This window comes from Amycolatopsis sp. lyj-84 (assembly GCF_046549075.1).
Lineage (GTDB): Bacteria > Actinomycetota > Actinomycetes > Mycobacteriales > Pseudonocardiaceae > Amycolatopsis.
The window spans coordinates 229,468-344,810 of record NZ_JAJPWO010000010.1 but is presented as its reverse complement, the minus strand read 5'-3'; the positions used below and the strand labels follow the sequence as shown (position 1 = coordinate 344,810).

Genomic DNA, 115,343 nt, shown 5'->3' with positions numbered 1-115,343 from the left:
CGCCGCTGGGCGTGCGGTCGGCGCGGGCCCGCCGCAGTGCCACCAGCAGGTGGTGTACGGCCGCCGAGGCGTCGACCTGGGCCAGCGGGCTGCCACCTCGCGCGCAGCGCACGATCCGGCTCACGACGTCGCGGACGACCTCGACATCGCCCAGTGGCACCACCGGCGCCTCGGGGGTGACGTAGCCGAGTTCCACGTACGCGTCCACGGCGCTGCCGTCGAAGTCGACGAAACACTCTTCCCAGCCTTGCGCGGGATCGGGCGCGTAATGGTGCCCGACCCCGGGAACGAGCCACAGCAGAGCGGGCGCGACGACCTCCTGCCGTTCGCCGCCCGCCACGGCGAACCAGCCGCGGCCCTTGGACACCACGACGGCCACGTAGTGGTCGAGCACGCGCGGTCCCACGGCGGGCAGGACGCCGTGCTGCAGTCCGACGCCGAGGCACACCAGGCCCAGCCGTCGGTGCACGGCGGACGGTGTGAAGTACCGCATCCAGGTCCGGTAACCCATCCCCGCATCTTCGCGCACCGTGCGAACGCGAACACGGTGAGGGATTGAAGTGAGAGACGGACGGCTCGGATAAGCGAAACATTTTCGAGCGCGCGGGTGATCCGAAAAAGGGGATTTCGCTCGCGGGGGCCACTGATCACGGCGAAATCCATCGCCGCGCTCCGGCGCCTGCGGGACCTCGGGAATTTCAGGTATACGTGGAAGGGACAGCGCCGCCGGGGAGGACGGCATGGCGCGTCAGGCAAGGGGGATTCATGTTCGACGCACGTATTGTCGCCGATCAAGTCAGTCCGGCGGCCAAGCCGAAGATCAGGGTTCTGTTCTACACGGATCTCATCGGTTTCAGCGGTAACGGCGGCTTCTCGCTGGGCATTCTTCGTGATCTGATCTTGGCGAACCAGCCGTTCTTCGCGCAGTTCCAGATCGATCTGATCAATCGGCACGAAGGCGGCCACGCCGCCAAAAAACTCACTTCCGCGGTACTCGGCGGATATGAGCAGGTGTGGTTCTTCGGTCTGCTGCAGAGCAATATGCCGGGAGAACCGGAGAACGAGCTCGTGGACGCGGAGGTCGCGGCGCTGCGCACCTGGATGGACGCCGGCGGTGGCGTGCTGATCACCGGTGACCACTCCAACCCGCGTCCGCCGGGAGCGGATCCGTCGCTGCCCGACTACCTGAACCTGGGGCGGGCGCTGGGGCACCGGGTCCCGCGGGCGGGTGAGCTGCGGGTGTGGAACGACCGGCCGGATTCGAGCATCGAGTTCAGCCACAACACCCACCAGCCCGACCCTTGGGGCAGTGACATCAACAACCCGATTCCGAACGACCTCGACCCGTACCCGCAGGAGCTGATCCTGCGGAAGCGGCTCGGCAGGCCGCATCCGTTGTTCCAGGGCAGGCGCGGTCCGATCACCATCTTCCCGGACCACATGCACGAGGGGCAGTTGCTCATTCCCGAGCGGTTGCCGGTGGAGGTGTGGCCGACGGGTCGCGGTGGGCAGCCGAAACCCGAGATCGTCGCGCACGGCACCGACAAGCGCAACGGCCAGGTCTACGGAGTGTCCAGTGTGTACGACGGCGCGGCGGCAGGCGTCGGGCGGATCGTCGCGGACGCCACGTGGCACCACTATTTCGACCTCAACCTGTGGGGTTTCGAAAAGGACGGTGAGGTGCTCGACAAGCTCACCGAGTTCTACGTGAACCTCACGCTGTGGCTGACGCCGAAGCCGGTCAAGCTGGAGGTGAACGCCGAGCTGCTGTACTGGCTTTCGCGGAGCTTGAGCGTTCGCGCGGTGTTGCCGGAGGGCTTCCGGGTGCCGGGGATCACCGCGGCGGGCCTGGTCCGCGAGGTCGCCGGACAGGGTGTGCTGGACGACCTCGTCTGGCCGCTGGAAGGTACGCCGTCGGTGCCGGAGGAATTGTTGCTGGGCGCCGTGGTCAAGGAGTCCGTCGCCGCATTGGGCGATGGGGACTTCGAAGCGTTCGACACCGCCGGTGTCGTCGAACGGGGTCTGCGGGCGGGGGCCGAAGAGTACGCCGCTGAGCTGCGAACAGCGCTCGGCGACGTCGAAGGCCTGAGCGAATTGATTTCGCAGGGCATTCGCTGACCTGAGTGGGGGCTCGTGAGTGGTAAGGACGGTTCTAGCCGTCCTTACCACTCACGAGACGTCGTTCACTCGATACGGTCAAAGCGGCGTCGTACCGCGGCCGGTGGGTATTCCTCTGGAAACGGAGGAGGCAACGATGCCCGACAATGAACTCCCGGGTTTCCTGATCATCGGCCTGATCTTCGTCGTCGCGGACGGCCAGATCCTTTACCGCGGGGCTCGCCGTTCTTTGAGCGGGCCGGACGGCGGCGGATCGGTGGCCTGGATGGTGGTGACCGTTTTCCACCTGGTCGCGTTCGGGATGCTGGCGCTGCTCGCGGTCGTGGCCCCGGAATGGTCCGGATCGACCTCCGCGTTCATCGGCAGGCTGGGTGTCTTTCTGTTGCTCATGGCCGTGGCCCACGTGCTCACCCTGTCGGTGCTCGCCGGCAGGCGCCGGGATCGCGCCGTCGAAACCCGCTATCGCAAGACCACCGAGCCGGTGGCGGCCGACGCCGCCGCGCAACCGACGGTCACGCCGGTGCCGGGGCAGGAGGGCCGTTCTCCGCGGGTGAGCCCGGATCTCGGGGATCGCGGTCCGTATCGAGCCTGAGCGCGAACCGGAGCTGGCGCGCCCACCAGCGCACCTGGGGGGCCGGATCGTCCGACGCGGCGCCCGCCAGCCCGGCGCTGCGCCGGAAGGCGCTCCCGTAGAGGGATTCCGTCGCCATCGCCTGGTGCAGGGCGGCGACGGCGAGCCGGGTGTCGTCCAGTGAACTGCCAGGTGGGCGAAGCCGGTGGAGCGCGTCGACGACCGGGTCGAGCATTCCGCTGCCCGGATCCCGCCATCCGGCCGTGTGCAGCGCCACCGCGAGTTCGCCGTAGCCGTGCCGGTACAGGTCATGGAGCGCCTCGACGAGGTCGAGCAGGTCGGCGTCGTGGTCCAGCCATCCTTCGAGGAGATCCTGAAGCGCGTCCCTGAGGCGCCTGCCGCCGTGCCGCAGCAGTTCGGCGAGCAGCTTCTCCCGGTTGCCGAAGTGATGGGCGACCCCGGCGTCGGTCATGCCGACCCTCGCGGCCACCGCGCGCATCTGGACGGCGGCCAACCCGGACTCGGCGAGCAAGGAAGCCGCGGCGTCGAGGATCAGCCGCCGGGCCTCCTCCGGAGTCCTTCGTGCTCGGGGTGTCGTCACGGTCGGGAGCGTACCTTGATGCACCAAGGTAAGTGCGCTACCTTGGCAGATCAAGGTAATCGGGGTGGGAGAAGGCGATGACCGAAATCAGTCTCGACCTGGGGGAAGTCACCTTGCAGGGCACGGTGACCGGCACCGGCCCGACGGTTCTGCTGCTCCACGCGGGCGGGGAGCGACGCGAGGTTTGGGAGCCGGTCGCGGCGACACTGGCCCGACGCGGACTTCGGGCGGTGGCCTTCGACCTGCGCGGTCACGGGGGAAGCTCCGGTAGGGCCACCACGCTCCGGACCCTCGCCGACGACGTGGTCGCGATGATCGGAAGCCAGCCGGGGCCGATCGTCCTCGTGGGCGCCTCGATCGGCGGGCTGGCCGCCATCGCCGCCCTCGCGGACCCCGCCGTCGCGGACCGCGCGGCCGGACTCGTGCTGGTCGACGTCGTGCCCGATGTGCCACCGGCCCGGGCGCGCTCGTGGCTCGACTTCCACGGGTTCGGCGGCCGCTACACGCGTCTCGTGGACGACGTCCTCGGGTCGGGTGCGGCCCTGTTCGCGACGGCGGGGGCCCTGGACCTGCCGATCCTCGTGGTGCACGGCGGGCAGGGGTCCCCGCTCGACGACTCCGACGTGCGGCGTCTGCGCGCCGCCAACCGCCGGGTCACCGTCGCCCGGGTTCCGGCCGCCGGTCATCTCGTGGCTCGCGACGCTCCGGACGAGCTCGCGAGCCTCGTGTCGGCCCATGTCCTCGCGTGGCGAAGTCCGGACAACCGACCGAGTGAATACGCAGAGTGAATGCGACCCAGGGGAATTCTTCGCTCCGGCAAAGCCGCTTTCCCGGGAATTGCCGAATCGCGCGTTTCGGGCATCTAACGGTGCTAAGGTCTGCTGCACTGGTCAGGCGGGGGCGGGCGGTGCTCGGGGCTGAGGTCTTGATCACTTTCCGGCCCGGATCTGTGGTACCCGTCACTGGCCGGTTTCGGTCCGGCGGCCGGGCGGGCAAGATCAGCCCTCAGGTGGCCGCGGAGCAGGTGGGGAGCGCGGACGGGCCCTTCGAGCAGGGGCTCACCACGGACGATCGACACGGCGTGCACACGGCGCTACCAAGCGGTAACATATTGTCGGCGCCTCGAAAACCCCATCTGAGTCGGCAATACCGTGCTGCCTACAATGTCCGGCATGACCTACAGCGAACCAGCGCGATCAGCTGCCCCCCGCACCGGATCGCTGGCGTCCGCGTCCTCCTCGGCCGTCTTGGCGAGGGGAATCACGATTTATGGATGTGGACAGGACGAGGCCGCTCTCTTTCGGGAGATGGCGCCTCGTTTCGGTGTAACGCCGACCATCGTCGAGGCGCCGGTATCCGAGGACAATCTCGAACTGGCGATCGGTAATCGTTGCATCAGTGTCGGTCATAAGACCCCGATCTCGAATTCCCTTCTTCTCGCGCTCGGCAATGCCGGAGTGGAGTACATTTCCACCAGGAGCATCGGTTTCAACCACATCGACGTGGAATACGCCGCGAGCATCGGGATCTCCGTCGGCAACGTCGCCTACTCGCCGGACAGTGTGGCCGACTTCACGCTGATGCTGATGCTGATGGCGGTGCGCGACGCCAAATCCATCATCCGCCGCACCGAGGTGCACGACTACCGGCTGAACGAGGTGCGCGGGAAAGAGCTGCGCGACCTGACCATCGGGGTGGTCGGGACGGGGCGCATCGGGGTCGCGGTCCTGGACAGGCTGCGCGGCTTCGGCTGCCGGGTGCTGGCCTACGACACGCTGCGCACCGCCGACGCCGATTACGTTTCTCTCGATGAATTGCTGCAGCAGAGCGACATCGTGACCCTTCATGTACCGCTCAACACGGATACGCGCCATCTGCTCGACGCCCGGAACATCGAGCAGATGAAGGACGGCGCGTACGTCATCAACACCGGACGTGGTCCGCTCATCGAAAACGAGGCCCTCATCGCGGCCCTGGAAAGCGGAAAACTGGGCGGCGCGGCACTGGACGTCGTCGAAGGGGAAGAGGGCATCTTCTACGCCGACTGCCGGAACAAGGCCATCGACGGCAAACCGCTCCTGCGGTTGCAGGAACTGCCGAACGTGCTCATCAGTCCGCATACCGCCTACTACACCGACCACGCTCTGAGTGACACCGTTGAAAATTCCATCATCAATTGCCTCAAATTCGAAAGCGGGAAGTAGCATGGATAGGTTGAAAATCGGAATTCTGTTCGGCGGGCTTTCCGAAGAACATCCTATCTCCATCAAGTCTGCGCAAGAGGTCGCGAAGAGCCTCGATCTCGAAAAGTACGAGCCGTTCTACATCGGGATCACGCTGAGTGGTTCCTGGATGCTGTGCGACGGCCCCTCGCCCGACTGGGAGCAGACCGGCAACTGCCGTCCGGCCGTCCTGTCGCCGGACCGCGGCGTGCACGGGCTGCTGGTCCTGGACGAGGGCAAGTACGACACGATCGCCCTGGACCTGGTGCTGCCCGTCCTGCACGGCAAGTTCGGTGAAGACGGCGCGATGCAGGGCCTGCTGGAGATCTCCGGCATCCCCTACATCGGCTGCGACCTCCCGAGCTCCGCCATGTGCATCGACAAGGCGCTCACCTACTCCGTCGTCCGCGGCGCGGGCATCGCGACGCCGAACTTCTGGATCGTCACGTCGGACAACGACATCGACGCCGACCAGCTGAACTACCCCGTTTTCGTGAAGCCGTCCCGCTCGGGTTCGTCCTTCGGCGTCAGCAAGGTCTCCTCGAAGGAAGAGCTGCCCGCCGCCCTGGCGGAGGCGCGTCAGTACGACGGCAAGATCCTGATCGAAGAAGCCGTCGTCGGCAGCGAGATCGGCTGCTCCGTCCTCGGCAGCGGCGAGGACCTGATCACGGGCGAAGTGGACCGGGTCGCGCTGACCCACGGGTTCTTCAAGATCCACCAGGAAGAGAGCCCCGAGACCGGTTCCGAGAACTCGAGCTTCATCGTTCCCGCGGACATCCCGGAGGCGTCGAGCACGCTCGTCAAGGAGACCGCGAAGGTCATCTACCGCGCCCTGGGCTGCAGTGGGCTCGCGCGGGTCGACCTGTTCCTCAAGGAAGACGGAAGCGTCGTCCTCAACGAGGTCAACACCCTCCCGGGCCTGACCTCGTACAGCCGGTACCCGCGGATGATGGCGGCCGCCGGCATCTCGCTCGGTGAAGTGATCGACAGGCTGGCGACGCTGACCCTGGCGGGGCGCAACGGATGAAAGACGATTTCGTCTTCGTAGACGAGGTTGTGTCCGGAGTCCGCTGGGACGCCAAGTACGCCACGTGGGACAACTTCACCGGCAAGCCGGTGGACGGGTACCTGGTGAACCGCGTCGTCGGCACGCGCGCCTTCTGCGCGGCGCTGGAGAAGGCGCGGGACAAGGCCGAGTCCCTCGGCTTCGGTCTGCTCCTTTGGGACGTATACCGCCCGCAGCGCGCCGTGGACGCCTTCATGCGCTGGGCGGAACAGCCCGAGGACGGCCGGAAGAAGCTCAGGCACTACCCGAACATCGACCGGCCCCAGATGTTCGAACAGGGCTACGTGGCCACCAAGTCGGGCCACAGCCGGGGCAGCACGGTGGACCTGACGCTGTTCCACCTGGCGACCGGCGAGCTCGCCGACATGGGTGGTGACCACGACGTGATGGACGTCGTGTCGCACCACGGCGCGGCGGGGATCGCGCCGGAGCAGGAGAAGAACCGTGAAGCCCTCCGTTCCGTCATGGAGGACAGCGGCTTCGGCTTCTACGAGTGCGAGTGGTGGCACTACAGCTTGAAGGACGAGCCGTATCCGGACACCTACTTCGATTTTCCGATCGAGTAGTCGAGCCGGCAGGCGATGAAGATGCCGCGGGTGCCCCAGGGCGCCCGCGGCATCTTCGTGTCCGGGCACGTGGGGTTGGACGGCACGGTGAGGGGTCGGCCGGGTGGGTCGTGAGTGGCGTTTCGGGTTCTAACCCGAAACGCCACTCACGACCACCTGGACCCACTCGGTACCGGCGCCCTGGTCACCTTGAAGTACGTGAAGGACCCCTTCCTTGCGCTAGACGCAGTGAAGGGGGCCTTCACGTACTTCGGGAGGGGGCCGAAGGCGTCCTTCGCTGCGTCGGACGCGGCGAAGGGCCCCATCGCCTCACCGCATACCCACGCCAAGTTGGACAGCTCGCGGAGGCGTCGGCAAAAGCCTCGTGAGTGGTAAAGGCGGTTAGAACCGTCTTTACCACTCACGAGGACCGCGACGGCGAAGGTAATGTCCTAACGTCGGATGACTGGGTCGCCAAGGCGGCGACGGCCGGGTAATTCCGTGTCGGCCATTTCCGGGAATTGTGTTCCCGTCCGGCGGGATCATCTTCCTTGTACCCGAATGGCCGTTTGACGCACTCTGGGTGGCTCTTTCAAGCACAGGTTCGGTCATCCGGTTGAACAAGCCGCTTTCATGGTGCCCTTTCCCGGCGCGACCGAGCTTGGCGGTCAGTGCGCACGGAAACCTCCTCTAGATCGGCCGGTGGGTGGCTCGCGCCCACCATGGCACCGCCCGCTTTGTTTTCGGGGCCCCGCATGTACGCCGGTGTCGCGCCCGCGCGACACGTTCGGCCCATCGCGCGGGAAAGGGTGGTCGACGGTTGACCAACTAATGAGATGTCGGCTCGGCCGTTCGTGTGAACAAGTGTCGGGGAGCGGAACAGGTCAAGAGTGCGCGGTGATCATCCGAGTAGAAGTCCGAGCCATACGAATGGTCTAACCGGGCCTGCGAACAGCCTAGCCAGGGACGCCTGGGCAAGCGTGTACTTGGGCGCTGTACTTATGTTCCGCGGGCGAGTCAATAGTGGATGCGAAGTTTCGGATATTGATCTTGAGAGCCTACTTCGCTACGAAAATCACACTGTTCGTCAATTGCCGACATGGATTGTTCATGCCATGCTGCGTTAGTGCGGACCGACTGGGGCTGACATGGTGCGCGCTCACTGGGGACTGAGGGGGGTGCGACGGTGACTCGCGACCACGAGGCATTCATGGATTTCACCCGGTGAACCCCTGATCTGTGCCGGTATGGAGAACATAGGATCGGACCTGTCCGAGACTTCGCGCTGTAGCGGGTGTCGGTCTCGTCGGGCTGACCGGGTGTCGGCTTGGCCGGACTGAAACCGATGAGCGGTTGTCTGCGGAGATCATCGTCGGGGCGATGGGAGGAAGCCCTGCAGCTTCGGTAGTTCGTCGGAAAGCGCATCACCGGTCATCTGGGAGACCGTGGAGGCGGCTCGCGCACATGCGGGTCTGCCCGGTGGTGCCCGAGGGATCCTCACCGTCGAGGACACCCCGCCCCGCGGCCGAGGCCGGCGCTGGACGGGTTCATGGTGTCCAACCACCGAAGCCGAACACTTGGACGGTGGGGTTCCGTGCCGTATCGCAAAAGTCGAGATAAACAAAAGATTCAATGGGGGCTAGGTGGATCCGACGAGAGTTGACCTATTCGCTCTCCCTGTCGTCGAAATCGAGCTGTCCCGGCTGTCTTCGGCATGTTCGCCACGAACCTCGGGCGAGGATCCGGAGCACGTCGAGACGCTGTTGTCGGCGGAGTGGGAGCTACCGCCCATTCTCGTTCACCGACCGACGATGCAGGTGGTCGATGGCCTGCACCGGTTGAAGGCGGCACGAGTCCGAGGCGACACGAAGATCATGGCGAGGTTCATCGACGGCGCCGAGTCCGACGCCTTCGTCCTTGCCGTGGAAGCGAATATCCGGCATGGCCTGCCGCTTTCCCTCGCGGATCGCAAGCGGGCGGCCGTCCAGATCATCGGGACGCATCCACAGTGGTCGGATCGGCGGGTGGCCTCGGCGACCGGGATCTCGGCCGGCACGGTCGCGGATCTGCGCAAACGTGGTGGAGAAGGCGGGAACGGGGCCAGGATCGGCCGGGACGGGCGGATCCGTCCGGTCGACAGTTCGGAGAGGCGGCGGCTCGCCGCGGACCTCATCCGCAACGATCCCGGCCTTTCGCTCCGGCAGGTCGCCAAGCAGGTCGGCATCTCCCCGGAGACGGTCCGGGACGTGCGGGGCAGGCTGGAGCGTGGCGAGAGCCCGACCCCGGACGGCACGAGGAGATTGCGGGCCAAGCCGGATCCGTTGAGCCTGACGGAATCCGACCTCGGCCACACGCTGGACCGGGAGCGTCTCACCGTGCTGGAGCGGCTCAAGGCCGATCCCGCGCTGCGGTTGAGCGAGGTCGGCCGGATCCTGCTGCGCATGCTCGCCATGCACTCCATGGACGGGCAGGAGTGGGAAAGGATCCTGCACGGTGTCCCGCCGCATCTGTACGGCGTGGTCGCCGGGTTCGCCAGGGATCACGCCCGGGTCTGGGCGGGTTTCGCGGATCATTTGGAGAGCCGGGCGACGGACCTGGCCGCACGATGATCGCGGACGACATCGTGTAGGCCTGGCAGTCGTGGCGAAGGGGGCTTTTTCCGCTGTATGCGGGGAAAGTCCCCTTCATCTCATCAGGAGGACTGTCCAAAAGCTTACTCGTCCCCGAGGGTTGGACAGTCCGTCCGGCGGCGAACCTCGCGGTGCCCAGCCCTGCGGCTCGACATCGCGAGGGGAGCCGCCTAAGAAGTAGCGGTGACCATCGAGAAGGCGCTTGTCGTCGGCACCGGACTGATCGGTACTTCAGCCGCGTTGGCCCTTCAGGAGAAGGGCGTGACGGTCCACCTCTCCGACGTCGACGCGCACGCCGTACGACTCGCGTGTGAGCTCGGCGCCGGCCGGGAATGGACCGGCGAGGAAGTGGATCTGGCGTTGATCGCCGTACCGCCGCACCTCGTGGGGGAGCGGCTGGCGGAACTGCAGAAGCAGGGGGCCGCGCGGACCTACACCGACGTGGCCAGCGTCAAGGTCGATCCGATCGCCGACGCGGAGCGGCTCGGCTGCGATCCGACCTCTTACGTACCGGGGCATCCCCTCGCCGGCCGGGAACGGTCCGGCCCGGCGGCGGCCCGCGCGGATCTGTTCCTTGGCCGACCCTGGGCACTCTGTCCCGACACCAGGACGGACGCGGCCGCCTTGCGGCTGACGCGCGAACTGGTGTCGCTGTGCGGGGCGAAGGCGGTCACCGTCGGCGCGCGCGAGCACGACGCGGCGGTGGCGCTGGTTTCGCACGCGCCGCATGTGGCGGCTTCGGCGGTGGCGGCGAGCCTGCAGAGCTGCGACGACGTCGCGCTGAGCCTCGCGGGACAAGGCCTGCGTGACGTGACCCGGATCGCGGCCGGGAACCCCTTGCTGTGGCAGAAGATCCTTTCCGGGAACGCGCTGCCGGTGGCGGACGTGCTCGACCGGATCGCGGCCGATCTCGCCTCGGCGGCCTCGGCGCTGAGGTCCGGTGACACCGATGGCGTGACAGACCTGCTGCGGCGCGGTGTGGACGGCCACGGCCGGATCCCTGGCAAAAACAGTGGTCCGGCGCCACCGGTGCCCGCGGCGCCCTAAGCTCGGCCGAAAGACTGTCGCTTGTGGACGGTGCGCGTCGTCGTGCGTTCGCGTACCGGAGATGTTCGCTTGGCACCACTCGTGGACATCGACACGATTCAGCACGATTGAGATCGCCGACTTCGTGTGTGAGAGGGATCCCCAAATGGAAGTAATGTTGCGCTTCGGGGCGTCGCCCAAGAGCGATGACGACCCCGATCCCTGGTCGAACCGGGTCCGTCCGGGGACGGTGCGCAGGGTTCTCACCTATTTCCGCCCGCACGTCGGCAAGGTGTCGATCTTCGTTCTCATCGCCGCGATGGAGGCGTTCGTCGTCATCGCGACTCCTTTGCTGATGAAGGAGCTCATCGACGGCGGCATCCTCAAGAACGACTTCGGGGTCGTCATCCTGATGGCCGTCCTGACCGCCGGGCTGGCGATCGCGGGCGCGCTGTTGTCGCTGCTGTCGGCCTACGTCTCCGCGAAGATCGGGGAAGGCGTCACCTACGACCTCCGGGTGCAGGCGCTCGATCACGTCCGGCAACTGCCGATCGCGTTCTTCACCCGCACCCAGACCGGTGTGCTGGTCGGCAGGCTGCACACCGAACTGATCATGGCGCAGCAGGCGTTCGGGCATCTGCTGATGGCGGCCACCAGTGTGGTCACGGTCGTGCTGGTGCTGGCCGAACTGTTCTACCTGTCCTGGCTCGTCGCCGTCGTCACGCTGGTGCTGGTTCCGCTGTTCGTCCTGCCCTGGATCTGGGTGGGGCGGATCATCCAGCGGCGCACCGGAACGCTGATGGAGACGAACGCAGGCCTCGGCGGACTCCTCCACGAGCGGTTCAACGTCCAGGGCGCGATGCTCTCGAAGCTCTTCGGCCGCCCGGACGAGGAGATGGCCGACTACCGCGTCCGCGCCGGGAAGATCCGCAAGATCGGCGTGAGCATTTCCATCTGGGCCCGGATGTCCTTCGCCATGATGGCGCTGATGGCCTCGGTCGCCACGGCGGTCGTCTACGGGGTCGGCGGCGGGCTCGTGATCGAAGGGGCGTTCCAGCTCGGCACGCTCATCGCCATCGCCACCCTGCTCGGGCGGCTGTTCGGGCCGATCACCCAGCTGTCCGGGCTGCAGGAGACCGCGCAGACCGTCGTGGTGAGCTTCTCCCGGATCTTCGAGCTGCTCGATCTGAAGCCGCTGATCCAGGAACGCCCCGACGCCGTCGCGCTCAAGAAGGACGAGGCGCCGGACATCGAGTTCGACGACGTCGTGTTCCGGTACCCCACCGCGGACGAGGTTTCGCTGGCCTCGCTCGAACACCTGCGGACCAAGCGGGAACAGGGCGAAGTGGCGGCGGATGTCCTGCGCGGCATCAGCTTCCACGCGCAGGCCGGAACCCTCACCGCGCTCGTCGGCCCGTCCGGCGCGGGGAAGAGCACCATCACGCACCTGGTCTCGCGGCTGTACGACCCGAATTCGGGAGCCGTCCGGCTCGACGGGAAGGACCTGCGGGACCTCGGCTTCGACTCGATCCGCGGCACGGTCGGCGTGGTCAGCCAGGACGCGTACCTCTTCCACGACACGATCCGGGAGAACCTGCTCTACGCCCGCCCGACGGCCACCGAGGAAGAGCTGATCGAGGCTTGCAAGGGCGCCCAGATCTGGGACCTGATCGAGTCCCTCCCGCGCGGGTTCGAGACCGTCACGGGTGATCGCGGCTACCGGATGTCGGGTGGCGAGAAGCAACGGCTGGCCATCGCGCGGCTGCTGCTGAAGGCGCCCACGGTCGTCGTGCTCGACGAGGCCACCGCGCATCTGGACTCCGAGTCGGAGGCCGCGGTCCAGCGGGCACTCAAGACCGCTCTGCGCAGCCGGACTTCGCTGGTGATCGCCCACCGGCTCTCCACGATCCGCGAAGCCGACCAGATCCTCGTGATCGACGGCGGAGCGGTCCGCGAACGCGGGACGCACGACGAGTTGCTGGCCGCGGGCGGTCTCTATTCGGAGCTCTATCACACGCAGTTCGCCCGGCCGGAGAACAACGCGCCCAAGCCGGAACCCGAAGAAGAAGAGTTCGAGCCCGAGCCGGTGGACACCGTGGTCTACGGAGGTTGACGATGAGTTCCGCAGCGCAGGCCAGTCCGACGGTGCTGGATCTTTTCGCCCGGCGAGCGGGCCGGACACCCGGCGCGGTGGCCGTGTCCGACGGGGAACGGGTTCTGACGTACCGGGAACTCGACGACCTCGCGGGCAGGCTGGCCGGCCGGTTGACCGGCCGGGGCGTCCGCCGTGGCGCCCGGGTCGCGGTCATGCTGGACCGGTCGGCGGACCTGCTGGTGGCGCTGCTGGCCGTCTGGAAGGCGGGAGCGGCGTACGTCCCGGTGGACGCCGCCTATCCCGCGCCGCGGGTCGCCTTCATGGTGGCGGACTCGGACGTCTCCCTGATGGTGTGTTCGGCCGCGACGCGCGATGCGGTCCCGGAAGGGATCGAGTCGATCGTCGTCGCGGACGAGGAACCGGGCGACGAGCCCCCCGCTGTCGCGGCGCGCCCGGAGGATCTGGCGTACGTGATGTACACGTCCGGCTCGACGGGTACCCCGAAGGGCGTGGCCGTCCCGCACCGGAGCGTGGCGGACCTGGTGGGGAATCCCGGCTGGGCGATGGAACCCGGCGACGCGGTCCTCATGCACGCGCCGCATTCCTTCGACGCGTCCCTGTGCGAGATCTGGGTGCCGCTGGTCTCGGGCGCCCGGGTGGTGATCGCCGAGCCCGGGCCGGTGGACGCCCGGCGCCTGCGGGAGGCTGTCGCGGCCGGGGTGACGAGGGCGCATCTGACCGCGGGCAGTTTCCGCGCGGTGGCCGAGGAATCGCCGGAATCGTTCGCGGGACTCGTCGAGATCCTGACCGGCGGTGACCTGGTGCCCGCGCACGCGGTGGAGCGGGTGCGCGACGCCGCGCCGGCAGCGCGGATCCGGCACCTCTACGGCCCGACGGAAACGACGCTGTGCGCCACGTGGCACGTGCTCGAACCGGGGGACGCGCTGGGCTCGGTGCTGCCGATCGGCCATCCTCTTCCCGGCCGGAAGGCGCACGTGCTCGACGCGTCGCTGCGCCCGGTGGAGCCGGAGATGATCGGCGATCTGTACCTCTCCGGCGACGGTCTCGCCGACGGCTACCTCGACCGGACGGGGCTGACGGCGGAGCGGTTCGTGGCGGACCCGTTCTCGCCGGGCAAGAGGATGTACCGGACCGGGGACCTCGCCCAGTGGACGACCGACGGCGAGCTGCTGTTCGCGGGCCGGGTCGACGACCAGGTGAAGATCCGCGGTTTCCGGATCGAGCCCGGTGAGATCGAGGCCGCGCTGACCGCCCAGGCGGACGTCCACGAGGCCGTGGTGGTGGCGATCGACGGGCGGCTCATCGGTTACGCGGTGTCGGACGTGGCTCCCGCTCTCCTGCGCGAGCGTCTCGAGGCCGTGCTGCCCGAGTACATGGTCCCGGCCGTGGTGATCACGCTGGACACGCTGCCGCTGACCGGCAACGGCAAGGTGGACCGGGCGGCGTTGCCCGCGCCCGATTTCACGGCGACGGCGGGCGGCCGCGAACCGGCCACCGAGACCGAACGTGTCCTTTGTGGACTGTTCGCCGAAGTGCTCGGCATGGAGCGGGCCGGTGTCGACGACGGTTTCTTCGAGCTGGGCGGGGATTCGATCCTCGCGGTGCGCGTGGCGGCCCGGGCGGCCAAGGCGGGCCTGCTGGTGACGCCGTCGGACATCTTCGGCGAGCAGACCCCCGCGCGACTGGCCGCCGTGGCGCGGGCCGTCCCGGCCGAAGAGCTCGCCGACGGCCCCCTGATCGACCTGACCGCGGAGGACGCGGCGGAACTGGCGATCGCCGTCCCGGACGCCGTGGAGGTCTGGCCGCTGGCGCCGCTCCAGGCGGGGCTGCTGTTCCAGACGACCCTCGACGACCAGGGTCCCGATATCTACCAGACACAGTGGATCGTCGAGCTGACCGGACCGCTGGACGTCGTCCGGCTGCGGGCCGTGTGGGAATCGGTTTTCGCGCGGCACGACGAACTCCGGCTGACCTTCCACCGGCTCGCGTCAGGCAAGGCGGTGCAGGCCGTCGCCGGCCACATCGTCCTGCCGTGGCGCGAAGTCGATCTCACCGACGCGACCGACATCGACGAGGCCGTCAAGGCCCTGTCCGCGGAAGAACAGCGCGAGCGGTTCGACCTCGCCAAGGCGCCGCTGTTCCGGCTGGTGCTGATCCGCGTCGCGCAGGACCGGCATCGCCTGCTGGTGGTCAATCACCACATCCTGACCGACGGCTGGTCGGTGGCGGTCATCCTCAACGAGGTCTCCGAGGCTTATACCTCGGGAGGACACTTCCCGGACCGGACGGGGGCGGCGTCCTATCGGGACTACCTGGCCTGGCTCGACCGGCAGGACAAGGAAGCGGCGCGCGCGGCCTGGCAGGCGGAACTGTCGGACATCGACGTGCCCGCGCTGGTCGCCAAGTCGGACACCGGGACGGGCTACGACTACCGCGTCACCCATCTGTCGCCGGAGCTGCACACCCGGCTGACCGGGTTCGCGCGCGATCACGGGCTGACGTTGAACACGGTGGTGCAGGGCGCGTGGGCGCTCGTGCTGGCGCGGCTCGCGCGGCGGACCGACGTGGTGTTCGGCACCACGGTCGCCTGCCGTCCCGCGGAACTCCCGGGCGTGGAGTCGATGCCGGGGCTCATGATGAACACGATCCCGGTCCGGGTGTCGCTCGACGGCGGACAGTCGGTGGTGGACCTGCTCACCGAGTTGCAGCGCCGCCAGGTGGCCTTGATGCCGCATCAGCACTTGGGGCTGACGGAGATCCAGAAGACGGCCGGACCCGGCGCGATGTTCGACACGCTGCTGGTGTTCGAGAACTACCCGCGGGACTTCGCCGACCAGTTCACGTATCTGGGCACTGTCGAGGGAACGCACTACCCGGTGACAGTCGGTGTGATCCCGGGAGAGCGGTTCAGGATCCAGCTCGCCTACTGGCGCGGGCAGATCGACGAGGCCGTCGCCGATGCGCTGCTGGACTGGTTCGTCGGTGCCCTCGGCTCGGTGGCCGACGCTCCGTCCGGGCTGGTCGGCCGGGCCGACATGGGCGAGATCCCGTTGCCTCCCTGGAAGCCCGCGCTGGTGGCGGGGGAACCGCTGCCGTCGTTGATCGGGCGGATGGCGGCGGAGCGGCCGGACGCGGTGGCGGTCGCGGACGGCGCCGGTGACCTGACGTACGCGGAATTGTGGGACCGGGCGGAGAAGTTCGGGGCCTTCCTGCGGGCTCGCGGGGTCGAGCGGGAGCGTCGCGTCGGGCTGGTGGTGGGCCGGTCCGCGTGGTGGCTGATCGGGATGCTGGGGGTCTCCCTGGCGGGCGGTGTGTTCGTCCCGGTGGATCCCGCGTATCCGGCCGAGCGCGTGAAGCTGATCTTCGGCAGCGCCGATCCGATGCTGGTGGTGTGCCAGGGAAAGACCCGCGACGCGGTGCCGGAGGAGTTCTCGGACCGGATCGTGGTGCTCGACGAACTGGATCTGGCCGGTGCCCCGGACGCGGTACTGCCGCGCGTGGGAATGCGTGACGCGGCCTACGTGATCTACACGTCGGGTTCGACGGGAACGCCGAAGGGCGTCGTCGTCACGTACTCGGGCCTGGGCAATCTGGCGCTGGCGCATATCGAACGGCTCGCCGTGAAGCCGTCGTCGCGGGTCCTGCAGTTCGCGGCGCTCGGCTTCGACACCATCGTGTCCGAGGTGATGATGGCGCTGCTTTCGGGCGCGACGCTGGTGATGCCGCCGGACGAGGACCTGCCGCCGCACGCTTCGCTGACCGACACGCTGGAACGGTGGGACATCACGCATGTGAAGGCCCCGCCGTCGGTGCTGGCCACCGTGGACGCGGTGCCGGACCGGCTGGAGACGGTGACCGCGGCGGGCGAACTCTGCCCGCCGGGACTGGTGGACCGCCTGTCGGCGGGCCGCCGGATGATCAACGCCTACGGGCCGACCGAGACCACGATCTGCGCGACGGTGAGTTTTCCGCTGGCGCCGGGCGGTGAGGTGATCCCGTTCGGGGGACCGATCGCCGGGGTCCGCGGCTATCTGCTGGACGCGTTCCTGCGGCCGTTGCCGCACGGGATCACGGGTGAGCTGTACCTGGCCGGGATCGGGGTGGCGCGCGGGTATCTCGGCCGTTCGGCGCTGACGTCGGAGCGGTTCGTCGCCGATCCCTTCGTCCCGGGCGAGCGGATGTACCGGACGGGCGATCTGGCGTACTGGACCGACGACGGCGAGCTGGTCTCCGCCGGCCGGGCCGACGACCAGGTCAAGATCCGCGGGTTCCGGGTCGAACCCCGCGAGATCGAGTTCGCCCTGTCCAGCCGTCCCGAGGTCACCCAGGCCACGGTGACCGTCCGCGAAGGCCGTTTGGTGGCCTATGTTTCGCCGGGCGACGTCGATCCGGAGGCGCTGCGGAAGGAACTCGCGGCCCGGATGCCCGCGTACATGGTGCCCGCGGCGGTGATGGCGCTGGACGTCCTGCCGCTGACGCCGCACGGGAAGATAGACCGGAAGGCGTTGCCCGAACCGGACTTCTCCTCGAAGACGGTCGGCAGGGAGCCGTCGACCGAGACCGAACAAGTCCTTTGTGGAGTGTTCGCCGAGGTGCTCGGGCTGGCGAGGGTCGGAGTCGAGGACAGCTTCTTCGAGTTGGGCGGCGACTCGATTTCGTCCATGCAGGTCGCTTCCCGCGCGCGTCGCGACGGGATCTCGCTGACCCCGCGGCAGGTGTTCGAGCACCGGACCCCCGAGCGGCTCGCGCAGCTGGTGGCGGAAACGCCTGTGCCACGAGAGGATCGTCCCGCGATCGAGGACGGCACGGGCGAGGTCGTGCTGACGCCGGTGATGCGGTTGTTCGGGGACGGGGTCGCGGGAGCGAAGTTCGCGCAGTGGGTCGTGCTGGGCGCGCCCGCGGATCTCACGGAAGAGACGCTGGCCGCGGGGCTGGCCGCGGTGCTGGACACCCACGACATGCTGCGGGCGCGGGTCGTTGACGGCCGGCGTCTGGTGGTCGGTGAGCGCGGCTCGGTGGCCGCGTCAGGGGTGGTCGCGCGGGTGGAGGCGGAGGGCGGCTCGCTGGACGAGGCCGCGGCGGACGCGGCACGCGAAGCTGTCGGCAGGCTGGATCCCGTCGCGGGGGTGATGGTCCAGGCGGTGTGGTTGGACGCCGGGCCGGAGTGCGTGGGACGGCTGGTCGTGGTGGCGCATCACCTCGTGGTCGACGGGGTCTCGTGGCGCGTTCTGGCGTCGGACCTGCGAGCGGCGTGCGAGGCCGTGGCCGCGGGGCGGGAGCCGTCGCTCGAACCGGTGGGAGTGTCGTTCCGCCGGTGGGCGGGTCTGCTGGAGGAGTGGGCCGTCTCCGCCGAGCGGGTCGCGGAACTGCCTGTGTGGCAAGCGATTCTGGGGCAAGAGCGGCAGCCGGAGCGGGCTCCGGCGGGGACGGTGCGTTCCCGGTCCTGGGTGGTTCCGTCGGACGAGGCCTCGGTTCTGGTGGGGCGGGCTCCGGTGGTGTTCCACTGCGGGGTGCACGAGGTCCTGCTGGCCGGACTGGCGGGAGCGGTGGCCCGGTGGCGTGCCGCGGACACCGTACTGGTGGACGTGGAAGGTCATGGCCGCCATCCCGTCGAGGGAATGGACCTGTCCAGGACGGTGGGCTGGTTCACCAGTTCGCATCCGGTCCGGCTGGAGGTGGCCGGGATCGACCTCGACGGGGTGCTGGCCGGCGACGCGGCGGCCGGGACGTTGCTCAAGGTGGTCAAGGAACAGTCGCGGGCGGTGCCCGGCGACGGCCTCGGCCATGGACTGTTGCGGTACCTCAACCGTGAAACGGAACCGGTGCTGGCGGCCTCGCCGTCGGCGCGGATCGGGTTCAACTACCTCGGCCGGTTCGTCGCCGGTGACGAGAGCGACGTGCGGGCGTGGCAGCAGGCGGGTGAGATCGGCGGTTCGATGGACCCGGGCACGCGGCTGCCGCACGGCCTGGACGTCAACGCGATCGTCCAGGATCTGCCGGACGGTCCGGAATTGATACTCATGCTGGAATGGTCGGACGACTCGTTCGACGAGGCCGCGATCGAACGACTGGTCCAGGAATTGCTGGCCGTGTTGTCCGGGCTGGCCTCTCAAGCGGATGATCCCGCCGCGGGCGGGCACACCGCGTCCGATTTCGGCCTGCTCGAATTGGATCAGGACGAGATCGAGGGCTTCGAAGCACTAGCAGCGGAACTCAGCGAAGGCCGGGCATCGTGAACACTTCGACCAACTCCTCTGGATCGGCACTGACGGAAGTCTGGCCGCTGTCCCCGATGCAGGCGGGAATGCTCTATCACGCCTCCTTGGACGACGAGGCGCCCGATCTCCACCTCATCCAGCAGTCGCAGATCATCGACGGCCCCTTGGACACGGAGCGGTTCCGGAAGTCCTGGGAGACCGTCCTCGACCGGCACGCGGCGCTTCGGGCGAGCTTTCACCGGAGGAAGTCCGGCGAGACGATCCAGCTGATTCCCAGGACGGTGAAACTTCCCTGGGCCGAACGCGATCTGTCCGACCTGTCCGAAGAGGACGCGCTGGCCGAGGCGACCGTGATCGCGGAGAAGGAGCGTGCCGCGAAGTTCGACCTCACGCGGCCTCCCCTGCTGCGGCTCATGCTGATCCGGCTCGGCCCGGACAAGCACTGCCTCGTGACCACCAGCCATCACCTGCTCATCGACGGATGGTCGCGGGCGGTCATGGAGGCGGACCTCCTCGAGATCTACGCGGCGGGCGGGGTGCCCGCCACCCTGCGGCCGGCGGGCTCCTACGGGAACTACCTGGCCTGGCTGGGAAAGCAGGACAAGGAAGCCGCCAAGGCCGCCTGGCGCGAAGAGTTGGACGGCGCCGACGGATCGGCGCTCGGGCTCCCGGAGACCCCGGGAAGGGCGCCGGGGCTGCCGTCCGGCGAGGTGATCCGCCATTCGCCGGAGTTCACCACCGCGCTGGCCGAGTTCGCCCGAAGGCACGGGCTGACGCTGAACACGCTGGTGCAGGGCGCGTGGTCGCTGGTGCTGGCCCGGCTGGCCCGCCGTCGTGACGTGGTGTTCGGCGCGGTGGTCTCGGGGCGTCCGGCCGAGTTGCCCGGCGCGGAGCAGACCGTGGGGCTGTTCATCAACACCGTGCCGGTGCGAGTGCGGTTGGACGGCGAGCAGACCGTTCTCGAGCTGCTGACGGAACTTCAGGGGCGGCAGTCCTCGATGATGGCTCATCACCATCTCGGGCTGCCGGAGATCCAGAAGCTGGGGGAGGCGAGTTTCGACACGATCGTCGTGTTCGAGAACTACGCCGACCCGGCGGCGAAGTCGGCCTCCCCGTCCGGTCTCAGCCTGACCCTGAGGGACTTCAACCAGGCGACGCCGTACGCGATCACGCTGGGCGTCATGCCGGGCGAGAGCCTCGAAATCGAACTGCAGTACCACGCGGACGTCGTGGGCGACTCCGTCGCCAGGGCGGCGCTCGACGGGCTCACCCTGGTGCTGGAGCGCGTGATCACGGCCCCGAGGACGGCTGTCGGCCGCCTCGACGTGCTGGGTGACGCCGGGCGTGAGCTGGTGGTCGAACGGTGGAACCGGACGGACGACACGGTGGACGCGGCGTCGGCGGTGGAGCTGTTCCGCCGTCAGGTGGAGAAGGCCCCGCACGCGACGGCGGTGCAGGCCGGAGACCGGACCTGGTCGTTCGAGGAGCTCGACGAGTGGTCCGGCAGGCTCGCGACGGTCCTGATCGACCGGGGTGTGCGCCGGGGCGACCGGGTCGCGGTGGTGTTGGAGCGGTCGGTGGAGCTGCTGGCCGCCTGGCTCGCGGTCTGGAAGGCGGGAGCGGCGTTCGTCCCGGTCGACCCGGACTATCCGGCGGACCGGGTGGCGTTCATGCTGGCCGACTCCGCGGTCACGGCGGTGGTCTGCCGGGCCGAGACCGCGAGTGCGATGCCGGCCGGGTACGCGCAACTCGTCGTGGACGAACCCGTCGAGGGTGAGGTTTCCCTGGTCCCGGTCGGCAAGGACGATCTGGCGTACGTGATGTACACGTCCGGCTCGACCGGGACGCCGAAGGGTGTCGCCGTCTCGCACGGCGGCGTGGCGGCGCTGGTGGGCTACGCGGTGTGGGACCTGCACCCCGGCGACGCGGTGCTGATGCACGCGCCGCACACGTTCGACCCGGCGCTGTACGAGGTGTGGGTGCCGCTCGTGGCGGGTGCGCGGGTGATCCTCGCCGACCCGGGCGTGATCGACGCGCAGCGGCTCGCCGCCCACGTGGCGGACGGTCTCACCTCGGTGAACTTCACCGCCGGGCAATTCCGCGCGCTGGTCCAGGAAGCGCCGGAGTCCTTCGCGGGGCTGCGCTACTTCCAGACGGGCGGGGACGTGGTGCCGCTCGGCGCCGTGGAGCGGGTGCGGCAGGCGTGCCCCGAATTGCGGGTCCTGCACACGTACGGCCCGACGGAGACCACGTTCTGCGCGTCGTGGAAGGTGATCCGGCCCGGTGACGAGCTGGGGTCGACGCTGCCGATCGGCAAACCGCATCCGGGACGGCGCCTGTACGTGCTGGACGTCTTCCTGCGCCCGCTGCCGCCCGGCGTCGCGGGTGATCTGTACATCGCGGGCGCCGGGGTGTCGCACGGCTATCTCGGCCGGACCGCGCTGACGGCGGAACGGTTCGTCGCGGATCCCTTCATGCCCGGAGAGCGGATGTACCGGACCGGGGACCTGGCGTACTGGAACGACGAGGGTGAGCTGGTCTTCGCCGGCCGGGCCGACACCCAGGTCAAGATCCGCGGTTTCCGCGTGGAGCCGGGTGAGATCGAGGCGGTGCTGGCGGACCAGCCGGGCGTCGACCAGGCGGTGGTGGCGGTCCGCGACGGACGTCTGATCGGCTACGTCGTCTCCGGTTCCGGGGCCGATCCGGTGCGGCTGCGCGAGCGGCTCGCCGGACTGCTGCCGGAGTACATGGTGCCCGCGGTGGTGATGGCGGTGGCCGCGCTGCCGGTGAACGGGAACGGGAAGGTCGACCGGAAGGCGTTGCCGGAGCCCGATTTCAGCGGGCGGGCCGCCGGACGGGATCCCGTCACGGAGATCGAGCGGCTGTTGTGCGAGCTGTTCGCCGAGTTGCTCGGTCTGGACCGGGTCGGCGCGGACGACAGTTTCTTCGAGCTGGGCGGGGATTCGATCATTTCGATGCAGTTGGCGGCGCGGGCACGCCGGGACGGGATGACCTTCGGCGCGCGGGAAGTGTTCGAGTACCGCACACCGGCGGGACTCGCGTCGTTCGTCGAACTGGGAGAGGAACCGGCCGATTCCCCCGACGAGGGGAAGCCCGCCGCCGATTTCGAACTCGTGGACATGGACAAGGGCGAGATCGACGAATTCGAGGCGGAGTTCGACGCCGTATAGCGGTCGAATCCTTTCAGCGTAAGGGTCCGTGAAGGCCTCCTTGCCTACCTTGAGGGTAGGGAAGGAGGCCTTCACGGACTTTCGCTTTTCACTACTCACGATTTCTTCTCCCTGGCCCGTTGGACATGTTGTCCGGGTCGTCCCTTCGGGCGACGATTCTGTGGGGGGACATGCCGCATTCGACGTCGGCTCCTCGACTTGGACCGGGACGGGATCGAGGAATTCGAGGCTTGGTTCGACGACGAACTTCAAGCCCCTTCGCTGATCGAGGGAGAAATTGATGGCTCAGTCGCGGATCGAGGACATCTGGCCGCTGTCGCCGTTGCAGGCAGGGCTGGTCTTCCACGCGGTCTACGACGGTGAAGGGCTCGACGTCTACATTGGACATTGGATCCTGGAGCTGGACGGACCGGTGGACGCGGCCAGGCTGCGCGCGGCCTGGGAGGCGTTGCTCGCGAGGCACGCCTCGCTCCGGGCTTGTTTCCGGCAGCGAAAATCGGGCGAGACGGTGCAGATCATCGCCAGGCAGGCGGAACTGCCGTGGCGCGAGGTCGATCTCTCGCACCTCGACGACCCGGATGCCTCCGGCGAGGCTGTGCGGGAACTGGCCGAAGAGGACCGGACGAAGCGCTTCGATCTCGCGACGGCGCCGTTGCTGCGTCTCACCTTGATCCGTCTCGGCGACGACAGCCACCGCCTGGTGGTGACCTGCCATCACGCGATCATGGACGCCTGGTCGCTCCCCATCGTGTTCGACGAACTGGCGGCGCTGTACGCGGCCGACGGCGGTCCGCTGGAACTGCCGGAAGTGACGTCGTACCGGGAATACCTCGCTTGGCTCGGCCGTCAGGACAAGGCCAGGGCGCTTTCGGCCTGGGCGGCGGAACTGGGCGACGTCGAGGAGCAGACGCTGGTGGCGCCCGCGGATCCGGGACGAGCGCCCGGCATCCCCGAGAGCGTCACGGTCGAGCTGCCGGAAGGCCTCACCCGCTCGCTGGAGGAGCTGGCCCGCGGGAACGGGCTGACGCTGAACACGGTGGTGCAGGGCGCGTGGGCGCTGGTGCTGGCGCAGCTGGCAGGCCGGACGGACGTCGTGTTCGGCGCGGTCGTCTCGGCCCGCCCGCCGGATCTCCCTGGTGTGGAAGGAATGGTGGGGCTGTTCCTCAACACCGTTCCGGTGCGGGTGCGGCTGCGCGGTTCGGCGCCGGTCGTCGAACTGCTGGCCCAGCTGCAGCGACGGCAGTCCGCGCTGATCCCCGACCAGTTCGTGGGGCTGGCGGACATCCAGCAGGCGGCCGGGCCCGGCGCGGTCTTCGACACCATGATCGTCTTCGAGAACTTCCCGCGCGAGCTCGGTGTCTCGGATTCCCCCGAAGCCTTCGCCATCCGCGTGAACCAGGGCCAGGAAGCCGCGCACTATCCGCTGACGCTGGTCGCCGTCCCCGGCGAGTCGATGCTCGTCAAACTCGACTACCTGACGGATCTCTTCGATCAGGACACCGCGCTCGCCATCGTCGAGAGGTTCACGGGGGTGCTGCGTCAGCTGACGCGGGCAGGCGACCTCACGGTGGCCGACGTCGAGGTGACGAACCCGGCCGAACGCGAGGTGGTCGGCAGCTGGGGAGAAGCGCCTGGCGCGAAGCCGGACCGGCTGGCCCTGGAACTCTTCGGCACCCAGGTCGAGCGCCGTCCCGAAGAGACGGCCGTCGTCGAGGGTGATCGGACGCTGTCGTACGGGGAACTGGCGGAGCGCGCGGAGCGGCTCGCCGGGTACCTGAGCGGCAAGGGAGTCCGGCGCGGGGACCGGGTCGCCGTGGTGATGGACCGGTCGCCCGAGCTGATCGCGACCCTGCTCGCGGTGTGGAAGGCGGGGGCGGCCTACATCCCGGTCGATCCGGCCTATCCGGCGGAACGCGTGAAGTTCATGCTGGCGGACGCGGAGCCGTCGGCGGTGGTGTGCACGGAGGCGCACCGGGACTCGGTGCTGGACGGCGGGCTCGAGCCGATCGTCGTCGACGAGCCGGAAACCCGGCGGGCCGTGGCGGAATACGCCCGCCTGTCGACCGGTGCGACCGCCGATGACGTCGCCTACGTGATGTACACGTCGGGCTCGACGGGGATGCCGAAGGGCGTCGCGGTGTCGCACGGCAACGTCGCGGCACTGGTCGGTGAGCCGGGCTGGGGCGTGGGTCCCGGCGACGCGGTGCTGATGCACGCCTCGCACGCGTTCGACATCTCCCTGTTCGAACTGTGGGTGCCGTTGCTTTCGGGCGCCCGGGTGGTGCTCGCCGGATCGGGCGCTGTCGACGGCGAAGCGCTGGCCGGTTACGTGGCGGCCGGGGTCACGGCCGCGCACCTGACCGCCGGCAGTTTCCGGGTGCTGGCCGAGGAGTCGCCGGAATCGGTCGCCGGTCTGCGCGAGGTGCTGACCGGTGGTGACGCGGTGCCGCTCGCGGCGGTGGAGCGCGTGCGGCGGACCTGCCCGGACGTCCGGGTGCGGCATCTCTACGGCCCGACCGAGGCCACGCTGTGCGCGACGTGGTGGCTGCTCGAACCCGGCGACGAGACGGGATCGGTACTGCCGATCGGCCGTCCGCTCGCGGGGCGGCGCGTCCACGTCCTCGACGCGTTCCTTCGACCGGTGCCGCCGGGGCTGCCCGGTGAGCTGTACGTCGCCGGAGCCGGTGTGGCGCAAGGCTATCTGGGGCGTTCGGCGTTGACGGCCGAGCGGTTCGTCGCGGACCCGCATCTGCCCGGCGAGCGGATGTACCGGACCGGGGACCTGGCGTACTGGACGGAACAGGGCACGCTGGCGTTCGCCGGCCGGGCCGACGACCAGGTGAAGATCCGCGGGTACCGGGTGGAACCCGGCGAGATCGAGGTGGCCCTCGCCCGGTTGCCCGGGGTCGGTCAGGCCGTCGTGATCGCCCGTGACGAGCAGCTGATCGGCTACGCGGTCGCCGAAGCGGGACAGGCCCTCGACCCGGCGGTGCTGCGCGGACAGCTCGCCGAAACGCTGCCCGAGTTCATGATCCCGGCCGCGATGCTGGTGCTGGACGAGTTGCCGCTGACGGTCAACGGGAAGGTGGACCGCCAAGCGCTGCCCGAACCGGACTTCTCGTCGAAGTCGGTGGGACGGGAACCGGAGACCGAGGACGAGCGAGTCCTTTGTGGAGTGTTCGCCGAGGTGCTCGGACTGGACCGGGTCGGGGTCGAGGACAGCTTCTTCGAGCTGGGCGGAGACTCGATCTCGTCGATGCAGGTGGCCGCCCGTGCGCGTCGCGAGGGAATCTCCCTGACGCCGCGGCTGGTGTTCGAGCACCGGACCCCCGGCAGGCTGGCGGCGCTGGCCGCGGAAGTACAGCCCGCCCAAGCATCCACAGTGGACAGTGGCGTTGGCGAGATCCCGATGACGCCGGTGATGCTGGCCCTCGGTGAGAACGCGGTGCGCCCCGGTTTCGCGCAGGCGCGGGTGGTCGTCACCCCGGCGGGCTTCGACCAGGACACGCTGGTCACGGCCCTGCGAGCGGTGCTGGACGCGCACGACGTCCTGCGGGCACGGGTGGAGTCCGGCGGACGGCTGCTGGTGCCCGAGCGGGGTGCGGTGGACGCGGCCGGCCTGGTGACGCGGGTCGAGGCCGGGTCGGGGAACCTCGACGAGATCGCCGAACGCGAGGTCAGGACGGCGACGGGCACGCTGGACCCGGCGGCGGGGATCATGGTGCGGGCCGTCTGGGTCGACGCGGGGAACGCCGAGCCGGGCCGGTTGGCGCTGGTGGCGCATCACCTGGCGGTCGACGCGGTCTCGTGGGGAATTCTGCTGCCGGATCTGCGCACGGCCTACGACGAAGCGAGCTCGGGCGGGACTCCCGTCCTCGACGCCGCGACGACGTCGTACCGGCAGTGGGCGCGGCGGCTGGCGGAGCAGGCGCTCAGCGAGCGCACCGTGGCCGAAACCGATCGGTGGGCCGCCCTCCTGGACGGCGCGGACACGGGATTCGAGCAGGGCACCGGGAAGTCGCACTCGTGGTCTTCGACGGTGTCCGGCACCGCGGCGAGCGGGTTGCTGGCCCGGCTGCCGGGTGCCTTCCACTGCGGGATCCAAGACGTCCTGCTGGCGGGGCTCGCGGGTGCGGTGGCGCGGGTGCGGGGTACTGACACTGGGCTGCTCGTGGACGTCGAAGGTCACGGGCGCGAAGCCGCCGACGGCGAAGACCTGTTGCGCACCGTGGGCTGGTTCACCAGCGTTCACCCGGTCCGCTTCGACCTCGCCGACGTCGATCTCGACGCCGTGGCGGCGGGTGACGCGGCGGCCGGGCGATTGCTGAAGGCCGCGAAGGAACAGATCCGCGCCGTCCCCGGGGACGGACTCGGCTACGGGCTGCTGCGCTACCTCAACCCCGACACCGGGGCGAGGCTGGCCGAGCTCCCGTCCGCGCCGATCGGCTTCAACTATCTCGGCCGGACAGGCCTTTCCGTCAAGGACAGGGCGTGGCAGCAGGCGGGCGAAGGGCCGCTCGGTGGCGGCCCGGACATGATCCTCGCCCACCCCGTCGAGGTCGGCGCGGAAGTCCAGGACACGCCGGAAGGCCCCCGGCTCGCGCTCGCCATCGACGGACAGGACCTCGACCCCGCGACGGTCGAGCGCCTCGGTGAGGCCTGGCTGGAGATGCTGACCGGTCTCGCGGCCCTCGCCGAGGATCCTCGTGCGGGCGGGCACACCCCGTCCGACTTCGGCCTCGTCGCACTCGCGCAGCGGGACGTGGCGGAGCTGGAAGCCGCGACGCCGGGGCTGACGGACATCTGGCCGCTTTCGCCGCTCCAGGAAGGAATGCTCTTCGAACGGGCGGTCGCCGAGGACGACGTCGACGTCTACCAGAGCCAGCGGATCCTCGACCTCGACGGACCGCTCGACGCGGAGCGGCTGCGCACCGCGTGGAACCAGGTGGTCGCGCGGCACGACTCGCTGCGGACGAGCTTCCACCAGCTGGGCTCCGGCGAAACGGTGCAGGTCGTTGCGGCCGAGGCCGAAATCCCTTGGCGCGTGGCGGATCTGTCGCTCCTCGATGAGGCCGCGGCGGCCGAGGAGATCGAACGACTGCTCGCGGAGGACCAGGCGAAGCGGTTCGACGTGACCGAGGCGCCGCTGCTCCGGCTGCTGCTGATCCGGCTCGGCGCGAACACGCACCGGCTCGTCCTGACGTCGCACCACGTCCTCCTGGACGGCTGGTCGACACCGCTCGTCCTTGGCGAGGTCTCCATCGCCTATGCCGGTGGACAGGGCCCGTCGAGATCACCGTCCTATCGGGACTACCTGGCGTGGTTGAGCCGCCAGGACGAGCAGGCGACGCGGGAAGCGTGGCGAGCCGAACTCGCCGGGTCGGACGAACCGACCGTCGTCGACGCCGATGCCGACAAGGCGATGGTGGTACCGGGTGAGCACGCCGAATGGCTGCCCGAGGAGGCGACGCGGAACCTCACCGGTTTCGCCCGCGGTCACGGCCTGACGCTGAGCACGATCGTGCAGGGCGCCTGGGCGCTGGTGCTGGCGCGGCTGGCTGGCCGGACGGACGTGGTGTTCGGGACGGTGACGTCGGGGCGGCCCGCCGAGGTGCCGGACGTCGAGCAGATGGTGGGGATGTTCATCAACACCATCCCGGTCCGGGTCCGCCTCGACGGCGGCCAGCCGGTGCTGGACCTGCTCCAAGACCTTCAGGCACGCCAGTCCGCGTTGACGGAACACCAGTACTTGGGGCTTTCGCAGGTCCAGAAGGCGGCAGGCGCGGGCGCGGTCTTCGACACCATCGTGATGATCGAGAACTACCCGCACGACGCCGCCGGTCTCGGCGACGACGGCGGTGTCGCGATCAGCTCGGTCCGCACCCGGACCGGCACCAGCTATCCGCTGGCCATGAGTGTTTCGCCGGGGAAGACCCTGCAGATCCGCGTGGCCTACCGGCCCGACCGGATCGGCGGGGAAACGGCGGCCGAGATCGCCAGGCAGGTCGTGCGTGTCCTGGAACTGGTGGCGTCGGAGGCTTCGCGGCCCGTCGGCACGCTGGCCGTCACGAGCGAACCGGCGCGTGCGTCGGTGGTGGAGCTCTGGAACTCGACCGGTGAAGCGGTGCGCGGGACGACCGTGCCGGAGCTGTTCCGGAGTCAGGCGCGGAAGTCGCCGGACGCGGTCGCGGTCGTCGACGGGGAACGCACGCTGTCCTACGCCGGACTCGACCGGGAATCCGACCGGCTGGCCGGGTATCTCGCCGGGATCGGCGTACGGCGCGGTGACCGGGTCGGCGTGGTGATGGAACGCGGCGCGGACCTGCTGGTGGCGCTTCTCGCGGTCTGGAAGGCGGGAGCCGCGCAGGTCCCGGTGAACGTGGACTACCCCGCGGAACGGATCGAACGGATGCTGGCCGATTCCGGTGCGGCGGTGGCGCTCTGCGTGGGAGCGAGCCGCGGCGCGGTTCCGGACGGCGTCGAGCCGGTGGTCGTGGACGCGCCGGAGATCGCGGGAACCTCTTACGAGGCACCGGTTTTCACCGCCGGAGCACACGACGTGGCCTACGTGATGTACACGTCGGGATCGACCGGTGTGCCCAAGGGGGTCGCGGTGCCGCACGGCAGCGTGGCGGCCCTGGCGGGCGACCCCGGCTGGTCGCAGGGCCCCGGCGATTGCGTGCTGCTGCACGCTTCGCACGCGTTCGACGCGTCACTGGTCGAGATCTGGGTGCCGCTGGTGAGCGGGGCCCGCGTGCTGGTCGCGGAACCGGGCGCGGTCGACGCGCAGCGGGTGCGGGAAGCGATCGAACGCGGCGTGACCACCATCCACCTGACGGCCGGGACTTTCCGCGTGGTGGCCGAGGAAGCACCGGAGTCCTTCACCGGCTTGCGGGAGATCCTGACCGGCGGGGACGCGGTGCCGCTCGCCTCCGTCGCCCGGATGCGGCGTGCCTGCCCGGACGTCCGGTTCCGGCAGCTCTACGGCCCCACCGAGATCACCTTGTGCGCCACCTGGCTCGTCCTCGAACCCGGGGCCGAGACGGGGAGCACCCTGCCGATCGGCGGACCGCTGGCGGGCAGGCAGGCGTACGTGCTCGACGCGTTCCTTCAGCCGGTCGCCCCGAACGTGACCGGTGAGCTGTACCTCGCCGGAGCCGGTCTGGCGCACGGTTATCTGGGCGCCGCCGGAGCGACGGCGCAGCGATTCCTCGCCAACCCGTTCGCGGCAGGCGAGAGGATGTACCGCACCGGCGACCTGGGCCGCTGGACCGAGCAGGGCGAGCTGGTGTTCGCCGGACGGGCCGACTCCCAGGTGAAGATCCGCGGTTACCGCGTCGAGCCGGGCGAGATCGAGGCCGTGCTGACCGAGGTGCCCGACGTCGCGCAGGCTGTCGTGGTCGCACGGGAAGAGCGTCCCGGTGAGAAGCGGCTGATCGCCTACGTGACCGCAGAATCGGGACAGGCGCTGGAATCCGGCGAGGTCCGCGCGTCGCTCGCGGAGCGGCTGCCGGAGTTCATGGTGCCCGCGGTGGTGCTGGTGCTGGACACGTTCCCGTTGACCCTCAACGGGAAGATCGACCGCGCGGCCCTGCCCGCTCCCGAATTCACCGGGAAGTCCACCGGTCGCGAGCCTCGGACCGAGGCCGAGCGGGTGCTGAGCGACCTGTTCGCCGAGATCCTCGGGCTGGACCACGTCGGCGCCGACGACAGTTTCTTCGAGCTCGGTGGCGACTCGATCCTTTCGATGCGGTTGGCCGCCCGCGCCCGGCGCGAGGACTTCGTTTTCGGCGCGAAGCAGGTCTTCGAGCAGAAGACGCCCGCGGGCATCGCGGCGGTCGCGGAGCGCGGCGGTGAGATCGACGCCGTCCTCGACGACGGTGTCGGCGAAGTCCCGTGGACGCCGGTGGTGCGTGCTCTGCTCGAACGCGATCCCGGCGCGCTGACCCGGGGCGCCTTGGCGCAGTGGGTGACCGCGGGAGCGCCCGGTGACCTGTCGCTGGAGGCGTTGACGGCCGGTTTGGGCGCGCTGATCGATGCCCACGACCTGCTGCGGAGCCGGGTCGTCGAGACCGGGGGAGAGCCTCGGCTGGTCGTGGCCGAGCGGGGAACGGTCGACGCGGCGACGCTGGTCGAGCGGGTCGAAGCCGGTGCCGATGACCTGGACGAGGTCGCGGACCGCTGCGCCCACGAAGCGGCCGGACGGCTGGACCCCGCCGCGGGCGTGATGCTCCGGGCGGTGTGGGTGGACGCGGGACCCGGCCGCGTGGGACGGCTCGTGGTGGCCGCGCATCACCTCGCCGTCGACGTCGTGTCGTGGCGTGTCCTGCTGCCCGATCTGCAACTGGCCTGTGAAGCCGCGGCCGCGGGCCGGGAACCCGTGCTCGACCCGCCGCCCGTTTCGTTCCGGCGCTGGGCGCGGACGCTGGCCGATCAGGCGGCGATCCGGACCGGAGAGCTGGAGACCTGGACCGGGATCCTCGACGGCGCGCAGGCGCGGGTGGGGGAGCTCGATCCCCGGCTCGACACCATCGCGACCTCGGGACGCCGGTCGTGGACCCTGCCGCGGGACCGCGCGAGCGTGCTCGCGGAGAAGGCCACTTCGGCCTTCCACTGCGGCGTGCACGAGGTCCTGCTGACCACCCTGGCCGGCGCGGTGGTCCAGTGGCGTGGCGGAACCTCCGTCGTGGTGGACGTCGAAGGCCACGGCCGTCAGCCCCTCGACGAGATGGACCTTTCGCGGACGCTCGGCTGGTTCACCGATGTCCATCCGGTCCGGTTGGACACCACCGGGGCCGACCCGGCCGAAGCGATCGCGGGCGGCACTGCGGCCGGTCGCCTGCTGAAGCAGGTCAAGGAGAACGTGCGGGCGGTGCCCGACGGCGGGCTCGGCTACGGGATGCTGCGGTATCTCGACGCCGGGACCGGGAAGGCGCTGGCGGCGCTGCCGACGGCGGAGATCGGGTTCAACTACCTCGGCCGCTTCTCACCGCGGCCCGACGGTGACGCGGAGCCTTGGCAGCTGGCGGGAACCATCGGCGGGGTGGCGGAAGAAGATCTGCCGCTGCGGCACGTCGTCGAGATCGACGCGGTCGTGCTGGACACCCAGGACGGCCCCGAGTTCACCCTGACCGTGACCTGGGCCGGACGGCTGCTCGGCGAGGCCGAGGCGGAATCGCTCGGGAAGGCCTGGCTCGACCAGCTGACCGGCCTTGCCACCCACGTCGCCGCCGACGACAGCGCCGGGGGACACACGCCCTCCGACTTCCCGCTCACCACGCTGACCCAGCGAGAGGTGGCGGAGGTCGAGGCCGTCGTCCCGGGCCTGCACGACATCTGGCCGCTTTCCCCACTTCAGGAAGGCCTGCTGTTCCACGCCGTCGACGAGCGCGGCCCGGACGTTTACGCCGGTATCCGCGACATCCTCCTCGACGGCCCGATGGACGCCGCCCGGTTCCGGGCGTCCTGGCAGACCCTTCTCGACCGGCACCCGGCCCTGCGGGCGAGTTTTCACCAGCTCGGGTCCGGCGTGGCCGTCCAGGCGGTCGCCCGCGACGTGACGCTGCCCTGGGTGGAGACCGACCTGTCCCACCTGCCCGAGGACGAGGCGCTGGCGGAATTCGCCCGCCTCGCGGAGGAGTCGCACGCGGAGCGGTTCGACCTGACGAAGGCGCCGCTGCTGCACCTGCACCTCGTGCGCTTCGGGGACCGCGAGCACCGGATGATCCTCAGGTCGCATCACATCTCGGCCGACGGCTGGTCCCTTCCGGTCTTCCTCGTCGAGGTGATGACGGCGTACGAAACCGGTGGCGACGGCAGGACCCTGCCGGTCCCGACGTCCTATCGGGACTACCTCGCCTGGCTCGCCCGCCAGGACAAGGAAGCCGCCAGGGAGGCGTGGCGGACCGAGCTCGCGGGGCTGGACGAGGCGACCCACGTCGTGTCCCCGGACGCGATCGCCGTGCCCATCGAGCCCGACCGCGTGCGCTTCGAACTCGACGACGCGCTGAGCCATCGCTTGGCGGAGTTCACCCGCGGGCACGGCGTGACGACGAATACGCTTTTCCAGGGGGTCTGGGCGCTGTTGCTGGCGCGGTTGACGGGACGCGACGACGTCGTCTTCGGCACCACGGTGGCCGGGCGCCCGATCGACATCCCCGGCGTCGAGTCCGCGGTCGGCCTGTTCATGAACATGCTGCCGGTCCGCGCTCGCCTCACTGGCGACCGGCCGTTCCTCGACATGCTGACGGATCTGCAGGAACGCCAGGTCGCGTTGATGCCGCACCAGCACGTGGGGCTGACCGAGATCAACCAGCTCGCCGGTTCCGGCGCGGCCTTCGACACGATCGTGGTGTTCGAGAACTACCCGCCCCCGCCGCTCCCGTCCGACGACCCCGAAGTCCTCGCCCTGCGTCCCGCCGGGATCCCGGACGACACCGGGCACTATCCGCTGTCGCTCCGCGCGTCCGAAGGCGGCGGCGTCCACGGCGAGGTCATCTACCGGCCGGACGTGTTCGACCGGACCCGGATCGACGGGTTCGTCGCGTCGATCGTCCGGGCACTGGAGCAGGTCGTGGCCGAACCGCGGATCCCGGTGGGCCGGGTCGCGCTGATCGGCCCGGAGCAGCGCCGTCTGGTGGTGGACGACTGGAACCGGACCGAGGAGCCGTTCGAAGCCGAGGCCCTGCCGGTGCTGTTCCGCAGGCAGGCCGAGCGGTCGCCGGACGCGCCGGCGGCGGAGGACGCCGCCCGGCGCCTGTCGTTCGGTGAACTGCTCGGCGAGGTGGAATCGCTGGCGCGACTGCTCGTGGGGCTGGGTATCCGGCGCGAGACCCGGGTGGGTGTCGTCGTCGGCCGCTCGGCCGAACTGGCGGTGACGCTGATGGCGGTGTCCTTCGCGGGCGGGGCGTTCGTCCCGGTCGACCCGGACTATCCGCGTGAGCGGATCGAGCTGATGCTGGAGAGTTCGGCGCCCGAGGTGCTGGTGTGCACCAAGGCGACCCGCGCGGTCGTACCGGAGAAGTTCGCGGGCACGGTGCTGGAGCTGGAAGACCTGCCCGCCGCCGATCCGGGCGTGGCGTTGCCGCACGTGGCCGCGAGCGACGCGGCGTACGTGATCTACACGTCGGGTTCGACCGGGGTGCCCAAGGGCGTCATGGTCACCCATTCCGGGCTCGGCAACCTGGCGACCGCGCATATCGAGCGGATGGGCGTGACGTCTTCGTCGCGGGTACTCCAGTTGTCCGCCATCGGTTTCGACGCCATCGTCTCCGAGTTGTTCATGGCCCTGCTGGCGGGCGGGACGCTGGTGCTGCCCGACGCGGAGAGCATGCCGCCCCGGGTGACGCTGGGCGACGCGCTGCGCCGGTGGGGGATCACGCATCTGACCGTTTCGCCGAGTGTGCTGGCTGTCGAGGACGACCTGCCGGACACCCTGCGGACCGTGCTCACGGGCGGCGAGGTGCTGCCACCCGCGTTGGTGGACCGCTGGTCGCCGGGCCGCCGGATGATCAACGCCTACGGTCCGACCGAGACGACGATCTGTTCGACGATGAGCGCCCCGCTCTCGCCGGGACACGACGTGGTCCCGCTCGGCGGCCCGATCCGGAACGTGCGGCACTACGTGCTCGACGCGTTCCTGCAGCCGGTGCCGCCCGGCGTGGCCGGCGAGCTCTACATCGCGGGAGTCGGACTCGCCCGCGGCTACCTCGGGCGTCCGGGCCTGACGTCGGAACGGTTCGTCGCCGACCCGTTCTCGCCGGGCGAGCGCATGTACCGGTCCGGCGACCGGTTCCGCTGGGCCACCGACGGCCAGCTGATCTTCGTCGGCCGGGCGGACGCGCAGGTCAAGGTGCGCGGCTACCGGGTCGAGCCCGCCGAGATCGAGGCCGTGCTGGCGGAGCATCCGGGGGTCGCCCAGGTGGTGGTCGCCGTGCACCGGGACGGACCGGGTGACAAACAGCTGGTGGCGTACGTCGTGCCGTCGGCCGAGGCTCCCGCGGAGCTGACGTCCGTGCTGCGCGAGCTGGCCGCGGAAAGCCTGCCGGAGTACATGATGCCCGCGGCTTTCGTCGCGCTGGACCGGATGCCGCTCACCCCGAACGGCAAGCTCGACCACCGGGCACTCCTCGCCCCCGATTTCTCCGGGATGACTTCCGGGCGGAATCCGCGCACGGCGATGGAGTCGAAGCTGTGCGGGCTGTTCGCGGAAGTGCTCGGCCTCGACCGGGTGGGTGCCGACGACAGCTTCTTCGAACTCGGCGGCGACTCGATCATCTCGATGCAGCTGTCGGCGCGGGCACGCCGGGAGGGGCTGGAACTGAGCCCGTGGCAGGTGTTCGAAGAGAAGACACCGGAACGGCTGGCGACGCTCGTCAAGGAGATCCCCGCCGAAGACGAGACCACTCCGGAGCCGGAACCCGCCGGGGGCGCGCTCGTCGCTCTTTCCCTTGACCAGTTGGAACAACTCGAGGCCGGGTTGGCCGGCGAATGACCCCGCTTTCTTCTAAGGAGCAGATCGTGACCGTTGACGACACCCGCGCGAAGCCGCGTTCCAGCGTGGAGGACGTCTGGCCTCTTTCCCCGCTGCAGGAGGGAATGCTCTATCACACCGCCCTCGACGACGACGGTCCTGACACCTACACCGTGCAGACCGTCTACGGCATCGACGGCCCGCTGGACGCCGCGCTGCTGAGGGCGACGTGGCAGGCTCTCGTGAACCGGCACGCCGCGCTGCGGGCCTGTTTCCGTTACGTCAGCGGCGCGCAGATGGTGCAGGTCATCACGCGGGACGCCGAAATCCCTTGGCGGGAAACGGATCTCTCCGGGCTGCCGGACGAAATCCTCGAAAGCGAGGTGGACCGGCTCGCCGCGGACGAGTTGGCCGAGCGCCTCCGCATCGAGGTGGCACCGCTGATGAAGCTGCACCTGATCCGGCTCGGCCCGGACCGCCACCGGCTCGTGCACACGCTCCACCACGTGCTGACCGACGGCTGGTCGATGCCGATCATCCACCGCGAGCTCGCCGCGATCTACGCGGCGGGCGGAGACGCCTCCGGGCTGCCGCCCACAGTGTCCTATCGGGACTATCTCGCCTGGCTCGGCAAGCAGGACAAGGAAGTGGCCAGGGCCGCCTGGCGGGAAGAGTTCACCGGGCTGGACACGCCGACCGCGGTGGCCCCGGCCGATCCGTCCCGGGTGCCCGACATCGACACGGCGGTGGTCGAGCTGTCCACCGAGGTGACGGACGGGCTGGCCAAACTGGCGCGCGGCCACGACCTCACCCTCAACACCGTCGTGCAGGGCGCGTGGGCCGTCGTGCTGTCGCAGCTCGCCGGCCGGACCGAGGTCGTCTTCGGTGCGACCGCCTCGGGGCGTCCCGCCGAGCTGGCGGGCGTGGAGTCGATGGTCGGCCAGCTGCTCAACACGCTGCCGGTGCGGGTCCGGCTCGACGGCGCGCGGCGGGCCGTCGACCTGTTCGCCGAGTTGCAGCGCGACCAGTCGGCCCTGATGGCCCACCAGCATCTCGGCCTGCAGGACGTGCAGGCCGTCGTCGGACCCGGAGCGGTCTTCGACACGCTCGTCATCTACGAGAACTTCCCCCGCAAGGGCCTCGGCCAGGAGCACGGCGGCCTGACCCTGCGCCCGGTCAAACGCGGCCGCAACTCCTCGCACTACCCGTTCACCCTGGTCACCGGCCCGGGTGAGCAGATGCCGCTCATCCTCGACTACGACCGGGGTCTCTTCGACCGGACAATGGGCGAGTCGGTCGTGGGCGCGCTGGCCCGCGTCCTGGAGCGCCTGGTCGCCGAACCCGAGGTCCTCGTCGGCCGCCTGACGCTGCTGAGCGAGGGCGAGCGCGCCCTGGTGGTGGACGACTTCAACGCGACCGCGGGCCCGGTGCCGGGTGATTCCGTGGTCGAGCTGTTCGCCCGGCGGGTGGCCGAGGCACCCGACGCGGTGGCGATCACCGACGCGGCCGGGTCGAACCTCACCTACGCCGAGGTCGACCAGGCGTCGAACCGGCTGGCCGGCCATCTCGCCGGACGCGGCGTCACCCGCGGCGACCGCGTCGGGGTGGCCATGGAGCGGTCCCCGGACCTGCTGATCGCGTTCCTGGCGATCTGGAAGGCGGGCGCCGCGTACGTCCCGGTCGACGTCGAATACCCGGCCGAGCGGATCGCGTTCCTCCTCGGCGATTCCGAGGTCTCGGTCGTCCTGTGCACCGAGGCCACCAGCGGAGTCGTGCCCGAGGGCGCGATCGTCCTCGACGCTCCGGAGACGCGCGCCGCCGTCGCCGCCACCGCCGCGACGGCGCCGTCGGAGCGGCCGTCCGCCGACGACCTGGCGTACGTCATGTACACCTCGGGATCCACTGGACTTCCTAAGGGCGTGGGGATCCCGCACGGTGCGGTGGCGGGCCTCGCGGGCGACTCGGGCTGGCAGATCGGCCCTGGCGACGGCGTGCTGATGCACGCGACGCACGTCTTCGACCCTTCGCTCTACGCGATGTGGGTGCCGCTCGCCACGGGCGCGCGGGTCCTGCTCACCGAGCCGGGCGTGCTGGACGCGGCCGGGGTGCGGCAGGCCGTCGCCCGGGGCGCGAACTTCGTCCACCTCACCGCCGGAACCTTCCGCGCCCTGGCGGAAACGTCCCCGGAGTGCTTCGAGGGCCTGGTCGAGATCGGCACCGGCGGGGACGTGGTTCCCGCGCAGTCCGTGGAAAACCTGCGGCGGGCCCAGCCCGGCCTGCGGGTGCGGAACACCTACGGACCGACCGAGACCACCCTGTGCGCGACGTGGCTCCCGATCGAGCCCGGCGACGTGGTCGATCGCGAACTGCCGATCGGTCACCCGATGACGAACCGCAGGATCTACCTCCTCGACGCCTTCCTGCGCCCGGTGGCGCCGGGAGTGGCGGGCGAGCTGTACATCGCGGGCACGGGGCTGGCCCGCGGATATCTCGGCAGCCCGGACCTGACGGCCGGGCGGTTCGTGGCCTGCCCGTTCCTGCCGGGCGAACGCATGTACCGCACCGGCGACCTGGCCCGCTGGACCCGTGACGGCGAGGTCGTGTTCCTCGAACGCGCCGACGACCAGGTGAAGATCCGCGGTTACCGGGTCGAGCTCGGCGAGGTGGAGTCCGTGCTGGCCGTCCAGCCGGGAGTGGTCGAAGCGGTCGTCATGGCGCGCGAAGACCAGCCGGGCGAGAAGCGCCTGGTGGGGTACTTCGTCTCCGACGGCAGTGACGCGGGACCCGAGGAGATCCGGCGTCAGCTGGGTCTGGTCCTGCCCGCGTACATGGTCCCCATGGCGGTCGTCGCCCTGCCCGGGCTGCCCGTCACGCCCAACGGCAAGGTGGACCGCCGGGCACTGCCCGCCCCGGATCTCGCGGGACGCGCGTCGGAGAAGGCGCCCGAAAGCGAGTCCGAGAAGGTCCTCTGCGAGCTGTTCTCCGAGATCCTCGGCGTCGACCACGTGGGTGTCGACGACGCCTTCCACGACCTCGGCGGCAGTTCCGCGCTGGCCATGCGGCTCATCGCGCGGATCCGCGAGGTGATCGGCGTGGACCTGCCCATCCGGCAGCTGTTCTCCTCGCCGACGCCCGCCGGTGTCGCCAGGGCGCTCGCGGCGAAGTCGCGTCCCGCGCTGGAGGCCGTCGAACGGCCGGACCGGGTGCCGCTCACGGCCCGGCAGCTCCGTGCCTGGCTGCTGGCCAGTCCCGGGGAGGAGACCGCCGGTCTGCAGGTCGCGGTGGCGCTGCGGCTGCGCGGCAGGCTCGACGTGCCCGCGCTGGCGGCCGCGCTCGGCGACGTCGCTGCCCGGCACGAAGTCCTCCGCACGACCTTCCCCGGTGACGCGCAGAGCGTTCACCAGCAGGTCCACGAGGCTTCCGCGATCGAGCTGACCCCGGTCCCGGTCACCGAGGACGAGCTTCCCGCGCTCCTCGCCGAGCGTCGTGAGTCGGGCTTCGACCTCACCCGTGAGGTGCCGTGGCGGTGCGACCTTTTCGCGCTCTCGGAAAAGGAACACGTCCTGCAACTGCGGGTGCACCGGATCCTCACCGACGACGACTCGCTGGACGTGTTCTTCCGTGACCTGGCGGCCGCGTACGGCGCCCGGCGCTCGGGCCGCGTCCCGGAGCGTGCGCCGCTGGCCCTGCAGTTCGCCGACTACGCGCTCTGGGAGCAGCGGCTTCTCGACGACGGCCGGGAGCAGGGCAGCCTGATCGACGAGCAGGTCGTCTTCTGGCGGGACACCCTGACCGGCATCGACGGCGAGACGGTGCTCCCGTTGGACCGGCCGCGGCCCGCCGTCCCGTCGCGCAAGGCCGGCACGGTCGCGCTGCGGCTGGACGCCGGTCCGTACAACCGGTTGACCGAAGCGGTGGAACGGCTCGGCGCGGAGACGATCCAGGTCGTGCACGCCGCGCTCGCCGTGCTGCTGGCCAAGTTCGGGGCGGGCGAGGATCTCGTGATCGGCACGACGCTGCCGCGGGACGAGGACCTCATCGACCTCGAGCCGATGATCGGCCCGTTCGCGCGGCCGTTCGCCCTGCGGACGGATCTCTCGGGCGACCCGACCTTCCTGGAGGTCGTCACCCGGGTGCAGGAGGCGGTCCGCGGTGCGCGTCCGCATCTGGACCTTCCCTTCGAGCGGATCGTCGAGCTGCTCGACCTGCCCGCCTCGCTCTCGCGTCACCCCGTGTTCCAGGTGGGACTCGAGGTGAACGAGGAGGACATCGGCGCGTGGGACGCGGCGGAACTGCCCGCTCTGCGCACCAGCGCCGAGCCGGGCGGGGTCGAGGCCATCGAGCTCGATCTCGCGTTCACGCTCACCGAGCGCCTCGACGAGGACGACAACGAGGACGGCCTCGCAGGCACCCTTCGTTACGCCGCGGACCTGTTCGACGAAGCCACGGCGGAATCGGTGGCACGACGGCTGATCCGGGTCCTGGAACAGGTGGCCGAGGATCCCCAGCGGCGGATCGGCGACCTGGACCTCTTCCTGGACGACACCGAACGCGGCCGTCCGGCCATCGCGCCCGCGCGCTGGTCCGGCGACGTGCCTTCGGTGGTCGCCGCGCTGGCCGAGGACGGTCCGCTGGGCGCGCTCGTGCTCGACGACGCGCGGCGTCCCGTCGCTCCGGGAGCGGTCGGCGATCTCTACGTCACCGGCCCGGCTGTCGACGCGGGCAAGTCAGGACGGCCGAGCGAACCTTGCCCGTTCGGGGACGCGGGGCACCGGATGCTGAACACGGGCCTGCTCGCCCGCAAGACCGCGGCCAAGACCCTGATCGTGGTGGGCGAGCGGCGGCGATCGAGCACCGCGGTGAAGACGGGCGACTACGAGATCCTGCTGCCGCTGCAAGCCGGTGGCGACCGCCCGCCGCTGTTCTGCGTCCACGCGAGTGGTGGCCTGAGCTGGAACTACGGGCCGCTGCTGCGGCACCTTCCCGCGAACCAGCCGGTCTACGGGGTGCAGGCGCGTGGCCTGGCCCGGACCGAACGGCTTCCCGAGAGCGTCGAGGAGATGGCGGCCGACTACCTCGCGCACATCCGCGCCGTGCAGCCGACCGGGCCGTACCACCTGCTCGGCTGGTCACTCGGCGGACGGATCGCGCAGGCGATGGCCGCGTTGCTCGAAGCGGACGGGGAAGAGGTCGGCCTGCTGGCCCTGCTCGACGCCTACCCCGTCTACATGGGACGGAACGCGACCGGCACGGTGACCGAAGAAGCCTCGCGCGACGAAGACGGCCTGCAGAAACGGAAGCAGCAGGATCTGGAACTCGCGGGCGGAATGGTCCAGGGACCCGGTGCCAAGGAACGGCTGGAAGCCGTGATGCGGAACCTCTGGAAGGTCGGGCCGCAGCACACCGCCACGCCGTTCAAGGGCGACATCCTGCTGTTCGTCGCCTCCGAGGACCGGCCGGCCCATCTGCCCGTTTCCGAGGCGATCGCCGGCTGGAAGGACTTCACCAGCGGGGCCATCGAACCCCACGAGATCCCGACCAACCATTACGACATGGTGCAACCCGCGGCGCTGGTCCAGATTGGGTCCATCGTCGCCGAGAAGCTCCGGCCCCGGCCGGGTGCGTGAAAGGACACAAACCATGACCAACCCCTTCGACAACGAAGACGGTTCCTTCTTGGTGCTCGTCAACGACGAAGGCCAGCACTCCCTCTGGCCGACCTTCGCCGAGGTGCCCGCCGGCTGGACCCGCGTGCACGGCGAGGCCTCGCGCCAGGAATGCCTGGCCTACGTGGAGGAGAACTGGACCGACCTCCGGCCGAAGAGCCTGATCGCGGAAGTCAACGGCTGAGCTGAGCTGTCCAGCCGCTCAATGCGGACGGTTGGACGAGCCCGGCGGCCGCTTGCCCCGATGACGCGAAAGCCACTTTCGCAACCTTCACCGTTGTGAAAGTGGCTTTCGCAACGCGCCACCGGCGCGGCACCGGCGCGACGCGCCCCGAGAACAGAAGCGCCCACCCTTGCCCGCCGGTCGGTTGGACGAGCTCGACGCTCGTCCGGCCGACCGGGAACATCCACTCCGCATGCCCCGGCTGGTCGAGGCGAAAGGATCTGCCGTGTTCGAAGAGCTCAACGTCGTCCGGGGCTTGGAAATCCACCGGAGGGACCGATTCGATCCGGGTGCGGAACTTCTCGCCCTGATGGACCAGGGCCCCATTTCCGCTTTGGGCACCGAGGATTCCGGGGAACGCCGGACCGCGTGGCTCGCCACCGGGTACGACGAGGTCCGGCAGGTCCTCAGCTCGGACAAGTTCAGCGCACGGCTGATCTACGGCGGGACCGCGGCCGGGATCGCCTGGCCCGGTTTCCTCACCCACTACGACCCGCCGGACCACACCCGGCTGCGACGGCTGGTGACGCCTCCGTTCGCCATCCGGCGGATGCAGGGGTTCCGGCCGGAGGTCGAACAGATCGTCGAAGACGTCCTCGACACCATCGAGGACATGGGCGGCCCCGCGGACTTCGTCCCGCAGTTCGGGTGGGCCGTCGCCACGACGGCGACCTGCGACTTCCTGGGCATCCCGCGTGACGACCAGGCGGATCTGGCGCGCACCTTGCACGCCAGCCGGACCGAGCGGACGGACAAACGGCGCAACGCGGCGGGCAACAAGTACATGACGTACATGAACAAGGCCGTGGCCCGCGTCCGCACCAACCCCGGTGACGACCTGTTCGGTGTCGTGGTGCGCGAGCACGGCGACGAGATCACCGACGCGGAGCTGGCGGGGGTGGCCGCGTTCATCATGGGCGCGGGCGGCGACCAGGTGGCCCGGTTCCTCGCGGCGGGCGCGTTGCTGATGGCCGATTTCCCGGAGCAGTTCGACCTGCTCCGCGAAAAGCCGGACACCGTCCCGGATTGGCTCGAAGAGCTGACCCGGTACCTCACCACCGACGAAAAGCTCCACCCGCGCATCGCGAAGGAGGACGTGCTGATCGGTGACCGCCTGGTCAAGGCGGGCGACACCGTCACGTGTTCTTTGCTGGGCGCGAATCGCGGGAAGTTCCCGGCCCCGGAGGACGAGTTCGACATCACCCGGGAGAAGGCCCCGCACGTCGCGTTCGGGCACGGTATCCACCACTGCCTCGGCAGGCCGCTGGCGGAGATGGTGTTCCGGGTCGCGATTCCGGCGCTGGCCCTGCGTTTTCCGAAGCTGAGGCTCGCCGAGCCCGACCGCAAGCTCAAATTCGGGCCGCCACCGTTCGACGTGGAAGCCCTGCTGCTCGACTGGTAACGCCAGAAGCCTGAGGAGAATCATGGTAGTTCCCTTGCCGCATCAGCGGATCCGGCTCGATCCGGCGCCGGAGCTCTGCGCGTTGCAGAAGGAGGGGCCGCTCCACGAGTACGACACGGAGACGGGGCTGAACGGCCGCAAGCAATGGTTGGTCACCGGCTACGACGAGGTGCGGGAGATCCTCGCCGACGCCACCCGCTTCAGTTCGATGCGCCCGGTCGACGACGAGGCGGACCGGGCCCATCTGCCGGGGATCCTGCAGGCCTACGACCCGCCCGATCACACCCGCCTGCGCGGGACCGTGGCGGGGGCGTTCAGCGTCCGGCGGATCGAGCGGCTGCGGCCCCGCGTCGAAGAGATCCTCGAAGAGGGCTTGGACGATCTCGAGAGCATGGGCTCGCCGATCGACTTCGTCCGGTACGCGGGCTGGCCCATCCCGGCACTCATCGCCTGCGAGTTCCTCGGCGTCCCGCGCGACGACCAGGCCGACCTGTCGCGGATGATCCGTGACAGCCGGGAAAGCCGGATTCCCAAGCAGCGGGCCCAATCGAGCCTCGGCGTCGTCCACTACTGCGAAAAGCTCGCGGCCCGCGAACGCCGCGATCCCGGCGACGAACTGATCGGTTTCATCGTGCGCGAGCACGGGGACAAGGTCAGCGACGAAGAGCTTTCGGGGCTCGCCGAGGCGATCCTGATCGTGGCGGTCGAGCAGATGGCCGCCCAGCTGGCGATGGCGGTGCTCCTGTTCGCGACCAACCCCGCCCAGCTGGCGCTGCTCCAGGAGCGCCCGGAGCTGGTGAACAGCGCGACCGAGGAAGTCCTTCGCTACCCGACGATCGTCGAGGCTCCTTCTCCCCGGACAGCGCTCGTCGACCTGAACATCGCCGGATACGACATCCGCGCCGGTGACGTGCTGACCTGTTCGATGCTGGCGGTCAACCGCACGCTCGGGGACAAGTTCGACATCACCCGGGAGAACTCGCCGGGGCACCTGGCCTTCGGGCACGGCATCCACCACTGTGTCGGCGCTCCGCTGGCCAGGCTCGAACTGCGGGTGGCGCTGCCGGTGCTGGCCCGCCGGTTCCCGTCACTGCGGCTGGCGGTCCCGGAAGAGGAACTGCGGTTCGTGGCGGGCAAACCGGCCCCGTTCAACATCGAGGAGCTCCCCATTGAGTGGTGAGGACACGCGCCCGCTCCACATCCGCAGGCAGGACCTCGATCCGGCGGACGAACTGCGCGCCGCCGGACCACTGTCGAGGGTCACCGTCGGATCCGGAGCGGACGCCGAAACCATTTGGATGGCCGCGGGACATTCCGTCGTGCGGCAGGTCCTCGGCGATCACAAGCGGTTCAGCACGCGGCGCCGTTGGCACGAGCAGGACGAGATCGGCGGGGAAGGCATCTTCCGGCCGAACGAGCTGGTCGGCAACCTGATGGACTACGACCCGCCCGAGCACACGCGGATGCGGCAGAAGCTGACTCCCGGGTTCACGCTGCGCAAGATGCGGCGGATGGAGCCGTACATCGAGCAGATCGTCACCGAACGGCTCGACGCCATGGAGGACGCGGGATCTCCCGCCGACGTGATCGAGCTCGTCGCCGACGAGGTGCCGGGGGCCGTGCTGTGCGAGCTGATCGGGGTTCCCCGGGACGACCGCGCCATGTTTTTGAAGCTGTGTCACGGACATCTCGACGCTTCGCTGAGCCAGCGGAGACGGGCGGCCGCCGGCGAGGCGTTCTCCCGCTATCTGCTGGCCATGATCGCCAGGAACCGGAAGGACCCCGGCGAAGGGCTGATCGGGGCGGTCGTCGCCGCACACGGCGACGAGGCCACCGACGAGGAGCTGAGGGGCTTCTGCGTTCAGGTGATGCTGGCCGGTGACGACAACATCTCCGGCATGATCGGGCTCGGCGTGCTGGCGCTGCTGCGGCATCCCGAGCAGCTCGAAGCGCTGCGGGGCGAAGGCCAGGCGGCGGACCGCGCGGTCGACGAGCTGATCCGGTACCTGACGGTGCCGTACGCCCCGACACCCCGGACGGCCATGGAGGACGTCACCATCGGGGAGGAGGTCATCAAGGAGGGGGAAACCGTCCTCTGCTCGCTCCCGATGGCCAACCGTGATTCCGCGCTGCTGCCGGAACCGGACCGCCTCGACCTCGCGCGCGAGCCCGTCCCGCATGTGGCGTTCGGGCACGGCATCCACCATTGCCTCGGCGCTTCCTTGGCCCGTCTCGAACTGCGGACCGTGTTCACCCTTCTGTGGCAACGTTTCCCCGAGCTGAGGCTCGCGGATCCCGCGAAGGACACCATGTTCCGCCTGACCACCCCGGCCTACGGCCTCACCAGCCTGATGGTCGCTTGGTGAGGCGCCGGTCCAGTGGGTCGTGAGTGGCGTTTCGGGCTATTGAGGGGAAAGGCAAACGTGCCTTGGTCGTGGACGCGTTGCGAAAGTCGCTTTCGCAACGGTCAAGGTTGCGAAAGTGGCTTTCGCGACACCCGGACCACCACGCAGCCAAGCGATCACCCGCGAAACGTTTTGCCATACCTCTCAAAATAAGTCCGTACGTGGGCGAGCGCGAGGTGTCGCCGAGGGTGAGGGGTGTGTGGAAATAGGGACGTTCAACGTCCCTATTTCCACACACCCCTGGGGTCGGCTGGGTCACCGGGCTGTCGTGACCGGACGGGTCACGGCAGACTTTGTGGATTTCTGGTCATCCAACGCAACCCGAATCGCCACTCACGACCACGTCCATGGCGGCGCGCTGGACCTCCCGCCCGATCGCGGATGAAGATGGCGATGCGGCGCGCAGCCGGACCGCAATTCCTGGTCTATGAAGGAGCTTCCACTCGGTATGGAGCACGCAATCGACGAGGTCGCGCCGGCCGTGGAGCCGACGGCGAACTACATGATGAGAACGCACTGCGATCCGCATGCGGACATGTTCGCCCTCCGCGAGAAGGGCCCGCTGGTCCGGATTCTCGGGGACGCGTCCACGCAGCTCGGCACGGGCTACGTCTGGCAGGCCCTCGGCTACGACGTCGTGCGCAAGATCCTCGGTGATCACGAGAACTTCACGACGCGGCCCCGGCTGACCGAGGCGGAAGCGGCGAGGACGACCAACGGCGAAGACGTGCCCATGGCGCCGCAGTTCGTCGGGCAGATCTCGACCTACGACCCGCCGGAACACACCCGGCTGCGGAAGATGCTGACCCCGGAGTTCACCGTCCGGCGGATCCGGCGGCTGGAACCCGCGATCCAGGAACTCATCGACGATCGTCTCGACGAGCTGGAGGCGGAGGGACCGGGCGCGGACGTCCAGGGACTGTTCGCCGATCCCGTCGGCGGCGGGGTTCTCTGCGAACTGCTCGGCATTCCGCGGGACGACCGCAACGAGTTCATCCGCCGGATCAGGCGGAACGTCGACCTCAGCCGCGGCTTCAAGGCGAGGGCGGCCGACAGCGCGGCGTTCAACCGGTATCTGCTCAGCCTCATCACCCGGCAGCGCCAGGATCCCGACGAAGGGTTCCTCGGCATGCTCGTGCGCGAGCACGGGGACAACGTCACGGACGAGGAGCTGAAGGGTCTCTGCACGGCGCTGCTCCTCGGCGGTGTCGAGACCGTCGCGGGGATGCTCGGGTTCGGGGTCCTCGCGCTGCTGGATCACCCCGAGCAGAAACAAATGCTCTTCGAAGGCCGCGAGGAAGCCGATCGCGTGGTCAACGAACTGCTGCGGTATCTCTCGCCCGTGCAGCAGCCGAATCCGCGGATGGCGCTGAGGGACGTCGTCGTCGGCGGACAGCTGATCAAGGCGGGGGACTACGTCCTGTGCTCGATCCTGATGGCCAACCGGGACGAGGCGCTGACCCCGAACCCCAATGTCCTCGACGCGAGGCGCCCTTCGGTTTCGGACGTCGGATTCGGGCACGGAATCCATTACTGCATCGGCGCGGCGGTGGCGAGGACGGTGCTGCGGATGGCTTATCAGGCGCTGTGGCGACGATTCCCCGACATGAGCCTGGCGGTCTCCGCCGATGAAGTGAAACTCCGGAACGCCTTCATCGACTGCCCGGATCAGTTGCCGGTCACCTGGTAATGCAGAGGGGAAGCGAAATGCGCGTGTTGTTGTGGGCGTGTGGATCACGCGGGGACGTCGAGCCGCTGGTGGCGCTGGCGGCGCGGCTGCGGGAATCCGGCGCCGAGGTGCGGATGTGCGCGCCGCCGGACAGCGCGGAGCGGCTGGCCGAGATCGGGGTTCCGCTGGTGCCGGTCGCGCGCCCGGACCGGGGGATGAACGACGGCGAGGGACGTGACCCCGCCCTCGCGGCGGCCGGGATCGCCGAGCAGTTCGACCAGATGCCGTCGGTCGCCGAAGGCTGCGACGTCGTGGTGGCGACCGGTCTGCTGTCCGGTGCGGTCGCCGTGCGCTCGGTCGCCGAGAAGCTCGGGATTCCTTACCACTACGTCGCTTTGTGCCCGATCCACCTGCCGAGCCACCTCGAAGCGGCGCAGCGGGTGATGTACAACCAGGGTGCCGACGGGCTGTTCGGTGACGCGCTCAATGCCAAGCGGGCCGAGATCGGCCTGCCGCCGGCGAAGAACCTCTTCGACTACTGCTCCACCGACAAGCCTTTGCTGGCCGCGGATCCCATCCTCGCCCCGCTCGAACCGCGGCACGAGGCCGTGCAGACCGGCGCGTGGATCCTGCCCGACGAACGCCCGCTTTCCGGTGAGCTGGAGGCGTTCCTCGCCGCCGGGCCGCCGCCGGTGTACGTCGGTTTCGGCAGCTCGTCCGGGACCGCCGACGCGGCGAAGGTCGCCATCGAGGCGAGCCGTGCCCAGGGGCATCGGGTGATCCTTTCGCGCGGCTGGGCCGATCTCGACCTGCCCGACGCGGGCGCCGACTGTTTCGCCGTCGACGAGGTGAACCTCCAGGAGTTGTTCCGCCGGGTCGCCCTCACCATCCACCACGACGGCACGGGGACGACGCACGTGGCCACCCGCGGGGGCGCTCCCCAGATCGTGGTGCGCTCGATCGTCGGCCAGCAGTACTACTCGGACCGGATCGCCGAACTGGGGATCGGTGTCGCCCTCGAGGGTCCGGCCCCGTCCTTCGAGGCCATGTCCGCCGCGCTCACCACGGCCCTGTCGCCGGAATCCCGGGAGCGGGCGATCGCCGTCGCCGACACGATCCGCGAGGACGGGACGACGGCCGCCGTCGAACTGCTGCGTGAAGCGGTCAGCCGGGAAAAGCCGTCTGTTCCGGCCTGAACCATCACAGAACCTAACGAACGGGGAATCACGGAATGCGCGTGTTGCTGGCGACGTCCGGAAGCCGTGGGGATGTCGAACCGCTGGTGGCCTTGGCGGTGCGGCTGCGGGACTCCGGCGCCGAGGTGCGGATGTGCGCGCCGCCGGATTCCTCGGAACGGCTGGCCGAGGTCGGCGTGCCGCTGGTGCCGGTCGGCAAGTCGACCCGGACCGCGATCAAGGGGGCGAAGCCGCCGTCGCCCGAGGACGGGCCGCGGCTTTCCGCCGAGGCGATCGCCGTCCAGTTCGAGCAGGTCCCGGCGGCCGCCGAGGGCTGCGACGTGGTGCTGGCGACCGGGATGCTGGCCACCGCGGTCGCCGTGCGGTCGGTCGCCGAGAAGCTCGGCATCCCCTATTTCTACGGCTTTTACTGCCCGCGCTTCATTCCCTCGCCGCATTACGCGCCGCCGCCGCCGCTCGGCGAGCCGCCCGCGCCCGAGGGGACCGACAACCGGGTGCTGTGGAACAAGAACAGCCAGAGCGCTCTCAGGCGATTCGGTGAGCCGCTCAACGCCCAGCGGGCCTCGATCGGCTTGCCGCCGGTCGAGGACATCTTCCGGTACGGCTTCACCGATCACCCGGTGCTGGCGGCCGATCCGGCGCTGGCCCCGTTGCAGCCGACGGATCTCGACGCCGTCCAGACCGGTGCGTGGACCCTGCCCGACGAACGCCCCCTCGCGGCCGACCTGGAGGCGTTCCTCGCCGCTGGGCCGCCGCCGGTGTACGTCGGTTTCGGCAGCATGCGCGCGCCCGAGGAGGCCGCCAAGATCGCCATCGAAGCGGTCCGCGCCCAGGGCCGCCGCGTGATTCTTTCCCGCGGTTGGGCCGATCTGGCCCTGGTCGACGACCGGGGCGACTGTTTCGCCGCGAGCGAGGGCAACCACCAGCTGCTGTTCGGCCGCGTGGCCGCCGCCGTCCACCACGGTGGCGCGGGGACGACGACCACGGCCACCCGTGCGGGCGTTCCCCAGGTCGTGGTCCCGCAGATCGCCGACCAGCCGTACTTCGCGGGCCGGGTGGCCGAACTGGGCATCGGGGCGGCGCACGACGGCCCGACCCCGACCTTCGATTCCTTGTCCGCCGCGCTCGCCACGGCGCTCGCCCCGGAAACCCGGGAGCGGGCGGCGGCCGTGGCGGGCACGGTTCGCACCGACGGGGCCGCCGTGGCCGCGAAACTCCTGATCGACGCGGTCAACCGGGAGAAGCCGTCCGTTTCCGTGTGACCACACAGTCGTGTGACCACAGTCGTGTGACCACACGGTCCGAAAACAGGGGATGCGAAATGCGTGTGTTGTTGTCGACGACCGGACTCCGCGGAGACGTCGAACCGGTGGTCGCACTGGCCGTGCGGTTGCGCGAGCTCGGCGCCGAGGTGCGGGTGTGCGCGCCGCCGGACACCGAGGAGCGGCTGGCCGAGTTCGCCGTTCCGGTGGTGCCGGTCGGCCAGTCCTTGCGCGCGATGATGCGGGGGATGTCGGAGTCGGCGGAGGGGCCGGAACCCCGGAGCCCGGCCGAGGAGCTCGGCGAGCAGTTCGACCAGGTCCCGGCGGCCGCCGAAGGCTGTGACGTGGTGCTGGCGACCGGTGTGCTGTCCGCCGCCCTCGGGGTGCGGTCGGTGGCCGAAAAGCTGGGCATCCCGTACTTCTACGCCGCGTACTGCCCGATCTACCTGCCGTCGCCGTACTACCCGCCGCCGTTGTCGCGTGGCGACGGCCGTCCGCCCGAGGAGGCGATGGACGACAACCGGGCGCTGTGGGACTTCTACGACGAGGTCTTCGCCAAGCGGTACGCCGCCCCGCTCAACGACAGGCGCGCGGCGATCGGCCTGCCGCCGGTGGGGAATCTCGTCGAGTACGGCTTCACCGAGCAGCCCTGGATGGCGGCCGACCCGACCTTGGCCCCGCCGCGGCCGGAACTCGGCGCCCTGCAGACCGGCGCGTGGATCCTGCCCGACGAACGGCCGCTTTCCGCTGAGCTGGAAGCTTTCCTCGCCGCCGGCCCGCCGCCGGTGTACGTCGGTTTCGGCAGCACGTCCGAGACCGCCGGCACCGTGAAGCTGGCCATCGAGGCGATCCGCGCCCAGGGCCATCGGGTGGTCCTTTCCCGTGGCTGGGCCGATCTGGCGCTTCCCGACGACGGGGCCGACTGCTTCGCCGTCGGCGAGGCCAACCTGCAGGCGTTGTTCGGCCGGGTGGCCGCCGTCGTCCATCACGCGGGCGGGGGTACGACGACCGTGGCCGCGCGGGCGGGCGTCCCCCAGGTCGTGCTGCCCCAGATCACCGACCAGCCGTACTTCGCCGAGCAGGTGGCCGCCCTGGGCATCGGGGTGGCGTTCGAGGAGTACGGACCGGCGCCGACCTTCGATTCCCTGTCGGCCGCGCTCGCCAAGGCACTGTCCCCGGAGATCCGGGAGCGGGCGGCGGCCGTGGCGGGCTCGATCCGCACCGACGGCACGACGGTGGCCGCGGAACTCCTGCGTGACGCGGTCAGCCGGAAGAAGCCGGCTGTTTCCGTTTGACCATCGTGAACCTAACCAGGGTGAGGAAAATGTCCGATCTGGCTGCTGCACCGCACGAGAACCGGGAAATGGCGCAATGGTTCGGCCTCGACGCCGAACGGTACGACCGCGCCCGGCCCAGCTATCCCGAAGCACTGGTCGACCGGGTCGTCGGTTTGAGCCCTGGCAAGAACTTCGTGGACGTCGGCTGCGGTACCGGTCTTTCGTCGCGTCCGTTCCAGGCGGCGGGCTGCACGGTGCTCGGCGTGGAACCGGACGCGCGCATGGCGGAGGTCGCCCGCAGGCGTGGCCTCGACGTCGAGGTCGCCAAGTTCGAGGACTGGGACCCGGCGGGCCGCACCTTCGACGCGGTCGTCTCGGGGACCGCCTGGCACTGGGTGGACCCGTTCGCGGGCGCGGCCAAGGTGGCGGGTGTACTGGCCCCCCAAGGTCTGCTGGCGTTGTTCGACAACGGTTTCGAACTCCCGCAGGCCGTCATGACGGCGCAGGGGGAGGCGTACTGCCACGCCATGCCCGACCTGAAGTTCGAACCACCGTCCGAAAAGGACGGTGAAGAAGACGTCGAAGAGTACGCCAAGCAGATCTACGCCAAGCAGTACGTGAAGGCCGCCGAGGGCATCCTCAAGACCGGGGCGTTCAGCGAGCCGGAGGAACTGCGGTTCGCGTGGTCGCGGGTCTGCACCCGCGACGAATGGCTGGACCAGATCCCGACCCAGGGCGGCCTCAACCATCTCGCGGAGGACGCGCGCGCCCGGTTCCTGACGTATCTCGGCTCGGCGATCGACGAGCTGGGCGGCTCTTTCACCATCAACTACGCCACTGTCGGCATCGCCGCGATCCGGCGCTGAAGTACTCCAGGGGATACGAAATGCGCGTGTTGTTTTGGTCGTACGGAGCCCGCGGCGAGGTCGAACCGCTGGTGGCACTGGCGGTGCGGTTGCGGGAAGACGGAGTCGAGGTGCGGATGTGCGCGCCGCCGGACTACGCCGCACGCCTGGCCGAGGTCGGTGTGCCGCACGTCGTCGTCGGCAAGCCGGTGCTCGAAGGCGCGGGAGCGCTGGGCGGGCCGCCCGAGTCGCCCGAGGCCGCTGTCGCGGGGATTGCCGAGCAGTTCGAGAAGATCCCCGCCGCCGCCGAAGGCTGTGACGCGGTGGTGGCGAGCGGTCTGCTGTCCGGCGCGATCGGGGTGCGGTCGGTCGCCGAGAAGCTCGGAATTCCCTATTTCTACGCCGTTCCTTCGCCGGTCCTGTTGCCGTCGCCCGAGCACCGGGCCATGTACAACCAGGGCGCCGACGGGATGTTCGGTGAAGCGCTCAACGGTCTGCGGGCCGGGATCGGCCTGCCGCCGGTGAAGAGCCTTTACGACTTCAGCTGTACCGATCAGCCCTGGCTGATCGCGGATCCGCTCCTGGCCCCGCGGCCGCCGGGCCTCGACGCGGTGCAGACCGGTGCGTGGCTCCTGTCCGACGAACGGCCTCTTTCCCGTGAGCTGGAGGCGTTCCTGGCCGCCGGCCCGCCGCCGGTGTACGTGGGCTTCGGCAGTTCACCCGCGCCCGCGAACATCGCCAAGGTGGCCGTCGAGGCCATCCGCGCCCAGGGTCGCCGGGTGGTCCTTTCCCACGGCTGGGCGGGTTTGGACCTGCCGGACGGTGCGGCCGACTGCCTTGCCGTCGACGAGGTGAACCTCCAGGTGCTGTTCGGCCGGGTGGCCGCAGCCGTCCACCACGGCGGAGTGGGCACGACGCACGTGGCCGCTCGCGCGGGCGTTCCCCAGGTCGTGGTCCCGCAGATCGCGGACCATCCGCATTTCGCCGCCAAGGTGGCCGAACTGGGCATCGGGGTGGCGCACGACGGCCCGGAACCGACCGCCGAGTCCCTGTCCGCCGCGCTCGCCACGGCACTGGCCCCGGAAACCCGGGAGCGGGCGACGGCCGTCGCCGCGACGATCGGCGCCGACGGGACGACGGTGGCCGCGGGACTCCTGCGTGAAGCAGTGGGCTCCGCCTGACCAACTGTCCGTAATGGACGCTTGGTCTTCTGTCCAGTCCGCACTGTTGTAGCGTCGTGACGAGGTCATCAAAATCATGTCCATGCTTCAGAATCCCGGGGAGACCCGGCTGCTGGCGATCTCCCCCCATTTGGACGACGCGGTCCTTTCGCTCGGGGCCGGTCTCGCCCAAGCCGCGCGGGACGGCGCGAAAGTGCTCGTCCATACGGTCTTCGCCGGTACCGCGCTCCCTCCCTATTCCGCGGCGGCGGAGCGAATGCACGCCGTCTGGGGTCTTTCGCCCGAAGACGACGCGCCGCTCCATCGGCGGAACGAGGACATCGCCGCCCTCGACGGCCTGGGGGTGGCCCATCGCCACGGCCGGTTCCTCGACTCCATCTACCGCCGGTTGCCCGACGGCCGCTGGCTGACGGATCACGTGGCAGGCGGGCAAAAGCTGGCGATGAACCAGGATTCGGCCGACGGCGACGACGGTCTCGTCACCGAGATCAAGGCCGACCTCGAGACGGTCATCGCGGAGTTCGCTCCCACCGTGATCGTCACGTGCGCGGCCATCGTCGACCATCCCGACAACGAGGCCGCGCGAGACGCCGCCCTGTCCGCCGCGCGCGAGAAGAACATTCCGATACGGCTGTGGGAAGACCTTCCCTACTCGATGTTCAAACCGGGCAACATCGAACTCCCGCCGGGATTCCGCCTCGGTTCTTCCGAATTCCACTCCGCCACCGCGGAGATCTGGAAACGGAAAGTCGAGGCCGCGGAGTGCTATTCTTCCCAACTGGCGATGCTCAACGGCCGCAACAAGAATCTGTTCGCCCGGCTCGACGAGCACGCCCGGAAGAACTCACCCCATGGCGGATATGGCGAAACCACCTGGCCGGTTCTCCTCGACGAAGATCCCCGCTGAACCTCCCCACAATCGACGCCGTATCACGCCCGGAGGTACCGGAGTGTCCGCAACACTCACCCATCTGCCGTCGCCGCCCTCCCAGGACCCCGCGCCCGAAAGCGCGCGCAGCCGCTGGGCGTTCTGGCGTTCCCCCGCCGATCAGCCGCAGTGGGCGAGGCCGGCGCTGCTGGGCATCGCGTTCGTGGCGCTGGTGCTCTACGCCTGGAACCTGCCGCGCGTCGACTTCGCGCCGCTCTATTCGGACGCCGCCAAGAGCATGTCCGAGAGCTGGAAGGCGTTCTTCTACGGCGCCGTGGACCCGGGGGCGACGTACACGCTCGACAAGCTCGCCGGATCGTTCGTGCCGCAGGCTCTCTCGATCAAGATCTTCGGTTACCACGAATGGGCCGTGGCGTTGCCGCAGGTGATCGAGGGCGTGATCTCGGTACTGGTGATGTACCGGGTCGTGCGGCGCTGGGCGGGCGTGGTGCCCGGGCTGCTCGCCGCGGGCATCTTCACCCTCACCCCGGTCCTCGCGTCCATGTTCGGGCACAGCATGCAGGACGGCCTGCTGACGATGTGCCTGGTGCTCGCCGTCGACGCCTATCAGCGCGCCGTCCTCGAAGGGCGGCTCCGGTCGCTGGTCTGGGCCGGTGTCTGGGTCGGGATCGGCTTCCAGGCCAAAATGGTGCAGGCGTGGATGATCCTGCCCGCGCTCGCGATCGGCTACCTGCTGACCGCTCCGGTCGAAGTGCGCCGCCGGGTGAAGCACGTGGGGATCGCCGGGGTGGTGACGCTCGCGGTGTCGCTGTCGTGGATCGCGCTCTACACCTTCACCCCGGCCAGTGCCCGGCCGACGATCAGCGGCACCACGAACAACAGCGCGTTCGCCATGGTGTTCGGCTACAACGGTCTCGGCCGCGTCGGCATCCACATCCCCGGCGCCGAGGACCCCAACGGCCGCGGCGGCTTGCCGTCGCTCGGCCCTGGTGGTGGCCAGGAGGGCGGTCCGCAGGGTGGTCCCGGCGGTGGCCCCGAAGGCGGTCCCGGTGACGGTCCGCAGGGCCAGGAGGGCGGACCGGAAGGCGGCCCAGGAGATGGTCCTGACGGCGGTCCCGAGGGCGGTCAGCCGGGCCCGGACGCCCAGGGGAACTTCGGCACGAAGCACCAGGACGAACAGAACGGGGACTTCGGTTCCAAGCACCAGGACGAACAGGACGGGAACTTCGGCCCGAAGGCCGAGGGCGGCCAGCCGCTCGGGCCGGGCGGACCCGAAATGGACCAGTCCAAGATCGAAACCCGGGCGGACCCGTTGGGAGCGACCAAACTGCTCGACGGTCACCTCGGCGTCGCGATCGCCTGGCTGTTCCCGCTCGCGTTGCTGTCCCTGCTGTGCGGGCTCTGGTGGTGGCGCCGGGCCGAACGGACCGATCCGGTCCGCGGCGGACTGGTGATGTGGGGCGTGTGGCTGGTGACGTTCGGCTTCGTGTTCAGTGCGAGCGCCGTCGCGCACACCGCGTACGTGGCCTCGCTCGCCCCCGCGATCGCCGCCCTCTCCGCGCTGGGCATCGTGACCTTCTGGCGGGCGTACCGAAGCGGCGGCAAACAGGCCTGGATCCTGCCGGTCGCGATCGCGGCGAACCTCGCCTGGGGCGCCTGGCTCTGGTCCCACTACCCCAACTTCCTGCCGTGGGCGAAATGGGGGACGCTCGCGCTCGGCGTCGCCGCCCTCGTCGTGCTGATCCTGGCGCGGCTGATCAAGTCCGCCTCCTCGGGCCTGGTCACGGCCGGACTCGTCATCGGCGTCGTGGCCATGCTGGCCGCGCCCGCCACCTACGCCGTCTCAGTCCTTGATCCCGATTACTCCGGCAGCTCCTTCGACGCCAACGCCGGACCGGCGTCCGGCTCCTTCTGAGGTGAGCCGGTTGTCGTTCTCATCGTCTGCGGAAGACTCCGCCGGCCGGAAAGGAAATCTGCAGATGCAGGAATCGCTCGACTCCACCGAGGTGCACCGTCGTTTCCAGCTGATCGCCAACGGACCCGCGCTGTTCAACGCGGTGGTGTCCGGGATCGAGTTGGACATCTTCGACTTCCTCGCCGAGAAGGACGGTGCCGACGCGGCTGAACTCGGTGCCTTCACCGGCCTGGAGCCGCACAAGCTCCGGGTGCTGATGCTCGCGCTGGCCACCACCGGCCTGATCGAGAAGCGCGGCGTCGACTTCGTGAACCACCCCGTCGCGACCGAACTGCTCGCCGCGAGCGGACCGGAAAGCTGGCGGCACATCCTGCTCAGCTGGAAGACCATCTACTACCCCGCGTTCGCCCGGATGACCTCCGCGCTGCGCGCCGGCACCAACGAGGCCCTCGACGCCCTCGACGGCCCCGGCGACACGCTGTACGCCCGGCTCGGCAACGACCCGGAGAAGGCCAGGATCTTCTACACGGCGATGTCGGCGTTCTCGCTGCAGACGATGCCGGGACTGCTGGAGCACATCGACGTCAAGTCGTCGCGGCACCTGCTCGACGTCGGCGGCGGTGACGGCACCACGGCGGCGGCGCTGCTCAAGGCCAACCCCGGCCTCAAGGCCACCCTGCTCGACCTGCCGAGCAGCGTGGCACTGGCCGAACAGCGCGTGCCCGCCGAGATCGTCGACAGGCTCACCCTGCACCCGGCCGACCTGCTGACCGACCCGTTCCCCACCGATACCGACCACGCCCTGTTCAGCCACGTCCTGGACACCTTCACGGCCGAGCAGTCGGTCATGTTGCTGGCCAAGGCGTACGAGGTACTGCCGTCCGGCGCGAAGATCTCGATCTACGGTTTCGCGGCCGCGGACGACGAGACCGGCGGCCCGCTCTCCGCGCGGCTTTCCCTGTACCTCAACATTCTGGCCACCGGACGCGGAATGGCCTGGCCGCAGGCCGAGGCCGCGTCCTGGCTGAAGTCGGTCGGCTGCGTCGACGTCCGCTCGGTCGAGCTGCCGTTCGAACACGCTTTGGTGACCGGCACGAAGCCCTGACACAAGGTCCGTGAAGGCCTCCTTCCCTACTCTCAAGGTAGGGAAGGAGGCCTTCACGGACTTCTCCGCCCACACGAAAAGAGCCCCTGGCCGCGATCGCGGCCAGGGGCTCTCGTCATGAAAAGGTCAGGGAAGCCGCGGAACAATCAGTGCGGCAAGCCGCGCGACACCCTCTTCGATCAATTCCGGCGTGAGCAGGCTGATCGAAAGCCGGAGCTGGTGGAATCCGCCCTTTCCGCCATAGAAATGATGCATCGGGGTGAACAGTACACCGTGATCACGTGCCGCGCGTTCCAGCAATTCGTCATCGACGACGAACGGCACGGTGACGGTCACGAAGAATCCGCCCGTCGGCGTGTTCCAGCTGACTCCCTCGCACCCGCCGAGCCTGCGCTTCAATTCGCCCAGCGTGAGGTGCAGATTGCGCTGGTAAATGGAGATTTCCCGGGTGTTCGCCTTGGTGAGGCTGAAATCGTTGAGCAGGAGCTTTCCGGCGATCACCGCCTGGGCGATGGGGGAGGTGTTCACCGTGAGCATGCCCTTGAGCTTCGAAAGCTGGTCGGCGAACAGGCCGCCACCGGCCATCCGCTGGTCCGCCACCGCGTAGCCGACCCGGGCGCCGGGCATGCCGGTTTTGGCGAAGGAACCGAGGTAGACCACCGACCCCGACCGGTCGAGGGACTTCAGCGAGGGCAGCCGCTCGGATCCGAACAATCCGTACGCGTTGTCCTCCAGGAGCAGGATGCCGTGTGCCTCGGCGACGTCGAGAAGACGGTGCCGCGAGGGCAGATCCATGCTGGTGCCGGTGGGATTCGCAAAGTTCGGGGTCACGTAACAGGCCCGGACCCGCTTGCCCTGTTCGTCGGCCCTTTTCAGCTGGAGCACGAGGTCTTCGGGGTCGATGCCGTTCTCGGTGGACCGGACCGGCCAGACGGGGGTGTCGGTGAGCAGCGCCGCCCCGGTCAGGCCGACGTAGGTGGGCGCGGGGGCGAGCAGCACGTCCCGTTCGCCCGCCCGCAGCGTGCGGAGGACGAGGAACATGGCTTCCTGGGCGCCGACGGTGACGACCACCGATTCGGGGGCGGCGTCGATGTTCTCGTCTTCGGCGAGATTCCGGGCGATGAGATCGGCGATGACGCCTTTGGTGGTGCCGTATTGGAAGAGGGTGCGGGTGACCCCGGCCTCGTCCAGTTTCCGGTCGCGCCGGAGATGGTCGCAATAGGCGTCGATGTACTGGTGGATGAGGCTGATGTCGAAGAACTCTTCGTACGGCCGGCCTGCCGCCATGGAAATGGCCACAGGGTATTCGTCGATCAGCTCGTTGAGCAGATTCATCGACGAGATGGCCGGATCGGTGAGCGATCCGTGCAGCGTTTCCACGTTCAAGTGGGTGGACAGACCGTTTGAATCCATGAATACTAGGATTTCCATCCGCCGTTGAGGTGTCAAGAACAGTCCGTGGACGCCGGGACTATTCCCGGTTTTGCCCGACTGTCCATCGCCGAATCCTCCAGACACTCGTTCCCTGAAGGTACGGTCGACTCCGTGCCACCGCACCTGGGGAGGACGGAACCGTTGAGGGGAAACACTTCCGGCGGCCTCACCACCGAATCGCGGCGTAGCAGCCACACTCCCGGAGGAGCATCATGCTGATGACAACCGAGAACGGGATCCGGTTGTCCTACAACGATTGTGGTGACGGTCCGCCGGTACTGCTGCTGACCGGCACCGGGGCGCCGAGTTCGGTGTGGGACCTGCATCAGGTACCCGTGCTCCGCGCCGCCGGTTTCCGGGTGATCACCATGGACAACCGCGGGATCCCGCCGAGCGACGAAGGCGCCGACGGCTTCACCGTCGATGATCTCGTCGAGGATGTCGCCGCCCTGATCGACTATCTCGACGCCATGCCGTGCCGCGTGATCGGCACGTCGATGGGTTCGTACATCGCGCAAGAACTGGCGCTGGCCCATCCGGAGCTGCTGAACTCGGTCCTGCTGATGGCCGCCTGCGGCAAGAGCAGTCTCGTGCAGAAGGTGCTCGCCGAAGGCGAAGCGAAGCTGATCGAACTGGGCATCGAATTGCCACCGGACTTCCTCGCCGCCACGCGCGCCCTGCACAACCTGGGGCCCGCGACGCTCGCCGACGACGACCTCACCGGAGACTGGCTCGACCTGTTCGCCGCGTCGGGAACCTGGGGGCCGGGTGTCCGGTCGCAACTACTGCTGAGCGCGTTGCCCGATCGCCTCGACGCCTACGGCTCGATCAAGGTGCCCTGCCACGTCGTCTCGTTCGAGCGGGATCTCGTGGCGCCGCCGGAAGCCGGGCGGGAGCTGGCCGCCGCGATCCCCGGGGCGACGCATCGCACGGTTCCCGGCTGCGGGCATTTCGGCTACCTGGAGAACCCGGAAGCGGTGAACCGCGAGCTGCTCCGGTTCCTCCGCACCGAGTCCCGCGAGACACTGGGAGAGACCGCATGACCGCCCTTTCGGCAGCCACGACGCCGGCCCTGTTCGAGGCGACCGCAGCCGTCCTGCCGGACAGGCCCGCGGTGGCGATGGACACCACCACACTCACCTACGCCGAGTTGAACGGCGAAGCCAACCGGCTCGCCCGCCGTCTCGTCGCGCACGGGGTCGGCCCGGAGCGGCTGGTCGCGCTGGCGATGCCGAGGTCGATCGAGTTCGTGATCGCGATCCTGGCCGTGCACAAGGCCGGCGCCGCGTACGTGCCCGTCGATCCGGACTATCCGGAGGAACGCAAGCGTCAGATGCTGGACGACACGGCGGCGCACTGCCTGCTGTGCCTGCCGGGTCAGGACGTGACCGGTGCGCCCGTCGTCCTGAGCGTGGCGCGGGAGCCGGGGCAGTCCGAGCCGAACCTGGACGACCAGGACAGGCTCAGCCCGCTGCGTTCCGACCACCCCGCGTACGTCATCTACACCTCGGGGTCCACGGGACGGCCGAAGGGCGTGCTGGTCACGCACCGCGGGATCCCGAACCTGGCCGACGACTACGTGCGCCGCCAGAAGCTGGTGCCGGAGAGCAGGTTGCTGGCCTTCGCGTCGCCCAGTTTCGACGCCGCGGTCGCCGAGTTCTGGCCGATCTGGCAGGCCGGTGGCTGTCTGGTGCTGGCTTCCGCGCCGGACCTCGTTCCCGGCGAACCGCTCGCCCGGCTGGTCCGCGATCAGGGCATCACCCATGTCACGTTGCCGCCGTCCGCGCTGGCACCGCTGGAGGAGGCGGGCGGCCTGCCCGCCGGGTTGACCCTCTTGGTCGCCGGTGAGGCGTGCCCGGCCCCGGTCGCGAAACGCTGGGCCGTGGACCGCGTGATGATCAACGCCTACGGCCCGACCGAGGTCACCGTCGCGGTGACCGCGAGCGAGCCGCTGACCGGGGAGGACACCCCGCCGATCGGCAGGCCGATCACCGGTGTCCGCACCTACGTGTTGGACGAACTGCTGCGCCCCGTCCCGGACGGGGACGTGGGTGAGCTGTACACGGTGGGCCCCGGTCTCGCCCGCGGTTACCTGCGAAGACCAGCCGCGACCGCGGAGCGGTTCCTGCCGGACCCGTTCGGCGGCCCGGGTGAGCGCATGTACCGCACCGGCGACAGGGTCCGGACGCGTTCGGACGGCCAGTTCGTCTTCGTCGGCCGCGTCGACGACCAGCTGAAGGTCCGCGGCCACCGGATCGAACCCGGCGAGGTCGAGTCCGCCCTGCTCGCGGTGGACGGGGTGGCCCAGGCGGTGGTGACCGAGCACGAGAACAGGCTCGTCGCCTACGTGGTCGGCATCGCCGGCGCGCGTGTCCCGGCCGAAGATCTCTTGCCCCCGCTGCGAAAGCAGCTGCCCGGCTATCTGGTGCCCGACGTGGTCGTCAGCTTGCCGAGCCTGCCGGTCTCGCCGAACGGCAAGATCGACCGCGTCGCCCTGCCCACTCCCGAAGAGGAGCACGCCGGGCGCGCGGCGGGACGGGCACCGCTCACGCCCACGGAGATCATCCTCGCCGAGTTGTTCGCGGAAGTGCTCGGCGTCAGCAGCGTCGGCGTCGAGGACAGTTTCTTCGAGATCGGCGGCCATTCCCTGCTCGCGACCCGGCTGGTGAGCCGGATCCGTGAACGGCTGAAGATCCGGCTGAGGGTGCAGGCCTTCTTCGACGCGCCGACGGTGGCGCGGCTCGCCAAGGTGCTCGACGGCGCACTCACCTGACCTGGAGATCATTCATGCAGACGACGGCAGCCGTCGATCTCGGCAATCCCGATCTGTACACGACCTTGGACCGCCACGCCCGCTGGCGCGAGCTCGCGCTGGAAGACGCGATGGTGTGGAGCGAGCCGGGCAGTTCGCCCACCGGTTTCTGGTCCGTGTTCTCGCATCGGGCGTGCGCCGCGGTGCTCGGGCCTTCCGCCCCGTTCACCTCCGAATACGGGATGATGATCGGGTTCGACCGCGACCATCCCGACAACTCGGGTGGCCAGATGATGGTCGTCTCCGAACAGGACCAGCACCGCAAGCTGCGCAAGCTGGTCGGGCCGCTGCTCTCGAGGGCGTCCGCGCGGCAACTCGCGGAGCGGGTGCGGGCAGAGGTCCGCGGCGTGCTCGACGAAGTGCTCGACGGCGAAGTGTGCGACGTGGCCGCCGCGATCGGCCCGCGTATTCCCGCCGCGGTCGTCTGCGAAATCCTCGGTGTTCCCGCGGCGGACGAGGACATGCTCATCGACCTCACCAATCACGCGTTCGGTGGTGAGGACGAATTGTTCGACGGGATGACGCCGAGGCAGGCGCATACCGAGATCCTCGTCTATTTCGACGAACTGATCACCGCACGACGGGCGAGCCCTGGCGAAGACCTCGTCAGCACGCTCCTGACCGATGACGAACTCACGGTCGACGACGTGGTGCTCAACTGCGACAACGTGTTGATCGGCGGCAACGAGACCACCCGGCACGCGATCACCGGCGCGGTGCACGCTTTCGCCACGGTGCCGGGACTTCTGGACCAGGTGCGCGACGGGAGCGCGGACGTCGACACCGTCGTGGACGAGGTGCTGCGCTGGACCTCGCCCGCGATGCACGTGCTCCGGGTGTCGACGGCCGAGGTCACCGTCAACGGCCGCGACCTGCCCGCCGGTGCGCCGGTGGTCGCGTGGCTGCCCGCCGCGAACCGGGATCCCGCCGTGTTCGAAGACCCCGACACGTTCTTGCCCGGCCGGAAACCCAATCGGCACATCGCTTTCGGGCACGGCATGCATCACTGCCTGGGGTCCGCGCTCGCGCGGATCGAGCTGGCGGTCGTGCTGCGCGAGGTGGCCGAAAGGGTGTCGCGGGTGGAGCTGGTGAAGGAACCCGCCTGGTTGCGCGCGGTCGTCGTGCAGGGATACCGGGAGCTCCCGGTGCGGTTCACCGGGCGGTGACTATCAGTCCTAAGTGGACTCCTGGCGCAGAAGTGTCAAGCGGACACCATTGATGCCGAATTGCCATGGAGCCATCCTGTAAACGAGCAGCGAATCTATTTCACGGAGGAATATCGTGACTCCCAGCATGCAGAAGTTCGAGATCGACTACGTGGAAATGTACGTCCCGAATCTCGAGGTGGCCGCGTCCGGCTGGATGGACAAGTACGGTTTCGCCGTCGACGGCACGGACCGCTCGGAGGACCACCGGAGCATCACGCTGCGGCAGGGCCCGATCAGACTGATCCTCACCGAGCCGACGTCGGACCGGCACCCGGCGGCGACGTACCTGCAGACCCACGGTGAGGGCGTGGCCGACATCGCGCTGCGCACTCCGGACGTGGCCGCCGCCTTCGAGGCCGCGGTGAAGGCGGGCGCGGAGGCCATCCGCGAGCCGGGCGAGCGTGCGGACGCGGTCGTCACGGCCACCGTCGGCGGTTTCGGCGACGTCGTGCACACCCTGATCCAGCGCGAAGAGGCCCCCGACTCCAAGGAAATCCCCCGCGGACGGGGCGGCGTGGACCTGCTCGCGATCGATCACTTCGCGGTCTGCCTGAACGCGGGCGACCTCGGCCCCACGGTGGCGTACTACGAGCGCACCCTCGGGTTCAAGCAGATCTTCGAAGAGCACATCGTGGTCGGTGCCCAGGCGATGAACTCCACCGTCGTGCAGAGCGCGTCGGGCGAGGTCACCCTCACGCTGATCGAGCCGGACAAGACCGCCGACCCCGGCCAGATCGACGACTTCATCAAGGAGCACCACGGTTCGGGCGTCCAGCACATCGCCTTCACCAGTGCGGACGCCGTCCGCGCGGTCAAGGAGCTTTCCTCGCGAGGGGTGGACTTCCTGAAGACCCCGGACACCTATTACGACCTGCTCGGCGAGCGCATCGAACTGGAGACGCACTCGCTGGACGATCTGCGGGAGACGAAGCTGCTCGCCGACGAGGACCACGGCGGCCAGCTGTTCCAGATCTTCACCGCCTCCACGCATCCGCGGAAGACCATCTTCTTCGAGATCATCGAGCGGCAGGGTGCCGGCACCTTCGGCAGCTCCAACATCAAGGCCCTGTACGAGGCCGTGGAACTGGAACGGACCGGGCAGAGCAAGCTCGGCCCCGTTCGGCGATGACCCACCACCTCTGCCTGGACGACCTCGAACGTGCCGCCCGCGAAGTCCTCCCCGGCGAGATCTGGGATTTCCTCGCCGGGGGCAGCGGCACCGAGGCGTCGCTGGAGGCCAACCGCGCCGCGCTCGAGCGGATCTTCGTGATCCCCCGAGTGCTGCGCGAGGTGGCCGAAAGCACCACCGAGGCCGAGGTGCTCGGCCGGCGTGCCGCGCTGCCGATGGCGGTCGCGCCGGTCGCGTACCAGCGGTTGTTCCACCCCGAGGGGGAACTCGCCGCGGCACGCGCGGCGCGGGACGCCGGTGTTCCGTACACCATCTGCACCCTGAGCAGTGTTCCGCTGGAGGAGATCGCGGCCGTCGGTGGGCGGCCGTGGTTCCAGCTGTACTGGCTGCGCGACGAGAAACGATCACTGGAACTCGTCCGCCGCGCGGAGGACGCCGGCTGCGAGGCGATCGTGTTCACCGTCGACGTGCCGTGGATGGGGCGACGGCTGCGGGACATGCGCAACGGCTTCGCGTTGCCGGAATCGGTGACGGCGGCCAACTTCGACGCCGGAACGGCCGCGCACAGCCGGGCGGGCGGGCAGTCGGCGGTGGCCGAGCACACCGCGCGCGAGTTCGCCCCGGCCACTTGGGAATCCGTGGAGGCGGTCCGTGCGCAGACGGACCTTCCCGTGGTGCTCAAGGGGATTCTCGCGGTCGAGGACGCCACTCGCGCCGTCGACGCGGGGGTCGCCGGGATCGTGGTGTCCAACCACGGAGGCCGTCAGTTGGACGGTGCCGTACCAGGACTCGAAATGCTGGGCGAGATCGCCGCGACGGTCTCCGGGGGCTGCGAAGTGTTGCTGGACGGGGGAATCCGGAGTGGCGGGGACATCCTGAAGGCAGCCGCCCTCGGGGCGTCGTCCGTCCTGATCGGACGGCCGGTGATGTGGGGGCTGGCCGCGGCGGGGGAGCAGGGCGCGCGGCAGGTGCTCGACCTGCTCGCCGAAGAACTCCGGAACGCACTGGGCCTGGCGGGCTGCGACTCGATGGGCGCGGCCCGCCGTCTGGGCACCAGGGCCCCCGGCTACGACCCGAGAACGGCGCGACGGTCATGACAAGGAGTCCTCTGATGCTGCCTTGCCTCATCCCGCGAAACGCGGTGCGTCCCCGTGACGACCGCGACCACGCGGACCGCGTCGCGCTGTCGGCCGCGACCACCGACGGCGTGCACATGCGGACCGAGGACGTCCGCGCCTGGATCGCCGAACGCCGTGAGGCCAACGTCTTCCACGTCGAACGCATCCCGTTCGCGGATCTGGACCAGTGGTGGTTCGAGGGCGTGACCGGCAATCTCGTGCACAGCAGCGGACGGTTCTTCACCATCGAGGGCCTGCACGTCGTCGAGCACGACGGCCCGCACGGCGACGGCCCTTACCGCGAGTGGCAGCAGCCGGTCATCAAACAGCCGGAAGTGGGCATCCTCGGCATTCTGGCCAAGGAGTTCGACGGTGTCCTGCATTTCCTGATGCAGGCCAAAATGGAGCCGGGGAACCCCAACCTGGTGCAGCTCTCGCCGACCGTGCAGGCCACCCGCAGCAACTACACCAAGGCGCACGGCGGGACGAACGTCAAACTGATCGAGTACTTCGCGCCGCCCGACCCCGAGCGGGTCATCGTCGACGTCCTCCAGGCGGAGCAAGGCTCGTGGTTCTTCCAGAAGTCCAATCGCAACATGATCGTCGAGACCGTCGACGACGTGCCGATGGGGGACGACTTCTGCTGGCTCACCCTCGGCCAGATCGCGGAGCTGATGCACGAGGACGAGACGATCAACATGAACGCCAGGAGCGTGTTGTCGTGTCTTCCTTACCACGACACGGCTTCCGGCGCGTTGTTCTCCGACGTCCAGCTCCTTTCGTGGTTCACGAACGAGCGATCGCGCCACGACGTGCGTGCCCGCCGCATCCCGCTCACGGACGTCTGCGACTGGAAGCAGGGCGTGGAAGCGATCGAGCACGAGGACGGCCGCTATTTCAAGGTCCTCGCCGTGGCCGTGAAGGGCAGCAACCGCGAGAAGATCAGCTGGACCCAGCCGTTGCTCGAATCCGTCGGGATGGGTGTCGTCGCGTTCCTGGTGCGCGAGATCGACGGCGTGCCGCACGTGCTGGTGCACGCCCGCGCCGACGGCGGTTTCCTGGACACCGTCGAGCTGGCCCCGACCGTCCAGTGCACGCCCCACAACTACGCGCATCTGCCCGCGGAGAGCAGGCCGCCGTTCCTCGACTTCGTCCTGGACGCCCCGCGGTCGCGGATCCGTTACGAGGCGATACATTCCGAAGAAGGCGGCCGGTTCCTCAACGCGAGGGCCCGCTATCTCGCGATCGAGGCGGACGAAGCGGCCGAGACCCCGCCCGGCTTCGCCTGGGTCACCCCGGCCCAGCTCACCGCGCTCACCCGGCACGGGCACTACGTCAACGTCGAGGCCCGCACGCTTCTCGCCTGCCTCAACGCCGCTACCGCACAGCCTCAAGCCCAGTCTCAAGGAGTCGCCTGACATGAAGCTGATCACCGTCCTCGGCGCGTCGGGCTTCGTGGGCTCGGCCGTCACTCGCGCGCTGGCGCGGCAGCCGATCCGGCTGCGCGCGGTGGCGCGCAGGCGGTTCACCCCCGAACCCGGTCGAGCCGAAACGACCGTCGTCACCGCCGATCTCACCGACCGTGCCGCGCTCGCCGACGCGGTCGCGGGATCGGACGCGGTGGTGTACCTGCTCCTGGCGGACGGTGGCTGGCGGGCGGCCGAGACCGAAGAAGCCGAACGCGTGAACCTCGGCGTGATGCGGGACCTCGTCGACGTCCTCGGCGACGCGGGCGGACCGCCCCCGCTGGTGGTGTACGGCGGTGCCGCTTCGCAGGTCGGCGTGCCCCCTCGGGAGCCGCTCGACGGGAGTGAGCACGACGAGCCGGCGACCCCGTACGACAAGCAGAAGCTCGCGGCGGAACAGGTCCTCAAGAAGGCCACGGCCGACGGCGTGGTGCGCGGGTTGAGCCTGCGCCTGCCCACGGTGTTCGGCGAGACCGCGACAGCGGGGGCGAACCACGACCGCGGGGTCGTGTCCGCCATGGCCCGGCGAGCGCTCGAAGGCCAGGACCTCACCATCTGGGGTGACGGCACCGTGCGCCGCGACCTGGTCCACGTCGAGGACATCGCGGCGGCCTTCACCGCGGCACTGGCGAATCCGGATTCCCTCGTGGGCGGCCACTGGCTGCTCGGCGCGGGCCGGGGAGATCAGCTGGGCGAGGTCTTCCGGCTCGTGGCGAAGGAAATGGCCGCGCAGACCGGGCAGAACCCGGTGGAGGTGACGTGCGTGGAACCCCCGTCGCACGCGCCCGCGACGGATCTTCGCAGCGTCACCATCGATTCCACCCCGTTCCGGGCGATCACCGGCTGGCGCCCGGAGATCTCACTGCCCGAAGGAGTGCGTCGCACCGTCGCCGCATTGACGACATCAGTTCACGGAAAGGCTCGCTCATGACCACGCGTGTTTGGGACTACCTGGCCGAATACGAGACCGAGCGGCTCGACCTGCTGGACGCGGTCGAGACGGTCTTCAACTCGGGGCAGCTCGTGCTCGGCGCGAGCCTGCGCGGGTTCGAGTCGGAATTCGCCGCGTACCACGGGGTCGACCACTGCGCCGGTCTCGACAACGGGACGAACGCGATCAAGATCGGCCTGCAGGCGCTGGGCATCCGGCCGGGCGACGAGGTGATCACGGTGTCGAACACCGCCGCCCCGACCGTGGTCGCCATCGACGGCACGGGCGCCACCCCGGTTTTCGTCGACGTCCGCGAGGACGACTTCCTGATGGACACCGGCCAGGTCGAAGCCGCGATCACCGAGCGCACCAAATGCCTGCTCCCCGTGCACCTGTACGGGCAGTGCGTGGACATGGCGCCGCTGAAGGAACTCGCCGCGAAGCACGGACTGTCCATTCTGGAGGATTGCGCCCAGGCGCACGGGGCCCGGCAGCACGGCAAGATCGCGGGCTCGACCGGCGACGCGGCCGCCTTCTCCTTCTATCCCACCAAGGTGCTCGGCGCGTACGGCGACGGCGGCGCGACCATCACGTCCGACGAAGCCGTGGCGCACAAGCTGCGCCGGCTGCGGTACTACGGCATGGACGAGACGTACTACACCCTGGAGACGCCTGCCCACAACAGCCGTCTGGACGAGGTGCAGGCCGAGATCCTGCGGCGCAAGCTCAGGCGCCTCGACGAGTACACGGCCGCCCGCCGGGCCGTCGCCCAGCGTTATGTCGAGGGCCTCGGTGACACCGACTTGAAGCTGCCTCAGACCGTCCCCGGCAACGAGCACGTGTACTACGTGTACGTGGTGCGGCACCCGCGTCGTGACGACATCCTCGAACGCCTCAAGGCGTACGACATCCACTTGAACATCAGCTACCCGTGGCCGGTGCACACCATGACCGGATTCGCCCACCTCGGCTACGAGAAGGGTTCGCTCCCGGTCACCGAGAAACTGGCGGGCGAGATCTTCTCGCTGCCGATGTACCCCGCGCTTTCCGTCGACCTGCAGGACAAGGTCATCCACGCGGTCCGCGAAGTGCTGTCCACCCTCTGACCACACCGAGCACAGGAGCAAGCCGTGCAAGCACGCAAACTCGCCGTCGAAGGCGCGATCGAGTTCACCCCGCGCGTCTTCCCCGACGACCGGGGCCGGTTCCTCTCGCCGTTCCAGGAAGAGGCCTTCACCGAGGCCCACGGCAGCCCGCTTTTCCGGGTGGCGCAGACGAATCACAGCGTGTCCAAACGCGGCGTGGTGCGGGGCGTCCACTACACCGTGACACCCCCGGGCGTCGCGAAGTACGTCTACTGCGCACGCGGAAAGGCCCTGGACATCGTCATCGACATCCGGGTCGGCTCGCCCACCTTCGGCAAGGTCGACGCGGTCCTGATGGACCAGGAACACCACCGCACGATGTACTTCCCCGTCGGGGTCGGTCACGCGTTCGTGGCGCTCGAGGACGACACCGTCATGTCGTACATGCTCTCCGGAAGCTATGTGGCGGAACAGGAACTCGCGCTCTCGGCGCTGGATCCGGCGCTGAACCTGCCCATCGACGACGGCATCGACCCGATCGTGTCCGACCGGGACCGGGTCGCCCTCACCCTCGCCGAGGCGGAACAGCAAGGGCTGCTTCCGGACTACGCCACCAGCGTCGAGCTCGAGCGGCAGTTGTCCGGAGTTCCGCTCTCCGCCTGATTTTCGTCCTCCGCCGAGACTTGCGCCGGCGATCGCCATCACGGAACCCGACACCGTGATGGCGATCGTCGGCGTTTGTCGTGCCCGTGAGGGGAAGGGGTGAAGGTGGTGGGTGGGTCCGGTTGGTCGTGAGTGGCGATTCGGGTGTCGTGCACGGCCGCCATCCCGGTGTCGCGAAAGCCACTTTCGGGACGTCTGGTGTCCCGAAAGTGGCTTTCGCGACACCCGGGCTGGCTGGCGCGGCCCCCACGAGACTCGACCCACCACGCCACTGCCGCTCTGGCTCGCCCCCGCAGTACATGAAGGCCCCCTTCCTTGCGCCTAGGTACAGGAAGGGGGCCTTCATGTACTCGGGAAAGGGGACCTTTGCGCGCCGCCGCCCGTGACTGCCGGGGCTGGCGGGTGTTACTGAGGCTGCGGAGGCGATCACGTAGTCCGTGAAGGCCTCCTTCCCTACCTTCAGGGTAGGCAAGGAGGCCTTCACGGACCTGCGACCAACTCCAGCCACAACCAGCAGGTACCTAAGACCCCTTCGGCTCTAACCCGAAACGCCACTCACGACCACCCCGCCACCGCCGCTCCTCTCCGGCACCCCCAGACCAAGTTCCGCCCGTGGACCGGATCAAGGGCGAAGATCATAATGATCAAGCTCTCTGAGTAACTGTCCCGTTACTGATCCGATAGGCGAACGCCGGTTCGCCGGGGGAAGGACGCCTCTTGACGACCAAGGGCATTGACGCGCCATCGGAGCTTCCAAGCCCGCCGGAACCGGACCGGTTCGGCTGGGTGAGACGAAACCGGCGATGGCTGCTCGGGCTCGCCGTGTTCGCGCTGCTCGCCCAGATGGCGATAGCGATGATCACGACGGCCGTGGAGCAGTCCCCGACCATCGACGAACCGGTCTACGTCGGCACCGCGGTGGTCTACCTCGACCAGCACAGCCTGCGGTACAACCCCGAACACCCTCCGCTGGGCAAGCTGATCATCGCCGCCGGAGTGGCTTTCACCGACCCGAAGATCGACCCGGCCTTCGACGGTCACGAGTGGGAACTCGGCAAGCACGTCGTTTACGAGGCGGGCAACGATCCGGAACAGCTGATGCTGGCCGCCCGGCTGCCGGTGATCGTGCTGACGCTGTTGTTCGGGCTGGTCGTGTTCGCGTTCGCTTCCGACTTGGCCGGCCGCGCCGGCGGGCTGGTGGCGCTCACCCTGTTCACCTTCTCGCCCGACGTCATCGCGCACGGATCACTGGCCACGCTCGACGTCCCGGTGGCCGGTTTCCTGCTGACGTCGGCCTGGCTGGTGTGGCGTGCGAGAAGCCGTCCCGCCCTCTACCTCCCGCTCGCCGGACTCGCCCTCGGCGCGGCCACGGCCACGAAGGTCCTTTCCCTGGTGGCGGTTCCGGTCCTGGTCCCGCTGGCCGTGCTGTCCGTCTGGCACGCCCGCCGCGCCCGGGGCCTCGACCTGAAGAGCCCGGCCCTGCTGATCGGCCGCGGCCTGCTGGCGTCCGCCGGGATGGCGCTGATCGCGATCGCCGTCGTGTGGGCCTCGTACCTTGTCGTGGATCCGGGCCTGCACTGGGAGACGCCGGAGGGAATGCAACCCCTGCACGGGATGCGGACCCTCGTCGAGTGGTTGCCGTTCCCCCAGCCGTTGAAGGACGGCATGCGGTTCCAGTTCGAACTGGAAGACCACGTGTGGCACAACTTCCTGTTCGGCAGGCATTACACGGGTTCGCTCTGGTACTACGGGCCCGCCGCGCTGCTGGTGAAGACGCCGCTGGGCGCGCTGGCGATTTGGCTGGCGGGCGCCGCCGTGATGCTGTCGGTTCGCCGGTTGCGCCCGGCGGCACCGTATGTGCTCATCCCGACGGCCGTGCTGATGGCCACGGCCATGGTCATCGTCCGCGACAACGGCGTCCGGTACCTGGCCTTCGCGCCGATGTTCCTGGCCGTCGCGGCGGCCGCGGTGGTCGTCCTCCGGCGGCGGTGGGTGAAGGTGGCCGCGACAGTGCTGGTGGTCCTCGCCGCGGTCAGCTCGCTGCTGACGTTCCCTTACTACCTCCCGTATTCCAATATGGCGTTCGGCGGCCCGGCGAACACGCACCGGTACCTGCTCGACTCGAACGTCGACTGGGGCCAGGACCTCGGCCGCCTGGCGGATCGCCTGAAGGAGAGCTACCCGGGCGAGCGGACCTGGCTCGTCTACCAGGGCAGCGCACTCCCGTCCTACTACGGCATCGACGCCGCCGACCCGTTCAGGGTGCCCGTGGACGAGGTGCACGGGCTGCTCGCGGTGTCGGACTCCGCGATTCTCGGGGACTATGACGACAGTTCGGGCGGAGGCGGCGGCGTCGGCGGTCTCGGGGGCGGTGAGGTCTCCGGGGTTTCCGGTGCCACCGGCCGGCTGGCCGCGCTGCTCGACAGCAGCACGCCGATCGACACGGTGGGCCACTCCATCACGATCTACCGGCGGCCGTAGGGCACGCCGTCAGTCCACTTGAGACGTTCCGTCGGCGGTCATTCGTCCGAATCGTTCGTCCGTAACCAAAATCCGGCTGGGAACGGGCCTTGGACGATTGACCGCCGAGTTCGGCGAAGCCTAATTTCAGGAATGTTCACTCGAGATCCGCGAAAGGTGAGATCGATGCCCGCTGCGCAGTTCAAGCAGCTGTTCCGTAGCAAGCTGAGAACATGGGGGTGGATGTACCGATGACTGCCATTGCCGAACCGGCCGAGGACCTTTCCGTTTTCACCGGGCTGACCGAGATCACCAGGTTCGCCGGGGTGGGGACCGCCGTGTCCGCGTCGTCCTACTCGCAATCCGAACTCCTCGAAATCCTCGACGTCGAGGATCCGAAGATCCGGTCGATCTTCCTGAACAGCGCGATCGACCGGCGCTTCCTCACACTTCCGCCGGAGGGTCCCGGCGGGCAGCGAGTCTCGGAACCGCAGGGCGATCTGCTGGACAAGCACAAGAAACTCGCGGTCGACATGGGATGCCGGGCGCTCGAGGCCTGCCTGAAGTCGGCGGGAGCGACGCTTTCGGACCTGCGTCACCTGTGCTGTGTCACCTCGACCGGTTTCCTGACCCCCGGCCTCAGCGCGTTGATCATCCGCGAACTGGGGATCGACCCGCACTGCAGCCGTTCGGACATCGTGGGCATGGGCTGCAACGCGGGCCTGAACGCGCTCAACGTGGTCTCGGGCTGGTCCGCGGCACATCCTGGTGAGCTCGGCGTCGTCCTGTGCAGCGAAGCGTGTTCCGCCGCTTACGCCCTCGACGGCACCATGCGGACCGCGGTGGTCAACAGCCTCTTCGGCGACGGATCGGCGGCCCTCGCGGTCATCTCCGGCGACGGCCGGGTGCCCGGCCCGCGGGTCCTGAAGTTCGCGAGCTACATCATCACCGACGCGGTCGCGGCGATGCGCTACGACTGGGATCGCGAGCAGGACCGGTTCAGCTTCTTCCTCGACCCGCAGATTCCTTACGTCGTGGGCGCGCACGCCGAGATCGTGATCGACAGGCTGCTGTCCGGTACGGGGCTGCGCCGCAGCGACATCGGCCATTGGCTGGTGCACTCCGGCGGCAAGAAGGTGGTCGACGCGGTCGTCGTCAATCTCGGCCTGAGCCGGCACGACGTCCGCCACACCACCGGAGTGCTCCGCGACTACGGAAACCTCTCCAGCGGCTCCTTCCTCTTCTCCTACGAGCGGCTCGCCGACGAGGACGTCACCCGTCCCGGGGACTACGGCGTGCTCATGACCATGGGGCCTGGCTCCACGATTGAAATGGCGCTTATTCAATGGTGACGCGTAACGAAGTGAACGGCGAACTGGTGCTGCGTTTCGACGGGGCCCGGCCGCTGTCGGCCGCGGCGGTCGAGGAGATCGACGCGCTCTGCGATCGCGCCGAAGACCACCGGGGAACGGGACCGGTCACCATCCACGTCACGGGCGCCCCGCCCGCGGGCTGGGCGAATGGACTCGCCGTCGGCCTGGTCAACAAGTGGGAACGGGTCGTGCGCCGGTTCGAACGGCTCGGCAGGCTCACGGTCGCGGTGGCGTCGGGGGAGTGCGCCGGAATGGCGCTGGACCTCCTTCTCGCCGCCGACGTCCGGATCGCCGAGCCGGGCACGCGGCTGCGGCTCACGTGGGTCGGCGGCGGCGCCTGGCCGGGGATGACGATCTACCGGCTCACCCAGCAGGCCGGTGCGGCGGGGATCCGGCGGGCCGTGCTGCTGGGAACGCCGATCGAGACCGCTCGCGCGCTCGCCCTCAACCTCGTCGACGAGGTGACCGCGGACCCGGCGGAGACGCTGGCCGGGCTCGCCGATGCCACGGACGGCGCGGAGACGGCGATCCGCCGTCAGCTGATCTTCGAAGCGGGCTCGACTACCTTCGAGGAGGCGCTCGGCGCTCACCTGGCCGCGGCGGACCGGGCGTTGCGACGGGAAGCCAAGTCGTGACAACGGATTCCGTGACTCTGCCGCCAGGGCTCGATCTTCGGGCCCTGGCGGGGGAGGCCCACCGGGTCGACGACGGCGTCCGGGCGATGCGCGCGGACTTCATGGAGGCGCATGCCGAGGAGATCTACGCCGAGCTCACCGACGGCCGGACCCGGTACCTGCGCATCGACGAACTCGTCAATGCCGCCGCCCTCGCCTTTCCCGGCCTGGTGCCGACGGAAGCGCAGATGGCGGCCGAGCGCTCGCGGCCACAGGCGGAGAAGGAAGGGCGCGAGATCGACCAGGGCATCTTCCTGCGCGGGATCCTGCGTGCCCCGAAGGCCGGTCCGCATCTGCTCGACGCCATGCTCCGGCCCACTTCCCGGGCGTTGCGGTTGCTGCCCGAATTCGTCGAGACCGGCGTCCTGCAGATGGAAGCCGTCCGGCTGGAACGCCGCGACGGCGTCGCACACCTGACCCTGTGCCGGGACGACTGTCTGAACGCCGAGGACGCGCAACAGGTCGACGACATGGAGACCGCGGTCGACCTGGTGCTGCTCGATCCGTCCGTCCGGGTGGCGCTGCTGCGGGGCGGCGTGATGAGCCACCCCCGGTACCGGGGCCGCCGGGTGTTCTGCGCGGGGATCAACCTCAAGAAGCTGAGCGCCGGCGAAATCCCGCTCGTCGACTTCCTGCTGCGGCGGGAAATGGGCTACATCCAGAAGATCTTCCGCGGCCTGTACACCGACGGCTCGTGGCACTCGCGGTTGACCGCCAAGCCGTGGATGGCGGCCGTCGATTCCTTCGCGATCGGTGGGGGGACTCAGCTCCTCCTGGTCTTCGACCACGTGCTGGCGGCGTCCGACGCGTACCTCAGCCTCCCCGCGGCGAAGGAGGGGATCATCCCCGGCGTCTCGAACTTCCGGCTTTCCCGGATCGCCGGGCCGCGGGTGGCCCGGCAGGTGATCCTCGGCGGACGCCGGATCCAGGCGGCCGAGCCGGACGCCCGGTCGATCGTCGACGAGGTCGTCCCGCCGGAGCAGATGGACGTGGCGATCGAGGGCGCACTGGCCCGTCTCGACGGAGAAGCGGTGGTGGCCAACCGGCGCATGCTGAACCTCGCCGAGGAACCGCCGGAGGAATTCCGCCGGTACATCGCCGAGTTCGCGTTGCAGCAGGCGTTGCGCATCTACGGCGCGGATGTGATCGGCAAGGTGGGCGGCTTCGCGGTGGGGTCGCGATGAGCGAAACCCGGGTGCGGTACGAGAAAAAGGACCACGTCGCCCACGTGACGATGGACCGGCCCGACGTGCTGAACGCGATGGACCGGCGGATGCACACGGAACTCGCCGGGATCTGGGACGACGTCGAGGCCGACGACGACATCAGGGCGGTGGTCCTGACCGGCGCGGGGGACCGCGCGTTCTCCGTCGGCCAGGACCTCAAGGAACGCGCGCGGCTGACCGAAGCGGGCGTGGAGCCCTCGACGTTCGGCAGTGGCGGTCAGCCGGGTCATCCCCGGCTCACCGATCGGTTCACGTTGTCCAAACCGGTGGTCGCCAGGGTGCACGGATACGCGCTGGGCGGCGGTTTCGAGCTGATGCTCGCCTGCGACATCGTCGTCGCCTCCGAGGACGCGGTGTTCGCCCTGCCGGAGGTCCGGCTCGGATTGATCGCCGGCGCGGGCGGGGTTTTCCGGCTGCCGCGGCAGTTGCCGCAGAAGGTGGCGATGGGGTATTTGCTGACCGGGCGCCGGATGGACGCGGCGACGGCGCTTCGCCACGGACTGGTGAACGAGGTCGTCCCGGTGTCCGAACTGGATCGGTGCGTCGCCGAATGGACGGACGATCTCGTCCGTGCCGCCCCGCTTTCGGTCCGTGCCATCAAGGAGGCCGCACTGCGGTCGCTCGACCTCCCGCTCGAAGAAGCGTTCACCGCCTCGTATCCGTGGGAAGAACGCCGCAGACGGAGCGCGGACGCGAGCGAGGGCGCCCGTGCCTTCGCCGAGAAAAGGGATCCGATCTGGACGGGCCGGTAAAGTGCGGACGGCGCGCGGAAACAGGGTTGGACAGGGCTTTTTCCATTGTTTTGAGTGACGGATGGTGGGAGATTTCGACGTAAGCGAAATCTCCGAAAATTCCTCATCGCTTGCGTGAAGCCGGGCTTTCTCAGCCTGTTTCTTCGTTCACCCGAGACCGCCGCCCAGGCCGGGAAATCCCGGCTTTCCCTGACGCCCGGTGCCGGCAGAAACCCTGGATATCTGTGATGACAACCATCGCCGCCGTCGATCTCGACAACCAGCGCATCGACCGCATGGTCCCCCTGGTCACGCCGGCCTTGCTGCACCACGAACTGCCGCTCAGCACCACCGCGGCGGACACCGTGCGGCAAGGCCGCGAAACCGTCGTCCGCGTCCTCGACGGGACGGACGACCGGCTGCTCGTGATCGCCGGACCCTGTTCCATCCACGATCCCGCCGCGGCACTCGAATACGCCGACCGCCTGGCGTCGGTCGCGGGCCGATTCGTCAACGATCTCCTGATCGTCATGCGCGTGTACTTCGAAAAGCCCCGTACGGTCGGCGGCTGGAAAGGACTCATCAACGACCCGCACCTCGACGGCACCGGCGACGTCAACCGCGGCCTGCGTATCGCACGGGACCTCCTTCTCGAACTCGCCGAAGGCGGCCTGCCCGCCGCGTGTGAATGGCTGGACACCACCATTCCGGCTTATCTCGCCGACACCGTCTCGTGGGGCGCGATCGGCGCCAGGACCGTGGAAAGCCAAAACCACCGGATGCTGGCCAGCGGCCTTTCCATGCCCGTCGGTTTCAAGAACCGCCGCGACGGCGATGTCTCCGTCGCCGTCGACGCGATCCGTGCCGCCGAAGCACGCCACGTCGTTCCCGGCGTCGACCCCAGCGGGTTGCCCGCCATCCTGCACACCGTCGGCAACCCCGACTGCCATCTCGTCCTGCGCGGCGGGAACTCCGCGCCCAACCACAATCCCGCGTCCGTCCGCGCGGCGCTCACCGCGCTGCAGACCGCCGGTCTGCCGCGCCGGGTCGTGATCGACGCCAGCCACGACAACAGCCGCAAAGACCATCTGCGGCAGGCCATCGTCGCCGACCAGATCGCCGACCAGATCAGGACCGGCCAGCGCGGCATCGTCGGCGTCATGCTCGAATCCAACCTCCAGGCGGGACGGCAGGACCTCCACCCCGACCGGCCGCTCACCTACGGACAGTCCATTACGGACGCTTGTATCGACATGGCCGCCACCCAGGAAGTCCTGCAGAACCTCGCCACGGCGACCGCCGCCCGGCGACGGCAGGGCAAGTCGGGCGCGAAGTGACTACCTGATCGCGCCGGCGCACCCCATCGCCGGATTCGGCGCGGCCTCGCCGCCGGTGCGCTCGAGGTGCGCCTCGCCCCAGACCCTGACCGCTTCGACCACGGGCAGAACCGTGGTCCCGTAGGGCGTGAGCCGGTAGAGGACGCGCGCCGGGACCGGCCCGGTCTCCACACGTTCGACGAGTCCGTCGGCCTCGAGTTCGCGTAACTGCTCGGCCAGCACCTTGGGGGTGATGGGGGTGCCCCGGCGGCGGAGGCCCGCGAAATGGGACTCGCCGTGGGCGAGCCAGTACAGCAGGGTCAGCTTCCATTTCCCGCCGAACGCGGCGAACGCCGCCGCCATCGGGCAGCCGGGCAGGGGATTGGGGCGAGAGGGGTTACCCGCAGGTGCCTTCTTGTCCATGGCCGGACTCCACTCGGATAGTCGGACCATGACCGTGCCATACAAACGAATCCTGACGGTGGGCCTCGCGGCCTTCATGCTGATCGCGACGGCGGTGTCGGGCGACGCCTCGACGCCGCCCGCGTCCTCGACGGGCGCGGACGGCCAACGAGCCTTCGACTGGGAGATCGGCACCTGGCGCTCCACGGTGCGGGTCCTCGCCGAGCCGCTTTCGGAGACGGCCGACGAGTGGCTGCACTTCGCGGGCACGAGCACCGTCCGCCCCCTGCTGGACCGGCGGGCCAACGTCCTCGAATTCGAGGTCTCGGGGGCGAACGGCCGCATCGAAGCCCTCAACCTGCGGCTGTACGAGCCGCAGGCGAAACGGTGGAGCCTGACCTTCGTCAACATCCGCGACGGTCTGCCCACCCCGGCGGTGTACGGCGGGTTCCGTGACGGCGTCGGCGAATTCCTCGGCGACGACCAGTACGGCGGCCGTCCGGTCAAGGTGCGCTTCCGTGTCGTCCGCCCGAGTCCGGACGAGGCGAGGTTCGAGCAAGCGTTCTCGGCGGACGGCGGGACGACCTGGGAAACGAACTGGGTCGCCGTGGATCACCGCATCCGGCGGTGAAATGCGGTCACCTGCCGGCATCCGCCGGGTCGTCGGTCTTTTCGCGGGTTTCGATGACCTCCGTCGCGCCTCGTTTGCTGAACGCCGCCCAGAGGTTGAACCCGATGATGCCGATCCCGACGGCGAGCCACAGCCAGAGAAACCCGTTGTTCCGCCCGATTCCGCTGAAGAGGCCGAACAGGAGAATCGCCGCTCCGAACACCGCGCCGAAGATCGCCATCGGTTTCGACGGTTTCACGCTGAAAGAGGTCACTCTTCGACACTCCGATCGTGTAGTTCCCCCATGCGGTCGGAGTGCCCACCGGCCCGCTCCGTCAAACGCCGCCCGCGATGCCTTCGAGCAGGGCCAGTTCCTCGCCGCTGAGCCGGATACCGCCCGCCGCGACGTTCTCCTCCAGATGGTCCGGGTCGCCGGTACCGGGAATGGCGAGCACGTGGTCCCCGCGATGGAGAGTCCACGCGAGCCGGATCTGCGCCGGGGTCGCGTCGTGAGCCGCGGCGACCCGGGCGACCTCGGCCTGCCCTGGCACGGCACCGGGAGCGGCGCCCGGAAGCGAGGTCGTGACGGCGAAGAACGGCACGAACGCGACGCCGTGTTCGGCGCACAGGTCGACCAGGGCGTCGTCCTCCCGGTCGGTCAGGCCGTAGCGATTCTGCACGCAGACCACCGGCGCGATGGTCCTCGCTTCGGTCAGCTGGTCGGCCACGATGTTGGAGATACCGAGATGGCGGATCAGGCCCGCCTCGCGCAGGTCCGCGAGCGCGCCGAAATGTTCGGCCACCGAGCCGGGTTCCTTGCCCATCCCGGCGCCCCAGCGCAGGTTGACGACATCGAGGTGGTCGAGGCCGAGCTGACGGATGTTCTCCTCGACCTGGCCGCGGAGCTGGTCGGGACGCGCGAACGAGAACTCGCCGTCGCGGGAACGGCCCGCTCCGACCTTCGTGGTGAGCACGAGGTCTTCGGGATAGGGCTGGAGCGCGGTGCTGATCAACTCGTTCGCCGACCGCGTGGGGGTGAAGTAGAACGACGCGGTGTCGATGTGGTTGACGCCGAGCTCGATCGCCCGGCGCAGGACGGCGATCGCGTCGTCGCGGCTCTTGGGCTTCTCGTCCCAGGGCATCCCGGTCAGCCGCATCGCGCCGAGACCGACGCGGTCGACCGTGCGGTCACCGAGCCGCCAGGTGGCCGGGGGAGTGCTGTCGCGGAGATTCGTCATACCCGTCAGCGTCGCGACGGGCCCGCCGGAGGTCAGGAAATGGCAACAACCTGCCACCTGGTCGCGGGCGGCGAAGGTGGGGCAATATCGATCCCATGCGGACGAGTGATGCGGTCACGGTCGTGCACGGCGAGGAGGAACTGTTCCGGCGGGTCGGGCACTTGTTCTCGACGGTGACCGACCTCGCGTGCGCCGCCAACGACCTCGCGACCTGGGTCGCCGATCGCCGGTCGGACGAGCTCACCGCGGCGGCGGAGCGCCGGACCGGCGACCTGCGGATCCGCAAGATCTACCGGGCGGGCCTGCTGCTCGATTCGGTGTCCGCGCAGGAGCTGGCGAGGATCCGCGACCGGTTCGGGGCGCAGATCCGGATCTCCGCCGAAGACGTCAACGAAACGATCATCATGGACGGCAGGCTCGTGATCCTGGCCGGCGACCTCATCGCGGGGCGGCGCGGCTACAGCGTCATCACCCAGCCCGAAACCGTGCAGGGAGTGATGTCGCTGTTCGAGACGGCCTGGCGCTCGGCGACCGATCTCGCCGTCTACGACGCGCGGGTCTCCGAGATCCGCCGTCTCGCGCCCGCGGTGCTGGACCTGCTCGGCAGCGGCGTCAAGGACGAAGCCGCCGCCAGGACCCTCGGCCTCGGCGTGCGGACCTACCGGCGCCGGGTGGCCGAACTGATGGCCGCGCTGGGCGCCGAGTCCCGTTTCCAAGCGGGTGTCCGGGCACGCGAACTCGGCTTGGTCTAGCCGTCGACGGCGCCCGCCCAGTCCGGGAGGGGCTCGCAGGCGGCCCGCCAGGAGGGCGGTAGCCCGTCGACACCGACGTGGGCGGCGACGATGCCCCCGACGATGGCGCAGGTGGTGTCGACGTCGCCACCCGCGCCCGCCGTGATCCAGATGGCCTGCTCGTAGTCGTCGAGGTTCCGTGCCGCGGCCCACAGCGCGAACGGCACCGTGTCGTGGGCGCCGGTGTAGCGGCCGTTGCCGAGTTCGTGGACGGCGATCGCGGACGACGGCACGTGGGCCAGGCCCCGGGCCGCCCAGACACCGTGGTGCACCCGGCCCGGGGGTACCCGTCGCAGGACCTGGTCGAGGAAGTCCCTCGGCGACGGCGGCTCGGGGGCGGCGGCCAGCGCGGCGGCGACCGCGACGGCGATCGCGCCCGCCACTCCGTCCGGATGCGTGTGGGTCACCTCGGCCGACAGCGCCGCCTGGCGCGCGGCCTCGTCCGGATCGTCGGCGAACCAAGCGCCGAGCGGCGCGACGCGCATGGCGGCGCCGTTGCCCCAGGAACCCTGTCCGTCGAACAGGTCCGCGACCAGTTCGCGCCACGAGCCGCCCTCGCGGACCAGCCGCAGCATCCGGTTCATGGACGGTCCGTAGCCTCGGTCGAAGTCGTGGCGCGCCGCGAAGCTCGCGGCCAATAGGTCTTGGTCGACGTGGCCGGTCCGGGTCAGCACGGCGAAAACCGAGCACGCCATTTCGGCGTCGTCGGTCCATTGCCAGGGGCTTGGCGGCGGTTGCCGCCGCTCCCAAGCGTCACGATTGTCGGGGACGAAGAACTGGGAACCCAGAGCGTCGCCGAGGGCGAGTCCGTACAGGGAGTTCAGGGCGAGTGCTCGCCGGTCAATGGTCATCACGACCATCTTCGCCTTAGGGGGCGCCCGGTGTCGCGTCGTTTCTCAGGCCGACAACCGCGCCGTGATCCGGTCGAACAGCTCCGTCAGCGGTTCGCCGACATCCCGGCCGAACTCGGTCAGCCCGTAGGTGACCTGGGGCGGCGTCGTCGGTTCGACCTTCCGCCAGACAAGGTCGTCCTCGACCAGCGCGCGCAGGGTCTGGGCGAGCATCTTCTCGCTGATGCCCCTGATGCTTTCGCGCAGTTCGTAGAACCGGAGGTCGGTGTTCCGCAGGGAGATCAGCACCCAGACACCCCACCGGCTGGTCACGTGGTCGACCACGTTGCGAGCGGGACAGTCGGTGTGAAACACCTCATACGGCCGCCCTGACCCGGTCTCCTTGAGCTGTGCGCCTTCCGCCATGTCATGAGCTTACCCGGAGGTATGTCCTTACCAAAAGTTAGCTCCGCTCCTAGCGTTCCGGCCACAGAAGACATCGGACGAGGAGCTGTTCATGATCGTGGTGACCGGGGCTACCGGAAACATCGGCAAGCCGTTGACACAGGCGTTGGCCGAGACGGGTCAGGAGGTGACGGCGGTGTCGCGGCACGCCGCCGCGGTGCCGGACGGCGTCCGCCACGTGGTGGCCGACCTGGCCGACCCCGCCGGGCTCGAGCCCGTGTTGTCCGGGGCGAAGGCGTTGTTCCTGTTGCTGTCCGGCGACCTGCACGCGGCCGGAGCCAGCCCGGCCGACGTCATCGGCCAGGCCGCGGCGAGCGGGGTCCGCCGGGTCGTCCTGCTGTCGTCGCTGGGCGTGGCGACCAGGCCCTTCGGCTCGACGCGGATCGCGCTGCGAGCGGTGGAGGACACGCTGCGGGAGTCCGGGATGGACTGGGTCATCCTGCGTCCGGGTGGTTTCGCCTCCAACGCCCTGTGGTGGGCCGAGTCCGTCCGTGAGCGGCAGGTGGTCGCCGCGCCGTTCGGTGACATCGGGGTGCCGGTCATCGACCCGGCCGACATCGCCGACGTCGCGGCGGCCTGCCTGCTGGACGACCGGCACACCGGCGGCGTCTACGAGCTGACCGGCCCGGAGGTGATCACACCGCGTCAGCAGGCGGAGGCCATCGCCACCGCCCTGGGCTCGCCGGTGCGGTTCCACGAGCTCACCCGCGCCGAAGCCAAGGCCGGCATGGCCGAGACCATGCCGGCGGAACTCGCCGACGACACCTTGGACATCCTCGGCTCCCCGAAGCCGGAGGAGGTGCGCGTCAGCCCCGACGTCGAGCGGGTCCTCGGCCGGGCACCTCGCCCCTTCTCCGACTGGGCGGCCCGCGCCATCGCCGCTTTCCGCTGATACCGATCCCGTCACCAGGCGCCCCGGAACCGATTCCCGGTTCCGGGGCGCCTGGCGTTTCGGCCAGGGCGAATGCGGATACCGACGCGGTAAGATCCTCCCGCCGACGTGGGGAACCAAAGCGCGGCCGGATGCGTCGGTGTACACGAATGTGGTCATCCGCGTTTCGGGAAACGGTGCGCACAGGTGACTGTGAGCTCATAGGCTGCGCGGTAGAGCAGCGTGGGACAGCAAGTGAGGGAGCACTCATGACTCGCCGATTCGATCCAGAGCAGATCGCCGCGCTGGCCAAGAAGGTCGGCGGGCTCAAGGACGGCTTCAGCAAAACGGGCAAGGACCTGGGCGACGGCGACCCCGGTGGCGCGTTCGGCGACCTGAGCAACGCGGCCAACACGGGTAAGACGGTGAAGGGTTTCCACACCGGGGTGAACGCCCAGCTGGCCGCCGCCGAGAAGCTCGTCGACGCCGCTTCCCAGGCATTGGCCAACGCCGCCCAGCGCATGCGTAACGACGAGGCCGCGGGTGTCCACACCCTCGGCGGCAACCGCGAGCGGTCTTGATCGGACTGAAGACGGGGACCAGGGGGATTTACCGATGACCACCGCGGAACGTGACCAGCGTGCGCTCGACGACCCGGCGCACGACCGGCCTAAGTCGCTGGACGCCATCGACAAGCACGCCCAGCAGGCGCAGAAGCTCAACGCCGGTGCCGTCAACGATCAGGCAGCGAAGGTAGGCGGAGCCGCCACCCGCGCCAACGATCTCGGAGACGATCTCAAACTCTTCCGCGACGACGTGCTGCGCGAATGGGAAGGCAAGGACGCCGACGCCGTCGCCGACCACCTCGAGAAGCTCGGCAAGGCCAGTTACAAGGTCAGTGACAAGGCCGAAGCCGCCAAGAACATTCTTCAGCGCGTGTCCGAGATCCTCGACGACACCAAGAAGAAGGTCGCCCAGCTCGCCCAGGAAGCCAACGACAAAGACGCGGACAATCGCGCCCTGATCGGCGCGGCCCGGAAGCGGAAGAACAGTTCCGACGACGAGAACGAGATCGCCGCCGCCGCGTCGGACATCGAGCGGCTCCGGCAGCTCAACGAAAAAGACTCCAACGGCAAGAAAGACGAGATCGAGCGGGTACTGGACGCCGCCGAGAAACAGATCGACGATCTCCTCAAGCCGCTCGGCCTGGAAATCGAGAACGGTTTCCTGGAATTGGTGCCCGCCGACACCGGCCAGACCACGGCGTCGAGCGTCAAGGCCAGCCCCGTCGATTCCCGCATCAGCCCGACTCCCAGCTATGGCGGCGGGGACGGCGGTGGTGGTGGCGGAGGCGGCGGCGGTGGCGTCGCCGGGGTGCAGGGTGACGGGCGGCCCGCCAAGCCGATCGACGCGCAGGGCGACAACCCGGCCAAGATCGCCGAGCAGTTCCTCGGGCGCAACGCCGGTGACCTCAAGGGCAGCGGTGAGCTTCCCGCGATGCAGTCCTGGGTGCCCAACAACGTCAACTGCGCGAACTTCGTCTCCGGCTGCCTGGAGGCTTCCGGCCTGATCGACAAGGGCCAGGCCAGTGCCTCCGTCGCGGGCCTGACGGCCAACCTCGAAGCGGACGGCTGGAAGTCGGTCCCGCTCTCCGAGGCGAAACCCGGCGACGTGGTCATCTCGAACAACGGCGGGCACGTCGTGCTGTACGCGGGCGATGGTCAGTTCATCGGCTCGAACAACGTCAACCCCGACGGTTCCCAGAAGATCAGCATGGGTGGCGGTGGCGGTCTCGTCAAAATCCTGACCCCGCCGACCTGATCCGCTTCACCTCGTGAGTGGTAGGGACGGTTAGAGCGGACCGGTATTTGCCTACCTACGCGTGACCAGGGCGAAGATGGTGTGCGGTAGTCGAGGGGGTCGCTCAGGTCTCGGAGTTCGATGACACCGGAATCTCACCGCGGCACGTTCGAGTGTGGAGGATGTTTGATGATGAAGGAATGGGGACGTTGAGTGTCCCGATTCCTTCATCGTCGAGGGGTCGCTCCGGTCTTGGTACTTGATCGACGGAGGATCGGGGACACTCAACGTCCCCGATCCTCCGTTGATCAAGACCGTGCCACCCCCGCAACCTCGCGAACGGCAGCCGAGCGGGGAGGATTTGGGACGTTGAACGTCTCAAATCCTCCCCACTCGCCCACATCGGCATCCAGAACAAGCGCTACAAGCCACCGAGATGACATCAGGAGCCAGTGGGTAGGCAAATACAGGTCCACCAGAACCCGAATCGCCACTCACGAGGCTTGAGCTTGTGCCGAAGTCAGAACCCGAACAACGTCCGCGGCGCTTCGTGGTCGTCCGCCCAGGTCAGCCAGGCGACGTCCGTCGGGCCGATGGCGTAGTCGGACAAGCGCCAGGACCGCGCGTCGTTGTCGGCGGCCGCCTCGTCCCGCTTCTTGAGCAGGGCGACATAGACGTCGGACATGACGCCGTCGGCCCGGCGTGCCTCGTAGACGGTGCCGTCGTAGTACGGACGGCCGGCTTCGGTGCCGCGCATCGTCCCTTGCAGGAACACCCAGGGCCCGACGCGGTCGAGCTGTTCCACCTCCACCCGGACACGATCGCCGAAGTACTCGTCGAGTCGTGCGGTGGCGGCCTGGAGTACCGCTTCCCGGACCGGGTCACCGGGGGTCAGCGACACCGGAAAGGACCGGGCGGACGGGCTGTACATCGAGCTACCTCCCAAGAGCGGAACAGCGATCCGGCCGACCGTGGCGACCGTATCTGCTGGCTCCGGTGATGCTACAGCTTCGCCCCTGCCCAGTCCTGGCTTCGGCGACACGCGGTCACCAGCAGAGCGCCAAGGCCTGTCTCCGTTCCCGGACGGCCAGCGCGACCGAGGCCGCGGCCAGTCCGCTCACGACCACCACCGCGGCCGCCAGCTGTCGAAGCCGCCACGCGGATCGGTGCGCCCGGGCCGTCTCTTCTTCGCGGGCCTGGATGCTCGCGTCGAGGAACTGGTGTTCCCGGAGGGTCAATCTCGTCCCTCCGGCCAACTCGATCGCTTCATCGAGCTGGTTGCCCCGGTAGAGCGGCGCCGGGTCGCGGTTCGCGCGCTCCCACACCCCGGCGGCCTCGGTCAGCCGCCGATGCAGATACAGGGCGCCACGGCCGGTGGACAGCCAGCTCCGCAGCCGCGGCCATTCCCGGATGAGCGCGTCGTGCGCGAGCTCCAGCCCGTCGGCACCCGCGGTCACGAGCCTGGCGTCGATCAGCCGGGCGACCACCGGCGCGGCGGCCGGCTCGAGTTCGTGCGCGGGGACGCGCCGCCGGGTGTCGTGGTCTTCGGCGCTCAGCGTGGTCAGCCGGACGAACACGTCCCGTGCCTGCTGTCGCCCGAGCTCGTCGAACTCGCCGAAGACCTCCTCGGCTGTGTCCGCCAGGGCACGCGTTATCCCGCCGGCAGCCTGGTACGCGGCGAGGGTGAGCGTGGCGCCGTGAGGGCGTTGCCAGGTCCGGCGCATCGCCTGGGAGACGAGCGGGAGAACGCCGTGCCCGCACGCCGTCTCGGCCATGACCGTGGCGACCAGCGCGCCTTCCAGCTGGTGCCCGGCGGCGATCGCCGGGCGCATGATCGCCGAGCGCAGCTGCTCAGCGGTCATCGGCCCGGCGTCGACCCGGTTTTCAGGCCGCAGCGCCGCGGCGAGCGCGGGCCACCTGTCGCAGTGTCCGATGAAATCCGAACGCACACCCACCACGAGCCGGGTCCGGCTGTCCGGCTCCTGGACGGCGTGCAGGAGCACCGCGACGAAGGCGTCACGCTCCTCCACGGTCCGGCAGCGGGTGAAGACCTCTTCGAACTGATCGACCACGAGCAGGAGTTCCGCGTCCTCGTCCCGCCTTGCCAGGAGCTGACGGACACGCAGATGCAACGCCGCCGGATCCGCCGTCAGCTCCCCGTGCAGCCGGACCGCCGATCCGCCGCTCACCGCGGCCAGCTGGATCGCGCTTTCCCGGAGCGGATGCGGCCCGGGAGTGAACCGCAGGATCGTCCGATCCCGGCCGGATCGCCGGACCGCCGCGATCAGCCCGGCCGCCAGTAAGGACGACTTGCCGGATCCCGAAGCGCCGGAAACCGCGAGGAGTCGCCGTTCGGTGACGTGGCGCGACAATTCTTCGACAAGGCGGTCGCGGCCGAAGAAATAGTCGGCCTGGTGCGCCCCGAAAGCGTTGGGACCCGGATAGGGGATCTCTTCGTCGATTTCCTCGGTCTCCGGGACACGGTTCATCGCGGCGGTCCCGTACCAGCGCTCCTCCCACTCGGCGACGTCACCTTCACATGCCCGGACATAGGCCAAGGTCACCGCCAGAGTCGGCAGTTTCCGGCCACCCGCCGCGTCGGACAAGGTGCTCGCCGCGTAGTGGGCCCGCTTGCTCAATTCCCGGTACGGCGGGCTTCCGGCGTTCTCACGCAACCGTCGCAGATCCCCCGCGAACTGTGACAACGAATCTTCTTCCGTAACGAATGGACGTTCATGTCGTGGCATCAGCCACCCCCCAGGTGTCTGCTTTTCCCCATTGTCCGGAAGTTTGTCGTTCGCTGTCCACTCCCCGGCACAGAACACTGCCGGCGCACTAGACAGGTGACAGCGGGTGCCGTGCTTCACGCGGCTCTCGCTCTCGAAAATCGGAAATGATCACTGGAGGGGAAATGAAAAACGTGGGGATCCGCGGAATCGCGGTGGCGGCGGGGGCCGTCGCACTCACCGGGGGCATCCTGCTGGCAGGTGCCGGCTCGGCGTCCGCCGATACCGAGGTGAAGCATCACTCGGCGATCGGCGGGGAGGTCGGCACCAGTCACGTGGGCAGGTGGACGACCACCTACTACGACGGCGTCGCCTGGAACGCCACCGTGTTCGTCGACTACGGCCGCAGCGGCGCCTACACCAAGTGCTCGGACGGCCACCGGGTCTACGGACCGACGGTGGGACCGGGAACCTGGCTGTGGGGCGGCGATTGCTACAACCACGGCAACATCGTCGACTACGGCTCGTACGAAGGCTGACAACAGCCTGAACGGCGGCCCGTTCCCTCCTTGGGGGCGGGCCGCCGTCACCCGTCCGGGTCGATCAGAGGTCCACCACCGACAGTCCGTCCGCCACGACGACGCCGTCGTGCAGGACCGTGCGGTCCTTGCCGCGGTCCATCACCGCGCTCGTCGGGGTTTCGCCGTCCACCAGCAGCAGGTCGGCGCGGTCGCCCACGGCCACGCCGGGGCGGTCGGCGATGCCCGCCAGCCGCGGGACGTCGTGGCGCATGATCGACGCGCCGCCCATCGTCGCGACGGCCAGCGCCATTTCGATCAGGTCGTCGCGGCGGAAGCCGTGCGTGAAGGCCAGCTGCCAGGTGCGGTCGAGCAGATCGCAGTTGCCGTACGGGCTCCAGTAGTCCCGCTGGCCGTCTTCCCCCAGGCCGACGCGCACGCCCGCGGTCGTGAGGTCCGCCAGGGACAGCTGGCCGTCGACGGACGGCGCGACGGTCGCCATCGCGATGTCCAGCTCCGCGAAAGTGTCGATCAGGCGGCGGCTCACCGACTCCGAAATCGAGCCCAGCTCGTACGCGTGGGACAGGGTCACCTTGCCGCGCATGTCCAGCGCGCGGACCCGCTCGATCACCAAATCGGTCGAGAACACGCCCAGATGCCCCGGCTCGTGCAGGTGGATGTCCACCTCGACGCCGTACTTCTCGGCGAGGCCGAAAACGACGTCGAGATGTCCCTTGGGGTCCTTGTCCAGCGAGCACGGGTCGATCCCGCCGACGACCGTGGCGCCTGAACGCAGCGAGGCCTCCAGGACGTCCACGGTGCCGGGCTCACGCAGGATCCCGGTTTGCGGGAACGCCATCACGTCGACGTCAGCGTGCCCGGCGAACCGCTCCTTCGCGGCGAGCACGGCGTCGAGCTTCTCCAGCCGGCAGTCGACGTCCACCTGCGCGTAGGTGCGCACCCGGGTGGTCCCGTTGGCGATCATCCGCTCCAGCGTCCCGGCGACGCGCTCGGGCAGCGGCACCTCGGCGTCACGCCAGTTCTCGCGGTCGTTCAGCATCATCGCCCAGACGCCCGGCGCGCCCGTATGCGGCCGGAACGGCAGGCCGACGCGAGTCGAGTCCAGGTGGACATGCACGTCGCTGAACGACGGGAACAGCAGCCGCCCGCGCCCCTCGACCGTGCCGGGCGGCGGCGCGGCGGCGGGATCGTGCGCCCGCACCGCGGTGATCCGGCCATCGGCCACTTCGACGTCACTGTGCTGTCCACCCCACGGGCGGACGTCACGGATCAACACGGAGAGCACCTTTCTCGACGAGGTCCCGGCGACTCACTTTGGCATACCAAAGCGAGGGGACTCGAATGAGGCGGCGCTTAGGCGCGATCCCTCAGCCACCGGTCCGCCGTTCGCCAGATGACCTGCGGATCGAGGTCGGCGGCGTGCCACGTGGTGGCGCGGGTGGTGCCGAGGTCGCGGTACTTCCGCATGATCTCGACGTGCGCGGGGAGCCCGACGAAGCCGCGCAAGCCTTTGCGGTCATGCCATACCGAGACCGACCCGAGTCGCCGTCGCAGCGGTTCGGCCCACAACCACTGGCCGATCGCGCCGGGTAGGCGCGGCCACTCGCGGCCGAGCGCGTAGCCGGCCCGGTAGGCGCCCGGTGTTCGTCGAAAGTCGTCCAGCGTCAACTCGGTGACGCTGACCAGTACGTCCCCCGCGACGTCCGCCGCCGGGCCGGCGATCCACCTGCTCCTGATCATGCTCACTCCTCATGGCACTTCAGCCCGAGAAGGCTGCACCCGCAGATGATACGCGCATGCTTACGATATGCGCGAACGGCCGGCAGTCCGGCTGCCGGCCGTTCGCTGTCCCAGGTTCAGGGGCGGTAGATCTCCTTGACCGTGCTGATCCGGTCGTCGCCGTTCACGCTGATCTGCGCGAGCACCGGATTGCCGTCCTTCAACTGCTGGATCAGCTGTTCCTGACCGCACGGCCGGCTGCCGAAGCCCTGGTCGTCGATGGTGACCGAGTCGCTGGGGCACAGGGTGGCCGCGCTGAACACCTCGCCGCCCTTCTGCAGCGGAAGCCGGTAGGTCCTGCCGTCGACCGGCGAGTCCTGGTGCGTGACCAGCTCGAAGCGGACCATCCGCGTACCGGCGTCGTACCCGGCGAACTGCACCCGCTGGGTGGAGTTCGGGAACTTGCGGACCTGTCCCTCGGGCGCCCCGCCGGAGGGCCTGGTTTCCAGCTGCAGGGAGCTGTTGGGCACGCCACAGACCACCGCGCCTTCTTCGCCCGCGGAGCCCGCCTGACGGGCGCAGGTCCACTTCCCCTGGACGTCGAGCACCCGCTCGCCGGGGCCTTCGGCCTGCGGCAACTTCTGGTAGTACTCGGCGATCACGGTGAACGCCTCGGTGCAGCCCGGCTTGGTGCCGTCGGTGGCGGCCACCGCGATGAGGTCCATCTTCGTCCGGCCGGGTGCGCCGACCGGGCCCCCGTACTTGCTGCAGTCGACGTCGCCGTTCGCCGCGGCGCCGGAACCGCCGGTGGCCGCCCCCTGGCCACCGCCTTCCGGCACTTGCTCGACGGCCGCGGTCTCCGCCGCGTTCCTCACCGGAGAACCATTTCCCGCGACACTGTTCCCACTGCACGCGGAAAGCAGCGCGGTGGCGGCGACCGCCCCGCCCACAATGGCCATTTTGACGGTCTTTTTGGCGGTGAATTCCATTTCGGTTCCCCTCTCGCAGCCTTTGTTCGAAGCTATGTCCGGAAGACGTCAGGGCCGGAATGGGGTTGCTTCGAAAGGCCGTCGTGGCGCAGAGGTGCCCGAAGGTCCGAGCCGCCTTGTCCCCGCGGGCAGAACCTCGGAAGGCTTCGCAACCTGGTGCGCCGGCAGGGTGAACCCCGCCGGCGCACCGGTGATCGTGCGGCGGTGGGTTACGGAATGACGCGGTTGCGAAGGTTGAACGGGTACGGGCCTTCGCCGTGGATGCTCAGCTCGGCGCGCACGTCGAAGCTGTAGAACGGGTGCGAGTTGAAGTAGCTGTCCAGATTCGTGCCGCCGAAGCAGATCAAATCCGCGCCACCACCCGAATTGGGGCCGTTGCACAGGCTCAGCGTCGGGTAACGGAACGAGTCCAGTGGCCGGAAACCGGCGCCGCCGGGGCCGGGAACGGGCAGGTGACCGATCAGTCCGCCGGGGTCACCCGGCCAGTTCGACTCGACGGGCTGCCGCCGCCCGTCGGCGAAGAGCACGCCTTGGATGTTGCGCCCGGGCGGCTCGGTCTCGAGTACGGTGCCCGCGACGAGGGCGCCGAGGCTGAACCCGACGATGTACACCTTGGTGTCGAGGTCGCAGCCGTAGGTGACGTAGAGGTTGTAGAGCGCGGTCCTGAGGTTGGCGACACCGGCGTCGACGTCGGCGTAAAGGTTGATGTCCCCGGCGCTGTTCGGGTACGGGATGCGCACCGGGTCGGCGCCGCCCGGCGAGAAGGCGCGGTCCAGCAGTTTGAAGGCGCCTCCGTCCTGGTACCCCGGCACGACGAACATGACCGGCCCGCACGCGCCGTCAGGCCGGGCGGCCGCCTGCGCGGCCCCGGCACCGGCGATCGCGCTCGCCAGGGTGACGACGGACAGGACGGCGGTCGTGAGTAAGCGGAATCTGGCTCTTCTCATCGGTTTCTCCCCACTGTCGAATTGCGGGCCGAACGCTAATGAGCGCCGATGAAATATCGATGAAATGCCAGGGCCCGCCTGCGCCGTGCACACGATAGGGTGAAGCACTCTTGACACGGGTAAAAATGGCACCGGCTATGACTGAGGCCAGTATGGCCGGGCCTGTTCCGCCGCGTGCATGACGGCACTTCCGTCGAGAACCGCAGGAGTGGCGCCGATTCCCCGTTTTCGCCACTCGATGACGAACTCGAAGGGGGCGGGTGGCGGAAGCGGCCAGAGCCAGAGGCGTTGATCGCCCTGGTAGTACCGGTCGTCACTGCTGAATCCGCCGCCCGCGTCGACGAGCCTGGGAGAATCCGGTCGTTCGGCGGGGTTCGCCCAGCCGTGGAAGGAGTTGCCGACCGTGGTCGCCTTCGAACCGTCGGGAAAGCGGACTCCGAATTTCAGGTCGGCGTCGGTCGGTTCGGGCGGGAAACCTCTTGTCGAGTGCCTGTCGGTCAGGCTCTTCCAGGTCGTCTCGTCCGCTGACCCCCGCCGGACGGCCACCTGCAAGGTGAAACAGCAGCCCTCGCGAAAGGCGAGGGCGTGCTGCAGCGCGACGACGGTGTCGTCCGTCCTGACCACGAACTGCTCGATGGGTACGGGGTGGCCCAAGATGTCGTGGGGCGGTCCCTGCCAGGCAGCTGTCTGCATCCGCCCACGGTAGCCTGCGAAGATGACCGCCTGTGCGAAATCAGGCGGGCTTCGTCGCCGAGCTCTCTTTGAGAGAATCCAAAAAGAAGCTCCAACTTTCAGAATTGACCCTGATCGTCGGCGGATTCGCCGAGCGGTCCTTGCTGTCGCGCAGCAAGATGGAATCGTTCAGCAATTTTACTTCCACGCAGCTGCCGGTGGCACTTGAGTAGCTGCTCTTGAACCAGCCTCCTCGGGTCTTCATTGTCGATGGTGATTTAGCGTCGTTCAATCTAGTTCCCTGGCATAGTGATGAATCATTTCCAGTGATCGTTGCTCATCCAGGGCTTGCCCGAATGCGTCACTGTATGTCATTGTCAAATCGCGGATCCGCGTCGAGTCATCGATGATGTCGTATTTTGTGACTGTTTCTTGCCAGGCGACGGTGGGCAATCTCGGGTTGTCGAAATCGATCATGTGCACGGTGGACGCACCGAAAAGTCCACATGCTTTCGTGCTGAACGGAATGATGCGGACTTTGATCCGTTCGGGATGATCTTCGATCATGCCCGCAAGATGGTCGAGCTGGCAACGCAAAATGGCCGGTCCGCCGATCTGCTGTCGAAGTGCGGCTTCGCTGATGATCGCAGTGACGTGAAGTGGATTTTCACTGGTGAGTCGCTGCTGCCTTTGTAAGCGGACCTCGACACTCTGGTCGACTTCTACTTGGCGAAGAACGACGGCCGGCGTCATGATCGCCCTCGCGTAATCCGCGGTCTGCAGCAGTCCGGGAATGATCAGACTTTCGTAGTCGCGGACCCCCTGGGCGCCCAGTTCGAGACCGTACATGCGTTGAATCTCGCTGCCCAGCAAGCTGGAATACCTGGTCCACCACCCCCGTTCCTTGGCCAGTTGTCGCAGATCAAGTAACTCCTGTCGCTCGCTGTCGTCGAACTCGAGAAGCCCCAGAAGCCTGGTCAGGCTTTCTTCAGAGAGAATTTTGCGTTCGTTTTCGACGGCGGACCAGTAGTTGCGCGAGAAGCCCAGTGCGGCGGTGATGGTCTTGACGTCGACGTTCAACTGGTCGCGGCGTTCGCGGAGCCGAAGAGCGAGCTCCCAGGCCGCGACCACCGGAGATGTCGGTGGTGGCACTTCTCCTCCCTTCGGGTTCGGTCACCCGAGATGCACGAGCTGGTTCATGTGCACGGTTACGGTAACCGCACAATAGTCCGGTCACCGTAGCCGGGGAGTGTAACTCCACCTTATCGTTCAAAGCGATCTGGCAAGCTCAGCCGCCAGTCAAGCTGCATGTCGTGGTCGCGAGGGCCCGTCAACCCCAGTCCGACGTCTGGCTTCTCGGTGGTGGCACCGCAGTGATGCTGCACGTCAACGGGGAGGAAACCAGATGCCGACTCCTGGTCAATACGGGTTCGATGCCCATCCTGAGCCGCCCATCGCGGGCGGCCACGTGCTGGCGGCGGGATCGCCTCAGGAACCCGAAACCGCCATGCCGGACGATGTCCCGCGGTCGCCGGTGACACTGAGTCTCGACGTCGGCCGCTCGGTGGCTCGAGAGTCGGTCGGCCGGGCTGCGATCCACTGCACGATCGTCGCGGTCGACATCGAGGGGTTCGGGCAACATCACCGCAGCAACGCGAACCGGGTGCGCATCCGCCGCGGGCTCTACGAAGCGATGCGGGCGGCGTTCGAAGGCGCCGGAATTCCCTGGCACTCCTGTCATCGCGAAGACCGTGGCGACGGCATCTTGATCCTCTCTCGCGCCGAGACGCCAAAGGCTCTGTTCGCCGACTCTCTTCCCTATACCCTCGCGCTGGAACTGGCCAGACACAACGCGACTCATCCGCATGAAGAGCAGATGCGCCTTCGGCTCGCCCTGCATGCGGGAGAGATCAACTACGATGAATACGGGGTCACGGGCTACTCGATAATCCACGCGTTCAGGATCCTCGACGCGCCCTCGCTCAGGATGGCGCTCGCGGGCAGTTCAGCGATTCTGGCCATCATCGGATCCGAATGGTTCTTCGACGAAGTGATCCAGCACAGCGAATCCAGCCATGCGGCGTCCTATTTTCCCCTGGAGGTCAAAAGCAAGGAGACGGAGACGCGAGGGTGGATGCTTCTCGTCAGTACTTCCGTCACGTCTCACCGCTCGGGCATGGGTTCGCGAACCCCGCGTTATGGCTCCTGTTCGCGAACGGCGCGACGGGGCCCGAGGCGATAGGTCTACGGGCCGCCCACCAGGTCGTATGTCAGGTAACAGTCATGAGAAGCCTCGACGATGACTCTCGTCGCCGTTTTTCCCCGCGGGACGACGCCGGCTGTGAAAACGACGTGCGAAGATCCGAACAGGGTGAAGACGTCATCGACCTTCACCAGTCCCGTTTCGCGAACGCTTTCCCCTGAGCCGGGCGTGCAGTAGGACCACGTTCGCTGTTCGGGGGTCTTTTCGTCTTCGCACCATCGCGCGCCGGCGCACGTCAGGACGTTGCGGTAGTCCCTGCCGTTGTAGTGGACCTGGTACGGAAGTCCCCTCTCGCCCGGCAGGGCGTAGCCGAAGTGGTTCGCCACCTTGGGGATGAACGCGGCACCAAGTGTGCCGGCAACGACCAGAACCGCGATCGACACCATCGCCGCACGCCGGCGGACCCAGCCTCGACCAGTCTCTGACGTTTTCCGGTTACGAATGGCTCGCCCTCAGCCTTTCAGCAGGTCTCGGATCACCACGAACCAGTCGACGTACGACAGGTCATCGTCGGCGGGGTCGTAGCTGGCCCATCCTTCGATCATCCAGATCCTGTGGGCCGCGACCTCATCGAGACCGGCTGCCAGCAATGCCTCGACCTCGGCCAGGAGCCGGGCCGTGCTCTCAGCAGGTTCGTTACGGACGAAATGCTCGACGACACCGAGCGGGGTATCGGCAAGAAGGTCGTAGTCCTGGTGAAAGTAGTTCCCCAGCTCTGACACCGTCCCGAACGTCGGGGTCGCGTCGACCGCGAGCTCGCTGGTACGCGCCTGCACCTGGCGCGCGAAGTTCCGCAATGCCTCCTGCCGCAGCTCGACGAGTTCCGGCATCTCCTCGGGACGATCGGCCAGCTCGGAATAGCCGAACAGCACCTCGTAGCCGGCACCTTGGCCGAACTTCCATCCAATCGGGAGCGCACCGTCGACCACCTCGAAGACGCTCATCGCGTACCACTCCGGTGACCGATTGTCGTTTCTGACCAGAACGGCGGGCGCCTGATCGAACCGCGCCACCGCGTAGACCTCGTACACCCGGCCCTTGGTGAGCCGGAACATCGGTGGGCTGAGGTATTCAAGCCCGTACGCGGGCTGGACCCGCTGCCCGCCCTCCTCGACCCGGCACTTCACGATCATCGTGCTCCGTCCCTACGCGACATTGTCGATCCGGCATTGAGGGGGACGCGGACGCGTCCCCCTCAACCGTGGCATACCGCTCGCTAGTCCAAGAACGAGGTCCAGATGATGTAACCGTCAGGCTGGCTCGCGTCCCGCTTCAACTCGGTGATGACCCTCTTCGGCTTCTCCACACCCTGCGCGTCCTTGACCCAGATCCGGCCGACATCACCCGAGACCGGTGCGGAGAATCTCTTGAACGTCCCGGCAGCGGCCCCTTGCTTCCAGCTGGCGATGGCCGTGGCATTGGCGTCGAGGTTCGCCTGTGTGACGCGTTCCGCCGTCGGCATGTCGTTGAAGGTCGACGACCGCGGGATCTTTCGTGCGGCAAGCTGGGAATTGGTCTTGCCGACATGTTTCTTGATCGCGTGCCCGCCCGCGGCCTCGTGATAGTTGAGGTTGCAGTTGTGCACCAGCAACTGAGCATCGGTGATGTAGTAGTTGTGGTCGCCTTCGACCTCGAAGTTGTAGACCGTGGTCGTGCCGGTGGCCCTGGTGATGCCGGTAATCGGTTGCTCGGCGCCGGCGAGGGTGCTGAGCCGGTCTCCGACCCGTAGTTCCCCGGCAGTGGTCCATCCCCTTCCGACGACCCAGAACGGGTGCTCGGGGGTGACCCGCAAGAACGTTCCGGCGGTGGTGATCGTCAGGATCTCGTCGGCGTGTTTGGAGAACAGGCCGACGACGCCACGAAGCTCAGACAGTCCGGTGTCGAGATCACGCGCCCATACACGGTCCCCGACGGCGATCCTCTCGATCGGCACCTGACCGTGGTCCGTCGCGACGGTCGTCCCGGCGGGGAAACAGTTGCACGGCACCCCGGCGGGGACGCCACGCGGTGGTTTAACACCCCAGCGTCCACCAGCGCTGACGGCGAAGTCAGCGAAGGCCGCCAGCATCACGAAGGCCATCGGATCTTCGTTACCTGCGGGATCCGCTCCACCGAGGCTCATGGCCATCAACTGCATCTCGAAGTTGCTGTTGCAGAGCCCTGATTCTTCGCCACAAGCGTCGACGAGCAGGTAGAAGATGCCGGTTCGCGGGTCGGCGTAGGGATAGTCGACAGGGAAGTACTTGTCGCCGTCTCCTTCCTCGGCGAGAAGCCTCAGCAGGATCGGGATGAGTCGCCGTAGCTCGGGGGAGTCCTTCCCCAGGCCGACACCGTTGAGGTAGACGATGCCGGTTTCGCCGTCCACATGAAGGACCAGGCCGTGGCCGTAGTCGATTTCCTGGCTGGCGTCCCCGACAGGCAACGGAAGCCGGTTGTCCGCGGCCTCCTGGGCGGCCCGGTCGCGGGCATCCTGATCGGCCAGGCGCTGAGCCTCTTCGGCCCGGTCAGCCGCTTTGGACGCCTCGACCGAGGCATCCAGCGCGTTTTTCGCCGACGTCGCGACGTTGTCCGCGTGCTGCTGCGCACTGGCAGCTGCCTCTTCGGCCTTGGTCGCGTCCGCTTCAGCCGCGCTAGCCGCGTTTCTCGCTGCCAGCGCGTCACCTTCGGCACGAGTCGCGGCCGACCGGGCTGCCGCGGCGTCCCCTTCCGCGGCCGACGCCGCGCGTCCGGCGATCCTCGCGTCATTGCTCGCCGCGTTGGCCGCCTTCCTGGCCAGAACCGCGTCAGCGCGTGCCTGCGCGTCGGCCTGGGCAGCCCGGCTTCCGGCGGCGCGAGCCGCAGCACCGTCGGCGGCTGCGTCCGCCGCGGCCTGCTGGGCTTCTGCGGCCGATCGGGCCGCGTCCGCCGACGACTTCGCCGCGGCGGCTGCGGCATCGTAAGCGGGCTTGATTTCACCGGACGCTCGGGTAGCGGCGTCGGCCGCGGCCTGCGCCGCCGCGAGCGCCTCATTCGCCCGGTCCCGCGCGGCCTGTGCCTGCTCCGCACCCACGGTCTTGGCCTGGTTGGCGACCTGGACGATGAAATCAGCGGCGAGGTCTTCACCGCTGAACGGCGTCGCGACGGTGATCGCGGCGTTGGCCGGTTCCGTGATCGCCTGTGAGGAAGACCGTGCCGCCGTCGCCGCCCGCACCGCGAGATTTGCTTGTGTGGCAGCTGAAACAGCCTCGGCGGCGGCTGCGTCGGCCTCCGCCTTGGTCCGGTCCGCGGCCATCAACGACTGAAGAGCTTCCGACGCGGCCTGCTCCGCGAGCGCAGTTGCCGCCCTGGAAGCCTCCGCGGCCCGTGCCTCGTTGGCCGTCGCATCAGCCGCGGCCGCATCCGCCTGCAGCGCTGCCGCGTGAGTCGCGTCAGCCTCGGCTTCCGCGCGGTTCGCTGCCGCGTTCGCCCGGGCCGCCGCTGCCGCCGCTGCCTGTGCGGCCGCGCGAGCCCGTGCGGCCGCACGGGTGGCTTCGGTCGCCGCGGCACGCGCGCCGGCTGCGGCCCCGGTGGCGATGTCCGCCTGCCCCCGGGCCGTCGTTGCCGCGGTTCGCGCCGTGGTCGCATCGTTTCGAGCACGATTCGCGGCGTCGCGAGCAGGCTGCTGATAAGCACCACCACTCGCTGCCGCGGCCCCCGATTCCAGAGCGGCCGCGCGTGCGTCAGCGGCCAGCTGCGCGGCTTCCGCCGCATAGGCACGATCACGGGCGCGGACCGCGCGCCCCTCTTCGTCCTTCGCTTTGGTTTCGAGGTCTGCTGTGATGCCATCCTGGGTTTCGGCGTCTTTACGTGCGCCCAAGGCGATCCCCGCCTGGCGATCGGCCTCCTTGCGGGCCGTGTGGGCGGTCGCGGCATGTCTCTCCGCCCGGCCCCGGGCCGCGCTCGCGTTCGCGCGTTCTCGTTCGGCCGTAGCGCGCGCGGCCGCAGCCTTCTCCGCTTCCCGCTCCGCCGTGATCCGAGCGTTCCGTGTCCGCTCGGCTGCCGCCCACGCCCGCGCTTCCGCCTGCTCGGCCACAACGCGCGCGGCTTTGGTCCGTACTGCGGCATCCTTCGCCGCTTCAGCCTGCGTTCGCGCGGCTTCGGCGATCTGTGCGGCCGCCCGCGCGTGCTCCTCGGCGTGCAGACGCCACTGCCGCGCTTCCTCGGCGTGCCGTTCGGCCTCCTCCTGTGCGTTACGCGCCTGATCGGTGTAAGCCGTCGAGTCGATCGCGTGCTGGGCGGTTTCCGAAGCCGATACCGTCGCGTTCGCCGCGTCTGCCATCGCCTTGGCCATCCGTGCCCACTGCACGCCGTAGGTCAGACCGACCTCGACCAGCACGTTCGCCTGGACCGTCGCCGTCGCCGAAGCCTGCTGAGCCTCGGTCGCGGCCTGGCGCGCATACCCCAGCTGGCGGGCGACTTCGGCCTTCACATTGTCGAAAGCTGAGACCGGGTGCTGGCCACCCGCCTTGTTGGCAGCCAGGATCTGCGCGGCCGTTCGTGCTTCCGTGCCTGCTGACACCAGCGCGTTGGACGCCCGCTCCAGCGCCTTGACGCCGTTTCCGTGTGCGGCCAGGATGGCGCGGCGCGCCTGAGCCGCCCTGGCCGCCTTCTGGGCCAGGTCGGATAGTTCTTCGGCGGCCTTTGTCCGGGCTTCCTCGTCCTTGATCTGTTGTTCACGTGCGTCGGCATCGGCCTTGGCCGCCACCAGGTAGCCATTGGCCAGGAACTCCGTGATCGCGGCATCACCCGCGTCGAGCGCCCGCTGTGCCGCCACCTTGACCGCGGGGCCGCCGGCACCGACCAGCAGTTGTACCCGCGAACGGTTCGCGTCCGCGCGGGTCCGCGCGTCCTGCGTGACCTGGTCGTCCCGGTATTTGGCGACGTCCTTGCCGTAGGCCAGGAACAACCGTCGATCAGAGTCGGTTCCGCCGAGCACTCTCTCGACCTCGGCGTTGAAGTACGGACCGCCGGTGCCGCGCATCGGCACCACCGCCGCCAAGTCCTGCCTCGCGACTTCCGCTTTGCGGGCGGCGGCTCGCTGCTTCGCCTCGTTCAGCCCGACACCGAGGAATGCCATCAGCGGTTCGGTGCCACCGGCGGCGAGCGCGGCCGATGCGGCTTCACGAACCTCTTGGTCCTCCGCCAGTTCCGCGTTGTCCACCACGATCTGCCGGAACCGGGGGTCACCCCAATCCGGCAGACCGGTGACGCCATCCCACTCCCGGTAATGCTCGTTCTGCGGATCAGTCGGACCAGAGGGCTCCGAGCTGTCCGATGCGATCGACGAAGCAGCGGGCTTTGCGTGTGGTGCAGGCGTCGCGGACGGTTGTATCAGTCCTGCGAGTACCGAGACGGCCAGGACGGCCGCCAACGCGGAGCTTTTCAGGCGCACGACATCTCCCCAAAGTCGTAGTCATGGGGCCCGGCAGCCGTAGGCCGGGCCCCATGACTGGTCAAAGAGCTACAGCTTCGAAAATGTGCGAGCGTTTCCGGTCATGCGACGGTTAGCAAGCGGAACTGCGGTCGGTCGTGACCCCGGTCGCGAAGCTGTAGTGGATCGAGCCGCGTTGGAAGTTGCTGCATCGCCCGCCCGTCACGGCCAGTTCGTCGGAGGTGGGGTAGCCCAGGTACGAAAGCTCCCAACCGAGTTGCTGCCAGCGGTTCTTGATCGCGCCGTAGACCAGTTGTGCCCCGGTGGTGGACGTCCAGTAGATGGAGCCGCCACCGGCGAAATGGTTGTATCGGCCGATCTTGTCCGGCGTCGCGGTTTCGTCGGTGGTGGGGGCTCCGAAAGCGCCGTGGTACAGCGCGCCTGTCTGGACGTATTTGGCGAAGATGTTGCCTTCCATCTGCTTCACCCCGGTCGGTACCGTCCAGGTCAGCCGGCCCTTCTGGTAGTCGCGGTACCGGATGTCGCCGTCGGCCTTCTCGTCCGCGATGGGGTCACCGACGCGGGCGCGGATGGGATCGTCGTTCAGCCAGCGGCGCTGGATGGCCGTGGTGACCGGGTTCTCGCCGTGGATGCGCCAGAATCGGTCGATGTCGTAGTTGGCCGGCGCGTCGAAGGCGTTCGCGCCGCTGTTGTTCGCCGCCCACACCTTGCCGTTGTAGTGCCGGAGGAAACGGCCGGGAGCTCCCTTCGATTCCAGGGTCACCCCACCGGATTCGCTGCGGCCGCACCAGGTCGCGTCGGTGCGGAACCGATCCGTGCCGTCGTTCGCCGCGATGAGGACCTTGAAGTCGAGTTGGCGCAGGTAGCTGCCGGGTTTGGTCGCGGACTCGAAGGAGTGACAGTCGAAGTCCGCCAGGCCGGGCACGATCTTCCAGGTCGCGTCCACCCCTTCATCGGGCTGCGGTGCCGGGTTGCCGAAGGTGATCACAGCTTGGCCACCGTGCGCGCCCCGGACGTAAGATCCCCTCACTCCCAGCGTGTCGGCCTGCAGCGACTGACGCAGGACCCAGTCCTCGTACTGGCCGATACGCAGGAACCGGTCGACGGCCTCGTAGTCGCCGGACAGTGCTCGTCCCGCCGCCCATACGAGCGTCGGATGCAAGCCGCTGTTCTCGGCCCTGACCTTGAGTTCCTGCAGGCGCTTGCGGTCGGCGTCGGTCTTCTTCTGAAGCGCGATGTCGAGGTCACGCTTGTTGGCGGCGTAGATCCCGGTGTCGATGTACGCTTTCCAGTCCGCGGGGTTGCTGCTGCGCAGGGCGCGTTCCGCGGCGACCGCGACTTCGGACCCGGCGACGGCCCGGTTCCAGATCTCGCGGACGAAGTTGTCGTCGGCCAGGATGAGCAGGCTTTCGGTGGCGACGATCCCCAGTACGGCGGCCGCGTTGGCCTTCGCGTTCCGGGCGGCCAAGCGTGCCTTTTCGGCCTCGGTGGCTTCCTTGTCCGCGTCGATCTTGTCCTGCTGATCCTGCGCGTGCGCGGCCACGATGCCGTTGAGTAGAAATTCCTTCTGTGCGGCCTCGTCGGCGCCGAAAGCGGTCAGCGCCGCGGCCTTCACCTTCGGGCCGGTCGCCCGCTGCCACAAGGCGAACACGAAGTCTTTGTAGCTCTGGATGAGCAGTTCCGTGTCGGCGTTGATCCCGATCGTCGCCGCGGCACGCTGCTTCAGTTCGCGCGCTTGGCGTGCGACCTCGGTGTCCCGGATCTCGTTGGTGTCGTCACGCTTCTTGGCCTCGTGGATACCGGTCTTGATCCACTGCGTGCACTCGAGCACCGTCCCCGCGAACGCCAGCTCGGCCGAGGCACGCACCTCGGCGCCGGTCGCCTTGCGCCACAGGGCGATCACGAAGTTGCGGTCGTTCAGGATGAGCAGGTCGTCGCCCGCCAGAATCCCCAGTACCGCGGCCGCCCGGACCTTGTCCTCCATCGACGACTCCGGCACCGCCGCGGCCGCGTTGGCCGCGGGCTGCGGGTTGACCGGGGTAGCCGCCGTGGCGGGCACACCCGCCAGACCCGCTGTCAAAGCAGCCGCCGTAACCGCTACCAGCGCGCGCGAAAGTACTCCAGGTCTTTTTCTCATTGTCCCCTCATTCATTCCGTGTCGGCCGGCGCTCAAGCACCGGCCAGGACCCGCTGTTCACCGTCGAGAGCCTGCTGCAACAACGAATTCCAATATGCGGCTTGCGCAGTGGCGAACTCGCTCTCGTGGCCCCAGTCGGCCTGCCCGGCCTGAGCGGGTCCGGTGATCGCCCCCCAATTGGGCCCGGTCGCAGAGCTCGCGGCAGCGTAGACCGCGGCCCAGTTGGCAGCCTGACCGTTCGCGATCCGTTGGGCCTCATCCCATTGGGAGCGCGCAGGTGTCGTCTGCTCCCCGACGGCCTGCCAGGCCCGTACGGCAGTGGCTCGAGCCTGCTCGGCCAGATCTGCGGTGGCGTCCTTCGCCGCTTGCTCGGCCACGGCGGCGGCGTCCAGCAGTCGCACAAGCGAGGTTCGCCAACGTGCGTCGTTGTCAGCATGCTGCTGACGGAAGGTCTCCAAGTCCAGGCGTGCACCGAACGCCCAGCCGCTGGCGAAGAACTCGACGAGGTCGCGGTCGGCAGCACCCGCCCGGACAGCGTAAGAAGCGCTCACCCGTACTTGCGCGCCCGGGTCGTTCTTCGCGAGGTTCCGGACGAATGCCCAATCAGCCTCGACCAGTGCTCGCGCCTGTTCTCCTGCCGCATCCCTGGCGACTGCGTCGCGCTCCTTTGCGGCGTTGAATCCGCCATTGGCGAAACGCTCACGATCCGCGTCGTCACGGCTGTTGACCGCATACTGGGCCGCTGCGTGTACCTCGGGCGAGAATTCGGCCGTGTAGGCGGCCAAAACCCTCTTGGCGAAATCCAGATTCCGGGCTTTCCGCTCTGCCGCGAGTTTGATCGCGTAGTCGTAACCCGACGCGACGAAAGCCGCGACCGCCTCGTCCGCCGCACTGGACAGCAGTGCCTGCCATGCCGCGATCCGCACGGTCGAACGCGGGTCGTACCGCGCCAGGTACTGTGTCCAGATCCGGTCGCTGGCCGGACTTTCGGCGCCCATTTCCGCTGCAACGGCAGGATTCGCCGACGGCGACGCGACGATCGAGCCCAATGTCGAAACTGCGAGCGAAAAGCAAACAGCGCGAAAAAGTGCGCGTTTGCGCATTGGTTTTCCTCCCCTGACCCCAGCCTCCGCGTCCTCGCGCGATGGTTTGATCAACGTAAAGCGCGCGTGAGAGTTGGGCAATAGAGAGGGATGTCACTGACCAGAACTGCCGGACATCGGTAACAAACCAACTTCGGCGGACGATGACTGGGTAATCTCCGAGTCGTGGCGCTGATCGGACTAACGCAACGCCGACGTTCGGCCGCTTGCGTGGCCTCAGTCGATGAGGACGTTCTTGTAGAACAGGTTCGCGTACCGGTTGATGTTGCCCATGCTGCTGCGTGACCCGAAGCCCATGTACAACCGGGTTTCCCCGGCCAGGCTCCGGTAGATCCCGAGGCCCTCCGGCTCGCGATACACCAGTGACTTCCCCGCCTTGGTCAGCGCGCGGCTCTTCACCTTGCCGGTGTTCATGTCGATGCACGTGACGTAGGAGTTGATGTCGGCGGGGTTCTCGTGACCCTCACCGTCCAATGTGTACAGATACTGGCCGTAGATGGTGTATCCCTGGAAGGTCACCTTCGTGTCGGCCAGCGCGGGCTGCGGGAAGTGCGCCAGCGGCGAGCTGAAGTCGCCGGCCGCGGCGGACGCGAGCGGGTAGACGCTGATGTGCATCTTGCCGCCCTCCTTGCGGCGTACCGCGATCCGCTTGTTGATCGGATCGGTGGCGCAGGTGATCGTGTCGCTGCCGGTGAGGAACTTCTTCACCGAGGGCGTGCCACCGTTGACGAACTTGAACCTGGCCAGCGCCGTCCCGCGACCGTCGCCGGTGGGCCCGTTCGAGTCGCATTCCATCCAGATGTAGGAGTCGGTGCCCACTGGTTCGACGCCGATCGACACGCCGTGCCCGGCGTTGTTGAGATGCATCGAGCCCAGGATCTCCCCGGAGAAGTTGACCTGGGTGACGCACAGGTCGTCCCCGGTCCCGCCATTGCGGGCGTTCACGATGAAGATGCGCACGTTCTGGTTGTCGAAGGCGAAGCCCTGCATCACGTGGTGCGACTCGTGCAGGAGCTTGCTGCGGAACTCGTCGTAGGACGGTTCGGTGAGGTTGAAACGCTTGGACGTCGGCAGCGCGGTGATCGCGGCCGAAGCCGGTCCGGCGAACGTCGCGCCGGTGCCGAGCAGTGCCGTCGTCGCGGCGAGACCACCGCCGGCGCGCAGCAGCGAACGTCGGGAGAACGTGGATCGGACGAGGTCCGGGGGCACTTGCTCGGGCATGAGTGCTCGCCTTCATCGAGTTTCGCGGTCCGACCGAAAATTCTTCAAGCTCGTACAAGATTCGTACAAACATCACCGACCGGCTCACGGCGGTGTGGTGCGTTCGACCGACAGCACGCGGACCCGCCTGCGGATATCTTTTGGCCTGACCACTCAGCATCCGAAGGAGCACCATGACGACCACCCGGCGTGTTCTCGCCGTTCTGGCCACCGCAGGTCTGGTCATCTCGGTCTTCGGCGCAGGTACCGCCTCCGCCGCGACCAAGGGCAAGATCTACATCTCCAACAACTGCGGCAAGGCGGTCCCCACCACGATCCACCGCACCGACGGCTCGATGATCGCGGGCACCGGCGCCGCCCCGGCAGGCAGCTACTTCGGCTACCCGGTCAATCCCGGCACCTATCAGGTTCGCGTGCCCGCCGGTCAGCGGGACGTGAAGATCCTCGACCTCGGCGGCAAGGCGCACTCGGTCATCGTCAAAGCCTGCTGACGCTCGGCCACTCGGTACCGGTCGGCGGCTACGTTCGTTCGGCCTGAAGGCGTTCGTCGTAGCTCTGCTGGCAGTTCTGGATCTCGTCCGCGTGGGCGGTCGTCCAGTCGTACAGGTGACCGAAGGGCTCGCGCAGGGATTCGCCGAGCGGGGTGAGGGAGTACTCGACTCCGACCGGTGAGGTCGGCAGCACGCGCCGTTCGATCATCCCGTTGCGTTCGAGGCGGCGCAGGGTCTGGGTCAGCACCCGCTGGGTCACGCCTTCGAGGCGGCGCTTGATGTCGTTGAACCGGCGGGGCCGGTCGAGGACGGTCATCACCATCATCGACCACTTGTCGGCGATCTGGTCGAGGATCGGGCGACTGGGGCAGTCGGCCCGGTAGACGACGTCCGTGTCCGTGCCGGGAGTGTCCATGTCGGTATCCTCCACGATCCTTACGATGCCGAAAGTGCGTTATTGACGCCGGTCTCCCGCCGCTTCAGCCTAGGTATACATCAGGAACTTAGCTGCCTGACAGGTACCGATCGGAGATTCTTTCGTGCATCACGACGCCTACGCGACCCTGCGAGTGAGCCATGAGGCAGGCATCGCCCGTGTCACCCTCGACAACCCACCCGTCAACGTCCTGGACGTCGCCCTCATGGCCGACCTGCGGCGGCTGTTGACCGGGCTGCGGGACGACGACTCGGTCCGGGTGATCGTGTTCGACAGCGCCGACCCGGACTTCTTCATCGCCCACGTCGACATGTCGCTCGTCGACGCGCCGGACGCCTTCGACGAAATCGCGGCCGAAACACCCGACGGTGTCAACGTCTTCCAGGCCCTCGGGGAGTTGCTCCGGCACCAGCCCCAGGTGACGATCGTCAAGCTCGCCGGCCAGGCCCGTGGCGGCGGGGCGGAGTTCGTCACGGCGGCGGACATGACCTTCGCGGCGATCGGTCGCGCCGGGATCGGCCAGGTCGAGGCCCTCATGGGCATCGTCCCCGGGGGCGGCGGCACCCAGTACCTCGCCGATCGGATCGGCCGCAACCGCGCGTTGGAGGTGGTACTCGGCGCCGACCTGTACGACGCGCAGACCGCCGAACGCTACGGCTGGATCAACCGGGCCGTACCCGCCGATGAACTCGACGACTTCGTCGACCGCCTCGCCCGCAACATCGCCGCACTGCCCGAGGGCGTGGTCGCCGCGGCCAAACGCGCCATCGTTCCCACTGACCTGGCCGAGGGCCTGCTGCGCGAACACGACGCTTGGGCGGGCCAGTTCGTCCGGCCCGCGGCCGAACGGTTGATCCGAGGCGGACTGGCTTACGGCGCCCAGACCCGCGACGGCGAACGCGATCTGGAGAGCCTGCTCCGCAAGCTGGCCGGCTGATCCACGACAAGCGCCGGGACTCAACCCGGGCTTTGCCGGCTCCGGTAGGCCGCGACGCTGGCCCGGTGCGCGCAGTTCCGCGTGCAGTACTGCTTCGAGCCGTTGCGTGACAGGTCGACGAAAGTGGCTCGGCAGTTCATCCCGGCACAGGCGCCGAGACGGGTCGGACCGAGTGTGGCGATCACGGAGGCCAGCGCGCTGAGCGTGGTCGCGGCCAGGTGCGCCGAGCAACGGTCGGTGTCGGAGGTGACCTCGGTCCACCAGCGGTCCTGATCGTGGCGCAGCACGGGCGTGGCGCGGCTGTCACGGAGACCGTCATTGATCAGGGCCGTGGCTGCCGCCGCGTCGGTGCTCGCTCGTTCGAGGACGGCGCGCACCGTCTCGCGTACCGCGCGGACCTCGGCCAGGTCGGTACGGGTGAGACGCCGCGGGCCGGTCCCTCGGTCCGCGTCCGGCGAATGGTCGTCGAGGAAGTTCCGGAGCTGCTCCACCGTCTCGAGCGCGTCCTCGCCCTTGATCGGCCTCAAGGTGTTGGCAAGAGCGACGGCCGTCTCGACCGCCGATGACCTGTAACACGCATCGAGCATTTGACGTGTCTCCTCCCTGTTCCGTAGCGTGACACCCATAGTAGCTGTCACGTGTCACGCCACGCTGTGGAAGGAGACGACGATGCCGCAGACGATCCCCGCCGTAGGAGCCCCCAGCGGGGGATCGGACCACGCCCCGGACGGGCGGCGGCTGGGTCTGATCCTGGGGATGCTGGTGCTGCCGATGTACGTGGCACTGGGGGCACCGTCGGTGGCGCTGCCTGCCATCGGCCGCGCGCTCGCGGTGCCGTTCGGGGCCACGGCATGGATTCTCGCCGCATGGTCGCTGACCTCCGCGCTCGCGATGCCGGTCGCGGGCAGGCTGATGGCCCGGTGGAGCCCACTCCGGGTACTCGTCGCCGGAGTCGTGGTGCTCGCCGCGGGCTCGGCGCTCGCGGGAGCCGGCCCGACACTGCCGGTCGTGATCGCCGGTCGGCTGATCGGTGGCGCCGGGGCGGGTGCGACCGTGATCGCCGTCTTCGCCGTGGCCACCGCCCTTCCCGGGCGGGAAAGGATCCGTGCGCTGGGAATCATCGCGGCCGCCAGTGCGACGGCGTCGGCGTGCGGGACCCTGCTGGGCGGGGCGGTCACCGCATGGCTGGGGTGGCGTGCCGTGCTCGCGATCCCGGTCCTCGCGCTGCCCCTGCTGCTGGCCGCGTTGGCGCGCAGGCGCACGTTCACCCGGATCGCCGGCGGTGAGCCGGACGCCCCGGCCGGGCGGTTCGACCTCGTCGGCGCGGCCGTGCTGTCGGTACTCGCCGCCTCGTTGATCACGTTGCTGCAGGCACACTCGGTCGGTCTGCCCGCTCCCGTCACGCTCGTCGTGGCCGGAGCCGGAGTGCTCGCCGCCGTGGGACTGTGGTGGCGCGTGCGGCGCACGCCCGACGGGTTCGTGCCTCGGCGGGTGATCGCGGCCCGCGGCTTCCTGCCTGCCGGGCTCATCGGCGGGACGATCTTCGCGGGCTACTACGGGGTGCTGTTCGTCGCCCCGTCCCTGATCGAGCAGGCCACGGGCGGTGGCGCCCTCGAAGCCGGCGCGATCTTGGTCCCGGCCGCCGCCTGTTCGGTGCTGGCGGGACGGCTGGTCGGCACCTTGACCGACCGGTTCACCGGCTGGCAGGTGTCGGCCGGGCTTGCGGCACTCACCGTCGTCGGCGTGCTCGTGGTCGCGGTCTTCGACGGGCCGATCCCGGTCGTCGTCGGCGCGGCGCTGACCGTGTGCGGCTTCGCCGGTGCCCAGGCCGTACTGGTGGGCCTCGCACCGGAACTGGTCGCCGCGCGCGACCGCGACACAGGACAAGGCCTGTTCAACTTCATGACCGCCCTGGGTGGCGGGATCGGCCCGGCCGCTGTCGCCGGCTTGTCCGGCATCGCGTCGGTGCCAGTGGCCCTCGCCGTGCTCGCGGCACTACCTCTGGCCGGACTCGTCCTCACCCTGACCCGGCGCCCAGGCGCGTGAACCGATCTGTCCGACTACCCCTGAACGAGGAAGGAAGCACCGCCATGGCAGCAGAACCGTTCGAGGTCAGCATCACCGAAGCCGAGATCGCCGATCTGCGTGAACGGTTGCGCCGGACGCGGTGGCCCGAGCCCGAGCCGGTGGACGACTGGTCACAGGGTTTGCCGCTGGCGTACGCGCAGGAGCTCTGCCGCAGCTGGGCCGAGGACTACGACTTCGGGTTCGCCGGGCGGCTGAACGTCTTCCCGCAGTACCGCGACACGATCGACGGGCTGGGCATCCACTTCCTGCACGTCCGCTCGCCGGAGCCGGACGCGTTCCCGCTCGTGCTCACGCACGGGTGGCCGGGTTCGGTGCTGGAGTTCCTGGAGATCCTCGGCCCGCTGACCGATCCGCGCGCGCACGGCGGTGACCCGGCGGACGCGTTCCACGTGGTCGCGCCGTCGTTGCCCGGGTACGGCTGGAGTGACAAGCCGTCGACGACCGGGTGGGGCATCACGCGCACCGCCCGCGCCTGGGACACGCTGATGGTTTCGCTGGGCTACGAGCGCTACGGCGCGCAGGGCGGTGACTGGGGTTCGGCGGTGTCCGGCGCGCTGGGCGAGGTGGCACCCGAGCGGGTCGCCGGCGTGCACCTGAACCTGGGATCCGTGGCGGCGGGCACGTTCGACGACCCGACGTCCGCGGAACTGGCGAACCTCGCGGCCGAGAAGGAGTTCCAGCGCACCGGCCGGGGATACTCGGCGCTCCAGGCGACCCGGCCGCAGACGCTCGGCTACGGCCTCACCGACTCCCCGGCGGGGCAGGCCGCCTGGATCGCCGAGAAGTTCTGGGCATGGACGGACAACGACGGCCATCCCGAGAACGTGTTGTCGCGGCAGACGATCCTCGACGAGATCTCGGTCTATTGGTTCACCGCGTCGGCCACGTCGTCGGCGCGCCTGTACTGGGAAAGCTTCGCCGACTTCCGGGACAAGGTGACCGCGCCGTCCGGGCTGTCGGTCTACCCGCGCGACATCACCCGCCCATCGCGGCGGGAGGCCGAACTGCGGTTCACCGACCTGCGCTGGTTCGAGGAACTGCCGCGAGGCGGCCACTTCGCCGCCCTGGAGCAGCCGGAGTCGCTGATCGAGCAGGTGCGCGGGTTCTTCCGTCTCTTCCGCTGACCGTCTTCCCTTCTCCCGGAAAGGCCCGCTAGGAGCGGCTGTCGGTGAGCCTGTCGCGCAGGCGGGCGGCGTCGCGCATCGGCGGCAGGCCGTAGGCGCGGCGGTATTCCCGGGTGAACTGGGTGGCGCTGGCGTAGCCGACGGCATCGGCGGTGTGCGCGGCCGTGGTGTCGCCTGCCACCAGCAGGCGCCGCGCCTCCTGGAGTCGCAGGTGCTTCTGGAACCGCAGCGGGCTCATGCCGGTGGCGGCCTTGAAATGCCGGTGCAGGGTGGCCGGGCTCATGTGCGCGACCGCCGCGACCCGCTCCACGGTGATGGGCTCGGTGAAGTGGGCGGCGATCCAGTCGGCCGCGGCGCGCACCCTGGTCAAGGCCGAGCCGGTGGCCGCGAACTGGCGCAGGGTCGGGCCAAGCGCGCCGCCGAGCAGGCGGTAGAGGATCTCGGCCTCCACGCGGGCGGCCAGCGGCCGGATGTCGTCGGGGGTGTCGAGCAGCCGCACCCAGCGTGTGACGGCGTCGACCAGTTCCGGGGTCATCGTGGCGGAGACCTGGCCCGCGGCCGGGGTGGCCGGGGCCTCGCCGTCGAGTTCGAGCAGCAGGTCGGCCAAGACGGGGCCGTCGAGGTGCAGCACGGCCGAGCGGTACGGCACCTCCTCGAACACGGCGGTGACCGGCAGGTCGAGCGAGTTGAGGAACATGTCGCCGCGGCGGGCCGACCGGCTGTGTTCCCCCGTGATGGTGCGCTTGGAGCCCTCGGCGATGAAGCACACCATCGGCTCGTAGCGCAGGTCGAGAGGGTCGACCACCTCGTCGAGGGCGACCACGGTGAGCCGGGGCACGGCGGTGGCGCCGGACCACAGGCCGTTGCGGTGACGGCCCACGGCCGCCGCGAGCTGGTCGAGCACGGGCTGCTCCGAACAGGATGGGTGAGAGGATCAGGCAATCCTATGCGGTTCACCGCTCATGCCGGCGCGACGAGTGCGCTCTAGCGTCGAAGGTATGACACAGCTGCAGAACCTGCCCGCCCGCGTGCTCGGCACGCAGGGCCTGGAGGTCGGCGCGATCGGCCTCGGCACGATGGGCATGACGATGGCGTACGGCGCGGGCGACGAGGCGGGCGGCATCGCCACCATCCGCCGCGCCCACGAGTTGGGCGTCACCCTGTTCGACACCGCCGAGCTGTACGGCATGGGCACCGGCAGCAACGAGCGGCTGCTGGGGCGGGCGGTGGCCGGATTCCGGGACGAGGTCGTGCTCGCCACGAAGTTCGGCTTCGACCTGACCGACCCGGCGAACGTGGGTGCGAAGCTCGACAGCAGGCCCGAGCACATCCGCGAGGTCACCGAGAACAGCCTCCGGTACCTGGGTACCGACCACGTCGACGTCCTCTACCAGCACCGGGTGGACCCGGACGTGCCGATCGAGGACGTGGCGGGCATGGTCGGCGAGCTGATCGCCGAAGGCAAGGTCCGTTTCTTCGGGCTGAGCGAGGCGGGCCCGGACGTGCTGCGGCGCGCGCACGCCGTGCACCCGGTGTCGGTGCTGCAGACCGAGTACTCGGTGTTCGAGCGCGCGGTCGAGGTCGAGGTGCTGCCGGTGGTGCGGGAGCTGGGCATCGGGTTCGTTCCGTACTCGCCGCTGGGCCGCGGGTTCCTCACGTCCGCGGTGAAGCCGGCGGCCGAGTACCCGGCGGACGACATGCGCAGCTGGGACGACCGGTGGCAGCCGGGCAACTACGAGCGCAACGTCGCCGCGGTCGAGGCGCTGACCGCGCTGGCACGGGAGAAGGGCGCGACGGTGACCCAGCTCGCGCTGGCGTGGCTGCTGACGCAGGGCGACGACGTCGTGCCGATCCCGGGCACGCGCAGCCCGGGGCGGCTGGCCGAGAACGTGGCGGCGGCGCACCTGGTGCTGACGGCGGACGACCTGGCGCGAGTGCAGGAGGTCCTGCCCAAGGGCGCGGCCGGCTCCCGCTACCCCGAGGCGATGATGCCGACCTGGTGAGGTGATCGGCCGGCAGAGCCGGCCACACCGCCGAACGAGGAGCTCTGAAGGCCGTCGGGCAGCTCGATTTCCTTTGCTCGCAGATCGGCCCGCGAGGAAAGGTGCCCGGTTCGTTCAATTCGACGAATTGCATCGGTCGTTCTCGTGTCCGGTTACGAACCCTCGTCACTCGCGCTCGAACTGTGGTTCCGACCCCGGAATGGTGGATCACCCGGCTGGATGACCCGGCTCGCGTGTTGCCTGGTCAGCGGGTTCCATTGTGGACGGGGTGGGGTTAACCCCACCCCGACTGGGCAGCAGGTGCCATCGCCTCACGCTGTCGGACGGCTTAAAGTTCGGTTATCGGACTTGGAGCCGGTCCACGCGGCAGGAAATCGATCCCCGCGTCAGAAAGTTCACCATTTCGGGGCGCCGTGAACGGTTCTCGAACAAGGAGGAAACAATGCGGTCGTCAGCTCGCACACGACGGCGTGGGATCGTGTCGGCACTGACAGGTGCCTGTCTTCTGCTGCCCGCGGCGGCGCACGCCGACGATCGCCCGACCTCGCTCCAGGCCGCGGAGATGAGCACCGCGCTGGACCGGCTGACCATCCCGGATCTGCAGCGGGCCATGGATGGCAGGCTGCTGAGTTCCGAGCGGCTCACGCGTGGCTACCTCGATCGCGTCAACGCCCTCAATCCGCGTCTGAACGCGGTGGTGCAGACGAATCCGGACGCGCTCGCGCTCGCGCGCCAGAGCGACAGCCGTCGCCGCGCCCACCAGGCGCGGGGACCGCTGGAAGGTATCCCGATCCTGCTGAAGGAGAACATCGACACCGCGGACCGCCAGACCACCACCGCGGGCTCGACAGCGTTGCGCACGGCGAAACCGGCCAAGGACGCGTTCCTGGTGCAACGTCTGCGCGATGCCGGTGCGGTCATCCTCGGCAAGGCGAACATGTCCGAGTGGGCCAACTTCTACGGCTCCAGGCAGATCCCGGGCTGGAGCGCCGTCGGTGGCCAGACCCGCAACCCCTACGTCCTCGACCGGAGCCCGTGCGGTTCGTCCAGCGGTTCCGCGGCAGCGGCGGCGGCCGGGCTGGCGACGGTGACGATCGGCACGGAGACCGACTCGTCGATCGTGTGCCCGTCCGCCGCGACGTCGACGGTCGGCATGAAGACCACGCTGGGGGTGGTCAGCCGCGGCGGTGTCGTGCCGATCACGAACCAGCACGACACCCCAGGCCCCATCGCCCGCACGGTGACCGACGCGGCACTGACCCTCGCGGTGATGGCGGGAGCCGACGCGGCGGATCCGGCCACGGCACCGGTCGCGGGCGCCGTGCCCGCCGACTACCGCACCATGCTCGACCGCGATTCGTTGCGCGGCAAGCGAATCGGTGTGTGGCGCAAGGGACACGAGGGAATCGACCGCGACGTCGACCGGGTCTTCGAGTCCACTGTTCAGCGGCTCCGCGCCCTGGGCGCCACCGTCGTCGAAGGAGCGGACGTCCCCGACGTCATCGGAATGGTCCAGCCGCATTTGCTGCCCGCCGTGCTGACCGAGTTCAAGCACGACCTCAACGGCTATCTCGCGGCGACCCCGGGCGGGCATCCCAAGAACCTCACCGACCTCATCGCCTACAACAAGAAGAACGCGGCGATCGAATTGCCGGGCTTCGACCAAGACCTGCTCGAGATGGCCGACGAGACCGACGGAAACCTGAACGATCCGACCTACCGCGCCCACCGGGCGGCGGCGACCGGACAGGCACGGGACTCGATCGACGCCGTCGTGAAGAAGTACCGCCTCGACGCGATCGTGACGGCCACCGACCTGCCCGCCCCGCCGATCTTAGGGGGCGGCGGTAGTCCCTTCGTCAGCAGCACCCGCAGCACGTCGACAGCCGGATATCCGCACATCACCGTTCCGGGAGGCTTCGCCCGGACAGGGCTGCCGATCGGCATCTCGTTCCTCGGCACCCGCATGACCGACGCGTCCCTGCTCGGTTACGCCTACGCCTACGAACAGGCCACCCACGCCCGGAAGGCGCCGCACTACCTGCCCACCGCACGCTGACGTCCAAGGCCTGACCCCGTCCGACGGGGTCAGGCCTTCGTGCCGGACTCCGGCACCTTGAGGTCGTCGGTATCGAAGAGCCGGTCGATGAGCCCGCCCAAGTGCGTCCAATGCTCACCGGAGAGGTCGCGGGCGGCAACCGATTCTCCCCTTCACGCGTGTTCGTCATGCATGCACGGACAAGGGGAGGGCCAGCATGACTTTCGAAGATCACTGACGTTGCTCACCGTCGCGCTCGTCATCGCGCCGATTGTCACCGGTGGTGCGATGGCGGCAGCGGAAACCACCGGTCAACAGCGTTCCGAGGTGACGCTGTCCGCGACGTCCTGGGGTCACGTCGACTCGGCGACACCGACCACCGCCTACTTCAAGCCATCCGGCAACTCGCCGATCGGTACCTGGGACACCACACCGCACCGCCAACGCTCCTACGTGAATTTCGACCTGAGTTCGTTGCGGGGCGCGCCGTTCACGACGGTGCTGCTGTCGGCCGGCGAGACGCACTACGTCGGCTGTGACAGCCGCGCCACCGAGGTGTGGCGGACCTCCGCCTACACGAAGCAGTCGACCTGGCAGAACCGCCCGGTGGAGCGGTCACGGGTAGCGTCCAGGGGTGCCGACGGCACCTGCGTCGACAACGACGCCACGTTCGACGTCACCACCGCGGTGCGGGACGCGGTCGCCCACAAGGTCCGTCATCTCACGCTGGGTTTCCGTGTCGCCGAAGCCCACGAGGCGGACCCGGCGTTCTATCGGCTGATCGAGGCTCCGGCAACGCTGCGGGTGGTCAACAACGCGCCGCCCGCGACGCCGACCGACCTCCGCGCCAACGACGAACCCTGTGCCAAGGACGGCACCGGAGCGCTGGCGAGCCGCCAGTTGAAGCTGAGCGCACAGGCAACCGACCCGGACGGCGACTTTACGTCCGGGCAGTTCGCGTGGTGGCCGGTGGCGGACCCGTCGCAACGGCACACGGGTGCCGGGTCGGGCAACCCCGCCGCGGCGTACCCGGACACCTCGGACCTCGCCGACGGCACCTACGCGTGGGAGGTGTACGCGCAGGACAACTGGGGCGCGAAGTCGTCCACGGTCGGCCCGTGCCGGTTCACCGTCGACCGCACGGACCCGAAGGCGCCTGCCGTCGTCTCCGCGACGTACCCCGCGGACGCAGAGGGCGGCGGGGTCGGTGTGGCGGGCGAGTTCACCTTTTCCCCCAACGGTTCCACCGACGTCGCGCGGTACGACTACAACTTCGGCGGGGAAACGCGGGAGATCGCCGCGGGCCCCGACGGCACGGCCACCGTCAGCTTCACACCGACGACCAACGGCTGGCAGTCGGTGGTCGTGCGGGCGTGGGACCGGGCGGGCAACCTCTCGCTCAGCACCTACCACTCGTTCATCGTCAAGGAGACGCGGCCGACGGTCACGTCCGACCGCTACCCGCCGCGGGGCGGCCCCGACGGCGGCATCGGCGTGCCGGGTGTGTTCCGGTTCGCGCCGGGGATGCCGAACGTCGTGGCGTACGACCACCGGCTGGACGACGGCGCGTCCGCCACGGTCACGGCGGGCCAGGACGGCGTCGCCGAGGTGACGATCACGCCGGCCACCGGTGGTGATCACGTGCTTTTCGTGCGCAGCACCGACACCGCGGGCGTAAAGTCGCCGGAACGGGAGTACCGATTCCTCGTCGACGCGTCACCGGTGGTGGGCGGGCCCGAAAACGTCGACCTCGGCACGTCGGCCACGTACACGGCGAAACCGAGAATGCCGGGCGTGGCCGAGTACGACTACTGGTTCGCGAGTGCCGAGAGTACGAAGTGGACGGTCAAGGCGAACGCCGACGGAACCGCCACGCTGCCGGTCGAATTCACCTCGGCTGACCAGAACGTGCTGCGGGTGCAGGCCCGCGACGCGTCCGGCGGGCTGTCCCCGGTGACGGAGAAACGGTTGTCGCTCAACACTTGGCGTCCGACGATCGGCTACGTGGGTGACATCGCGACGGAGGGCAAGGCTGCCACGTTCACCTTCACCACCCCGATGCCGAACGCCGTGGAGTTCGAGTACTGGCTGACGGCGGACCCGGCGACCAGGTGGACCGTGCCGGTCAGCGGGAACACCGCGACGGTGAGCTACACCCCGCCGAGGATCGGCGACTACGAGATGCTGGCGCGCGCGAAGAACACGGCGGGCGTGTGGTCGGCGGCGGACAACATCACGTGGACGGTGACGAACGATCCGACGGTGACCTCGAAGGAGTTCCAGGCGAACGGGCGGGTGTTCCCCGGCAGCTTCACGTTCGAAGCCCGCCAGCCTGGCGCGGTGGCGTTCGAGTACTCGTTCGGCTGGGGTCCGTTCCAGCGGACAGCCGCTCAGAACGGGCGAGCCGTACTGGCATGGACTCCTCCGCTGCCGCCGGAAGGCTCGGCCCACCACAACCTGCGGGTGCGTACGGTGACCGCCGAAAATGTCTCCTCGCAGGAGAAAACGTACTACTTCACCATATTGAGCGCGCCGTACGTGTCGTCCAAGGAATACCCGGAAAGCGAGTGGTCGGGCGGTGCCGGTGTGCCGGGGACGTTCACCTTCACGCCGGGTATGCCGGGCATCGTCTCGTACACCTACTCCGTCCGGAACGACCGAGGCGCCGTGACGGAGGAGCTCACCGTACCGGCGGACGGTTCGGGTGCGGGGACGATGACGTGGACCCCACCGGCCCTAGGCATCTACACGGTCTTCGTGCGGGGTAACACGGCCGACGGCACCAGGTCGGGTGGCGTCGGCTACTCGGTGTACGTCAACTGACCGCGTGATCAGCGGCCCCGCTCCCGCCAGGGAGCGGGGCCGCCTGCTCGGCAGCGGCAGAAATCTCCGGCGAACACTCGCTCGCGGGGGTCATCCCACGGCGATTCCGCGGGCCTTGAGGGTGTCCTCGGCGCCGGGGGCGGCCATCATGGCCTCGTCGCCGCCGTGGATCACGCGGAGGTTGGGCAGCAGGGCGAGGTCGTCCAGTGAGGTGACGTCGAAGAGCTCGTCCTCTCCGTCCCAGAACGGCGAGCACTGGTGGTAGATCTCCAAGCCGCCGTCAGTGGTCAGTTCTTCCACAGCGGCCAGTTGTTCGGGGGTGATCTCCAAGTCGGTGAAGTACTGGCGGGCTTCATCGAGGACGGTGTAGAGCAGGTCCTGTTCGCGCAGGTACTTCCACAGGTCGCCGGTGGCGCCCTTGGCGTGGAGCACGTCGGCGATCCGGAAACGGGGCTGGATGAGCTTGTCCTGGTACATGAGCTTGTCGATGACCAGCAGCTTGAAGTTGAAGTCGCGGAACATGCCCCAACATCTACCAGACCGCCCCGACAATCCTGGCGTGTTCACGGGCGGGTCGTGCCGGACTGAAGGCTCCCTTCGCCGCGTTCGATGCGGTGAAGGGAGAGTTCAAGGCCTACTGGCGGGCCTGCTCCCGCCGCCGACCCCCGCCACGTTCGCCCTTGCCCCTCAACAACTTGGACTGGCAGCGGCCAGCGAATACTGGCACGAAGACGAGGGGTTCACCGGTCGCCAGGTCGTAGTATCCGGCGACTGCCACGCGCCTTCCGCGGCGCGGATCACCTCACCCCCCGTCCGGGACGGCGGGAAGCAGGTGAAGTCCACATAGGACGTACGACCGGTGCCGGTATCGCGCTTCCCAGTGGTGGTCCGGCGTACGTCCGGGTAGTCCCGCGGACGCTCGAGCGCGGGCTCGTGGGCCGTGGTGATCAGGAAGTTCCGCAGCCCTTCCGGCACCGGCCAGAAGAACGACTGCGGCACCACCTGTCGGGACCAGCGGCCATAGCGGCTTTCCAACGGGTCACCCGTCGACGGCATCCGGGTGCCCTGCGCCGCCGACGCCGGTGTCAAGCCGTTGGGCCCGCAGGGATTCTTATGGTCGGGTGCGGTGATCCCGAGGTCGCCCAACCACCTTTGATCGGCTCGGTCACTTGATGGGTGTGGTTTGGACCGAGGCGATCAACCACTTCTCGTCCTGGTGGGCGAGCACGAACG

82 protein-coding genes and 1 pseudogene (2 of these 83 only partly in view) are annotated in these 115,343 nt (G+C 68.9%); 54 read left to right on the top strand and 29 right to left on the bottom strand.

The window, feature by feature from the left end; translation table 11 throughout:
• Window positions 1–511, bottom strand: partial view of a helix-turn-helix domain-containing protein gene (locus ACLJRM_RS29445; RefSeq protein WP_410664899.1) — the 5' portion only. The gene continues 374 nt to the left of window position 1, outside the view; 511 of the gene's 885 nt are visible here — the first part of the coding sequence; its start codon is at window positions 509–511; the stop codon falls past the left edge of the window.
• Window positions 512–765: 254 nt separating this feature from the next.
• Between ACLJRM_RS29445 and ACLJRM_RS29440 the strand changes: the two genes are divergently transcribed.
• Together ACLJRM_RS29440 and ACLJRM_RS29435 are read left to right on the top strand one after the other, a co-directional pair.
• Window positions 766–2,118 (top strand): hypothetical protein, encoded by a 1,353-nt coding sequence (locus tag ACLJRM_RS29440; RefSeq protein ID WP_410664898.1) that lies wholly within the window; start codon window positions 766–768, stop codon window positions 2,116–2,118.
• A gap of 136 nt (window positions 2,119–2,254) precedes the next feature.
• Window positions 2,255–2,710 (top strand): hypothetical protein, encoded by a 456-nt coding sequence (locus tag ACLJRM_RS29435; protein ID WP_101612825.1) that lies wholly within the window; start codon window positions 2,255–2,257, stop codon window positions 2,708–2,710.
• Here ACLJRM_RS29435 and ACLJRM_RS29430 read toward each other — a convergent pair.
• The gene (locus tag ACLJRM_RS29430) at window positions 2,631–3,290 is read right to left on the bottom strand and encodes a TetR/AcrR family transcriptional regulator (RefSeq protein WP_410664897.1); all 660 of its coding nucleotides are present in this window, start codon (window positions 3,288–3,290) and stop codon (window positions 2,631–2,633) included. The genes ACLJRM_RS29435 and ACLJRM_RS29430 overlap by 80 nt on opposite strands.
• Window positions 3,291–3,367: 77 nt before the next feature.
• Here ACLJRM_RS29430 and ACLJRM_RS29425 point away from each other — a divergent pair, with 77 nt between their 5' ends.
• The 23 genes and pseudogenes from ACLJRM_RS29425 (at window position 3,368) to ACLJRM_RS29315 (ending at window position 55,811) form a co-directional block, all read left to right on the top strand.
• The gene (locus ACLJRM_RS29425) at window positions 3,368–4,078 is read left to right on the top strand and encodes an alpha/beta fold hydrolase (protein WP_410664896.1); all 711 of its coding nucleotides are present in this window, start codon (window positions 3,368–3,370) and stop codon (window positions 4,076–4,078) included.
• 384 nt (window positions 4,079–4,462) lie between these two features.
• Window positions 4,463–5,494, top strand: a complete 1,032-nt coding sequence (vanH, locus tag ACLJRM_RS29420) for a VanH-AOV family D-lactate dehydrogenase (protein ID WP_101613801.1) — start codon at window positions 4,463–4,465, stop codon at window positions 5,492–5,494.
• A gap of 1 nt (window position 5,495) precedes the next feature.
• Window positions 5,496–6,539, top strand: coding sequence for a D-alanine--(R)-lactate ligase VanA-Ao2 (vanA-Ao2, locus tag ACLJRM_RS29415; protein ID WP_410664895.1), 1,044 nt, complete (start codon window positions 5,496–5,498; stop codon window positions 6,537–6,539).
• Entirely contained in the window at window positions 6,536–7,144 is a 609-nt protein-coding gene (vanX, locus tag ACLJRM_RS29410; RefSeq protein ID WP_101612828.1) for a D-Ala-D-Ala dipeptidase VanX, read from the top strand. The genes vanA-Ao2 and vanX overlap by 4 nt, the downstream gene beginning before the upstream one ends.
• A 1,790-nt stretch (window positions 7,145–8,934) precedes the next feature.
• On the top strand, window positions 8,935–9,732 hold the full coding sequence (locus tag ACLJRM_RS29405; RefSeq protein WP_335645061.1) for a helix-turn-helix domain-containing protein: 798 nt from the start codon (window positions 8,935–8,937) through the stop codon (window positions 9,730–9,732).
• 204 nt (window positions 9,733–9,936) lie between these two features.
• Window positions 9,937–10,800: a prephenate dehydrogenase gene (locus ACLJRM_RS29400; RefSeq protein ID WP_410664894.1), complete on the top strand. Its 864-nt coding sequence runs from the start codon at window positions 9,937–9,939 to the stop codon at window positions 10,798–10,800.
• A gap of 145 nt (window positions 10,801–10,945) precedes the next feature.
• On the top strand, window positions 10,946–12,892 hold the full coding sequence (locus ACLJRM_RS29395; protein WP_101612831.1) for an ABC transporter ATP-binding protein: 1,947 nt from the start codon (window positions 10,946–10,948) through the stop codon (window positions 12,890–12,892).
• Window positions 12,889–22,304, top strand: a pseudogene (locus ACLJRM_RS29390) (amino acid adenylation domain-containing protein). Before ACLJRM_RS29395 ends, ACLJRM_RS29390 begins: the two are co-directional and overlap by 4 nt.
• 280 nt (window positions 22,305–22,584) lie before the next feature.
• Complete coding sequence (locus ACLJRM_RS29385; protein ID WP_410664893.1) at window positions 22,585–34,797, top strand: amino acid adenylation domain-containing protein; 12,213 nt, start codon at window positions 22,585–22,587, stop codon at window positions 34,795–34,797.
• A 26-nt stretch (window positions 34,798–34,823) separates the two neighbouring features.
• Window positions 34,824–40,403: an amino acid adenylation domain-containing protein gene (locus ACLJRM_RS29380; protein WP_410664892.1), complete on the top strand. Its 5,580-nt coding sequence runs from the start codon at window positions 34,824–34,826 to the stop codon at window positions 40,401–40,403.
• A gap of 13 nt (window positions 40,404–40,416) precedes the next feature.
• A complete protein-coding gene (locus tag ACLJRM_RS29375; protein ID WP_101612835.1) occupies window positions 40,417–40,626 on the top strand; it encodes an MbtH family protein in 210 nt (69 codons plus the stop codon).
• Between the two features lie 265 nt (window positions 40,627–40,891).
• Window positions 40,892–42,067, top strand: a complete 1,176-nt coding sequence (locus tag ACLJRM_RS29370; RefSeq protein WP_101613805.1) for a cytochrome P450 — start codon at window positions 40,892–40,894, stop codon at window positions 42,065–42,067.
• 22 nt (window positions 42,068–42,089) lie between these two features.
• Window positions 42,090–43,247 carry a cytochrome P450 gene (locus ACLJRM_RS29365; RefSeq protein WP_410664891.1) on the top strand — a complete coding sequence of 386 codons (1,158 nt, stop codon included), beginning with the start codon at window positions 42,090–42,092 and terminating at the stop codon, window positions 43,245–43,247.
• Window positions 43,237–44,433 carry a cytochrome P450 gene (locus ACLJRM_RS29360; protein WP_101612838.1) on the top strand — a complete coding sequence of 399 codons (1,197 nt, stop codon included), beginning with the start codon at window positions 43,237–43,239 and terminating at the stop codon, window positions 44,431–44,433. The genes ACLJRM_RS29365 and ACLJRM_RS29360 overlap by 11 nt, the downstream gene beginning before the upstream one ends.
• A gap of 487 nt (window positions 44,434–44,920) precedes the next feature.
• Window positions 44,921–46,162: a cytochrome P450 gene (locus ACLJRM_RS29355; RefSeq protein ID WP_101612839.1), complete on the top strand. Its 1,242-nt coding sequence runs from the start codon at window positions 44,921–44,923 to the stop codon at window positions 46,160–46,162.
• 17 nt (window positions 46,163–46,179) lie between these two features.
• A complete protein-coding gene (locus tag ACLJRM_RS29350) occupies window positions 46,180–47,337 on the top strand; it encodes a glycosyltransferase (RefSeq protein WP_410664890.1) in 1,158 nt (385 codons plus the stop codon).
• Window positions 47,338–47,372: 35 nt separating this feature from the next.
• Window positions 47,373–48,599: a glycosyltransferase gene (locus tag ACLJRM_RS29345; protein WP_410664889.1), complete on the top strand. Its 1,227-nt coding sequence runs from the start codon at window positions 47,373–47,375 to the stop codon at window positions 48,597–48,599.
• Between the two features lie 59 nt (window positions 48,600–48,658).
• The gene (locus ACLJRM_RS29340; protein WP_101612842.1) at window positions 48,659–49,894 is read left to right on the top strand and encodes a glycosyltransferase; all 1,236 of its coding nucleotides are present in this window, start codon (window positions 48,659–48,661) and stop codon (window positions 49,892–49,894) included.
• A 68-nt stretch (window positions 49,895–49,962) separates the two neighbouring features.
• Complete coding sequence (locus ACLJRM_RS29335) at window positions 49,963–50,742, top strand: class I SAM-dependent methyltransferase (protein WP_410664930.1); 780 nt, start codon at window positions 49,963–49,965, stop codon at window positions 50,740–50,742.
• A 20-nt stretch (window positions 50,743–50,762) separates the two neighbouring features.
• Complete coding sequence (locus ACLJRM_RS29330; protein ID WP_410664888.1) at window positions 50,763–51,902, top strand: glycosyltransferase; 1,140 nt, start codon at window positions 50,763–50,765, stop codon at window positions 51,900–51,902.
• Window positions 51,903–51,984: 82 nt separating this feature from the next.
• Window positions 51,985–52,809 carry a PIG-L deacetylase family protein gene (locus ACLJRM_RS29325; RefSeq protein WP_410664887.1) on the top strand — a complete coding sequence of 275 codons (825 nt, stop codon included), beginning with the start codon at window positions 51,985–51,987 and terminating at the stop codon, window positions 52,807–52,809.
• Between the two features lie 43 nt (window positions 52,810–52,852).
• The gene (locus ACLJRM_RS29320; RefSeq protein ID WP_410664886.1) at window positions 52,853–54,706 is read left to right on the top strand and encodes an ArnT family glycosyltransferase; all 1,854 of its coding nucleotides are present in this window, start codon (window positions 52,853–52,855) and stop codon (window positions 54,704–54,706) included.
• Between the two features lie 64 nt (window positions 54,707–54,770).
• The gene (locus ACLJRM_RS29315) at window positions 54,771–55,811 is read left to right on the top strand and encodes a methyltransferase (RefSeq protein WP_101612846.1); all 1,041 of its coding nucleotides are present in this window, start codon (window positions 54,771–54,773) and stop codon (window positions 55,809–55,811) included.
• Window positions 55,812–55,937: 126 nt separating this feature from the next.
• Here ACLJRM_RS29315 and ACLJRM_RS29310 read toward each other — a convergent pair whose 3' ends face one another.
• Window positions 55,938–57,224 (bottom strand): PLP-dependent aminotransferase family protein, encoded by a 1,287-nt coding sequence (locus ACLJRM_RS29310; protein ID WP_410664929.1) that lies wholly within the window; start codon window positions 57,222–57,224, stop codon window positions 55,938–55,940.
• A 233-nt stretch (window positions 57,225–57,457) separates the two neighbouring features.
• Between ACLJRM_RS29310 and ACLJRM_RS29305 the strand changes: the two genes are divergently transcribed.
• The 15 genes from ACLJRM_RS29305 to ACLJRM_RS29235 all read left to right on the top strand — a co-directional run bounded on the left by ACLJRM_RS29305 (window position 57,458) and on the right by ACLJRM_RS29235 (window position 75,458).
• Window positions 57,458–58,288: an alpha/beta fold hydrolase gene (locus tag ACLJRM_RS29305; RefSeq protein WP_410664885.1), complete on the top strand. Its 831-nt coding sequence runs from the start codon at window positions 57,458–57,460 to the stop codon at window positions 58,286–58,288.
• Window positions 58,285–60,018, top strand: coding sequence for an amino acid adenylation domain-containing protein (locus ACLJRM_RS29300; protein WP_101612849.1), 1,734 nt, complete (start codon window positions 58,285–58,287; stop codon window positions 60,016–60,018). The genes ACLJRM_RS29305 and ACLJRM_RS29300 overlap by 4 nt, the downstream gene beginning before the upstream one ends.
• Before the next feature lie 14 nt (window positions 60,019–60,032).
• Window positions 60,033–61,223, top strand: coding sequence for a cytochrome P450 (locus tag ACLJRM_RS29295; protein WP_410664884.1), 1,191 nt, complete (start codon window positions 60,033–60,035; stop codon window positions 61,221–61,223).
• A gap of 127 nt (window positions 61,224–61,350) precedes the next feature.
• Window positions 61,351–62,394 carry a 4-hydroxyphenylpyruvate dioxygenase gene (gene hppD, locus ACLJRM_RS29290; RefSeq protein ID WP_410664928.1) on the top strand — a complete coding sequence of 348 codons (1,044 nt, stop codon included), beginning with the start codon at window positions 61,351–61,353 and terminating at the stop codon, window positions 62,392–62,394.
• The gene (locus ACLJRM_RS29285; RefSeq protein WP_410664883.1) at window positions 62,391–63,491 is read left to right on the top strand and encodes an alpha-hydroxy acid oxidase; all 1,101 of its coding nucleotides are present in this window, start codon (window positions 62,391–62,393) and stop codon (window positions 63,489–63,491) included. Before hppD ends, ACLJRM_RS29285 begins: the two co-directional genes overlap by 4 nt.
• Window positions 63,492–63,505: 14 nt before the next feature.
• Window positions 63,506–64,930, top strand: a complete 1,425-nt coding sequence (locus ACLJRM_RS29280) for an NDP-hexose 2,3-dehydratase family protein (protein ID WP_410664882.1) — start codon at window positions 63,506–63,508, stop codon at window positions 64,928–64,930.
• A gap of 1 nt (window position 64,931) precedes the next feature.
• Window positions 64,932–65,909 carry an NAD-dependent epimerase/dehydratase family protein gene (locus ACLJRM_RS29275; protein ID WP_410664881.1) on the top strand — a complete coding sequence of 326 codons (978 nt, stop codon included), beginning with the start codon at window positions 64,932–64,934 and terminating at the stop codon, window positions 65,907–65,909.
• Window positions 65,906–67,015 carry a DegT/DnrJ/EryC1/StrS family aminotransferase gene (locus tag ACLJRM_RS29270; RefSeq protein WP_410664880.1) on the top strand — a complete coding sequence of 370 codons (1,110 nt, stop codon included), beginning with the start codon at window positions 65,906–65,908 and terminating at the stop codon, window positions 67,013–67,015. The genes ACLJRM_RS29275 and ACLJRM_RS29270 overlap by 4 nt, the downstream gene beginning before the upstream one ends.
• A gap of 24 nt (window positions 67,016–67,039) precedes the next feature.
• Complete coding sequence (locus tag ACLJRM_RS29265) at window positions 67,040–67,657, top strand: dTDP-4-dehydrorhamnose 3,5-epimerase family protein (protein WP_101612856.1); 618 nt, start codon at window positions 67,040–67,042, stop codon at window positions 67,655–67,657.
• Window positions 67,658–68,443: 786 nt separating this feature from the next.
• Complete coding sequence (locus ACLJRM_RS29260) at window positions 68,444–70,138, top strand: phospholipid carrier-dependent glycosyltransferase (RefSeq protein ID WP_410664879.1); 1,695 nt, start codon at window positions 68,444–68,446, stop codon at window positions 70,136–70,138.
• A 230-nt stretch (window positions 70,139–70,368) separates the two neighbouring features.
• Complete coding sequence (dpgA, locus tag ACLJRM_RS29255; protein WP_101612857.1) at window positions 70,369–71,469, top strand: 3,5-dihydroxyphenylacetyl-CoA synthase DpgA; 1,101 nt, start codon at window positions 70,369–70,371, stop codon at window positions 71,467–71,469.
• 11 nt (window positions 71,470–71,480) lie between these two features.
• A complete protein-coding gene (gene dpgB, locus ACLJRM_RS29250; RefSeq protein WP_233223879.1) occupies window positions 71,481–72,125 on the top strand; it encodes an enoyl-CoA-hydratase DpgB in 645 nt (214 codons plus the stop codon).
• Window positions 72,122–73,348 (top strand): (3,5-dihydroxyphenyl)acetyl-CoA 1,2-dioxygenase DpgC, encoded by a 1,227-nt coding sequence (gene dpgC, locus ACLJRM_RS29245; protein ID WP_410664878.1) that lies wholly within the window; start codon window positions 72,122–72,124, stop codon window positions 73,346–73,348. Before dpgB ends, dpgC begins: the two co-directional genes overlap by 4 nt.
• Window positions 73,345–74,142: an enoyl-CoA-hydratase DpgD gene (dpgD, locus tag ACLJRM_RS29240; RefSeq protein ID WP_101612860.1), complete on the top strand. Its 798-nt coding sequence runs from the start codon at window positions 73,345–73,347 to the stop codon at window positions 74,140–74,142. The genes dpgC and dpgD overlap by 4 nt, the downstream gene beginning before the upstream one ends.
• Window positions 74,143–74,369: 227 nt before the next feature.
• Window positions 74,370–75,458 carry a 3-deoxy-7-phosphoheptulonate synthase gene (locus tag ACLJRM_RS29235; protein ID WP_410664877.1) on the top strand — a complete coding sequence of 363 codons (1,089 nt, stop codon included), beginning with the start codon at window positions 74,370–74,372 and terminating at the stop codon, window positions 75,456–75,458.
• On the opposite strand, the gene ACLJRM_RS29230 is transcribed toward ACLJRM_RS29235, so the two are convergent.
• Window positions 75,459–75,860: a winged helix-turn-helix transcriptional regulator gene (locus ACLJRM_RS29230; RefSeq protein ID WP_410664876.1), complete on the bottom strand. Its 402-nt coding sequence runs from the start codon at window positions 75,858–75,860 to the stop codon at window positions 75,459–75,461. It lies immediately after the preceding gene.
• 28 nt (window positions 75,861–75,888) lie between these two features.
• On the opposite strand from ACLJRM_RS29230, the gene ACLJRM_RS29225 reads away from it, so the two are divergent.
• Complete coding sequence (locus ACLJRM_RS29225; protein WP_410664875.1) at window positions 75,889–76,470, top strand: hypothetical protein; 582 nt, start codon at window positions 75,889–75,891, stop codon at window positions 76,468–76,470.
• Between the two features lie 7 nt (window positions 76,471–76,477).
• Here ACLJRM_RS29225 and ACLJRM_RS29220 read toward each other — a convergent pair whose 3' ends face one another.
• Window positions 76,478–76,723, bottom strand: coding sequence for a hypothetical protein (locus ACLJRM_RS29220; RefSeq protein ID WP_410664874.1), 246 nt, complete (start codon window positions 76,721–76,723; stop codon window positions 76,478–76,480).
• A 61-nt stretch (window positions 76,724–76,784) separates the two neighbouring features.
• Window positions 76,785–77,687, bottom strand: a complete 903-nt coding sequence (locus tag ACLJRM_RS29215) for an oxidoreductase (RefSeq protein WP_101612863.1) — start codon at window positions 77,685–77,687, stop codon at window positions 76,785–76,787.
• 95 nt (window positions 77,688–77,782) lie between these two features.
• On the opposite strand from ACLJRM_RS29215, the gene ACLJRM_RS29210 reads away from it, so the two are divergent.
• On the top strand, window positions 77,783–78,439 hold the full coding sequence (locus tag ACLJRM_RS29210) for a DNA-binding response regulator (protein ID WP_410603684.1): 657 nt from the start codon (window positions 77,783–77,785) through the stop codon (window positions 78,437–78,439).
• On the opposite strand, the gene ACLJRM_RS29205 is transcribed toward ACLJRM_RS29210, so the two are convergent.
• Together ACLJRM_RS29205 and ACLJRM_RS29200 are read right to left on the bottom strand one after the other, a co-directional pair.
• Window positions 78,436–79,329, bottom strand: coding sequence for an ADP-ribosylglycohydrolase family protein (locus tag ACLJRM_RS29205; protein ID WP_410664873.1), 894 nt, complete (start codon window positions 79,327–79,329; stop codon window positions 78,436–78,438). The two genes, ACLJRM_RS29210 and ACLJRM_RS29205, sit on opposite strands and share 4 nt — an antisense overlap.
• 45 nt (window positions 79,330–79,374) lie before the next feature.
• On the bottom strand, window positions 79,375–79,734 hold the full coding sequence (locus ACLJRM_RS29200) for a winged helix-turn-helix transcriptional regulator (protein WP_410664872.1): 360 nt from the start codon (window positions 79,732–79,734) through the stop codon (window positions 79,375–79,377).
• Window positions 79,735–79,825: 91 nt separating this feature from the next.
• Here ACLJRM_RS29200 and ACLJRM_RS29195 point away from each other — a divergent pair, with 91 nt between their 5' ends.
• The 3 genes from ACLJRM_RS29195 to ACLJRM_RS29185 all read left to right on the top strand — a co-directional run bounded on the left by ACLJRM_RS29195 (window position 79,826) and on the right by ACLJRM_RS29185 (window position 82,465).
• The gene (locus tag ACLJRM_RS29195; RefSeq protein ID WP_101612867.1) at window positions 79,826–80,665 is read left to right on the top strand and encodes an SDR family oxidoreductase; all 840 of its coding nucleotides are present in this window, start codon (window positions 79,826–79,828) and stop codon (window positions 80,663–80,665) included.
• A 248-nt stretch (window positions 80,666–80,913) separates the two neighbouring features.
• On the top strand, window positions 80,914–81,225 hold the full coding sequence (locus tag ACLJRM_RS29190) for a hypothetical protein (RefSeq protein WP_101612868.1): 312 nt from the start codon (window positions 80,914–80,916) through the stop codon (window positions 81,223–81,225).
• A 34-nt stretch (window positions 81,226–81,259) separates the two neighbouring features.
• On the top strand, window positions 81,260–82,465 hold the full coding sequence (locus ACLJRM_RS29185) for a peptidoglycan-binding protein (RefSeq protein WP_410664871.1): 1,206 nt from the start codon (window positions 81,260–81,262) through the stop codon (window positions 82,463–82,465).
• 499 nt (window positions 82,466–82,964) lie between these two features.
• Here the strand turns inward: ACLJRM_RS29185 and ACLJRM_RS29180 are convergent, their stop codons facing one another.
• Together ACLJRM_RS29180 and ACLJRM_RS29175 are read right to left on the bottom strand one after the other, a co-directional pair.
• A complete protein-coding gene (locus ACLJRM_RS29180) occupies window positions 82,965–83,375 on the bottom strand; it encodes a hypothetical protein (RefSeq protein WP_410664870.1) in 411 nt (136 codons plus the stop codon).
• 115 nt (window positions 83,376–83,490) lie between these two features.
• Entirely contained in the window at window positions 83,491–85,149 is a 1,659-nt protein-coding gene (locus ACLJRM_RS29175; protein WP_410664869.1) for a hypothetical protein, read from the bottom strand.
• 206 nt (window positions 85,150–85,355) lie between these two features.
• Here ACLJRM_RS29175 and ACLJRM_RS29170 point away from each other — a divergent pair, with 206 nt between their 5' ends.
• Complete coding sequence (locus tag ACLJRM_RS29170) at window positions 85,356–85,709, top strand: hypothetical protein (RefSeq protein ID WP_199193075.1); 354 nt, start codon at window positions 85,356–85,358, stop codon at window positions 85,707–85,709.
• A gap of 64 nt (window positions 85,710–85,773) precedes the next feature.
• On the opposite strand, the gene ACLJRM_RS29165 is transcribed toward ACLJRM_RS29170, so the two are convergent.
• The 7 genes from ACLJRM_RS29165 to ACLJRM_RS29135 form a co-directional block, all read right to left on the bottom strand.
• Complete coding sequence (locus ACLJRM_RS29165; protein ID WP_410664868.1) at window positions 85,774–86,985, bottom strand: amidohydrolase family protein; 1,212 nt, start codon at window positions 86,983–86,985, stop codon at window positions 85,774–85,776.
• A gap of 77 nt (window positions 86,986–87,062) precedes the next feature.
• Window positions 87,063–87,449 carry a hypothetical protein gene (locus ACLJRM_RS29160; protein WP_410664867.1) on the bottom strand — a complete coding sequence of 129 codons (387 nt, stop codon included), beginning with the start codon at window positions 87,447–87,449 and terminating at the stop codon, window positions 87,063–87,065.
• Between the two features lie 116 nt (window positions 87,450–87,565).
• The gene (locus ACLJRM_RS29155) at window positions 87,566–88,417 is read right to left on the bottom strand and encodes a hypothetical protein (protein ID WP_410664866.1); all 852 of its coding nucleotides are present in this window, start codon (window positions 88,415–88,417) and stop codon (window positions 87,566–87,568) included.
• 209 nt (window positions 88,418–88,626) lie between these two features.
• Window positions 88,627–89,364 carry a hypothetical protein gene (locus ACLJRM_RS29150; protein WP_410664865.1) on the bottom strand — a complete coding sequence of 246 codons (738 nt, stop codon included), beginning with the start codon at window positions 89,362–89,364 and terminating at the stop codon, window positions 88,627–88,629.
• A 135-nt stretch (window positions 89,365–89,499) separates the two neighbouring features.
• Window positions 89,500–90,057: a hypothetical protein gene (locus tag ACLJRM_RS29145; RefSeq protein ID WP_101612876.1), complete on the bottom strand. Its 558-nt coding sequence runs from the start codon at window positions 90,055–90,057 to the stop codon at window positions 89,500–89,502.
• Window positions 90,058–90,097: 40 nt separating this feature from the next.
• Window positions 90,098–90,301, bottom strand: coding sequence for a DUF397 domain-containing protein (locus tag ACLJRM_RS29140; RefSeq protein ID WP_101612877.1), 204 nt, complete (start codon window positions 90,299–90,301; stop codon window positions 90,098–90,100).
• Between the two features lie 23 nt (window positions 90,302–90,324).
• Complete coding sequence (locus tag ACLJRM_RS29135) at window positions 90,325–91,188, bottom strand: helix-turn-helix domain-containing protein (RefSeq protein WP_410603706.1); 864 nt, start codon at window positions 91,186–91,188, stop codon at window positions 90,325–90,327.
• Between the two features lie 253 nt (window positions 91,189–91,441).
• On the opposite strand from ACLJRM_RS29135, the gene ACLJRM_RS29130 reads away from it, so the two are divergent.
• Window positions 91,442–92,278, top strand: a complete 837-nt coding sequence (locus ACLJRM_RS29130; protein WP_410664864.1) for a hypothetical protein — start codon at window positions 91,442–91,444, stop codon at window positions 92,276–92,278.
• 2 nt (window positions 92,279–92,280) lie between these two features.
• On the opposite strand, the gene ACLJRM_RS29125 is transcribed toward ACLJRM_RS29130, so the two are convergent.
• The 6 genes from ACLJRM_RS29125 to ACLJRM_RS29100 all read right to left on the bottom strand — a co-directional run bounded on the left by ACLJRM_RS29125 (window position 92,281) and on the right by ACLJRM_RS29100 (window position 102,170).
• Entirely contained in the window at window positions 92,281–92,685 is a 405-nt protein-coding gene (locus ACLJRM_RS29125) for a hypothetical protein (RefSeq protein ID WP_410664863.1), read from the bottom strand.
• Between the two features lie 66 nt (window positions 92,686–92,751).
• The gene (locus ACLJRM_RS29120) at window positions 92,752–93,330 is read right to left on the bottom strand and encodes a contact-dependent growth inhibition system immunity protein (protein WP_410664862.1); all 579 of its coding nucleotides are present in this window, start codon (window positions 93,328–93,330) and stop codon (window positions 92,752–92,754) included.
• A 185-nt stretch (window positions 93,331–93,515) separates the two neighbouring features.
• On the bottom strand, window positions 93,516–97,709 hold the full coding sequence (locus ACLJRM_RS29115; RefSeq protein WP_410664861.1) for an RNase A-like domain-containing protein: 4,194 nt from the start codon (window positions 97,707–97,709) through the stop codon (window positions 93,516–93,518).
• A 112-nt stretch (window positions 97,710–97,821) separates the two neighbouring features.
• The gene (locus ACLJRM_RS29110; protein ID WP_410664860.1) at window positions 97,822–99,789 is read right to left on the bottom strand and encodes an AbfB domain-containing protein; all 1,968 of its coding nucleotides are present in this window, start codon (window positions 99,787–99,789) and stop codon (window positions 97,822–97,824) included.
• A gap of 89 nt (window positions 99,790–99,878) precedes the next feature.
• Window positions 99,879–100,949, bottom strand: a complete 1,071-nt coding sequence (locus tag ACLJRM_RS29105; RefSeq protein ID WP_410664859.1) for a hypothetical protein — start codon at window positions 100,947–100,949, stop codon at window positions 99,879–99,881.
• Window positions 100,950–101,165: 216 nt separating this feature from the next.
• Entirely contained in the window at window positions 101,166–102,170 is a 1,005-nt protein-coding gene (locus ACLJRM_RS29100) for a teichoic acid biosynthesis protein C (protein ID WP_410664858.1), read from the bottom strand.
• A gap of 173 nt (window positions 102,171–102,343) precedes the next feature.
• On the opposite strand from ACLJRM_RS29100, the gene ACLJRM_RS29095 reads away from it, so the two are divergent.
• Complete coding sequence (locus tag ACLJRM_RS29095) at window positions 102,344–102,661, top strand: hypothetical protein (protein ID WP_410664857.1); 318 nt, start codon at window positions 102,344–102,346, stop codon at window positions 102,659–102,661.
• A 28-nt stretch (window positions 102,662–102,689) separates the two neighbouring features.
• Here the strand turns inward: ACLJRM_RS29095 and ACLJRM_RS29090 are convergent, their stop codons facing one another.
• Window positions 102,690–103,076 carry a winged helix-turn-helix transcriptional regulator gene (locus ACLJRM_RS29090; RefSeq protein ID WP_101612887.1) on the bottom strand — a complete coding sequence of 129 codons (387 nt, stop codon included), beginning with the start codon at window positions 103,074–103,076 and terminating at the stop codon, window positions 102,690–102,692.
• Window positions 103,077–103,200: 124 nt separating this feature from the next.
• Between ACLJRM_RS29090 and ACLJRM_RS29085 the strand changes: the two genes are divergently transcribed.
• On the top strand, window positions 103,201–104,034 hold the full coding sequence (locus ACLJRM_RS29085; RefSeq protein ID WP_410664856.1) for an enoyl-CoA hydratase/isomerase family protein: 834 nt from the start codon (window positions 103,201–103,203) through the stop codon (window positions 104,032–104,034).
• A 20-nt stretch (window positions 104,035–104,054) separates the two neighbouring features.
• On the opposite strand, the gene ACLJRM_RS29080 is transcribed toward ACLJRM_RS29085, so the two are convergent.
• Window positions 104,055–104,621, bottom strand: coding sequence for a CGNR zinc finger domain-containing protein (locus tag ACLJRM_RS29080; RefSeq protein WP_410664855.1), 567 nt, complete (start codon window positions 104,619–104,621; stop codon window positions 104,055–104,057).
• Window positions 104,622–104,703: 82 nt separating this feature from the next.
• On the opposite strand from ACLJRM_RS29080, the gene ACLJRM_RS29075 reads away from it, so the two are divergent.
• The gene (locus tag ACLJRM_RS29075; protein ID WP_410664854.1) at window positions 104,704–106,080 is read left to right on the top strand and encodes an MFS transporter; all 1,377 of its coding nucleotides are present in this window, start codon (window positions 104,704–104,706) and stop codon (window positions 106,078–106,080) included.
• Between the two features lie 44 nt (window positions 106,081–106,124).
• Complete coding sequence (locus ACLJRM_RS29070; RefSeq protein WP_410664853.1) at window positions 106,125–107,246, top strand: epoxide hydrolase family protein; 1,122 nt, start codon at window positions 106,125–106,127, stop codon at window positions 107,244–107,246.
• Between the two features lie 28 nt (window positions 107,247–107,274).
• Here the strand turns inward: ACLJRM_RS29070 and ACLJRM_RS29065 are convergent, their stop codons facing one another.
• Entirely contained in the window at window positions 107,275–108,150 is an 876-nt protein-coding gene (locus ACLJRM_RS29065) for an AraC family transcriptional regulator (RefSeq protein ID WP_101612892.1), read from the bottom strand.
• A 94-nt stretch (window positions 108,151–108,244) separates the two neighbouring features.
• Here ACLJRM_RS29065 and ACLJRM_RS29060 point away from each other — a divergent pair, with 94 nt between their 5' ends.
• From ACLJRM_RS29060 to ACLJRM_RS29050, 3 genes are all read left to right on the top strand, one after another.
• Window positions 108,245–109,249, top strand: a complete 1,005-nt coding sequence (locus ACLJRM_RS29060) for an aldo/keto reductase (RefSeq protein WP_101612893.1) — start codon at window positions 108,245–108,247, stop codon at window positions 109,247–109,249.
• 478 nt (window positions 109,250–109,727) lie between these two features.
• Window positions 109,728–111,308, top strand: a complete 1,581-nt coding sequence (locus tag ACLJRM_RS29055; protein WP_410664852.1) for an amidase — start codon at window positions 109,728–109,730, stop codon at window positions 111,306–111,308.
• 267 nt (window positions 111,309–111,575) lie between these two features.
• A complete protein-coding gene (locus tag ACLJRM_RS29050) occupies window positions 111,576–114,110 on the top strand; it encodes a DNRLRE domain-containing protein (RefSeq protein ID WP_410664851.1) in 2,535 nt (844 codons plus the stop codon).
• A gap of 90 nt (window positions 114,111–114,200) precedes the next feature.
• On the opposite strand, the gene ACLJRM_RS29045 is transcribed toward ACLJRM_RS29050, so the two are convergent.
• From ACLJRM_RS29045 to ACLJRM_RS29035, 3 genes are all read right to left on the bottom strand, one after another.
• Window positions 114,201–114,632: a DUF6892 domain-containing protein gene (locus ACLJRM_RS29045; protein ID WP_410664850.1), complete on the bottom strand. Its 432-nt coding sequence runs from the start codon at window positions 114,630–114,632 to the stop codon at window positions 114,201–114,203.
• 165 nt (window positions 114,633–114,797) lie between these two features.
• Entirely contained in the window at window positions 114,798–115,166 is a 369-nt protein-coding gene (locus ACLJRM_RS29040; protein ID WP_410664849.1) for a hypothetical protein, read from the bottom strand.
• Between the two features lie 109 nt (window positions 115,167–115,275).
• Window positions 115,276–115,343: the 3' end of an SgcJ/EcaC family oxidoreductase gene (locus ACLJRM_RS29035; protein WP_410664848.1), read on the bottom strand. The gene runs 307 nt beyond the window's last position; the window shows 68 of its 375 coding nt (coding positions 308–375); its start codon lies off the right edge, out of view — the gene reads right to left on this strand; it ends in the stop codon at window positions 115,276–115,278.

Coding starts and splice junctions, on each gene's coding strand:
- ACLJRM_RS29405 (WP_335645061.1), top strand. CDS start 8,935: ATGCAGGTGGTCGATGGCCTGCACCGGTTGAAGGCGGCACGAGTCCGA.
- ACLJRM_RS29440 (WP_410664898.1), top strand. CDS start 766: ATGTTCGACGCACGTATTGTCGCCGATCAAGTCAGTCCGGCGGCCAAG.
- ACLJRM_RS29170 (WP_199193075.1), top strand. CDS start 85,356: ATGAAAAACGTGGGGATCCGCGGAATCGCGGTGGCGGCGGGGGCCGTC.
- ACLJRM_RS29090 (WP_101612887.1), bottom strand. CDS start 103,076: ATGGACACTCCCGGCACGGACACGGACGTCGTCTACCGGGCCGACTGC.
- ACLJRM_RS29335 (WP_410664930.1), top strand. CDS start 49,963: ATGGCGCAATGGTTCGGCCTCGACGCCGAACGGTACGACCGCGCCCGG.
- ACLJRM_RS29285 (WP_410664883.1), top strand. CDS start 62,391: ATGACCCACCACCTCTGCCTGGACGACCTCGAACGTGCCGCCCGCGAA.
- ACLJRM_RS29045 (WP_410664850.1), bottom strand. CDS start 114,632: ATGTTCCGCGACTTCAACTTCAAGCTGCTGGTCATCGACAAGCTCATG.
- ACLJRM_RS29060 (WP_101612893.1), top strand. CDS start 108,245: ATGACACAGCTGCAGAACCTGCCCGCCCGCGTGCTCGGCACGCAGGGC.
- ACLJRM_RS29295 (WP_410664884.1), top strand. CDS start 60,033: ATGCAGACGACGGCAGCCGTCGATCTCGGCAATCCCGATCTGTACACG.
- ACLJRM_RS29195 (WP_101612867.1), top strand. CDS start 79,826: ATGATCGTGGTGACCGGGGCTACCGGAAACATCGGCAAGCCGTTGACA.
- ACLJRM_RS29105 (WP_410664859.1), bottom strand. CDS start 100,949: ATGCGCAAACGCGCACTTTTTCGCGCTGTTTGCTTTTCGCTCGCAGTT.
- ACLJRM_RS29100 (WP_410664858.1), bottom strand. CDS start 102,170: ATGCCCGAGCAAGTGCCCCCGGACCTCGTCCGATCCACGTTCTCCCGA.
- ACLJRM_RS29230 (WP_410664876.1), bottom strand. CDS start 75,860: ATGGACAAGAAGGCACCTGCGGGTAACCCCTCTCGCCCCAATCCCCTG.
- ACLJRM_RS29425 (WP_410664896.1), top strand. CDS start 3,368: ATGACCGAAATCAGTCTCGACCTGGGGGAAGTCACCTTGCAGGGCACG.
- ACLJRM_RS29300 (WP_101612849.1), top strand. CDS start 58,285: ATGACCGCCCTTTCGGCAGCCACGACGCCGGCCCTGTTCGAGGCGACC.
- vanA-Ao2 (WP_410664895.1), top strand. CDS start 5,496: ATGGATAGGTTGAAAATCGGAATTCTGTTCGGCGGGCTTTCCGAAGAA.
- ACLJRM_RS29075 (WP_410664854.1), top strand. CDS start 104,704: ATGCCGCAGACGATCCCCGCCGTAGGAGCCCCCAGCGGGGGATCGGAC.
- ACLJRM_RS29305 (WP_410664885.1), top strand. CDS start 57,458: ATGCTGATGACAACCGAGAACGGGATCCGGTTGTCCTACAACGATTGT.
- dpgA (WP_101612857.1), top strand. CDS start 70,369: ATGACTGCCATTGCCGAACCGGCCGAGGACCTTTCCGTTTTCACCGGG.
- vanH (WP_101613801.1), top strand. CDS start 4,463: ATGACCTACAGCGAACCAGCGCGATCAGCTGCCCCCCGCACCGGATCG.
- hppD (WP_410664928.1), top strand. CDS start 61,351: ATGCAGAAGTTCGAGATCGACTACGTGGAAATGTACGTCCCGAATCTC.
- ACLJRM_RS29350 (WP_410664890.1), top strand. CDS start 46,180: ATGCGCGTGTTGTTGTGGGCGTGTGGATCACGCGGGGACGTCGAGCCG.
- ACLJRM_RS29180 (WP_410664870.1), bottom strand. CDS start 83,375: ATGTACAGCCCGTCCGCCCGGTCCTTTCCGGTGTCGCTGACCCCCGGT.
- ACLJRM_RS29070 (WP_410664853.1), top strand. CDS start 106,125: ATGGCAGCAGAACCGTTCGAGGTCAGCATCACCGAAGCCGAGATCGCC.
- ACLJRM_RS29095 (WP_410664857.1), top strand. CDS start 102,344: ATGACGACCACCCGGCGTGTTCTCGCCGTTCTGGCCACCGCAGGTCTG.
- ACLJRM_RS29155 (WP_410664866.1), bottom strand. CDS start 88,417: ATGGAATTCACCGCCAAAAAGACCGTCAAAATGGCCATTGTGGGCGGG.
- ACLJRM_RS29130 (WP_410664864.1), top strand. CDS start 91,442: ATGCCGACTCCTGGTCAATACGGGTTCGATGCCCATCCTGAGCCGCCC.
- dpgD (WP_101612860.1), top strand. CDS start 73,345: ATGAGCGAAACCCGGGTGCGGTACGAGAAAAAGGACCACGTCGCCCAC.
- ACLJRM_RS29275 (WP_410664881.1), top strand. CDS start 64,932: ATGAAGCTGATCACCGTCCTCGGCGCGTCGGGCTTCGTGGGCTCGGCC.
- ACLJRM_RS29340 (WP_101612842.1), top strand. CDS start 48,659: ATGCGTGTGTTGTTGTCGACGACCGGACTCCGCGGAGACGTCGAACCG.
- ACLJRM_RS29235 (WP_410664877.1), top strand. CDS start 74,370: ATGACAACCATCGCCGCCGTCGATCTCGACAACCAGCGCATCGACCGC.
- ACLJRM_RS29280 (WP_410664882.1), top strand. CDS start 63,506: ATGCTGCCTTGCCTCATCCCGCGAAACGCGGTGCGTCCCCGTGACGAC.
- ACLJRM_RS29355 (WP_101612839.1), top strand. CDS start 44,921: ATGGAGCACGCAATCGACGAGGTCGCGCCGGCCGTGGAGCCGACGGCG.
- ACLJRM_RS29345 (WP_410664889.1), top strand. CDS start 47,373: ATGCGCGTGTTGCTGGCGACGTCCGGAAGCCGTGGGGATGTCGAACCG.
- ACLJRM_RS29210 (WP_410603684.1), top strand. CDS start 77,783: ATGCGGACGAGTGATGCGGTCACGGTCGTGCACGGCGAGGAGGAACTG.
- ACLJRM_RS29385 (WP_410664893.1), top strand. CDS start 22,585: ATGGCTCAGTCGCGGATCGAGGACATCTGGCCGCTGTCGCCGTTGCAG.
- ACLJRM_RS29375 (WP_101612835.1), top strand. CDS start 40,417: ATGACCAACCCCTTCGACAACGAAGACGGTTCCTTCTTGGTGCTCGTC.
- ACLJRM_RS29310 (WP_410664929.1), bottom strand. CDS start 57,224: ATGGATTCAAACGGTCTGTCCACCCACTTGAACGTGGAAACGCTGCAC.
- ACLJRM_RS29050 (WP_410664851.1), top strand. CDS start 111,576: ATGGCGGCAGCGGAAACCACCGGTCAACAGCGTTCCGAGGTGACGCTG.
- ACLJRM_RS29200 (WP_410664872.1), bottom strand. CDS start 79,734: ATGGCGGAAGGCGCACAGCTCAAGGAGACCGGGTCAGGGCGGCCGTAT.
- ACLJRM_RS29225 (WP_410664875.1), top strand. CDS start 75,889: ATGACCGTGCCATACAAACGAATCCTGACGGTGGGCCTCGCGGCCTTC.
- ACLJRM_RS29215 (WP_101612863.1), bottom strand. CDS start 77,687: ATGACGAATCTCCGCGACAGCACTCCCCCGGCCACCTGGCGGCTCGGT.
- ACLJRM_RS29080 (WP_410664855.1), bottom strand. CDS start 104,621: ATGCTCGATGCGTGTTACAGGTCATCGGCGGTCGAGACGGCCGTCGCT.
- ACLJRM_RS29435 (WP_101612825.1), top strand. CDS start 2,255: ATGCCCGACAATGAACTCCCGGGTTTCCTGATCATCGGCCTGATCTTC.
- ACLJRM_RS29315 (WP_101612846.1), top strand. CDS start 54,771: ATGCAGGAATCGCTCGACTCCACCGAGGTGCACCGTCGTTTCCAGCTG.
- ACLJRM_RS29040 (WP_410664849.1), bottom strand. CDS start 115,166: ATGCCGTCGACGGGTGACCCGTTGGAAAGCCGCTATGGCCGCTGGTCC.
- ACLJRM_RS29330 (WP_410664888.1), top strand. CDS start 50,763: ATGCGCGTGTTGTTTTGGTCGTACGGAGCCCGCGGCGAGGTCGAACCG.
- ACLJRM_RS29185 (WP_410664871.1), top strand. CDS start 81,260: ATGACCACCGCGGAACGTGACCAGCGTGCGCTCGACGACCCGGCGCAC.
- ACLJRM_RS29125 (WP_410664863.1), bottom strand. CDS start 92,685: ATGGTGTCGATCGCGGTTCTGGTCGTTGCCGGCACACTTGGTGCCGCG.
- vanX (WP_101612828.1), top strand. CDS start 6,536: ATGAAAGACGATTTCGTCTTCGTAGACGAGGTTGTGTCCGGAGTCCGC.
- ACLJRM_RS29150 (WP_410664865.1), bottom strand. CDS start 89,364: ATGAGAAGAGCCAGATTCCGCTTACTCACGACCGCCGTCCTGTCCGTC.
- ACLJRM_RS29160 (WP_410664867.1), bottom strand. CDS start 87,449: ATGATCAGGAGCAGGTGGATCGCCGGCCCGGCGGCGGACGTCGCGGGG.
- ACLJRM_RS29365 (WP_410664891.1), top strand. CDS start 42,090: ATGGTAGTTCCCTTGCCGCATCAGCGGATCCGGCTCGATCCGGCGCCG.
- ACLJRM_RS29325 (WP_410664887.1), top strand. CDS start 51,985: ATGCTTCAGAATCCCGGGGAGACCCGGCTGCTGGCGATCTCCCCCCAT.
- ACLJRM_RS29140 (WP_101612877.1), bottom strand. CDS start 90,301: ATGAAGACCCGAGGAGGCTGGTTCAAGAGCAGCTACTCAAGTGCCACC.
- ACLJRM_RS29395 (WP_101612831.1), top strand. CDS start 10,946: ATGGAAGTAATGTTGCGCTTCGGGGCGTCGCCCAAGAGCGATGACGAC.
- ACLJRM_RS29205 (WP_410664873.1), bottom strand. CDS start 79,329: ATGACCATTGACCGGCGAGCACTCGCCCTGAACTCCCTGTACGGACTC.
- ACLJRM_RS29190 (WP_101612868.1), top strand. CDS start 80,914: ATGACTCGCCGATTCGATCCAGAGCAGATCGCCGCGCTGGCCAAGAAG.
- ACLJRM_RS29270 (WP_410664880.1), top strand. CDS start 65,906: ATGACCACGCGTGTTTGGGACTACCTGGCCGAATACGAGACCGAGCGG.
- ACLJRM_RS29145 (WP_101612876.1), bottom strand. CDS start 90,057: ATGCAGACAGCTGCCTGGCAGGGACCGCCCCACGACATCTTGGGCCAC.